Raw genomic sequence first — 115,343 nt, 5'->3', positions numbered from 1 at the left:
GTCACCAGCGTAAGCGTAGTCGGCTACGCCGTCGCCATTGATGTCGGCAAGCCGCGGTGTGGACAGGCCATTGGCTACGCCATCGGTGCCTTGGACTTCCAGGCTGCGCACCAGCGTGCCGCGCATGGCATCGAGGATGAACAGCGCGGCTTTGCCGTTGCTGTTGCCGGCTGCCTCATAGCCATTACCGAATACCACTGCCCATTTGCCCGTATGCAGGCGTGCGATGGTGGGCTCAGAGAAGCTGTAACCCATCTTCACCCGCTCCGCGGCGGTAATGCTGTTTTCATCGAATTGCCACAGCAGTTTTTCACTACCCGGTGTAGTGACATCCAGGGCGAAGATGGATTTACCGCCTGCCTTGAGGGTGCCCACCAGGATGGTTCGCCACTGGCCTGTCTCGCCGTCGTAGATGTCGCCCACTACTGGGGAGCCGTCTACATAGAACTCGTGGCCATAGTTATTGCCGGTCAGCTTGTTAAGCTTGGGGAAAACCGCGGACGGTATGAAAGCGAACCGCTCCGCACCATTGGCCGTGTCGAAGCCATGCAGCATGCCGTCGTTGCCACCAATGTAGATGCGCCCAGGGCGCGAGGCGATGGATGTGACGAAATCGCTGTAGGCGGTATTGCCCTCCAGGCGGTTGGCGACGCTGGGGATATAGCGAGCACGGGAGACCACGGCAGGCGAGGATGAGTAGAAGTCGCCGAGCAGGCTGCTGCGCGTACGGAAAGTGCTACCTTCGCCAGCACGACTGCCGCGGAGGTAGTCGATGCGGCTAGCGGCCCGCGAATCCGTGCTTCCGGTTTCCGGATTTCTATTCAGATAAGTGGTCAGCGTAGTGTTCGCATAGCTCACCGAAGCGGCGTTAGTTGCATTGAACGCCTGCATATTGCTTGCCGCACTGCCACCGGCCATCAGAATGTTGCGCTGATCCCAGGCGGGCACCTGCCGGCTTGCGCTCCAGCGCTCGGTGGTTACATAAGCCTGCGCTGTATTGCTCCAGGTCTTGTCAAGGCGCTTCAGATCGCCTGACCAGTTGTCATCACTGGAATAGGAACTCTGATAGGACACGCTCGTGACAGTATCGTCTGCCACCTGCCCAGAGTTGATCGCTGGGCGTGCGGCCGTGGATGTGCGGTCCGCGATACGCGAAAGGATGTCACTGAAGGCTTGAACCATGGCGTCCGGGCTGTCGACGCTGAAGAATTCGCCGCGCGAGTTGATCGCGGTGTGCCAGAGGTCATAAACATTGTTGGCGTTGTTGTCTGAAGCGGCCGGCCAGTTGATGCTGTTCTGGAGGTTGGCAAAGCCATTACCATCGCTGGCGCTTGCAAACGTGCTGCCTTGCCATTGGATGCCGGTTGCAGTGAGGCTGCGAGTCAGGCCGAGGCCCATGGTGAAGTTCACCATATGCTGCCAGTTTGCGGGGTCGTTACGTGGGTTCCAGTAATCCTGAGTACTATTGCCGCTCTTGAAAGGCGTGTAGGGCGTCAGCTTGTTGTCCAGAGTCGGGCGCAGATCGGTTGCCCAGTAGTGCATCGCAAGGTCGGCCAGGGTGTTACTGGTGGTGTCGGCGTAGGGGCGCAGATTACCCGGGTAGTCAGTACCGTCCGGTAATTTGAAGTTACGGTTGTCGTGTCGGAAATCGCTGCCCGGTGAGCCGTTGTTACCGTTCCAGATCCCGTCGGTCATCAATACGTGGTAGCTCGGCCGGCACGCATAAGTATTCGCCGTTGTGTTGCCCGTACCATTGGGGGTCTTGTGCCATGCCGTGTCGGTCTTGAGGAATTCGCCTGCCCGGCCAAGTGCTTCACGCAGGGGCGTGCCACTAAAAAACGGCGTGGAGTCGAGCCAGGAGAAAAAACGCCCCCGTTGTGCCGGCTGGAACTCGCGAAAGCGGTTGTCACCACCGCAGCCGCTACTGGTGCCATTGAGGGTGGTACAAGCATTCAGGCTCTGCCAGGTAAAGCGAATGCTAGGCGACAGTTCGGAAAAGGCCAGGCGTGCGGAAGACATAGTGGCCAATGCACGGTTGCGATAGAACGAATACCAGATCGCGAAATTCTGACGCTCGTCGGTGCCGCCCACGCCGGAAGTATTGGTGACGTAGGTAAGCTCATAGCAGGCATCGTTGGCCTGGCGTGCCGCCACCGTACTGCCTGTACAACCGGAGAGGTTGGTGTTGAACCTGTAGTAATAAGCTGGGACAAAGGTCTGCGCGAGGCTCACCGTATAAGTAGTGCCACTGCGGCTACAGCTGACGGCCGTATTGTCGTAGGTCGCGCTACATCCTGTGCCGCCACTGCTTCTTTGTACTCTGACGGTAAGCCCAGCGATGCTTATATTGGTTGCATTGCTGCCGCTGAGGCTAAGGGTGGTTACTACACGGAAGTCGGAGAGGGGATTGTCAGCAAACTGACGGTTGTTGTATTCCGCATCTGTCCCCGTAAAACTGGTCGACTGGTTTACCAGCGGGTTATACCACCAGCTGGCAGCATACCGGCTTGAAAGGTCAACCGTGCCGGCCTGACGAAAGCCGTTGTAGTACGCATTGGTAAAACTGGTTGTATAAGCGCCGGACTCAACGCCATTGGCATCGAAACGCTTGGGTATCTTGTAGGTGACCGCTGGGTCGTAATACATCGAGTTGTAGCTTGATGACCGTGTCTTGCGGGTATCCCGGTCGCCATCGATAGACTCCGGCGTAAAGGCTTCCCGCATACTGCCGGAATCATCCAGAGTAAAGATAAGGTTCGGCGGCACGCCAACCGTCAAACTCAGCGGGCTTTGCGACACAGCGGCATAGCTGTTGGCGCCATGCAGCAGCGTGATGCCGAACAATGCATAAGCGAGCGTCTTGGCGTGAGGGAGCAGTTTGTAAGTGTTCATCATGCCGGCTCTCAATTGTTCAGGCCCAGATAGGTGTTGGCGTGCGAAGACTGCAGGTAGACAGATGAAGCGGTGCCACTGTCGATTGCCTCAGCATTATTCAGATAAAAGTAGGTGCATTGGCCTTCAAGCACACCGCCGTATTCGACGCAATTGAACGTCAGCATGGTGCTGTTGAAGCGCGCGCTCTGGTTATCTTTCAACCCAATCGTGCTGGTGTCGCCAGCGTCGGTGCCCCGGTACGTGAGCCATGCCACATTCGCGGTTTGGCTGCGCGGATCATTGATGTAGTTCACCAGGGTCGCGTTGTTGGTGAAACCAATCAGACAGGGCTTATTGAGGCCGCTTGCCTTGATCTTGTTGTCGTTTGTGCAGTTGGCATTATTGGGTTCGAGCTTTTCCAGCAGATTGCCAGCGTTGTAATAGCGAAACTCGGACTCGCGCAGTGCGGCATCGGCGGCGTTTTGCAGTTGCGTATCGTGGGCACGGTTGGCGGTAATGCGGCTTTCCAGTGTGGTGCTGCGCATGCTGCCCACGGCCAGCAGGGTCAGTACGAGCAGCATGATCAGTGCAACGAAGAGCACGGCACCGGTTTGTTGCTTGCGGCAGTCAAGGGATGTCATGGCATCAGATTCCTGATGGTACGGGTGGTGCTGACGACCTGGTAAACGCGGCGACTATCGCCGTCTTGAACGCGCTTCTTGACCGCAGCTGGGGACAGGTTCAGCCAGTTGTTCAATAGCACTGGCACATCGTCGCTGTCGCGCTGACCAGGGCGACTGGCCAGCAGCAGCGAGTAACGAACGCTGCGAATTGGTTTGTCGCTGACTGTCCAGGCGCTTTGAGCCATGTACTGCGTGGCTTGTGCAGTGGCTGTGTCGGCTGTTACACCAAAGTCCAGGCGCATATCGGCAATGCCGGTCACCTGCTCGGTAAATTGGGGAGTCTTGGCGTTGAGGCTTTTGCACAGCAGGCGGCCCCGTTCCAGATTGGTACCGGTGCCGGGTTCGAATTTGAAGGCGGCTACCATCAGCTCGTTTGCTGGCACCACGCCAGGAGTGGCCTTGTCGTAGATCAGCTCGCTCGCCTCACCCTGGCAGTCCAGTTCCTTGCTGGCCTGCGGTTGGTAACGCACACAAAAACCTGTGGTGTTGGCCGTTGCAATTCCGGTGATCGTGGCACCTTCCTTGAACTCTAGGCAGTCGGTATCGGCTGGGCGTCGCGGGAACGCAGTCTCCAGAAATATGGAAGGGTCGCGCCGGTAGCCTGCCTTGCTCAGGTACTGTTCAAACAGCAAGCTGGCAAAGCGGCCGCTGTCCAGATTACCGCTCTGGCTTTGCTGAAAGAGGTAGTGGCGCTGGTTGTCGATGTAAACCTGAGTGATGCCAAGGATCAGAAAACCACTGATCGCCAAGGCGATCATCAGCTCGACAAGGGATAGGCCGGCCTGGCGTCGAATGGCAGTCATGGTTGCACTCGCAGGGTATAGGTACACACGGGGCTGTCGTTGGTGGTGTCGCCTGCGTCAAGGCAGCTGCCTTCGCGTACCTGCCAGGCCATGCGGATCTCCAGCACCGAACCCTTGCCGTCGCAGTTGCCCACCGTGCTGCTGCGGCACACATGGGTGTCACTGTTGAACACCTCGGCGCCGCCGGGCAGCAAGTTCTTTGCCCTGGCAATCCAACAGTCGCGTTGCTCCTTCGCGCTGGCCGGCTGTTTGCTGGCGGTGGCTACGCAGTCAGCAGTATTGGAGAACGTGCCGCCCTTGGTCTTGAAGAAAATCGACTGAGTCTTGATACCGCTGTTTATCGGCGATTTTGGGGCAGAGTTCTGAAAAAGCTCAGAGGGGTTGGCGCGAATGATTTCGACCAGCTCATTGGCCAGATCAACCGCCACATTGCGCTGCACGGAGTCCTGTACGTACTGCACGCTGCGGCCTTGCAGAGCCACCATACCCAGCACGCCCACGGTGGTGAGCACCAGCGCGACCAATACCTCAATGAGGCTGAAGCCTTTCTGTGTTGTATTCATCGAAATTTCTGGCATCACTTGCAGGCCTTCATATCGCTTTCCGGTCCGTTCTTGCCTCGTGGCCAGCTCTGGATGCTGCCGCTGGCCTTAGCTTCGGTGGTGAACCCACTGCTGGCATCGTCACCCAGGCAGGTGATCCAGGTGGTCTCGGTGCCCGTGCCGTTGTAGCGAAACAAGGCTTCTTTGGCTGATGCCGTCAGCGACAGCATGTCGGGAACTTCAAGCACGCGAATCGGGTCACCTTCCGAGCAGTCCCGTTGCACGGTCAGGGCTTTTTCGCCACGGCATACCCGGATGAAGGTGCGTTGCTCAACGGCTGCAGCGCGCGCGTACTGCAGCAGGGCAACGAGGTCGTTGTTGAACGACTGAGTGCGGCTTTTATTAATGAACTGGTTGAAGCTCGGCACGGCGATGGCCGCGAAGATACCGAGCAGCGTGACCACGATCATCAATTCGATCAGGGTGAAGCCCGATTGCGTTCGCGCCCTTGGCGAGGGCTGAATCAGCGTTTGAACTGGCATGGTGAACCGATCTGCTGGCGGGGAGGCGAGTGAATAGTGATCGCTTCATAAATGTCTGTCTTGTCGTGGGAGATAACCGGCCTGTGTTGCACGATGACCGGTTTAGCAGCAGCCCGAGTTGTGACTCTCTTCTACTTTCAGGCGCCCCTGGCGGTTCAACGTCAGGACGTGATGCGGGCCGTCGGTATTGCAGATCGTCAGCTTGCCGTTGCTGGTTCCGCTTGTGCCATTTGGGTGAAAGCGGATACCGGTACCACCAAACGCGGTCCTGCATATGCTGCTGGAGGGCGCCGCTTGCTGGCGCAATACGGATGGAGTTTTGCCTACAGTGGTGATCAGCCAGTAGCTGCCCCAATCCCCATCGCATTTCTCCCCATCGCTGGAGCCGCATAGTTGGTGCGGCCGCCCGCTGTTGATTGCACTGACGCGGGTCTGCTGGACATGCGACGTCAGCAAGTCGCGCGATATCAGCACACGTTTGTTTTCCTGAAAACGACCGAAAGAAGGCAGGGCGAGCGCGAGGAGGGTGCCCATCAGTGCGAGGGCAATCAGCAATTCGACGAGGGTAAAACCCTGGTGTTGATCTCGATTCATGGTTCACATCCCTATGCGCGTATGATTGGCGGCCTTCCTGGCCTGCCTTTTCTGTTTAGACCCTGAGGTGTCGCTGTCAAGGCTTGCCGTTTTCGTGACTGGGGTGAGTTGTGCGTGCGGATGTGATTGTGGTGGGGGGCGGGGTTATCGGGTTGTTGTCGGCCTATCAACTGGCGATGGCAGGCAAGCGCGTCACCTTGCTGGATCGTGGTTCTGTTGGTTCGGAGGCATCCTGGGCAGGGGGCGGGATCGTGTCGCCGCTGTATCCATGGCGATACAGCCAGGCGGTGACGGCGCTGGCGCATTGGTCTCAGGATTACTACCCAGGCTTGGGCGAGCGGTTGCTGGCGGACACCGGTATCGACCCCGAAGTGCATGTCACCGGTCTGTACTGGCTGGATCTGGACGATCAGGCCGATGCGTTGGCCTGGGCGCAGCGTGAGGGGCGGCCGTTGCATGAGGTGCCGGTCGAGTCGGCCTATGGGCAGGTTTCCGCTCTGGGCGCCGGATTCCAGCGCGCCATTTATATGTCCGGCGTCGCCAATGTGCGTAACCCGCGGCTGGTCAAGGCATTGCGCGCCGCCCTGCAACGTTTGCCGAATGTAACGCTGCGTGAGCACAGCCCGGTTGTGCAGTTCGTGCGCGAAGGCACCCGTATCGCAGGGGTGCAAATTGCCGCTGGCGAGTTGTTGGCCGAGCAAGTTGTTGTCGCTGCCGGCGCGTGGAGCGGCGAGCTATTGCAGAGTCTGGAAATGAGCCTGCCCGTCGAACCGGTCAAAGGGCAGATGATTCTGTTCAAGTGTGCGCAGGATTTTCTGCCCAGCATGGTGCTGGCCGGTGGGCGTTATGCGATTCCGCGGCGTGACGGTCACATTCTGGTGGGCAGTACGCTGGAGCATGCCGGCTTCGATAAAACGCCGACCAATGACGCACTGGTCAGTCTGCGGGCGTCTGCCGAAACGTTGCTGCCGGCATTGCGCGACGCCGAGGTGGTAGGACATTGGGCTGGATTGCGGCCCGGCTCGCCCGAGGGCATTCCCTTTATCGGTGAGGTGCCGGAGCATCAGGGCTTGTGGCTGAATTGCGGGCATTACCGCAATGGACTGGTGCTGGCGCCGGCATCCTGCCGGTTGCTGGCGGATCTGATGCTGAGGCGTGAGCCGATCATCGATCCGGCGCCTTACTCGCCGGCAGGGCGTTTTTAGGTAGGCGACCTGCTTTGGGGCGGGGCCGCTGAACCTGGGTATCGCTTCGCTCAACCTCAGGCTACGAGGGCTGTGTGCTCAGGGGGTGGGCAACCGCAGGCTACGGTCTCAGTCGATGCCCAGTTTCTTGAGGCGATAGCGCATCGAGCGAAAGCTCAGGCCCAGGCGCTGGGCGGCGGCGGTGCGGTTCCAGCGGGTTTCCTCCAGCGCCTGCATGATCAGTTTGCGTTCGACGTCTTCCAGGTAATCCTCGATGTTGTCGATCTGCGCCAGGCTGGCGTCGCCGTTCTCGCCAGCCGGTGCGGCGTCTGCGAGGCGGAGGTCGTTGGCGCAGATCACGTCGCCTTCGCACAGCGTGTAGGCGCGCTCCAGCATGTTCTCGAGCTCGCGCACGTTGCCGGGGAAGCGGTAACTCTTGAGCTTTTCCAGCGCCGGGCCGTCGAGCTTGACCGGCGGCAGGCCGATGCCTTCGTTGAGGCGCTTGAGCATCACGTCGGCCAATAGCGGAATGTCTTCACGGCGCTCGCGCAGCGGCGGTACGCGCAGTTCGATGACGTTGAGGCGGTAGTAGAGATCCTGGCGGAAGCGACCGGCCGCCACTTCGGCGGCGAGGTCCTTGTGGGTGGCGCACAGGATGCGGGTGTCGACCACCACTTCCTGCTGGCCGCCGACGGCGCGGACGGCCTTTTCCTGAATGGCGCGCAGCAGTTTGACCTGCATGGTCAGCGGCAGATCGGCCACTTCGTCGAGAAACAGGCTGCCGCCGTTGGCGGCCTGGAACAGGCCCTGTTTGTCTTCGACGGCGCCGGTGAAGCTGCCCTTCTTGTGGCCGAAGAATTCGCTTTCCATCAGCTCCGAGGGAATCGCGCCGCAGTTGACCGGCACGAAGGCGCGCTCGCGACGCGGGCCCTGTTCGTGGATCAGCCGCGCGACCAGCTCCTTGCCGCTGCCCGACTCGCCACTGATGTACACCGGCGCCTGGCTGCGGGCGAGCTTCTGAATTTGTGCACGCAGGGCGCGCATCGGTGGCGATTCACCCAGTAGTCGGCTGGCTCCTGGGGCTTCTTCATCTTCAGGGCTGCGCAGGCGCAGCGCCGTATCGACCAGCTCGCGCAGGCGGCCGAGGTCGACCGGTTTGGTCAGAAAATCGAAGGCGCCGGCCTTGAGCGCGTTGATCGCGGTATCCATGCTGCCGAACGCGGTGATCATTGCCACCGGCGTTTGCGGGTAGCGCTGCTGGATGTGCTGCACGACGTCGAGCCCGGTGCCGTCGGGCATGCGCATGTCGGTCAGGCACAGGTCGAACGGCTCTTTGGCCAGCCACTCACGCGCTTCCTTGACGTTGCGGGCGCTGCGGGTGTCGAGTTTCATGCGCCCGAGGGTGATCTCCAGCAGTTCGCGGATATCGGGTTCGTCGTCGACGATCAGGGCTCTCTGGCGATTCATCAGGTCGTTCAGCTCAGTTTTCGCGGATGCGCGAAGGTGATACGGAAGCAGGCGCCGCCGCCTTCGCGTGGTTGATAGTGAAGATGAGCCTGGTTGCTTTCGCAAAGCTCGCGGGAAATATACAGGCCCAAGCCGGTGCCTTTGTTTTCCGTGGTGTAGAAAGGCTCGAAGATGTGATGCAGTTGGTCTGCCGGCACGCCTTCGCCGTCGTCAAGCACTTCGAGCACCGGCAGATCGTTGCGCGGATCGCGGAACAGCTTCAGCCACACCTGGCCTTGCGGATTGATCTTGGCGCTGTGGCGCAGGCCGTTTTGCACCAGGTTGGTGATGACCTGGTTGAGCTGGTTGGGATCCATGCGCGTTTGGATGCTGCTGCCTTCGATGGCCAGGTGCAGCACCTTGGAGGCCGGCGCTGTGCTGCGAAATTCAGCAGCGAAGCGGTGCAGCCAATATTTGAGATCCAGCAGTTGCGGCTCGGCCTGGCGGCGGCGCGAGAGCTGCAGTACGTTCTCGATGATGAGGTTCATGCGCCGCGAGTGATCCTGAATGATCTGCGCCAGGCGCAGATCCGGCCCCTGCAGGTCTTCGGATTCCTGCAGCAGCTGCGCCGCATGGCTGATGGCGCCTAGCGGGTTGCGAATCTCGTGGGCGATGCCGGCGGTAAGGCGCCCAAGGGCGACCAGCTTGAGCTGCTGCGCCTGCTGGGCGATCTGGGAGATGTCGTCGAGCAGGATCAGGATGTGCCGCTGGCCGCCACGCTGCAGTGGGATGAAGCTGGGCTGCAAGGTCGGGCCGTCGCTGAGCGTCTGCAGGCTGGCAGGGCGCAGGCTGCTATTTTCCTGCCATTGCTGCAGGCGTTTGACCAGTTCAGTGCAGTGCGGGTCGAGAATCTTACCCGCCAGGTTCTGCTGATCCAGCAGGGCGAGGGCTGCCTGGTTGGCCAGCAGCACGCGGCGCTGCTCGTCCACTACCAGAATGCCGGTGCGCATGCGCTGCAGAATCAGGTTATTGAGAGTTTCCAGATCCGCCACATCGGCGGCGCGCTGTTCGGCGAGGCTCTCGCTGGCCTGCAGGCGGCGGGTCACACCTTGCACGAACAGCGCGGCGGCGAAGCTCAGGGCGCCTAGAGCGCCGACCTGCACGTACTGGGCGCTGGCCTGCGCGTGATGCAGGCTCAGGTAGAAGGTCAGGTAGATCATGCCGATCGACGCAGCGGCGGCGATCAGCACGCCGAAGCGTCCGCGCAGCAGGATATTGGCGATCGCGACCGAGACGATCAACAGGTTGCCGATGCCGCTTGGCGTGCCACCGCCGGCGTAGAACAGCGCCGAGAGCATGATCACGTCGCCCAGCGCCACGGCGAATACCGGCAGCAGGCGGTTGGGCGTGTGTAGCGTCAGCGCGATCAGGATGTTGAGAATCAAATAGACCCAGCTGGCACCGCGAAACAGCGGCACGTGGGCCAGCTCCAGCAGTTCGGAGTCCAGGTTCGCGGAAACCAGCAGCACCAGCACCACGCCGATGATCAGGCGATAGAGGTGATACAGCCGGAAGATACGGTGGCCCTGGGAGCCGCGTACCGCTAGCGCGCTATTGGGCACCGGGCTTGGGGCCTTGTTCCAGGTGGGCCTGGCTGCAGTACCAGCGCTGCGCCAGCTGTAGGGCGTGCTGCTGCGGTGTGTGCACGCCGCAATGGGCACAGCGCACCATCGGCGTCGGGCTGTCTGCGGTTGGGGTTGCCTTCTGGCGCTGGCGCGGGGCACTGACATAGCGCCGCCATACCCAGATGACGGCAAAAATGATAGCAATCCAGAACAGCAGGCGGAACAGGCCCATGGCGCTCTCTTCGTGTCGAGGGATGGGGCAGTGTAGCTAACGACGACTTGCCCGCACAGTTACCCGGCACGCGTTTTTGCCAGGCCAGAAAGCACGATGCCAGTCGATTGACTGGCATCGTGATCAGGCTGGCGTGAAGACAGAGTTCAGTCGAACAGGCCGAATGTCATGTAGCTGAACCAGGAGCGTTTGCGGCCTTGCGCCTCGCCCTGCTCGCCGGATTTCAGCTCTGCCGGCATCTGGTCGACTGCTTCCTGGTACTGGCGCTGCACGTCCTGGCTGGCCTGGGTCTGGCTTGGAGGTGGTGGCGCGTCGCTTTCGATCAGGCCGAGGGTAGCCTTGGCCAGCCAGGAGCGTTCGTCGGCGGCCTCTTCCTGTGGCACGAACTCGCCGTTTTCCAGGCTCGGATGATCGGGGTAGTTGAGCTTGAGGGTTTCCAGGCTGGTAGCGGCCAGGTCGTCCAGGGTCAGGCGCTGGTAGGACTCGACCATTACGGCCAAGCCGTCGCCGACTGACGGGGTCTCCTGGAAGTTTTCCACCACGTAGCGGCCACGGTTGGCCGCAGCCACGTAAGCGTGGCGGCGCAGGTAGTAGTGGGCGACGTGAATTTCGTAAGCGGCCAGGAGATTGCGCAGGTAGATCATGCGCTGCTTGGCATCCGGTGCGTAGCGGCTGTTTGGATAACGGCTGGTGAGCTGGGCGAACTCGTTGTAGGAGTCGCGGGCCGCGCCCGGATCACGCTTGGTCATGTCCAGCGGCAGGAAGCGGGCGACGATGCCGCGGTCCTGGTCGAACGAGGCCAGGCCTTTGAGGTAGTAGGCATAGTCGACGTTCGGGTGCTGCGGGTGCAGACGGATGAAGCGCTCGGCGGCGGAGCGCGCGGCTTCCGGCTCGGCGTTCTTGTAGTTGGCGTAGATCAGCTCAAGCTGCGACTGCTCGGCGTAACGGCCGAAGGGGTAGCGCGATTCCAGGGCCTTGAGCTTGGTGACGGCGCTGGTGTAGCTGCCATTATCCAGGTCTTGCTGAGCCTGCTGGTAGAGTTCTGCCTCGCTCAGGTTTTCGTCCAGGACTTCCTTGGAGGAACAGGCGGCGGTAAGTGCGAGGATGGCGATCAGCAGCAGGTGTTTCACTGGCATGGCGGCTTGCGTCCCTGGGACGGCGGCTGTCTTGGGCAGGGCCGTCCTGTTATGATGAGTGCCCCCGGTACCCCTGGGGCAAAGACGCCGTATTTAACCACAAGCGTGTAGCCGAAACCAAAGGCTATGCCCCCGCCGTTGCCGAGCATGTCATCTATCAATAAGCAGGCCATTGAATTAACCGCCGAGGTCCCCGCCGATCTGGGCGGCCAGCGCCTCGATCAAGTCGCCGCCCAGCTGTTCGCCGAGCATTCGCGCTCGCGCCTTTCCGGCTGGATCAAGGAGGGCAACCTGACCGTCGACGGCCAGGTGCTGCGCCCGCGCGATATAGTCCACGGTGGCGCCGTTCTGGCGCTGTCGGCCGAGCAGGAAGCCCAGGGTGAGTGGATCGCCCAGGACATCGAGCTCAACATCGTCTACGAGGACGAGCAGATCCTGGTGATCGACAAGCCCGCCGGCCTGGTCGTGCACCCGGCGGCCGGGCATGCCGATGGCACCCTGCTCAATGCGCTGCTGCACCACGTGCCGGACATCGTCAACGTGCCGCGCGCGGGCATCGTGCACCGCCTGGACAAGGACACCACCGGCCTGATGGTGGTCGCCAAGACCATCGAGGCGCAGACCCGCCTGGTCGATCAGTTGCAGAAGCGCACCGTGAGCCGTATCTATGAATGTATCGTCATCGGTGTGATCACTTCGGGCGGCAAGATCAACGCGCCCATCGGCCGCAGCTCGTCCCAGCGCCAGCGTATGGCGGTGACCGATGGCGGCAAGCCCGCAGTCAGCCACTACCGTGTGCTGGAGCGCTTCCGTTCGCACACCCACGCCCGCGTCAAACTGGAAACCGGCCGCACGCACCAGATTCGCGTGCACATGAGCCATATCGGTTTCCCGCTGGTGGGCGACCCGGTGTATGCCGGCCGCTTCCGTATTCCGCCGGCCGCCAGCCAGACCATGGTGCAGAACCTCAAGGAGTTTCCGCGCCAGGCCCTGCACGCGCGTTTCCTCGAGCTGGATCACCCGATTACCGGTGAGCGCATGAAGTGGCAGTCGCCGCTGCCCGATGACTTCGTCTGGTTGCTGAGTCTCCTGCGTCAGGATCGCGAGGCGTTCATCGGATGAGTGACAAGGCCCACGACTGGCTGACGCCCAACTGGCCAGCGCCCGACTGGGTGCGTGCCTGCGTGACCACCCGCGCCGGAGGCGTGAGCCAGGCGCCCTACGACAGCTTCAACCTGGCCGGCCATGTCGAGGATGACCCGGCAGCGGTGGCCAAGAATCGCCAGCGTTTGCTCAGCCAGCTCGGCTGTCGGCCGGCCTGGCTGCAGCAGGTGCATGGTATTGCCGTTGCCCATGCCGACCCGGAAACGGTGGTCGAAGCCGACGCCAGCTGGACGGCGACACCCGGCATTGCCGCCACGGTGATGACCGCCGACTGCCTGCCGGTGTTGTTCTGCGACCGCGCCGGCAGTCTTGTGGCTGCAGCCCACGCCGGCTGGCGCGGCCTGGCCAATGGCGTGCTGGAAGCCACGCAGGATGCGCTGGCTATCGAGGCGGACGACACGCTCGTCTGGCTGGGACCGGCCATCGGCCCCCAGGCCTTCGAGGTTGGCGCCGAGGTGCGTGAGGCCTTCGTCAGTCAGCATGCTCAGGCCGCGGGCGCTTTCATGCCGAGCCAGAATGCCGGGCGCTTTATGGCCGATATCTATCAGCTGGCGCGCATCCGCCTGGCGGCGCGTGGTGTCAACGCCGTATATGGCGGCGGTTTCTGCACCGTCAGTGATTCGCGCTTCTACTCCTACCGACGCGCGGCCCAGACCGGGCGCTTCGCGTCGCTGATCTGGCTGGCGGATCGCTAGACACTCAGCAATTGCGTAGGAGCGGCTTTAGCCGCGAGCTTGTTATCAGGACAATTAAAGAGCTCGAGGCTAAAGCCGCTCCTACAAGACCGTGGCCGGAACAAGGTACTGAAGTCGGGCCGAAAGACCGTGAGTAGGTCCTAAGTGATCGTCAGCACGGGCGCCGCTGTCGAACGGCGCGTCATCAGGGGTGGCACTTTCGACGCCGCCCCTGATCCACCGCAAAACCTCTCCGCTTGAAACCCGCACAATCGGCCTCATCTATGCTCCATCTCGGCAGGTTTTATTGTCAGGCGCATGCACCGCGCCGGCCTGCCTTTACAGGAAGGAAGACGCCATGCGAATCGACCGTTTAACCAGCAAGTTGCAGCTTGCCCTTTCCGACGCCCAGTCCCTGGCCGTCGGCCACGACCATTCCGCCATCGAGCCGCTGCACCTGATGCAGGCGCTGCTCGACCAGCAAGGCGGCTCCATTCGCCCGCTGCTGATGCAGGTGGGCTTCGATGTGAACGGCCTGCGCCAGGCCTTGAGCAAAGAGCTCGACCAACTGGCCAAAATCCAGAACCCTACCGGTGACGTCAGCCTGTCTCAGGATCTGGCGCGCCTGCTCAACCAGGCCGATCGCCTGTCACAGCAAAAGGGCGACCAGTTCATCTCCAGCGAACTGGTGCTGCTCGCCGCGATGGATGAGAACACTAAGTTGGGCAAGCTGCTGCTCGCCCAGGGTGTGAGCCGCAAGGCGCTGGAGAACGCGGTGAACAACCTGCGTGGCGGCGATGCGGTCAACGACCCGAACATCGAGGAGTCGCGCCAGGCGCTCGACAAGTACACCGTCGACCTGACCAAGCGCGCCGAAGAGGGCAAGCTCGACCCGGTGATCGGCCGTGACGACGAGATCCGCCGCACCATTCAGGTTCTGCAACGGCGTACCAAGAACAACCCGGTGCTGATCGGTGAGCCCGGCGTCGGCAAGACCGCCATCGCCGAAGGCCTGGCCCAGCGCATCGTCAACGGCGAAGTGCCGGACGGCCTCAAGGACAAGCGCCTGCTGTCTCTGGATATGGGCGCGCTGATCGCCGGTGCCAAGTTCCGCGGCGAGTTCGAGGAGCGCCTCAAGGCGGTGCTCAACGAACTGTCCAAGCAGGAAGGCCGGGTGATCCTGTTCATCGACGAGCTGCATACCATGGTTGGCGCCGGCAAGGCCGAGGGCGCCATGGATGCGGGCAACATGCTCAAGCCGTCCCTGGCCCGTGGCGAGCTGCACTGCGTGGGTGCCACCACGCTGAATGAATACCGCCAGTTCATCGAGAAGGACGCCGCCCTGGAGCGGCGCTTCCAGAAGGTGCTGGTCGACGAGCCGAGCGAGGAAGACACCATCGCTATCCTGCGCGGCCTGAAAGAGCGCTACGAGGTGCACCACAAGGTGGCCATCACCGACGGTGCGATCATCGCCGCGGCCAAACTCAGCCACCGTTACATCACCGACCGCCAGCTGCCGGACAAGGCCATCGACCTGATCGACGAAGCCGCCAGCCGTATTCGCATGGAGATCGACTCCAAGCCCGAGGTGCTCGATCGCCTGGATCGCCGGCTGATCCAGCTCAAGGTCGAAGCCCAGGCGTTGAAGAAGGAAGAGGATGAGGCGGCCAAGAAGCGCTTCGTCAAACTCCAGGAAGACATCGCCAAGCTGGAGAAGGAATACGCCGATCTGGAAGACATCTGGAAATCGGAAAAAGCCGAAGTCCAGGGCTCGGCACAGATCCAGCAGCGTATCGAGCAGGCCAAGACCGAGCTCGAAGCGGCGCGCCGCAAGGGCGATCTCAACCGCATGGCCGAGCTGCAGTACGGGGTGATTCCCGATCTGGAGCGCAGCCTGCAGATGGTCGATCAGCACGGCACCACGGAAAACCAGTTGCTGCGCAGCAAGGTCACCGAAGAAGAAATCGCCGAAGTGGTTTCCAAGTGGACCGGTATCCCGGTCTCGAAGATGCTCGAAGGCGAGCGCGACAAGCTGCTGAAGATGGAAGGCCTGCTGCACCAGCGGGTGATCGGTCAGGACGAAGCCGTGGTGGCGGTGGCCAATGCCGTGCGTCGCTCGCGTGCCGGCCTGGCTGACCCGAACCGACCCAGCGGCTCGTTCCTGTTTCTCGGCCCGACCGGTGTGGGCAAGACCGAGCTGTGCAAGGCGTTGGCCGAGTTCCTGTTCGACACCGAAGACGCGCTGGTGCGTATCGATATGTCCGAGTTCATGGAGAAACACTCCGTGGCGCGGCTGATCGGCGCGCCGCCCGGCTATGTCGGCTACGAGGAGGGCGGTTACCTGACCGAGGCGGTGCGCCGCAAACCTTACTCGGTGGTGCTGATGGACGAGGTTGAAAAAGCTCACCCGGATGTGTTCAACGTGCTGCTGCAGGTGCTCGAGGATGGCCGCCTGACCGACAGCCATGGCCGCACTGTGGACTTCAAGAACACGGTGATCGTGATGACCTCCAACCTGGGCTCGGCGCAGATCCAGGAGCTGGTTGGCGACCGCGAGGCGCAGCGTGCGGCGGTGATGGATGCAGTGGGCAACCACTTCCGCCCCGAGTTCGTGAACCGCATCGACGAGGTGGTGGTGTTCGAGCCCCTGGCCCGTGAACAGATCGCCGGCATCGCGCGCATTCAGCTTTCGCGTTTGCTGCAGCGCCTGGCCGAACGCGACCTGAGCCTGGAGCTCTCCGACGAGGCGATGGACAAGCTGATCGCCGTTGGCTATGACCCGGTGTACGGTGCGCGGCCATTGAAACGCGCCATCCAGCGCTGGATCGAAAACCCGCTGGCGCAGCTGATCCTGTCTGGCCAGTTCAGCCCGGGCAGCACGGTGACGGGCAAGGTCGAGAACGACGAGATCGTCTTCGTCTAAAGCCTGATAATGCAGCACAAAGAACGGCTGGTGTGAGTGATCACATCGGCCGTTTTTTATTATGCAGCGATAGCTGTCATCGACCTGTGGGAGCGCGCCATGCGCGCGAAAATCACGGGCATGGCCCGTTCCCACAGGAGCCAGCTCTAATGCTCGCTACTAACAGTTTTCAGGGCTTGCTGTTATCCGGCGCATTGTGTCGGCCTTCTTGCACTACCCAATCGATCAGCTGGCGCGACAACTGGTCATTGGCAGCGCCGAATGTCTTAACCACCGATTCCACCGCCGTGTCCCCAGCGATCTGTCGTACTTCGAAACGCCGGCTGGCGAGTATGCGCTGGTTGCCGGCCTGCACCAGGCGAGCATCGAGCAGGATATGCACCTCCGGCCGGCCATTGCGGTATTCGCTCTGGAAGGCGCGCAGATCGCTGCTCAGCTCCAGGTCGGCCTGCAGGCGGCTGTCGTCGCTGCTAACGGCGCCGACGCGGCCGTCATCGAGGAGGGCGCCGATCAGCCGATCACGGAACAGCGCTGGCGCGCGGTCGCTCCAGCGGGCGCCCTGGTAGGCGCTGATGCGGTCGCCTTGCGGCAGTACGGCGATGCGCGGGCTGTCCAGCAACTGGCTGCTCTGCGGGCGGTTGACCCGCAGCGACCAGCTTTCCCGCTGCTCCCCGGCTGCACGCACCGGCAGGTTGCTCGGCAGCAGATACACCTCGAGCGGCTCGCCCTTGGGCAGAACCGAACAGGCACTGAGCAGGCCGGTCAGCAATAGAGCGCCGGCAGTGACGAATACCTTCATGGCTGAAACTCCTTGATGCTGTCGCTGCGCAGCAGATAACCGGCCGGGTCTTCTTCCAGGCGCCGCGAGAACGAGCGCAACGAGCCCAGGGTGTCGCGCAGTTCGTTGATCGCCGGGCCGAGTTCGCCGATGCCCTGCATACCACCATCAAGGGCGGCGCGGTTGTCCTGCAGCAGCTGTTCGATATTGCTGCTGCTGCGCTCCAGCGAGGCTGCCAGGCGCTCGGCGCTTTCCATTGTGTTCTGCGCCGGGCCGCTGAACAGCTTGTTGGCGTTGTTCATCAGGGCGCTGGCCTCACGGCCGGCGGCAGACATTTGCGCGAGCGCTTCGCGCAGTTCCTCGCGTTGTTCGGAAACGCTGGCGGTGATCTGTTCCAGGTTGCGCAGGGTCTTGGCGATGTTCTCGGTGTTCTCGCGGGAGAACATGGCATTGGCGCGATCGAGCAGGCGCGTCACGCTGACCATCAGGTCTTCGCCATTGGCCATCAGCCGCGACAGCGGCGAGCGGTCGGCGATGATCACCGGTGTGCGGCCGTTGCTGGCTTTTAGCGCCGGGCTCTCGGGGGAGCCGCCGTGTAACTGGATCACCGCGCCGCCGGTGATATTGGTGATGGTGAGGCGCGCGCGGGTATCTTCCTTGATTGGCGTGGCGCTGGTGATGCGGATATTGGCGTGCACCTTGCGCGGGTCCTGCGGGTCCAGGGTCAGGCTGGTGACGTCACCGACGCGGATGCCGCTGTATTGTACGGCGCTGCCCTGGGAAAGGCCGTTGACCGCTTCGGTGAAGATCACCTCATAGTGGTTGAATTGCTTGTCGGCGCTGGATTTGCCCAGCCAAAGGGCAAATATCAGGATGGCGCTGACGACCGCCACCGTGAACATGCCGATCAAGACGTGATGGGCGCGTGGTTCCATTCAGCTAATCCTCGCTGCAGCCTGTTCGGCCGCGCGTCCGCGCGGGCCATGGAAATAGTCGTGTATCCAGGGATCGTCGGTGGCGGCGACCACGTCAAGCGTGTCGGCCGCCAGCACCCGCTTCTGCGACAGCACGGCGACGCGGTCGCACAGGGTGTAGAGCGTATCCAGGTCGTGGGTGACCAGAAAGACGCTGAGCCCCAAGGCGTCGCGCAGAGTGCGGATCAACTGGTCGAAGGCCGCTGCGCCTATCGGGTCGAGTCCGGCGGTCGGCTCGTCGAGAAACAGGATGTCCGGCTCCAGCGCCAGGGCGCGGGCCAGGGCGGCGCGCTTGACCATGCCGCCGGACAGCTCGGTCGGGTACTTGTCGCCGGCGTGGCCGGGCAGGCCGACCAGCGCCACCTTGGATCTGGCGAGGCGCTCGGCCTCGGCGCGATTTAGCCCAGCATGCTCGATCAGCGGCAGCGCGATGTTCTCCAGCACGGTGAGCGAGGAGAATAGTGCGCCGCGCTGGTAGAGCACGCCGAAGCGCCGTTCCAGCGCTGAGCGGCGCCCGGCGGGCAGCGTCAGCAGATCCTCACCGAACACCCGCACGGTGCCGGCGTTGGGCTCGCGCAGGCCGACGATGGTGCGCAGCAGCACCGACTTGCCGGTGCCCGAGCCGCCCACCACGCCGAGCACTTCGCCGCGATACAGGTCCAGATCCAGGTGCTGATGCACCACCTGCGGGCCGAACTGATTGGTCAGGTCGCGGACCTGGATGATCGCTTCGCCACTCACCAGCCCATCTCCATCAAAAACAGCGCGGCTACGGCATCAACCACGATGACCACGAAGATCGACTGCACCACGCTGGAGGTGGTGCGTTCGCCCACCGACTGCGCGCTGCCGGTGACCTTGAAGCCTTCCAGGCAGCCGATCACCGCGATCAGAAAGGCGAAGATCGGCGCTTTGCCCATGCCGACCAGAAAGTGATTGAGCGGGATGTTCTCCTGCAGCAGGTGCAGGAACATCGACGGTGAAATATCCAGGGTGATCAGGCACACCATGGCACCGCCGAGCATGCCGCAGACCATGGCGATAAAGGTCAGCAGCGGCAGGGCGATCAGCATGGCGAAAACCCGCGGTAGCACCAGCAACTCCATGGGGTTGAGGCCCAGGGTGCGGATCGCGTCGATCTCCTCGTTGGCCTTCATCGAGCCGATCTGCGCGGTGAAGGCGCTGGCGGTCCGGCCGGCCATGAGGATGGCGGTCAGCAGCACGCCGAACTCGCGCAGGAAAGAGAAGGCCACCAGGTTGACCGTGTAGATGGTCGCGCCGAAGTCGCGCAGAATGGTAGCGCCCAGAAAGGCCACCACGGCGCCGACCAGAAAGGTCAGCAGGGCAATGATCGGCACCGCGTTGAGGCCGATCTGTTCGAGGTGCGAAGCCAGGGATGTCAGGCGCCAGCGCCGCGGGTTGAGCAGAATCAGCAACATGGTGCTGAGCGTCAGGCCGACGAAACCCAATAGGCCTACGGCCTTGTGCCAGACGCCTTCGACCACCTCACCGATATGCCCGAAGAACTCACGCCAGCTGGAGCGGGGCGGGTGCTCGGCCCCCTGCTGGTCGTGCTGCATGGCGGTGGCGACGGTGTGCAGCAGGGCGCGGCGTTCCTCGCTGAGCGCGCCGTCGGGCAGCAGGGCGATCAGCCGCTTGGCACCGATGAGTTCGACCAGCAGGCTGGCGCCGGCGGTGTCCAGGGCATTTAGGTCGCTGAGGTCGGTGCGGCTGTGCTCGCCCAGTATCGACCGCGCTTTGTCGACCTGCGCCAGCAGCGTGGCGTAGTGGGCGAGCGTCCAGTCTCCACCTACCTTCAGCGCTTCGGCGTCGGCAGCGGGCAGGCTGATGTAGGGCGAGTGGGTCATGGTCGACAGCTTAGCGCTCGGTGCTTGCGTTGGAACAGCCGGCAATAGGCCGCAGCGGCGGCGTACCGGTATCAGGGCGGGCCCTGTTGGCTCTGGTCAATCGACTCGCAGGGCGCGGCAGGGGTTCGGATAAATCGTTACAGGCGATGAATTGCATCGGAATGCTCCAGTAGCGCTGGCGCCTCGGCTTGCCTAGCATGCTGTGTTTTTCATCCTGTGGAGTTTGCCATGCATATCGATGAAGCCATTCGCAGCCGCCGCGCCGTCAAAGGCTACGACGCCGGTTTTACCCTGAGCGCTGAAGAGAAGAACGAGTTGCTGCAACTGGCGCTGCTCGCACCAACGGCCTTCAACCTGCAGCACGTGCGCCTGGTGGAAGTCAGCGACCCAGCTCTGCGTCAACAGATTCGTGCGGTAGGTTGGGATCAGGCACAGATGACCGATGCTTCGATGCTGGTGGTGATCTGTGCCCAGCTCGACAGCTGGGAAAAGAATGCGAGCCGCGTGTGGGAAGGCGCACCTGCCGAGGTGCAGCAGTTCATGGCCGGCGCCATCGACAACTATTACCGCGGCAAGCCACAGGTGCAGCGCGACGAAACCATGCGCAGCTGTGGCCTGGTAGCGCAGACCCTGATGCTCGCCGCCCGCGGCAAAGGCTTGGATTCCTGCCCCATGGACGGCTTTGATTTCGACGCCGTAGCCAAGCTGATCAACCTGCCGGACAACCACGTGATTGGCCTGATGGTTGCCGTTGGCAAGAAGGCTGTCGAGGCCAAGCCGCGCATCGGTAAGCTACCGTTCGATGAAGCCGTGATCCGCGACCGCTTCTGATCATAACCGCCGCTGTCGTATTCACCGGCAGCGGCGGCAATCAGCAGGAACCTAGTCCCACCCGCCTGCCTCCAACCTCGTAGACCCGTCAGAAGCGAGGAAGACCATGCAAGTTCATGTGAACAGCAACCATATCGAAGGCAGCGCACGTCTACACGAATGGGTGAGCGCATCCGTGGCGGATCGACTGGACCGGTACGATGAATTCCTGTCGCGGGTGGAAGTGCATATCAGCGACGAGAACGGCGGCAAGAGTGGCGCCGATGATAAACGCTGCCAGATCGAAGCGCGCCCCAAGGGGCACCAGCCGCTGTCCGTGACCCACAAGGCCGAGTCCCTGGAGCAGGCCATCGACGGTGCTGCCGAGAAGATGCGCCATGCTCTCGAACATCTGGTGGGCAAGCTTGAGACCAAGCCGGTCGGCACTGGTCATCTGCAACAGCAGCTCGAAGGCGAGGCGGAAAACGCCGATGCGCTGCTGCAGGAGGAGTTCCTGGAGCGCCAGGAGGCCCTCGGCAAAGAGTGAGCTAATCAGGGCGTTCACGTCACAATGAGCGCCCCGCTGCAAACCATTCATAAAAAACCAGCCCCCGACCAGGTCAAACAAATGATGTGATCGGGGGCTGGTTTTTTCAGGCGGTTATCAAGCTACCAGGCTGCGGCCGATAAGGTCCGGCGATGCGGTCTGGCGGTAGGTCGAAATTGCCTCGGCAGCGAGCCGTGGGCTGACCTGTGCGGTATTTGCCGCCGGTGGGGTTACTTCCGTCTGCACGCGCTGGCGGGCCAGGCTTTCGGCGGACAGTGGGTTGAGCACTTCCTGACGCTGCTCCTGAAGTGCCTCAAGCCGCTGTTCGCGTTGCTGCTCCTCGAGCGCTCGGGCTGCTTCCTGGCGCTCCTGACGCACCTGCAATGCGCGTTCCTCTGCCTCCTCCTGTTGGGCGATCCGCTCTTCACGGGCTTCGCTTAGCCGCTCCTGGCGCTCCTGATCCAGGCGTCGGCGCTCCAGCAGCTGTTCCTGAGCGTCGCTCAAGCGCTGCGCCGCGGCTGTTGCCCGGTCAATTGCACTGCTCTGCAGACCGTTGTTGGTATTGCCAAGTGGCCGATAGCTGTACTGGCCGATATTCATGCCGTCGATGGAAAGGGGCATGAGTCACCTCCGTCTTTCGCTTCGATGACTGAAGTCTAAATCGAGCCAGCGGCAGGCTTTAGGCGGATATGTCATAAGCTCAAGAACGGGATGGACTAGCACTTTTTACGGGGTAATTGTCGTCTTCGGAGACGATCTTCGTGCATATGCTGGAAAGCCGCGTGATTACTGGGCTGCACGATATCGCCTGAAGCAACCACATGGCAGGCGTGCTGACGCCCCTTGAGCCGAGCGCTTATCGGCGGCGGCCAACCAATCGACGAATGGCAGCTGCTGCGTGCTTTTCCGAGCAGATATGGGCGCACGGCCTACTATGAACAGAGGCCATGCCGGGACGCTGCGATGCGAGGGTGACAGGGGCACGGTCTTTCTTGCGCGCGACAGCGCGCCGCCAGAACGAGGACCGCGCCATGCAGCCATTCAGCTTTGCCACAGCCGCCCATCTCATCTGCGAACCCGGAGCCGTTCAGCGGCTCGTGCCGTTATGTCAGGCCTGGGGCGCGCGCTCCGTGGTGCTGGTGACCGACGCCGGCGTGGCCCGGCAGGATTTCTGCGAAGCGGTACGTAGCGCCTTCGCCAGGAGCGGGGTGGCGCTGCACGTATTCGATGGCGTGGTGGCACAGGCGCCGGAAACCGTGATCGACAAGGCCACGCAGTTCGCCCGGGAGATTCAGGCCAATCTGGTGATCGGCTTTGGCGGCGGCAGCTCGCTGGATGTGGCCAAACTGGTCGCCCAATTGGCCCACCCTGATTGTCGGCAAACGCTGAGTGATCTCTACGGCGTCGACAAGGTGGCGGGGCAGCGTCTGCCACTGATCCAGGTGCCGACCACCGCCGGTAGTGGTTCCGAAGTCACGCCCATCGCCGTGGTTACAACCAGGCATGCGACGCGGGTCGCGGTTGTTTCTGCGCGGCTGTTGCCGGATCTTGCTTTGCTCGATGCCGAGCTCACCCTGCAGCTGCCGGCGCCGGTCACTGCCGCCTGCGGCATGTTGGCCATGGGCCACGCGGTGGAGGCCTACACAGGCGCGCGGCGCAAGAACCCGTTGTCCGACATGCTCGCCCGTGAAGCCTTGAGCCTACTGGGCGCGAACCTGGACGAAGCGGTGCATAACGGCACCAATCTCGAGGCGCGACAAGCCATGCTGCTGGGCGCCTGCCTGGCCGGGCAGGCCTATGCCAATGCTCCGCTGGCGGCAGTGCATGCGCTGGCGTATCCACTGGGCGGGCATTGTCAGGTGCCCCATGGCGTCAGCGCGGCAGTGCTGCTGCCCCATGTATTGGGCTTCAACGCTTCGGTAGCTGCGCCGCTCTACGAGGAGCTGGCGCCCCTGCTGTTAGGCGAACGCCTGCGCGTTGGCGATGCCACGGACCATACCGAGCAGTTCATCATCGAACTGGCCGATCTCAGTGAGCGCAGTGGTTTGCCCGCACGGCTGCGCGATGTGGGCGTCGAGCAGGATTTGCTGCCGCGTCTGGCCACCGACGCCATGCTGCATGAGCGGCTGTTGGTCAACAATCCTCGACAAATGACACTGGCCCACGCGCTGGCCATCTATCAGGTCGCCTACTAACCGGGCGCAGTTGTCACTTCAGCAGGAGGCCGGCACCATGCCGGCTTCTTCTTTCTGCGAGGTGGCACCCATGCAACAGCCGCAGCACCTACGTGAGCACTATCGTCACTTTCAGCCGATCACCACGCGCTGGCACGACAACGACCTGTATGGCCACGTCAACAACGTCACCTACTACAGCTATTTCGATACGGCGGTGAACAGCTACCTGATCGAGGCCGGCGGCCTGGATATTCACCGTGGCGAGGTGGTGGGTTTCGTGGTGAGTTCGAGCTGCGACTATTTTGAGTCGATTGCCTTTCCCGAGCGCATCGAGGTCGGCCTTCGGGTCGGCAAGCTGGGCAACAGCTCGGTGCAGTACGAACTCGCGGTCTTTAGGGAGGGGCAGCAACAGGCCTGTGCAGCAGGGCGCTTCGTGCACGTATTCGTAGACCGTCAGAGCAACCAGCCAGTAGCGATTCCGCAGGGGTTGCGTCAAGCGATGCGGGTTTTGCTGGTGGCCTGAACCATCAAGGGCGCCGAAGCGCCCTTGATGGTGAAGTGATGATTAGCGGTGACGATGCTTGTGGTGACGTTTGTGGTGCTTCTTGCCATGGCGATGGCCGTCGCGATAGCGTGCTTCATGGCGGTTGCTGTCTGCCACCTCATTGGCCAGCGCGCCACCAGCTGCGCCGCCCAGACCTGCACCGATGGTCGATCCGGTGCTGCCGCCAAACTGGTTGCCCAGTACCGAGCCGCCGGCCGCGCCCAGGCCACCACCCAGCGCTGCTTCGGTCTTGTTGCGTGAACTGATGGCACCACCGGCGGCGCCACCCAGGCCTGCACCGATTGCAGCGCCTGTGCTGCCTCCCAGCTGCTGACCGACAATATTGCCCAGCGCGCCGCCAACCCCGCTGCCAATGGCAGTCTTGGTGGTATCGGCATAAGCCAGGGGAGAAATCATTGCACTGAAGGCCAGTGCGCTAAGGAATGTACGCATCGCGTAACCCTCGAAGATGACCCTTGCGGGCGTAGCCCATGGCATGGCCATGGTTCCAACGGCCATCGAACAGTGCCGATGACATCTCCTTAGAGCGGGCGCGCGTACGAAATTCCCTTGAGTGCTATTAAAGATACATGGATGAATGTATCAAGATGTGTTTAGGGTTCAGTTGCTTACGGAGGTTTTGGCCAGTCGAAGCGTCTAGAAAAGGGACCGCGACGCTTTGATCGAGAACCAGCCTTCGCACTCGGTGTTGTGGCCCGAATAGGCCGCGCAGGCGTCGCCGCTCAGGGTCGAGTCCGAATAGGAAAAGTCGAAGTCGATGCCTTTCCATGGGCGCGAAAGGCTCATTGACCAGTCATTGAACGAGCTGACTCGCCCGCCGCCGGCGATCTGCTTGGGTGTTTCGAGCAGGTGATTGCCGTAGCGTACGATCACCGACATGCCCAACAGCTTCACACGGCCAAGATCGGCCAACATCGTGCTGTTGAAGAGGTTCGGGTCATTGCTGAAGGAGAAGCCGAAGCGGCGCTTGTCGTACGTCAGGCCGGCGTACAGGTCCTGGCTGTCCAGATGGCTGTAGCCAGGGTGGCTGTAACGAATGGTGCCGACTTCATAACCGAGCGAGTCGACGAACTGCTGACGGTAGCCAACGTAGCTGTTGATCTCCATCTTGCTGCCCGGGCTGATGCCCAGGCTGGGCGACCACTGGCCCAGATACCAACCGCTCGGGTGGCTCAGGTCGAGCCCGCCATGAAAGGTGCCGCCGCTCTCGGGTTTGACCAGCCCTTGCGCCATGCTGCGGCTTGGCGTGGTGCCCAGCGTCAGTTCGTAGTCGCCCAATTCGCGCTCCATGAGCGCTGCCTGGGCGTTCAGGCTGAGCAGCACCGCCCCAAGCAGGACGGCAGATGAAAACCGCATGGTATTCCCTCCCGTTGCTGGCCAATGACGTTGATGCCGGGCGGCTCGGAGAGGCAGTCAATGGCACGGTTGTCACTCGTTTGGCAGAAACCCGAAGGGCCACATCGTGGCGTGGGCGCAACTACGCGCTTCGATTGAGCGCTTGTGGACACGTTAACCGAGGTGGATAACGGCAAAGGGACATCAGAGGGTAAGTTTCGTCGATAAGTGCCGCATTTCCGACGAACTGCAGCTTTTTCTCGGAAGGGAGCTAAGAGCTCTTCACCTCGGGCTGGTAGCCCGAGGTGAAGACGGTGTGGCCGCGTTTACAGAATGCGTGTGGTTTCCTGCGCAGCGTGCAGGCGGATGGCGACGAACTTCGAGGTCGGCGTGTGGCTACCAATGCCAACGCTCTGCAGCGGCACCAGCGGGTTGGCTTCCGGGTAGTAGGCAGCTGCCTGGCCGGCCGGAATATCGAAGGCCAGCAGGGTGAAGCCGACCACCTTGCGCTCGACGCCGTCGTCCCACAGTGAGGTGATGTCCACCTTCTGCCCATGCTTGTAACCCAGGCGGGTGAGATCGGCTTCGTTGACGAACAGCACGTCACGCTGGCCGCGAACGCCACGGTAACGGTCATCAAGGCCGTAGATGGTGGTGTTGTACTGGTCGTGGGAGCGCATGGTCTGCAGGATCAGGTCCGGTGTCTGACCACTGTTGCGCACCTGGGGTGGCAGCAGGTCGGCGAGCAGGGCGTTGGACTTGAAGTTGGCCTTGCCGGTGTTGGTTTTCCACTGACGTGCGCCGGCCGAGTTACCCAGGTAGAAACCGCCCGGATGTTGGACACGGGCATTGAAATCCTGGAAGCCGGGAATGGTGTCGGCGATCAGGTCACGGATGCGACTGTAGTCGGCGATCATCGCGTCCCAGTCGACCGGGTGATTGCCCAGGGTAGCCTTGGCGATGCCGGCGACGATGGCCGGCTCCGAACGCATCTCCTTGGACAGCGGCTCCAGCTGGCCGTAGGAGGCGTGGATCATGCTGAAGGAGTCTTCAACGGTGATCGCTTGCGGGCCGCTGGCCTGGATGTCGATGTCGGTACGGCCCAGGCAAGGCAGGATCAGCGCATCCTTGCCGGTGGTCAGGTGGCTGCGGTTGAGCTTGGTGCTGATCTGCACGGTCAGGTCGCAGTTCTGCAGCGCCTGGTGAGTGCGCGGGCTGTCCGGCGTGGCCTGGGCGAAGTTGCCGCCCAGGGCGATGAACACCTTGGCCTGGCCGTCGACCATGGCATTGATGGCTTCAACGGTGTTGTGGCCGTTGTCGCGGGGCACCTTGAACTGGAAGCGCTTCTCGATATTGTCGAGCAGCAGCACTGGCGGGCGATCGTTGATGCCCATGGTGCGGTCGCCCTGCACGTTGCTGTGACCGCGAACCGGGCACAGGCCGGCGCCGGGGCGGCCGAGGTTGCCGCGCAGCAATTGCAGGTTGACGATTTCCTGGATGGTGGCCACCGAGTGGACGTGCTGGGTGATGCCCATCGCCCAGCACATGATCACTTTCTCGGCGCGGCGGTACATCAGCGCTGCCTGCTCGATTTCCGCCAGGGTCAGGCCGGACTGCTCGACCAGCGACTCCCAGGAGGTTTCGTCGAGCACGGCGAGATAGGCATCGACGCCATCGGTGTGTTCGGCGATGAAGGCGTGGTCGAACACTGGTTTCTCGCCCTTGGCGACCGCCTCGCGCTCCCACTGCAGCAGGAACTTGGCGATACCGCGCAGCGCCGCCATGTCGCCACCCAGGGCTGGGCGGAAGAAGGCGGTATTGAGCGGCTCGGAGCCGTTGGTGAGCATTTCCAGGGCGTGCTGCGGGTGCTGGAAACGCTCCAGACCACGCTCCTTGAGTGGGTTGAAGGCGACGACCTGGGCGCCACGCTTGACCGCCTCACGCAGCGGCTCGAGCATGCGCGGGTGGTTGGTGCCCGGGTTCTGGCCAAGCACGAAGATGGCATCGGCGTGTTCGAAGTCGGCGAAGGTCACGCTGCCCTTGCCGATGCCGACGCTCTGGATCAGTGCGACGCCGCTGGCTTCGTGGCACATGTTCGAACAGTCGGGGAAGTTGTTGGTGCCATAGGCGCGCACGAACAGCTGATAGAGGAACGCCGCCTCGTTGCTGGCGCGGCCCGAGGTGTAGAACTCGGCCTGGTTGGGGGTCGCAAGGTTCTTCAGGTGCTTGGCGATCAGGCTGAAGGCGTCGTCCCAGGAGGTCGGCACGTAGCGGTCGGTGGCCGCGTCATAGCGCATCGGTTCGGTCAGACGGCCCTGATATTCCAGCCAGTAGTCGCTTTGCTCGCGCAACTGGCTGACGGAGTACTTGGCGAAGAACTTGGCGTCGACGCGGCGCTTGGTGGCTTCCCAGTTGACGGCCTTGGCGCCGTTCTCGCAGAACTTGATGCGGCCGTCTTCCGGCGAGTCGCCCCACGCGCAACCCGGGCAGTCGAAGCCGCCGTTCTGGTTGGTCTTGAGCAGCGCGCGCAGGTTCTTGAACGGCTGTTTGCTGTCCAGCCAGAACTGGGTGACGCTGATCAGCGCACCCCAACCGGCGGCAGCGCCTTTGTAGGGTTTGTAACGCGGGTTCACGGGTTGCAGGCTCATGGCTGTTCTTCTCTTGCAGGCGGAGCAGGGCTGTAGACCCGCGGCGCGCTGTGGTGGGGCAAATGAATCAGGTTGAGGTTGTGCCGGCGCGCCCATTGCACGGTCAGGGCGGTCGGTGCCGACAGGCTGACCAGATTGCCGATGCCGGCTCTGACCGCCTTGTGAATCAGTTCCAGGCTGCAGCGGCTGGTGACCACCGCAAAGCCCTGGCGTACATCGTGTTTCTCGCGCAGCAACGCGCCGATCAGCTTGTCCAGCGCGTTGTGCCGGCCTATGTCTTCTCGGCAGGCTTTGATTTCGCCGCTTGCGTCGACATATAGCGCGGCATGCAGCGCGCCGCTGCGGCGCGCCAAGTCCTGTGCGGCGGCGATGCGCTCGCGTAGATCGACTAGGTGCGCGGCGTCGGGTAGCTCGACTTTCTCCAGAGTGGCCAGCTGCGGCAACGCCTGGTCAAGCGCTTCCACGCCACACAGGCCGCAACCGCTGGTGCCGGCCAGTTGCCTGCGCTGCTGCTTCATCGCCCAGAAGGCGCGGCTGCTGATTTCCACTTCGGCGCTGATGGCCGGGCCGAGGTGGTGTAGGCGGATGTCATAAATATCGTCGATGGAGTCGACGACCGCGCTGCTCAGGCTGAACCCGGCAATGAAATCTTCGACCGCCGTAGGCGACACCATCATCACAGCATGGCTGATGCCGTTGTAGCTGATGGCCAGTGCGCTTTCCTGGGCCAGAACGGCAGAGCCCTGGTTTTCCGGGCTGCCAAGCTCGGCATAGGCATAACCTTGCGGCTGCTGGTCAGCAGCATCGTTATGACTGGAAATGGCGGACATCTCGGCTGACCGGGGCACGGCAAGCTCCCCTGCGGCGGATTGACACAGAGAAGCCTAGGCGTTTACTGGGCAAGCGTCTAATCGCTGTTGCCGATACTGTGATCGATGTCGTTTATCGGATGTGCGGAAAGCGCTCTATGGCGCCGTTCTGGCGATGTGGCGCGGTTAGCTGCAAGCCTGCAGCTGCTTGAGAAGCTTCTGCAGCTTCTGGGTATTGAGCGCGTCTATGTCGATGATGTGATAGCCCGCCCAGGACGGCTGGCCCGCCTCGCCTTCACGGCTCCATAGGCAGTCGGCGGTAAAGCACAGGTCGTCCACGTCATCGCCCACCAGGCGGCATTCGACCAAGATGTCGGGGGGCTGAGGCGCAGTGCTGCAGAGCATGAAGCCTTCGCTGGACAGATCAGCGATGCGGCCCAGGCAGGTTTCGCCGTGCTGCTCATAGAGCTCGAGCAGCGCGGCGGCCGTGTATCGAGGGTGTTGGCGACGATCATCCATGGAAGGCTCTCAGGTGGTTCGTCCGGTCAGTTGCTGGAGCACGCGATAGACGGCCTGTAGAGCGCGGTCGACCATCGGCGCCGCGCGTTCGGGCTTGCTGCGCCGCGCCGTGCCCTGCTGCAGTTCCTCGGCCAGTTGTTCCACCGATTTGACCGCAGCGCGCTGGCCGTTGCGGTCGACGAACATGCAGTTATGGGTGGTGGGGCTGTACCAGGAGAGCTTCAGGGTTTGCCGTTTGCCGCCCAGAATGAAGTCGAACCACGTGCCGAACTCAAGCTTTTCAAGTTGGCTGATCAGCCCCTGATCGGCTGGCTGGCGCTTGCGTGCCGTGGCGAGAAGCGCTGCCTCATCGTCGAGCATGGCTCCGAGGGCGTTGGGGCTTGGTAGACTGAGTTTGGAGGCCAGGTGCGGCTGACCGGCCTGGACGGCGTGCTGACAGGCCACCAGGTCCTGCAGCAGGCGGCGAATATCATCTTCGTGATAACCGCCGAGCAGCATCAGGCCATTGCGCAACTCATCGAGCATCTCAATGCGCAGGCGCTGCAGGCGATCACGTTGCGCGGCATCGAGCAGGGTGCCGCTCCACGCCAGGTTCTCGGCTGTTTCACTGGCGCGCTGCCATTCAGGGCTGCTGGCGCCATGGCGTAGCTGCACGAATACCAGCACGTCGATCCAGGTGCGCTCCAGAAATTGGCGGATTATCGGCGGCGGCGAGCGTCTGGCCAGTGCCTGGGCGATGGCCTTCGCGGCGTTATGGCGGGCGCCGAGCAGCTTGTCGCGGCCTTTGGCTGTCTCCACGGCGCGGCGCTCCTGAAGCTCCACCCGCTGCTTGATACCGCGGGTGAACTCGTCGAACTCACCGAGCAGTATCTCGAACAGGCGCAGGTCGCCACTGAACTGCTGAACCACCTGGCGCACCATCCACTGCACTTTGCTCAGCAGGCCGTAACTGTCCTCTTGGACGCCATAGAGTACGCCGGCCTGGGCCATGGCATTGATCAGCCGGCGGGCTGGATGGTGGGGCTGGCTGAATAGCGCGCGATCCAGTAGCGCCACTTTCAGGCAGGGCGTGTGCAGGTGGGAGAGGGCGACCTTATAGGGTTGCGGCAGGTTCTCGTCATCGAGGATGAAGTCGAAGATCATCCCGACCAGGTCGATGACATCGGTTTCATGGCTGCCGACACGGTGCTGCTGGGGCGCCTCGCTCTGGCTGGCGAGTTGGCGGTGAAGCTCGGTTTTCAGGTCAGTCACCTGCAGCGGACGATCCGGGTGTTGCATGAGGTCGGCGGCGGAGGCCTGTTGCAACCGATTGAGTGCGTCGAGCAGCTCGCCTGCCTCGTAGCTACGCCTGGCACCTGGCGGCGCAAAACTGGCCATGCTTGGCGAACCGTAGAGTGGGCCTATGGCGTGCTGCTGTTTGCGATATTCGGCGAGAAGGTGGTCGAGCCCTTCGGCTAACTGCGCGGCATCGCCGGGTGGGTTCGCCGCCAAGTCGACAGCTGCGGCCTGTGGCGTATTGGCTGCGGGGCTGCTTGCGGCAGGTGAAGGCGACTGCGGATTGCGCGCTGCCGAGAATTTGAGGTTGGGCAGCACGCCTGCTTCGATCAGTCGACTATTAAGGGCTTCATAGAGCGCGTCCAGCCCGTGCATCAGCTGTTTGTCGAACAGGCCGTAGAGCACCAGCTTGATTCGTAGCGGCAATTGGCTCGGTTGTAGTGCGGTCAGCAGAGCGTTGGCAATGCTCTTCGGGGAAAATGGATTGAGCTCGGCAGGTACGGGCTGGCCGTTGTTTAGCAACGCCAGGCGTTTGTCCAGCGCGAACAGCGCCTGAGCGCAACGCGTTTGAACTCGCTGCGCCATGTTGGTGACCTGCAGCGCTTCCTCGTAGGCTTCATTGTCGATCAGCGCCAGGTCTTCGGTCGGAACGTCCTTGGGCTGGCTGACCACCAGCTTGCCGTCGAGGAAGTCAGCGATGCCTTTGGAGATATTCAGGTGATAGTGGCGTTCGATCTGTGGCCGCAGCCTGCGCACTTCGCGCATGCTGTCGAAGAACATGGCCTGAACCTGATTGTTCTCCGCTTGCTCGGCGCATTGAAAGAGAGTGTCGTCGACCTGGGCAAAGGTGCGTGTCAGATGATCCGCCAGGTGATTGAGCACCAGCTTGCGGCAGCTCTGTCCCAACTCGCTGAAGCGCGGCTGGATGCCTCTGCTGGCCAGCGTGCTGGAGATGCCGGGGGATGGCGGCGTGCCTTGAGTGCTCATCTGAGATCCTGAATAAGGCCCGGTGCGGTGCATCAGGCTGTGCAGGTATGCCTCGAAGGTAAAGCAAATGACTACCCGTTCGCAAAGCATTGTCATAAAAGCAATTTAGGGGGTTGACAGCGGTTTGCGAAACCGTAAAATGGCGCGCCTCTGCAGCGGCAACGCAAACAGAGAAAAGAAAGAACATAGTTCCGCGATAGCTCAGTCGGTAGAGCAAATGACTGTTAATCATTGGGTCCCTGGTTCGAGTCCAGGTCGCGGAGCCAATCTTTCCTCGGGGTGTAGCGCAGTCCGGTAGCGCGCCTGCTTTGGGAGCAGGATGTCAGGAGTTCGAATCCCCTCACCCCGACCATATTTGGGTCGTTAGCTCAGTTGGTAGAGCAGTTGGCTTTTAACCAATTGGTCGTAGGTTCGAATCCTACACGACCCACCATTTCAAGCTCGGCTTGAGTAAAGAACCCGCCAAAAGGCGGGTTTTTTGCTTTCTGGGCTTTGGTTAGTTCAAGGGCCGCCCTTATTCGGCTTTGCGCGACAAGACGCTGGGTCTCACCCTCGCGGGCGGAAACAGCCAGCGTGGCCGAAGGAGTGGCACGCTTTTGTGGGAGCGCGCCATGCGCGCGAAATTGCGGGCGTGGCCCGCTCCCACAGGTTTGCAGCTGTAGGGTGGGCAACGCTCTTTTTGTCCACCATTGCGATAGTAAAGAAGATAGGCGATCGGCTCGCGCAGCAGACGCTTTCTTCAGCCCCCGCGGCTTTTGCAGAATGGTGAACGAATGAAGCGTCGTCCACCCTACGACAAGTGCGCTTCGAGTTAATGCAGCTTCAACCGCGGATCGGTACTACGGCCGATGCGGTCACTGAGCATCAGCAACAGTGTGCGGAAGGGGCCGTATAGCGCCATCTGGTGCATGCGATATAGCGAGACGTAGAACATCCGCGCCAACCAGCCTTCCAGTTTCACGCTTCCCATCAGGTTGCCCATCAGATTGCCGACCGCGCTGAAGCTCGACAGCGAGATGAGCGAGCCGTAATCCTTGTAGGTGTAGCTTGGCAGCGGTTGGTTCTGCAGGCGCAGCGTCAGTGACTTGACCAGCAGCGAAGCTTGCTGATGGGCTGCCTGGGCGCGTGGCGGTACGTTTCGCTCGCTACCATCGCCCATCGGGCAGGCCGCGCAGTCGCCAAAGGCGAAGATGTTCTCGTCACGCGTGGTCTGCAGTGTGCTGGTGACGACCAGCTGGTTGATGCGGTTGCTCTCAAGGCCATCCAGGTCCTTGAGAAAGGCCGGCGCGCGAATACCGGCCGCCCAGACCTTGAGGCTGGCAGGGATGGTTTCGCCGTTGGCCAGTACCAGTCCCTCGGCGGTGACCTCTTTCACCGCGGCCCCGGTCATGACGTTCACACCGAGTTTTTGCAGGGTCTTGTGTACGGGCGCGCTGATGCGCTCCGGCAGGGCGGGCAATACCCGCGGCCCGGCTTCGACCAGGCTAATACGCATGTTTTCAGGGCGGATGCGATCCAGGCCATAGGCCGCCAGTTCGCGTGCGGCGTGGTGCAGCTCGGCGGCCAGCTCAACGCCGGTGGCGCCGGCGCCGACGATGGCGACGCTGATCTGATCGTTATCGCCTTTGCCAGCGTGGGCGCGCAGGTAATGGCTGAGCATCTTGCGGTGGAAGCGTTCGGCCTGCTCGCGGGTGTCGAGGAAAATGCAGTGGTTGGCTGCCCCCTCGGTGCCGAAATCGTTGGTGGTGCTGCCCACCGAAATGACCAGCGTGTCGTAGGGCAGCTCGCGGGCGGGCACCAGTTCGCGGTTGTCTTCGTCCAGGGTGGCGGCCAGCTGAATGGTCTTGCGCTCGCGGTCCAGTCCGCTCATGCGCCCGAGCTGGAATTCGAAGTGGTTCCACTTGGCCTGGGCCACGTAGTTCAGCTCGTTCTCCGTGGAGTTCAGCGAGCCGGCGGCCACTTCGTGCAGCAGCGGTTTCCAGATATGGGTGAGGTTGGCATCGGCCAGGGTGATGTGTGCTTTACCGCGCTTACCGAGTTTCTGGCCGAGGCGGGTAGCCAACTCCAGGCCGCCGGCGCCGCCGCCGACAATGACGATTCGATGGGTCATGGTGAGTCTCACAAGGCTAGGAAATCGGTGGCGAGTCCGGGCGAGCGGTGCTCCAGCGCCAGGCGACTCATGTGCCAATCCACGCAGGCGGGTACCTGCGCGTCAGAAAACGGGTGGTGCTGCATCGAGGTCGCGTGCGCTGCATCTCATCGACAGAAAGTCGGCCGCCGGGGTTCAATTCGTCAGGCGGGTTGCATGCATTCTAACAGCGTGCTGCGCAGCGAGCGTGCGACGACATTCCTATTCGAAGTGTTCCAGCGGTTCGACCTCGAGCGTGTCGTTCAGGCGAATGATGCCGCTATTGATCACCCGTGCGGTGATCCCGCCATGGCCACGCACGGCCTGAAAGGTGCCGAGGCCCAGGCGCTGTTCCAGCTTGGCGCAGGGCTGGCACCAGCCAGTAGTTTCCAGGATCGCCTGGCCGATGCGAAAGCGCCGGCCCTTGAGGCTGAACAGGTTGATGCCGCTGACGGCGATATTGCGCCTGAGATCTTCGGGCTTTATTGCATGCTGGGCATCGCGACCGAGCAGGGCGCTGATCACGGCCAGGTGCTCCCATTGGATCAAGGTGACCTGGCGGGCATTGCGTGGGCCGGGCCTGGAATGATCGCCGGTCAGGCCCGCTTCACGGCGCGCCTCGACCGCATCGAGAATCAGCATGTCGCCGAGGCGCTCGGGGCGTACGCCGATCCAGCGCACCTGGCCCTGTTGCGGCACGGCAGCGATAAGTGCCTGGAGTGGGCTGGCTGGGTAGGCATCAGGCCTCAAGGTGTGGGTCCGCCGTCTCGATGGGTTAGGGCGGCTCAGTGCCGGCTGGGCGGCAGATCATCGGAGAACAGATCGTCCTCCAGCGGATTGCCAGGAATCGCGTGTTCTTCCGATGCCCAGGCACCCAGGTCGATCAGCTTGCAACGCTCGGAGCAGAACGGCCGGCTCGGGCTCTGCGGGCCCCATTCCACGGGCGCTGCGCAGGTTGGGCAGGCGACGAGAGTAGGTGTGGTCATGGTTGGCCTCCGTTCAAGGTCAGGTAAAAGGCATGCAAGCGTTCGACCTCCCGCTCGACCCAGGCCAGGTCGCGGTCGTTGACCAGGATGTCGTCGGCATGCCTCAGGCGTGTTTCGCGGCTGGCCTGGGCGGCCATGATGGCGCGCACCTGTTCGGCAGACAACCGATCACGCTGCATGGTGCGTTCGATCTGCAGCTTCTCGGGCACGTCGACCACCAGGATACGCTGGGTCAGTTTGTACTGACCGGATTCGATCAGCAGAGGCGAGACCATGATGGCGTAGGGCGACTTGGCATTGGCCAGAAACTGCGCGGTTTCTGCGGCGATCAACGGATGCAGCAATCTTTCCAGCCAACTCCGTTCGGCAGGCGCTTGGAAAATCAGCTCTCGCAGTGCCGAACGGTTCAATTGACCGTCGGCCTGCAGCACCTGTTCGCCGAAGTGCTCGGCTATGGCCGCCAGGGCAGGGCGGCCCGGTTCGACGACCCAGCGAGCGGCCTGATCGGCATCGACCACATCCACGCCCAGTGCGGCGAATTGCGCGGCCACGGCGCTTTTGCCACTGCCGATGCCGCCGGTGAGCCCGAGCGTCCAGGGTTTCATGGTCGTTGCCCCTCAGAAAATCAGGGGCGGATTGTAAGGGAGTCGGGCGTGTGTGGCGAATCAGTCTGCAGTAGCCTGGGTTGAGCGAAGCGATACCCGGGGGAGTTGGGACGCCTTAGTTGAAACCTGCGAATTGCAAGTAACCCGCGGTAATCTGCTTGCCCCACAGCAGCGCGATAAAGCCCGCAATGGCCAGGTAGGGGCCAAAGGGGATCGGCGTGCTGGTACTGGCGTCACGCAGGCGCAGCATGATCACCCCAAGCACGGCGCCGACCACTGAAGACAGCAGAATGGTCAGCGGCAGGATCTGCCAGCCGCCCCAGGCGCCGAGCATGGCCAGCAGCTTGAAGTCGCCATAACCCATACCCTCCTTGCCGGTCACCAGCTTGAACAGCCAGAACACCGACCACAGGCTCAGGTAGCCCGCAACGGCGCCCCACAAGGCGTCTTCCAGGCTGGTAAACAGCCCAAAGTTGTTGGCGATCAAACCCAGCCACAGCAGCGGCAATACCAGCGCGTCCGGCAGCAACTGGTGATCGGCATCGATCAGGCTCATCGCCAACAGACCCCAGGCCAGCACCAGCATGCCGGCTGCCTGCCAGCCAAAGCCGAAATGCCAGGCGACATAGGCCGAGAGCACGCCGCAGCTGAGCTCGACCAGCGGATAGCGCAGACTGATCTTTGCCTGGCAGCCAGAACACTTGCCACTCAGAAACAGATAGCTGATGACCGGGATGTTTTCCCAAGGGCGGATTTCATGCCCGCAATACGGGCAGCTGGAGTGAGGGAGTACCAGGTTGTAGGTTTCCCTTGCAGGCTCGGCGGGTAGCTCCAGTACTTCGCGTGCCTGAATGCGCCAGTCGCGAAACATCATCTTCGGCAGCCGGTGAATCACCACGTTGAGGAAGCTGCCGACCAGCAGGCCGACGATCAGCGCGCAGAAAACAAAGGCCGGCGTATTGCCGGCCAGGAAGTCGATTACGGTCATGGGTTAGACGACGTTGCCCAGTTGGAAGATTGGCAGGTACATGGCAATGATCAGGCCGCCGACCAGAACGCCGAGCACGGACATGATGAGGGGCTCCATCAGTGCGGTGAGGCCATCCACAGCGTTGTCTACTTCGGCTTCGTAGTAGCTAGCTACCTTGTCGAGCATGGTATCCAGCGCGCCGGACTCCTCGCCAATCGCCGTCATTTGAACGGCCATGGCTGGGAAGGCGTTGGTTGAGCGCATGGAAAAGTTCAACTGCATACCGCTTGTGACATCCTGCTTGACCTTGGCGACTGCATCGCGGAAAACCACGTTGCCTGTCGCCCCAGCCACAGAATCCAGCGCCTCCACCAGTGGTACGCCAGCGGCAAAAGTAGTGGATAGCGTACGCGCGTATCTTGCGACCGATGATTTGTAGACGATGTTGCCAATCACTGGGGCTTTGAGTACAGCTCGATCTAGGCTATTACGGAATTTCTCTGAACGTTGCTTGGCTTGTATTAATGCATAGCCTGCCGCAGCACCGCCCAGCAACACGATGTACCACCAATTCTGTAGTGTGTTGGAAATGCCAATCACAAAAACAGTGAATGCGGGAAGCTCGGCGCCAAAGCTGGAAAATACCGATTCGAACTGAGGAACTACCTTAATCAGCAGGATGCACGAGACGATAATCGCGACGGCTATAACCGCGATCGGATAGTTCATCGCTTTCTTGATCTTTGCTTTAAGTGCTTCTGTCTTTTCCTTGTAGGTAGCGACTCGGTCAAGCAGGGTTTCCAATGCGCCTGACTGCTCACCAGCATCTACCAAATTGCAGAAAAGGTTGTCGAAATATTCAGGTTTGGTACGCAGCGCTGCCGCAAAACTGTTGCCCGCCGCCACATGCTGCTTCAGCTCGTCTACCAGCTTGCGCATGGCGGGCTTTTCTACGCCGTCAGCAATGATGTCGAACGACTGCAGCAGCGGTACGCCGGCCTTCATCATGGTGGCCATCTGGCGGGCAAAAAGGGCGATATCCAGCGGCTTGATCTTCTTACCGGCGCCGCCCAGGCTCATGCCCTTTTTGCGTACCTTGGTCGGGTTGATGCCCTGCTTGCGCAACTGCGCCTTGACCAGCGCCGGGTTCTGGCCGCTGAGCTCGCCCTTGACGATGCTGCCCTTGCGATCTTTGCCTTCCCACACGAAGGTGCTGGTCTTGGGCGCTTTTGCTGCTGCTGCCATGGTTAATCCTTGGTCACGCGGTTGACTTCCTCAAGGCTGGTCACGCCTTGCATGGCCTTCACAAGGGCCGAGGTGCGCAGGTCGTTAAAGCCGTCTTTGCGCATTTGCGCGGCAATATCGATGGAATTGCCTTCCTCCATGATAATCCGCTGCAGGCTCGGCGTGTTTTTAACCACTTCATAAATACCGACACGGCCTTTGTAACCATTCTTGCAATTTTCACAGCCAGCCGGGCCGTAGATCTTGAAGCTACCGACCTTGTCTTCCGGGAAGCCTTCCTCCAGTAACACCTCTCGTGGAACATCTACTTCCTTCTTGCAGGACGCGCACAGCTTACGAGCCAGGCGCTGGGCGATGATCAGGTTCACCGAGGTGGCGATGTTGAACGAGGGCACGCCCATGTTGCGCAGGCGCGTGAGGGTCTCGGCGGCGCTGTTGGTGTGTAGGGTCGACATCACCATATGGCCGGTCTGCGCGGCCTTGATGGCGATGGAGGCGGTGTCCAGGTCGCGAATTTCGCCGACCATGATGATGTCCGGGTCCTGACGCAGGAAGGCGCGCAGCGCCTGAGTAAAGTCCATGCCCTGCTTGGGGTTGACGTTGACCTGGTTGATGCCTTCCAGGTTGATCTCCACCGGGTCTTCGGCCGTGGAGATATTCACATCCGGGGTGTTGAGAATGTTCAGGCCGGTATACAGGGATACTGTTTTGCCTGAGCCGGTCGGGCCGGTCACCAGAATCATGCCCTGGGGCTGCTTGAGGGCGTTGAGGTACAGCTCCTTCTGGTCTTCCTCATAACCCAGAGCGTCGATGCCCATCTGTGCGCTGGAAGAGTCGAGGATTCGCATCACGATTTTCTCGCCCCACAGAGTTGGCAGGGTGTTGATGCGGAAGTCGATGGATTTGCTCTTGGAAATCTTCATCTTGATGCGGCCATCCTGCGGCTTGCGCCGCTCGGAGATATCGAGACCGGCCATGACCTTCAGGCGTGCAGAGATGCGTGGGGCCAGCTGGATGGGCGGCCGCGCCGTCTCGTGCAGGATGCCGTCAGTACGAAAGCGTACGCGGTAAGTGCGCTCATAGGGCTCGAAGTGCAGGTCGGAAGAGCCGCCTTTGATGGCATCGAGCAGCATCTTGTTTACGAAGCGCACCACCGGGGCATCGTCGGCATCCTGGCCGCCGCCGTCGTTCTTTTTATCGTCATCGACCGATTCGGTTTCCAGGCCGTCGAGATCAACGTCTCCCATGTCCTCCAGGCCGGTATGGCCGGTATCGAAAAACTTCTCGATGGCGTCGCCAAGTTTGTCGTCCTCTACCAGCAGCGCTTCGGTAGAAAGCCCGGTGCTGAACTGAATATCGGTGACTACCTGGTGGTTGGAGGGGTCGGATATGCCCACGAACAGCTTGTTGCCTCGGCGCCACAGCGGCAGGGCGCGGTGCTGGCGCACCAGTTTTTCGCTGATGAGGTCTTTCGGCTGGCTCTCCTTGTCCAGAGCGTTAAGGTCGAAATAGGCAATGCCGAACTGATCCGCCGTCAGCTCCGCCAGCGCGCGGCTTTTTACCAGCTTGTTCTGAGCCAGATAATGAACAAGGGAGAGCTTGTTGCGTTTGGCTTGCACCTGCGCCTGTTGAGCGGCCTTCTCGTCCAGCAGCTCAGCCAGCACCACCTGCTTGGCCAGGCCGGAAAGGGGAATGTTCTCGCTCATGGGCACCTCAGCATCAATAGATGGGTGCGTTATAGCGTAGATGCCTGAGGCTGCCAAATTGCCGATGCCAAGGTGACGGAAAGTGTCACAAGGTGCGCATCAGTGTGCTTGGCGTATTGGTCATTGCTTCGACGGAAAGGGTGATTTTGTGAGGGTGTTGGCAGTAACTGTGGCCAAAGGCCGGGGCTCAAGAATTGGCACGGCTTCTGCTATGTCATCGCCAGGCTTGTCTGCCTGACACTTAATGACTGGAGAGTTACATGAAAGCTCAAATGCAAAAGGGTTTTACTCTTATCGAACTGATGATCGTTGTTGCAATCATCGGCATTCTGGCTGCCATCGCCATTCCTGCTTATCAGGATTACGTTGCTAAAACCCAGGTTACTACTGGCCTGGCCGACATCGCAGGCGCCAAGACCTCTTATGAGTCAGCGGTGAACGAAGGCAAGGCCGATACATTCTACACCGCGGCAAATATGGGGCTTGCCACTACTACTAACCGTTGCAGCAATATCTCTGTAGGAACTCCTGTTAGTGGCGCATCTACAACTGCTCTGACTTGCACTCTCAAAGGTAATCCTGCTATTCAGGGTGCGATCGTTCAAATGGGTCGTAACGCACAAGGTGTGTGGAGCTGTAACGTCGCCTCGCGTCCAAGCGGTTGGAAAGAGTCGTTCCTGCCAACCGGTTGCACTGCAAGCTGATTTCGGTTTTATAAAAATGCCCCGCTTATGCGGGGCATTTTTTTGGGAGGTTCTTTTGATGAGGTTCGGTTTTTTTGGAAGAGTTTGCTTAACGATCCTAGTGTTCGTTTTTTTTGTTTTTTTCTCATTTTCAGTGACTTCGAGTTTTTTGATCGGTTATGGGTGGCACGACCAGCAGCGAGTTATACAAGTTATACTTCTTTTTTTAGTATGTATGTTGTCGATTTTTAATGGTTGTGATTTTTTGTCGTCGCAAAATCTTTTTCTTGTGTTAGGCGTGGTTGTACTTGGGTTGGTGTCTGCATGTCTTTCGAATTTTCCCGAATGGGCATTACGGGAATGGGTAGTATTTTTGGGGTGTTTTCTCCTTGCGTTATGTGTCGCTAAACTCTGTTGTGATTACAGACTTGATGGCGCTTTTTTTTATCTGCTTGCTGTAGTGGCAGTTGTATTATCTGCTCAGTTTATTGTTTCATACCTGGCAGCATTTATAACTGGCATTCAGATGCTCCATGTAGATGTGCTAGTGAGTGGTTTTAGTAATCCTCGGTCTTTTGGTCAGTTTCAAGTGCTTGTAATGCCTGTGCTGGCTTCTCTGGTGATGAAGAACTTATCAGCTAGCCGTATTTTTTCTTTTGTGTTTTTGATGGTTCTTTCCATTTCGTGGTGTATTTCATATTCTCTTGGTGGGCGAGGGGTATGGGTCGCTTTGCTCGTTTCTAATTTTTTGTTGTTTTCGGTTGCGCGTAAGTTTTGGCGCATCCTAGGAGTTCAGGCAGTGGCTGCCTCCATGGGAGGGGTGTTATTTTGGGCTCTGTTCATCTTAATTCCTTCCTGGATCGGAGAAAAAGCGATTCTGCACGATGGGCTTCGAGCGGGGTTATCCGCCAGGGACATCCTTTGGATGGATGCTTGGTCAATGGCGTTGGATAATCCTTGGTTCGGTGCAGGACCAATGCATTTCGCAGCACTGCATAACGATATAGCAGCTCATCCTCATCAGATGATTTTGCAATGGCTAGCCGAGTGGGGAGCTCCGGCAACTACTTTGGTGCTCATACTCATTTGCAAAGGTATGTGGAGTGGTACTCACTACTTACGCTCGGATAAAAGCACAGAAACTGACGCTTCTCTTTGGGCTGCAATATTAGGGGCGCTAGTCTTGGCTCAAGTCGATGGCGTATTCGTCATGCCTTATACCCAGACATGGTTGGCCATATTGGTCGGCGTCGCCATTGCGCGGTGGTCGGCTGGCCCGGTCTTTATTCGTGGTTGGTGCCTTTCGCGCGTTATGTTGGCCTTTCCCTGTGCTTTGTTGTTGGCCGCTATTTTGATATTTGATGTGCCCCAGCTACCATTTGTACAGCAGCACTATTTAGAGGAGCACGTTACTGGATGGAAACCCAGATTCTGGCAGCAGGGTTGGATCCCCATGTCGATAAGGTGGCGGTTTTAGATACTGTTCTGCATGAGCTGTATACTAATGCTTGGTCTGTTTCAACTGTCGTTGAAAGATGTAAGTGAATAGTCTAATGCGCTATGATTTAAAGCAGTGGCGTGCCTTGATGAAAGGCTTCACGATAGTGGAATTTATAGTCGTGGTTTCCATTGTGGGAGTGCTGGCTGCTATTGCGATTCCTGTGTATCAAGATTATGGCAATGCGACTCAGGTTCGGGTTCTTTATACTGAGGTGGCAAGCTACAGAACAGTAGTCGAAGAGAGAATGGCAGCTGGTAAAAGGGCCGTCAGTAACGACGAAATAGGGTTCGCGCAGCCACGATTAGCAGAGCCCTCGACCAGTTTCGTGATATATAATCCTGATGGCACTGTCAGTCTTTCTTTAATGATGGGAGGTGCTGCGAATCCATCTTTAGTAGGCGTTTCCATATCCACTGTTCGCAGCATAGACGGTGTTTGGCGCTGTTCTATTAATGGTTCTTTAGCGGCCGGGTGGAAGGATCGCTATCGGCCAGTTGATTGCTGATAGCGATATTGTGGATTAAATTTGGATTTTAGGCAGGATTGGTAAGGCGCAGTCCGTGTTTTATTGCAGGATCTTCTGCTTCTTTTGCTGTAGCTGAACGCCTCACCTCATGCGGGAAGTTTTACTCTCTATTCAATTGGCGATGAGGTATTTTTTTGCCGATTATGCCTTGGGCTAATACGCCCTATGATTTTTGCTCTATGTTGTATGGCGGGTCACTCGGACAAAGGAAGAGTGACAAGTCACCGAGTACTTCGACTCTACTGCAGTAGTCAATGTTTCCAATCCACGCCAGAAAAAACCTGAACCAAAAAACCTTCCCCCTTTCCACTGACCATTGCTGAACAGATGTTTCAAAAGGCTTTGCTTGGCTGGCTGTGAATGAACTGGGTGGAGAGTTCCCGCATGACTATGGAAGACGGCCGTCGGCCCCTACGCATTACCCTGACCGCGCTGGCGATGCTCCTGCTTGGGCTGGTTATTGCCGGCGGGGGCGGTTATCTCGCGGCGCTGGGCGGTTCCTGGTACTACCTTGTGGCAGGCATTGGCCTGCTTATCGTTGCAGGCCTGCTGTTTGCGCAGCGGCGAATCGCGATTGGCCTCTACGGCCTGCTCCTTCTAGGCACACTCGCCTGGACCCTCTACGAAGTCCGCTTCGACTGGTGGCAAATGGCACCGCGAATCGACCTGTGGTGCATCCTTGGTCTCTGGCTGTTCCTGCCGTTCGTCAATCGGCATGTCGGGCGTAACGGCCTCTGGCGTGACGGCGCCACCGGCGTTCTGGGCCTAGGCCTCTTGGCTGGTGCGGCGATGGCCGGTTATTCGCTGACCCAGGATTACCACTCCATCGACGGCGAATTCAGTGACGCACAGATGCAGGGTGGGGCGGCTGGTGGCCTTGCCCAGCGCTCGCCGAGTGAGTGGCCGGCTTATGGTGGTTCGAAGCAGAGTGATCGTTACTCGAGCGCTGATCTGATCACCCCTGAGAATGCCGGCAAGCTGGAGAAAGCCTGGGAGTTTCATACGGGGGATTTGCCGGGGGAGGGCGATCCCCATGAGCTGACCAATCAGGTCACGCCGCTGAAGGTTGGCAACACCCTTTTTATCTGCACGCCCCACAGCGTGGCCATCGCGCTGGATGCGGACACGGGCGAAGAGCGCTGGCGGTTCGACCCGAGCATCAATCGCGATGCCGAGTACTACCAGCATATGACCTGCCGTGGCCTGGCCTATCACGATGGCACCGCTGCTGCGGCCACCGCCGATGTAGCCGAGCAGCCCAACCAGCCCGCCGCACGTTGTGAAAAACGCCTGTTCCTGCCGACCAACGACGGCACCCTGATGGCGCTGGATGTGGAGGATGGCCAGCCGTGCGAGGACTTCGGCGATGCCGGCACGGTGGATCTCAAGGCCGGGCTGGGTGAGGGTGCACTGGGCGTGTTTCTACCGACCTCGCCGCCCGTGGTGACCAGCAAGCTGGTGATCCAGGGCGGTTCGATCACCGATAACGGCTCGGTGGACTCACCCGGCGGTGTAATCCGCGCCTATGACGTGAAGACCGGCGAGCTGGTGTGGAATTTCGATCCGGGCAACCCGGACGCCACCGAGCCGCTGGCACCGGGCGACACCTATGTGCGCAGCACGCCCAACGTGTGGACGATTCCCACCGCCGACGAGGCGCTGGGGCTGGTGTATTTGCCGATGGGTAACCAGACCCCGGATCAGTGGTCGATCCCACGTAACGAACTGGCCGAGCGCTTCACCGCCACCCTGGTTGCGCTGGATCTGGCCACAGGCAAGGTGCGCTGGGAGTTCAAGACCGTGCACCACGATCTCTGGGACCGCGACCTGCCATCGCAGCCGACTCTGGTGGATATCGACGGCGCCCAGGGCAAGGTGCCGGCCATTATCCAGGCGACCAAGCGTGGCGATCTTTATGTGCTCGACCGGCGTACCGGCGAGCCCATCGTGCCTGTCAACGAGATGCCGGTGCCGCAAGGTACCGACTACGGTGACACTACCGCCGCTACCCAGCCTGCCTCGGACCTGACGTATGCACCGCAGGAACCGCTTCGCGAGCGCGACATGTGGGGTGGTACCCCGATCGACCAGATGCTTTGCCGTATCCAGTTCCGCAAGCTGCGCTACGAGGGCGATTTCACACCGCCGTCACAGGGCGGCTCGTTGATCTATCCAGGCAACGTCGGGGTGTTCAACTGGCCATCGGTGGCTGTGGATCCGAATCGCCAGTTGCTGTTCGGCGCGCCGAACTACCTGGCGTTCATCTCGCAGATGGTCAAGCGCACCGAGGTTGAGTCCGAGGAGCGTCGCGGTGGCGGTGAAACCGGTTTGCAGCCCAACCTGGGAGCGCCTTACATGGTGCGCCTGGAGCCGTTCCTATCGGTGCTCGGTTTGCCATGCCAGTCACCGCCCTGGGGCTATGTGACGGCCGTCGATCTGCGCACCATGAAAAAGGTGTGGATGCACAAGAACGGCACCAGTCGCGACAGCGCGCCTCTGGGCCTGCCGTTCCCGGTCGGTACGCCAGCACTTGGCGGGCCGATCGTTACCGCTGGTGGTGTGGCCTTCATGAGCGGCACCCTGGATTATTACCTGCGCGCCTATGATCTGAAGACCGGCAAGGAGCTGTGGAAAGGCCGCTTGCCGGCGGGCGGCCAGGCCACACCGATGACCTATGTGTCCGAGAAGACCGGCAGGCAGTACGTGGTGCAGATGGCCGGTGGGCACGGCTCGTTCGGCACCAAGATCGGCGATTCGGTGACGGCCTGGACGCTGCCTGAGGATAAATAAGCAGCAAGCCTGCTTGATCCCGTCTATGAAGCGCCCATAAAAAACGGCCCGTTGAGGGCCGTTTTCATTGAGCATGCAAAAGCGCGATCAGTGATGCTCGCGGGTCGCTCGGAATTTCACGTCCGGCCAGCGCTCTTCCATCAGGCTCAGGTTGACGCGCGTCGGCGCCAGGTAGGTGAGGTGACCGCCGCCATCGAAGGCGAGGTTTTCCACGGCCTTGTTGGAGAATTCCTCGAGCTTCTTCTTGTCGTCGCACTCGATCCAGCGCGCCGACCACACGGTGATCGGCTCGTAGCCGCACTCGACCTTGTATTCCTCTTTCAGGCGGCTGGCGACCACATCGAACTGCAGCACACCGACGGCGCCGAGGATGATGTCGTTGCTGCGCTCGGGGAAGAACACCTGGGTGGCGCCTTCCTCGGCGAGCTGCTGCAGGCCCTGGCGCAGTTGCTTGGATTTCAGCGGGTCCTTCAGGCGCACGCGACGGAACAATTCCGGGGCGAAGTGGGGGATGCCGGTGAAACCCAGCGCTTCACCTTCGGTGAAGGTGTCGCCGATCTGGATGGTACCGTGGTTGTGCAGGCCGATGATGTCGCCGGCCCAGGCTTCCTCGAGCATTTCACGCTCGCTGGAGAAGAAGGTCAGGGCGTCGCCGATGCGTACGTCCTTGCCGGTACGCACGTGGCGCATCTTCATGCCTTTCTCGTACTTGCCCGAACAGATGCGCATGAAGGCCACGCGGTCGCGGTGCTTGGGGTCCATGTTCGCCTGAATCTTGAACACGAAGCCGGAGAACTTCTCTTCGGTCGGCTCCACCGGGCGCTCGTGGGCCACACGGGCCAGCGGGCGCGGCGCCCAGTCGACCACGGCGTCGAGCACATGGTCGACACCGAAGTTACCCAGTGCGGTGCCGAAGAACACCGGGGTCAGCTGGCCGTTGTCGAATTCGTCCTGGTCGAACGGGTGGCAGGCGACCTGCACCAGCTCCAGCTGCTCGACGAAGCGCTCGTACTCGTCGCCCAGGTGGGCGCGGGCCTCGTCGGAGTCGAGTTTCTCGATGATCTTGGCTTCGGTGCGCTCGTGGCCGTGGCCAGCGGTGTAGACGATGATGTAGTCGCCGGCCAGGTGATACACGCCCTTGAAGTCGCGATAGCAGCCGATCGGCCAGGTGATCGGCGCCGCCTTGATCTTCAGCACCGCCTCGATCTCGTCGAGCAGCTCGATGGGGTCACGGATATCGCGGTCGAGCTTGTTGACGAAGCTGACGATGGGCGTGTCGCGCAGGCGGCACACATCCATCAGGGCGATGGTACGTGGCTCGACGCCTTTACCGCCGTCGAGCACCATCAGCGCGCTGTCTACCGCCGTCAGGGTGCGGTAGGTGTCTTCCGAAAAGTCTTCGTGGCCAGGGGTGTCGAGCAGGTTGATCATGTGCTCGCGATAGGGGAACTGCATCACCGAGGTGGTGATGGAAATGCCGCGCTGCTTCTCCATTTCCATCCAGTCTGATGTCGCATGGCGGTCGGATTTACGCGACTTCACCGTACCGGCCACTTCGATCGCCTTGCCCATCAGCAACAGCTTCTCGGTGATGGTGGTCTTACCTGCGTCGGGGTGGGAAATGATCGCGAAGGTACGGCGCTTGGCGACTTCGGCGGCCTGAGTGGTCATGGATGCGTGCCTGCTTGAAAGCGTGAGCGGGCCAGGGCGGCCCGGAAAAATGCGCGATTATAGCGGCAAATGCACAGGCGCTGGGGCATCCGCTGCGCACGTCTGTCGCGTCACCGGTGCGACGAATGACGTAAGATCGGCGCTCTGTTCTCGCATTGGATTGGCATGAAGCATTCCGCTCTTTTGTCCGTCGCCTTGGGCCTTGCCTCGAACATGGCGCTGGCGCAGCTGCCCGAATGCCGGGTTGGTTTCCCGTCTGGCCATGCTCGTGATCTGCCGCTGGCGGGCACCGCTGATGCGCGCACCATCGGATTGTCCGGTCGTGATGACGTTGGCGACGGCATGCTCTTCGCCTGGCCCCAGGACGGGCTGCGCGAGCTGTGGATGAAGGACACCCGCGTCGCGCTGTCGGCGGCCTTTATCGACAACGGCGGCACAGTGCGCAAGCTGGTCGACATGCGTCCCTTCAGCCTGCAGCGCCATGGCTCGGATGAGCCGGTGCGCTATATCATCGAGGTCGCCAGGGGCGAATTCGCCGGCCTTGGTGTGGCGGTCGGCAGCCGGGTGAGCATTGACTGTGACTACGCCGAAGGCTGAGCCGGCCCTCGATCCTTTTGATCGGTAATTCGGCTGACGCGGCTCTTGACGCTGCTGTTACACTATCACCCCTCGCAAATCCCCATTCCTTTCCGCTACCAGGAGCATCCGGTGTCTGTCGTGTTCGTCGCCGCCTCCCAACTGCCGACGCCGTTCGGTGTGTTCACCATGCATGGTTTTCTCGAGGAGGCCACGGGCAAGGAGCATGTCGCGCTGACCTTCGGCAATGTGGCCGACGGCGAGCCTGTGCTGGGGCGCCTGCATTCCGAGTGCCTGACCGGTGATGCGCTGTTCAGCCTGCGCTGTGATTGCGGCTTCCAGCTTGAGGGCGCCCTGCGTGCCATCGCCGAGGAAGGCCGCGGCGTGCTGCTCTATCTGCGCCAGGAAGGTCGCGGCATCGGTCTGCTCAACAAGATCCGCGCCTACGAGCTGCAGGATGGCGGCGCCGATACCGTCGAAGCCAACGAGCGCCTGGGCTTCGGCGCTGACATGCGCGACTACGCCATCTGCCTGCCGATGCTCAAGCACCTGGGCATCAGCTCGCTCAAGCTGATGACCAACAACCCGCGCAAGGTCAAGGCGCTCGGCGACATGGGCATTCCGGTGGCCAACCGCGTGCCGCTGCAGTTGGGCCATAACCCGCACAACAGCAAGTACCTGGCCACCAAGGCCGGCAAGCTCGGGCACATGCTCGGCAAGCTGCATCAGGGCGAGGTCGAGCGGCCTTGACCCGCGCCGCGGTCAAGCGCCGGTTGGCCCTGCTCTGGTGGCGGCAACTGGTACTGACCCTGGCGCCGTTGTTTGTGATCAACCTGCTGTTCGGTGCCGGGCGCCAAGCCGGCGTGCTGGCCATGCCGCTGTTCATCGCCGGGCTAGCCTCGCTGTTCGTCAGCCTGCCGCTATTCAGCGCCTACAAGCGCGCCCTGTTCGCTACCGCGAAAGCCCTGAATACCGCCGACGAGCCCGCCGCCTGGCTGACTCTGGCCGAGCGCCGGCGTCCTGCCTTGCTCGGTGCCGGATTGCCGGCCTGGATCGCCGCTCTGGCGGTATTCGCCGGGCTTGAAGCGGTGCCGCAGATCCTGCTGGCGTTGGTCAGCATCGTGGTGCTCTACCTCTACCGCATTCCCAGGCAGCTCTGACTTTCCCGGCCAGTGCGCCGACTGACCAAGTGCTGCCGCCAGCCCATTGATCGCCGTCAGGGCTTGCGCTCAGGTTGTGCGATGACGCTGGTAAAGCGCGCCAGCAACTGGCAGATTGAACGCCTTCCGGTTCATTGCAGACGTTATGAAAGCCCCCGTATCCCCCTGGTTTTCCCCGGCCAGCGCCCTGATCGTTGGCGCCGCGCTCCTGCTGGTCTTCCCCCTGAAATTGCTGCCCAGCCTGTTGGCAGGCCTCTTGGTGTTCGAGCTGGTCAACCGCCTGGCGCGGCCGATGCAGCGCCTGCTGGCCGGCCATAAGGGGCGTGTGCTGGCAGTGGGGGTGCTCAGCGTGCTGGTGATCGCCGTGCTTGGCCTGATCTTCGCCGGCGGCTTTTCCCTGCTGATGCACGAGCTCAACAACCCGGGGCGGATGATGGGCAAGCTGCTCGGCGTGGTCGACCGCGCCCGCGAGCAGTTGCCCGAGGCGCTGGTGGCCTACCTGCCGGCCAATGTCGACGATATCCGCGTGGCGCTGCACGACTGGCTGCGCGGGCATATCAGCGAACTGCAGCTGCTCGGCAAGGGCGCTGTGCATATGTTCGTGACCATTCTGATCGGCATGATCCTCGGCGCGGTGATCGCCCTGCAGAACGTACCGGAGCCGGATCAGCTCAAGCCCCTGGCTGGCGCCTTGCTGACCCGCGTGCAGCGCTTCGTCGAGGCGTTTCGCAACATCGTCTTCGCGCAGATCAAGATATCCCTGCTCAACACCACCTTTACCGCGATCTTCCTGATCGGCGTGCTGCCACTGTTCGGCGTGCACCTGCCGCTGACCAAGACGCTGATTCTGATCACCTTCCTGGCCGGCCTGCTGCCGGTGGTCGGCAACCTGATCTCCAATACCGCGATCTTCGTGGTCGGCCTGTCGCTGTCGATCTGGGTCGCGCTTGGGGCGCTGGCTTATCTGATCTTCATCCACAAGGTCGAATACTTCCTCAACGCGCGCATCGTCGGTGGGCAGATCAAGGCGCGGGCCTGGGAGCTGCTGCTGGTGATGCTGGTATTCGAGGCGGCCTTCGGCATCGCCGGGCTGGTCGCCGCGCCGGTCTACTACGCCTACGTGAAGAGCGAGTTCAAGGCCCAGGGCTGGGTGTAGGCCTGCAGTGGCTGGTTGTAGCCTGGGTTGAGCAGAGCGATACCCGGGGAATCGACCTGGGTATCGCTGCGCTCAACGCCAGGCTACGAGCCATAGCGATCTTCGGAAGTGTTAGTGCGCAATTACGTTGAGTTTGAACGCTGTTGGTTGTCCGAGGGGGGATGTGCTGTTGCCGCCGGGCTTTTCCTGACGGCTCAGGCGGCTGGCGGTCTTGTGCAGATCGAGTACCAGTTGGGCCAGTGATTGCGCGGCCTGCAGGGTTTCGCCGGCGCTCTGGCTGCTGCGCTCGGCGGCCCCGGTGATCGCCTGAGCCTGGCCGTTGACCGCCTGCACCTGGCTCAACTGCAGCTTCATTGCCGCGCTGATCTGGCCGAGGCGGTCCTGCATGCCGGCCACTTCCTGTTCGATACGTTCCAGTGCCTCGTTGGCTTCGCCCGAGCGCGCCACGCTGCTTTGCGCGGCTTGCTGGCAGCTGTGCATGGCCGTTTGGGTATCGAGGGTCTGCTGGCGAACGCTGCCCAAGGTGGTGGCGATCTCCTGGGTGGCCTGGGCGGTGCGTCTGGCCAGGCCGCGCACTTCATCGGCGACCACCGCGAAGCCGCGGCCACTGTCGCCGGCGCGCGCCGCTTCGATGGCGGCATTGAGGGCCAGCAGGTTGGTCTGGTCGGCGATGCCGCGAATGGCTTCGCTGATGTGCTGGATTTGCTCGGTCTGCCGGCTCAGGGCTTCGAGGGCCTGGCTGGACTGTTCAATGCGGCTGGCCAGCTGGGCCACGTCATCGGCATTGTGCTGCACCGCGCTGGCGCCCTGGCGGGTCAGGTCCAGGGCCTGGCGGGAGGCGTGCTCGCTGTCGTGAATATGCTGGGCGACCTCGCCGATGCTGTGATTGACGTCGAGCATCGCCCGGGCAGTGGACACCGCGGCGGCCTGGCCCTGGGCGGCGCACTGGCTGGCGTTACCGGCGGTACCGCTCAGCCCCGTGGAGGTGTCCTGCAGGGCGTTACCGGCCGTGACGATGCCTTGCATGGTGTGGTCCATCTTGTCGACGAAGCTGTTCACCCAGCCGGCCAGAGTGCCAGCCTCGTCGCTGGCGAAACGTTCCAGCGCCAGACGGTTACTCAGCGGCGCGCCGCATTCGGCGGTGTCCAGAAAGAAGTCCGACAGCGACTGCAGCGCGCGCGCCCGCGCGCGCAGGCTGAAGGCCCAGAAGGCCAACAGCAGCCCGCTGGCGGCGGCGAAGGTCAGGGGCGCGGCGTGTTCGGGCAACTGCTGCGTCAGCCACCACTGCAGGCCGCCCAGCAGGGCCAGGCCGGCCAGCAACTGGCTGGCCAGGGAGAAACTCAGGCTGCGCTGGCGGTAGACCTCTTCCAGGTCGCCCTCGCACATCAGCCCCCAGGTGTCCGGCGAGCCCGGCATGCGCAGGGTCAGGCCGGCGCCCACTACAGGGACGTGGCGGTAATCCGGGTAGCCGGGGTAGAGCACGAACAGGTTGCTGCCATGGCGGATGGTTTCCCGCACGCCCGGATGCAGTTCGCCGGTGGCTGGAGCGGTGAAGCGCAGCTCGAATTCGGTGTGTTTGCGCACTTTCACGGTGCCGAATGGCGTCGCAATGCCCTGTTTCAGGTTGTCGCCGCCGGTGAAGGCATCGTCCTCGAAGCGCGAGCGCGACAGCGCGGTGCCCTGGGCGATGGCCGGGTTGTAGGCGCTTTGCACCATGAACAGATAGTTGTCACCAGAGTCGCGGTAGACGTGGCCGGCCTCGCGCTGGATCAGATCGCTCATCACGTCGTTGGGGATCCGCGCGCACAGGCAGCCGACCACCTGGCCGGCGTGGCTCAGCGGCTGATGGAACATCAGGGTGACGGCGTCGTGAAACTTCGAGGTGGTGGCCCCCAGTTGCAGGGTCAGCTCGTCGCTGTACGGCCCCAACAGAAACGGAGCGCGCAGCCCGGCGGCCAGGGCCTGGGCATCGTAGCGGGCGCCCTGGCGCGGGGCATGGGTGGAGGCGACGATATGCCCGGTGGTGTCGACCACGAACAGTTCGGAGGCTTCGGGCGTGTGGGCCAGGGCCCGTTGCAGGCTGCCGGGGGCGATGGCGGGCCAGGCTGCGGTCAGGCCGCAGCCCAGCACCTCAAGGGCCTGCCAGTATTGCTGAGCCCAGTTGAGGAGCAGATCGACACGGGTCTGCGCCAATCCGGCAAAGGTTTTCTCCACCCGGGCCATGTGCCCGGCATTGAGCAGGCAGGACCAGCGCATGGCGAACTTGCCTGCCTTGCCGAACCAGGGCAGCCAGCGACGTTCGCGGCCGTGAAAATCCATTTTATGGCTACGCAGTTGCATACAGACTCCGGCCATCGAACGATGGTCTACATATGCCCAATTTCGGCGAGAAATTGATGCAAAATGTGAGCCGTTCGTCAGTCCGGAGCTTGCGTGTCTTCAGCCTTTCAGGCGGGCGCGGATGGCCTTCTCGATACCGGCTTCGTCCAGGCCGCACTCGGCGAGCATCTGGTCGGGGCGGGCATGCTCGACGTAGTGGTCGGGCAGGCCCAGGTGCAGCATCGGTTTGAGGGGGCCTTGGCCGGCGAGGAATTCACTGACCGCGCTGCCGGCGCCGCCCATCACGCTGTTTTCCTCGATGGTCACCAAGAGGTCGTGGCTGGCGGCCAGTTCGCTGACCAGTGCCTCGTCGAGGGGTTTGACGAAGCGCATGTCGACCACCGTGGCGTCCAGGCTTTCGCCGACGCGCAGGGCCTCACTCAGTTGCACACCGAACACCAGCAGGGCGACGCCCTTGCCCTGGCGACGCACCACGCCCTTGCCGATCGGCAGCGCCGTCAGCGTGCGGTCGATGGGCGCGTTCGGGCCGCTGCCGCGGGGGTAGCGTACCGCCGCCGGACCAGTGAACTGGTAACCAGTGGTGAGCATGTGGTGCAGTTCGTTTTCATCGCTCGGCGTCATGATCAGCATGCCGGGGATGCAGCGCAGGTAGGAGAGGTCGAAGCTGCCCGCGTGGGTCGGGCCGTCTTCGCCGACCAGGCCGGCGCGGTCGATGGCGAACAGCACATCGAGATTCTGTACGGCGACGTCATGGATCAGCTGGTCGTAAGCGCGCTGCAGAAAGGTCGAGTAGATCGCCACCACCGGCTTGGCGCCTTCGCAGGCCATGCCCGCCGCCAGCGTCACCGCGTGCTGCTCGGCGATGGCCACGTCGAAGTAGCGATCCGGGTGGCGTTCGCTGAAGGCGACGAGATCGGAGCCTTCCTTCATGGCCGGGGTGATGGCCATCAGGCGTTCATCGCTGGCGGCCATTTCACACAGCCATTGGCCGAATACGCTGGAGTATTTCGGGCCGGACGGCGCCTTCACCTTGGCCGGCGCGTTGATCGGCTCCAGCTTGGTGATGGCGTGGTAAACGATCGGGTCGACCTCGGCGGGTGCGAAGCCCTTGCCCTTCTTGGTGACCACGTGGAGGAACTGCAGGCCCTCCAGGTCGCGCATGTTGCGCAGGGTGGCCAGCAGGGTCGGCAGGTCGTGGCCGTCGATGGGGCCGATGTAGTTCCAGCCCAGCTCTTCGAACATGGTGCCGGAGACCAGCATGCCCTTGGCGTGCTCTTCGGTCTTGCGGGCGATTTCCCAGGCGCCGGGCAGCTTGGACAGCACCTTCTTGCTGCCTTCGCGCACGTTGGCGTAGGTACGGCTGGAGAGAATCTTGGCCAGGTAGTTGGACAGGCCGCCGACGTTCTTGGAGATCGACATGTCGTTGTCGTTGAGCACCACCAGCATGTTGGCTTTCACGTCGGCTGCGTGGTTGAGCGCTTCGAAGGCCATGCCGGCGGTCAGGGCGCCGTCGCCGATCACCGCCACCGATTTGCGCTTGCTGCCCTGGCGCTGGGCGGCGATGGCCATGCCCAGTGCGGCGCTGATCGAGGTACTGGAATGACCGACGCCAAAGGTGTCGTACTCGCTCTCCGAGCGGCGTGGGAAGGCAGCGATGCCGTCCTTCTGGCGCAGGGTGCCCATGCGCTCGCGGCGGCCGGTGAGAATCTTGTGCGGGTAGGCCTGGTGGCCGACGTCCCAGACCAGGCGGTCGTCCGGCGTATCGAAGACGTAGTGCAGGGCGACGGTCAGTTCGATCACCCCAAGGCCGGCACCAAAATGCCCGCCGGTCTGGCCAACCGTATAAAGCAGGTACTGGCGCAGTTCATCCGCCAGGGTTTCCAGCTCGGCCTCGCCAAGACGGCGCAATTCATCCGGCGTGTTGGCACGGTCGAGCAGCGGCGTCAGCGGGCGTTCGCGGGGAATCTCGTGGAAAGTCGTCGGCATCAGGCGAGTCGTTATAAGAATTCGAAAATAAGTGGGGCAGTCTACCTGATGCGATCACCTGTGCCCAAGGGAGGACTTGGGCGCGTTTGCCGCAGCAGCGATGTCAGATAGACAGCGTTTCAGTTACGCCGTTCGACGATATACCGCGCCAGCTCGCGCAGCGGCTCGGCGGCCTCGTCGAAGGGCTGCAGGGCCTGCAGCGCCTGGTCGCGCAGCTCCAGGGCGTAGGCCTTGGCGGCCGCCATGCCGAGCAATGCCGGGTAGGTCGGCTTGTCGTTCGCCTGGTCCTTGCCTTGGGTCTTGCCGAGCGTGGCGGTATCGCTTTCCACGTCGAGAATGTCGTCCTGCACCTGGAAGGCCAGGCCGACGGCGCGGGCGTAGGTACTCAGGGCTGCCAGGGCTTGTTCGTCGGCGCGCCCGCTGGCCAGAGCGCCGAGGCGTACGGCGGCTTCGATCAGCGCGCCGGTCTTGTGGCGGTGCATGACTTCCAGCGCCGGTTGCTGCAATTGCTGGCCGACCGAGCCGAGGTCGATGGCCTGGCCGCCGACCATGCCGGCCGGGCCAGCGGCGAGCGCCAGGGCCTGGAACATGCTCAGGCGAATCTCGGCGCTGTGCGGGTTGTGCCGGGTGTTGGCGAGCACGTCGAAAGCCATGCTCTGCAGACCGTCGCCTGCGAGGATGGCGGTGGCTTCGTCGAAGGCGATATGGGTGGTCGGCTGGCCGCGGCGCAGGTCGTCGTCGTCCATGGCCGGCAGGTCGTCATGCACCAGGGAATAGGCGTGGATCAGCTCCACCGCGCAGGCGGCGCCGTCAGCCTGAACCGGAGCGCCGCCGAGGGCTTCGCAAGCCGCGTAGGCGAGCAACGGGCGCACGCGCTTGCCACCGTTGAACACGCTGTAGCGCATGGCGGCATAAAGGCGTTCCAGCTCGGCATGTGGCGCGGTGAACAGCGGCTCGAGGGCGGCGTCGACCTGTTTCTGGCAGCGCGCCTGGTAGGCGGCGATCATAGCGGCTCGTCCGTTTCGAACGGCGCCGCTTCCAGAGCGCCATCGCGCTCCAGGAGGATCTGTACCTTCTGCTCGGCCTGGGTCAGGGCGGCCTGGCATTCGCGGGTCAGGCCGATGCCTTGCTCGAAGGCGCTCAGCGACTCCTCCAGCGACAGCTCGCCGTTTTCCAGGCGCTCGACAATGGTTTGCAGTTCGGTGAGGGATTGCTCGAAGTCGAGCGCGGCTTTCTTGCGGGCCATGGTCAGCAGGTCTCAGGCGGGTTCGCGGTCGCCGCGACACTAGCAGAGGGCTCTTTCGCGAGCAAATCAGCGCGGGTGGGCGATTTGGATGGATATACAGTATTCTTGCCGCTATTCATTTCCTGCTGGCCCTAGCCGATGCGCCTGTTTCTCTGCGAAAAGCCCTCCCAAGCCAAAGACATCGCCAGCGTGCTCGGCGCCACGCGGCGCGGCGACGGCTGCTGGCTGGGCAAGGGCGTGACGGTGACCTGGTGCATCGGCCATTTGCTGGAGACGGCGCCGCCGGATGCCTACGATGCGCGCTACAAGCGCTGGGTGCTGGACGACCTGCCCATCGTGCCGCAGCAGTGGAAGATGCGCATCAAGCCCAAGACCGCCGCCCAGTTCAAGGCCATCAAGCGCCTGCTTGGCGAGGCCAGCGAACTGGTGATCGCCACCGACGCCGACCGCGAAGGCGAGATGATCGCCCGCGAGCTGCTCGAGCACTGCCGCTACCGCGGGCCGATTCAGCGTTTGTGGCTGTCGGCGCTGGACGATGCCTCGATCCGCAAGGCCCTGGCCGCGCTCAAACCGGGCGCCAGCACCTACAACCTCTATCAGTCGGCGCTCGGTCGCTCGCGGGCTGACTGGCTGATCGGCATGAACATGAGCCGCCTGTTTACCTTGCTGGGACGCAAGTCCGGCTATCAGGGCGTGCTGCCGGTCGGTCGCGTGCAGACGCCGACCCTGCGCCTGGTGGTCGATCGCGACCGCAGCATCGCCGACTTCGTGCCGGTGCCGTTCTGGGCCATCGACGTTACCCTCGACGGCAACGGTACGCCGTTCACCGCCGGATGGCGCGCGCCCCAGGACGATTGCGACGAGCAGGGCCGCTGCCTGAAGCAGGACGCGGCGCAGCGCGCCGCCCAGGCCATGCAGGGCGTCGAGCATGCCGTGCTGAAAAAGTTGAAGACCGAGCGCATGCGTGAAGTGCCGCCGTTGTTGTTCGACCTCGGCACGCTGCAGCAGGTGTGCTCGAAGAAGCTCGGCCTAGGCGCCCAGGAAACCCTGGACATCGCCCAGAAGCTCTACGAGACCGACAAGCTGATCACCTATCCGCGCAGCGATTGCGGCTACCTGCCGCTCAGTCAGCATGCCGAGGCGCCGGCCATTCTGGCGGCGCTGGGGCAGGCCGATCCGGGCCTGCGCGAGGTGCTGGCCCATACCCAGGCGCAGCGCCGCTCGCGGGCCTGGAACGATGCCAAGGTCAGCGCCCACCACGGCATCATCCCGACCCTGGGCGCCGGTGGTCTGGCTCGACTGAGCGGCCGGCCGCGCGCGGTCTATGAGCTGATCCGCGCCCGCTATCTGGCGCAGTTCCTGCCCAACCACGAATACGACCGTACCCAGGCGGATTTCGATTGCGCCGGCCACAGCCTGCGCGCAGTCGGCAAGCAGATCGTCGAGCCGGGCTGGAAACGTGCGCTGCCCGAAGCCCTGGCTCCGAGCAAGGGCCGTGAGGCGCCTGCGCCTCAGGCTTTGCCAGCACTGCATGAAGGCCAGACGTGCGCAGTGCGTGAAGTGACGCTCAAGGATCAATTCACCCAGCCGCCCAAGCCGTTCACCGAGGGCGACCTGATCCAGGCCATGAAGAACGTGGCACGGCTGGTCGAGGATCCGCTGCTGAAGCAGAAGCTCAAGGACACCACCGGTATCGGCACCGAAGCCACCCGCGCCGGCATCATTCAGGGCCTGCTCGATCGCGGTTACCTGACCAAGCAGGGCAAGACCCTGGCTGCCACCTCAGCAGCCTTCGGGTTGATCGATGCAGTACCCCGCGCTATCGCCGACCCCGGCACCACGGCGATCTGGGAGCAGGCACTGGATATGGTGCAGAGCGGCGAGATGCCGTTGGACGAGTTCGTCGCCAAGCAGTCGGCCTGGATGGCCAGGCAGATCGAGCGCTGCCGCGGCTTGCAGCTGACCATCAGCGGCCCGCCGCCGGGTGGCAGGCCGGCGTGGAAGGGCAAGCGCAAGGGTGCCCCGCGCAAGAAGGCTGCACCGGCCAAGCGCGTAGGTGCTGGCGCCGCAAAGGCCAGGTTGCAGTAGGGTGATTGTTCTTGATCGCGAAGGCGTTTCGAATAGTTCCCACGCTCCGCGCGGGTATTCAGCTTGTGGCGCTCCGCGCCACGATTTTTGGCCTCAGAAATCGATTTAGGGACGCAGAGCGTCCTGCCCATGGGTTCCCACGCGGAGCGTGGGAACCCATGGGCAGGCGGTGGGCGGATTGTGTGAGCGGGCGGGGACGCCTAGTTTATGCCCGCGATTCGCGCGCATGGCGCGCTCCCACAAAGGCAGGTCGCCGGTCATTCCTACCTTGTTGGCTCAACACCTCGAATAAGGCGGGCCTCGTAGGATGGGTTTCACCTGCGCGGCCCGACCCATCCTACTGCTCTGTCCGTATCTCCCGCTGCCAGCTCCAGGCAGTGGATGAAGCGTCATCCACCCTTGCAACTCAGCCGTGCTTTGGCATCGGCAGGCCAATGTTCACGATGCCACCCATCTGTTCGTCGCACGAGCAGAGTATTCCCAAATGTAAATTTTCCGTTACCATCCGGCCCCGTTGAATTTAACGAACGGGTTTCATTCGCCTGTGTGACGGTGGATTTAATGCCGTTGGTGGCTGTCTCTACTGGGATTTCCACCTGTTAGTGGCGCTGGTTTCAGCGGCTAAAGCCGAACTGAAGAAGGGCCTGGTTTCGAGCGAGTTGTGGAGTAAAACGAACATTCAAATCGGTGCGCCGGCGTTTTTTCAGGCAGCACTGCGGCGGTAAATGGCTCGGCAGTCAGGGTTTTTGACGGAGCTTTCTCTGCTTCAACCGGATGGATTTCGGCAAGGAACTGTTGCCCGAGACCGGTTCGCCGGATCCGGAAACGCTCACATGGAATGCGATCACGCAGCGAAGCCTGCTGGCGCGCCGCCTGGCGGTATGCGCAGCGGCCTGGCTTCAACTGTTTCCAGCAAAATCAATAAGAGGTAGTCCTTCTATGGATGCAGTATCCGCCGAACAGGCAAAGCAGGAGCCTGAGAGCAAGCTCAGTGCGTCATTGAAGCCCCGGCACCTCACCATGATGTCCATCGCCGGCGTGATCGGCGGGGCGTTGTTCGTCGGTTCCGGCAGCGTGATCCACAGCGCCGGGCCGGCCGCGGTACTGGCCTACCTGGCGGGCGGCATTCTGGTCGTGCTGATCATGCGCATGCTGGGTGAAATGGCCACCTCGTCGCCGGACACTGGCTCGTTCTCCACCTATGCCGAGCGCGCCATCGGCCGCTGGGCCGGCTTCACCATCGGCTGGCTGTACTGGTGGTTCTGGGTCATCCTCATGGCCTGGGAAGCCTACGTGGCGGGCACCATCCTCAATGGCTGGTTTCCGGAGATCAGCGTCAACGTCTTCGTGCTGGCCGCCACCCTGGTGCTGATCAGCATCAACTTCTTCAACGTCAAGAATTACGGCGAGTTCGAGTTCTGGTTCGCGCTGATCAAGGTGGTGGCGATCATCTGTTTCCTGGCGGTCTGCACCCTGGCAGTGCTCAGCCTGTGGCCGACCGGCGAGACGCGCGGCTTCAGCAACCTGACGGCCCAGGGCTTCATGCCAAACGGCATTGAGTCCGTGGTGGTGGCCATTCTTGGTGTGATGTTCGCTTTCCTCGGCGCCGAGATCGTCACCATCGCCGCCTCGGAGGCGAAGGACCCGGCCAACCAGATCGTCAAGGCCACCAACTCGGTAGTCTGGCGTGTGTGCCTGTTCTACATCGGCTCGATCTTCCTGATCGTCTGCCTGGTGCCCTGGAACGACCCGCTGATGGCGCAGTCCGGCTACGGCTCCTACCGCCGCACCCTGGAACTGCTGGGCATTCCCTACGCCGAGCTGGTGATGAACTTCGTGGTGCTGACCTCGGTGAGCAGCTGCATGATCTCGGCGCACTACACCGCCTCGCGCATGCTGTTCTCGCTGTCCACCCGTGGCGACGCGCCGCGCTTCCTGAAGATCACCCGTACCGGGACCGGCGTGCCGGTGTTCGCGATCATCGCCTCCTGCTCGGTGGCCATTTTCGTGGCGCTGATCAACTTCAGCGAAACCCTGCGCCCCAAGGACGTGCTCGACACCCTGATGAACACCACCGGCATGATCGCCCTGCTGGTGTATCTGGTGATCGCTTTCTCGCAACTGAAGATGCGCCGCAAGCTGGAAGCCGAAGGCAAGGACATTCGCCTGAAAATGTGGCTGTTCCCCTGGCTGACCTACCTGGTGATCCTGTTCATCATCGGCTCCCTGGTGACCATGGCGTTCGTCGAGGAATACCAGGTGCTGGTCATCTCCACCGGCGCGGCCGCGGCCGTTGTTGTGGCGCTGGGTGTGCTGGTTCACAGGCGCGCAGCGAAGAAGCTCGCCCTCTGACCGCAAAGCGGTGATCAAAAAAAGGGGCGCACCTTCGCAGGTACGCCCCTTTTTTCATGCCGGTCGACAGGCTCCTTAAGAACCTGTTCACGATCTAGCGAGCTAGAGCCATACAAGGCAAAAACAGGCGAGGAAGCGGAGTTTACGAGCTGTAAATGAGCATTCCGAGCCTGTTTTTAACGCAGTAGGGCCGACGCGCAGCAGATCGTGAATAGGTTCTTAGTGCGAGTGCCTTGGCATGCCGCCGCTGCGCGCGATGATGCGCATGTGCAGGGTGGCCGGCTCCAGGCAGCCGCCGGTGGAGAGCTGGCCGACCAGCTGGCGGTACAGCTCCTGCCAGGGTGTTTGCGAGGCCGGGTAGCTGGGCTTCCAGGCGGCGCGGCGCCGCTGCATCTCCTCGTCGTCGATCAGCAGGTTCACCGAGCGGGCGTTGAGGTCGACTCGCAATACGTCGTTGGTCTGCAGCAGCGCCAGGCCGCCGCCGACCGCCGCTTCCGGCGACATGTTGAGGATCGACGGGCTGGCCGAGGTGCCGCTCTGCCGGCCATCGCCCAGACACGGCAGGGAGGTGACGCCCTGTTTGATCAGTGCCGCCGGTGGGGCCATGTTGACCACCTCGGCGCTGCCCGGATAACCCACCGGCCCGGCACCGCGCACCACCAGAATGCAGCGCTCGTCGATGTCCAGCGCCGGGTCGTTGATGCGCGCGTGGTAGTCCTCCGGGCCCTCGAAGACGATGGCCCGCGCCTCGAAGCAATTCTCCTTGCCGGGCTCGGCCAGGTAGGTCTTGCGGAAGGCTTCACCGACCACCGACATCTTCATGATCGCGCTATCGAAGAAGTTGCCGCTGAGCACGATGAAACCCGCGCTGTGCTTGAGCGGCTCGTCGTAGGGCAGGATCACGTCGCGGTTGCCGGTCACCTTGTCGGCAACGATCTCGCCGATACGCCGGCCGCTGACCGTCATACAGCCCTCGTGCACGCGCCCGGCCTTCTGCAGCTCGTGCATCACCGCCGGCACGCCGCCGGCGTGATGGAAGCCTTCACCCAAGTACTTACCGGCCGGCATGCAGTTGACCAGCAGCGGCACGCTCTCGCCGATGCGCTGCCAGTCTTCCAGGCTCATTTCGATGCCCATGTGCCGGGCGATGGCGATCAGGTGCGGCGGGCAGTTGCTCGAGGCGCCGAGGGCCGAGGCCACGGCGATGGCGTTCTCGAAGGCTTCGCGGGTCATGATCTGCGAGGGTCGTACGTCCTGCATGACCAACTCGCAGATACGCCGGCCGGTGGCGTAGGCCATCTGCCCGCGCTCGCGGTAGGGCGCGGGGATGCTGGCGCAGCCGGTCAGCGACATGCCCAGCGCTTCGGCCAGGGCGTTCATCGAAAGCGCCGTGCCCATGGTGTTGCAGTGGCCCACCGACGGCGAGGCGGCGGTGGTCATTTCCATGAAGCCTTCGTAGTCGATCTCGCCCGCGGCCATCAATTTGCGCGCGTGCCAGAGCACGGTGCCCGAGCCGATCAGCTCGCCCTTGTGGTGGCCGTCGAGCATCGGCCCACCGGACAGCACGATGGCCGGCAGGTCGGTGGTGGCCGCCGCCATCAGGCAGGCCGGCGTGGTCTTGTCGCAGCCGGTGGTCAGCACCACGCCGTCGAGCGGGTAGCCGTGGAGGATTTCCACCAGGCCCAGGTAGGCCAGGTTGCGATCCAGGGCGGCGGTGGGGCGACGGCTCTGCTCGGCGATCGGGTGCACCGGGAATTCCATGGGAATGCCGCCGGCATCGCGGATGCCGGCCTTGACCCGCTGGGCCAGCTCCAGGTGATGGCGGTTGCAGGGCGTCAGGTCGCTGCCGGTCTGGGCGATGCCGATGATCGGCCGGCCCGACTGCAGCTCGTCGCGGGTCAGCCCGTAGTTCATGTAGCGCTCGACGTAGAGGGCGGTCATGTCGGCGTGGTCGGGATCATCGAACCACTGCTGGCTGCGCAGCGGGCGTTTGGGGTCGGTCATGATTCGGTTCTCTTGTTCTTGAATTATTCGCGTGGCGCTGGGCTATCGGCTTGGGCAGCTCTAAAAACTACCTGCGTTGTCAGTGCGGCGTTAAAACAGGCTCAAAATGCTCATTTACAGCACGTAAACTCCGCTTTTTCGCCTGTTTTGCCTTGCGCTGACTGCCTCGCCAACGTTTTTAGAGGTGCCCCTAAAGGACAAGGATCAGTCCAGCAGGCCACGGGCGCTGAGGTTCTTGATCAGCGCGGTGATGCCAAAGGTCCAGGGGGCGGCCTTGTCGCTGGTGGTTACCTGGTTATGCAGGGCGCCGAGGCGCGGGCTGCTGATGCTCACGCGGTCGCCGATTTTATGGGTAAAGCCGCTGCCGGGGTGGTCGCGGTCCTCGGTGGGCGCGAACAGGGTGCCGAGAAACAGCAGGAAGCCGTCAGGGTACTGATGCGAGGCATTGAGTGTCTGGCCAGCCAGGTTCTGCGGGTCGCGGCTGATCTGGTCCATGGAGCTGGAGCCGGTGAGCCGGTAGCCGTCGGTGCCTTCAACCTGCAGCTCGACCACGCAGTTGCGCACTGTATCGAGGTCGAAGTGTTCGTCGAACAGGCGAATGAACGGGCCGATGGCGCAGGAGGCGTTGTTGTCCTTGGCCTTACTGAGTAGCAGCGCGCTGCGGCCTTCCACATCGCGCAGGTTGACGTCGTTGCCCAGGGTCGCACCGTGTATTTGCCCACGGCTGTTGACCGCCAGCACCACTTCCGGCTCCGGGTTGTTCCATTGCGAGATCGGGTGGATGCCGATCTCGCTGGCGCTGCCCACGGCGGCCAGAATCGGCGCCTTGGTGAAGATCTCCGCGTCCGGGCCGATGCCGACTTCCAGGTACTGCGACCACATGTTCTGCTCGATCAGCAGCTCCTTGAGGCGCATCGCCTGGGGCGAGCCGGGCTGCACGGCGCGCAGGTTGTCGCCGATGGCCTCACGCACGATGGCTCGTACGCTCTGCGCCTTGGCGGCGTCGCCAGCGGCTTTTTCCTCGATCACCCGCTCGATCATGCTGGCGGCGAAGGTCACCCCGGCGGCCTTGATCACCTGCAGGTCGGCGGGCGCCAGCAGATACGCCTGGCTTGGGTCGGCGTGGGCGCCGGTGTTGGCCAGCAGCGCCTCGATGCTGCCGACGAAGGTGCCGGGCGTGTCGCGCACCGCCTGCAGCGGATCATCGAGTTCCAGCAACTGGCTGAGGGTGGCGAAGCGGGCGGACAGATCGAACACGCCGTCGGCGCGCAGCACGATGGGTGAAGGGCCGGCGACGGCGCCGGGAATCCAGGCGCGGCCGATCAGCGTGGCCGTGGCAGCGTCGGCAGGCAGGGTGTTTTCAGGGGTCAGTCGGATCGACATGGCGATGAATTCCGGGGTGCATGAAAGCTGCACGCTAGGCGGCGATGTGGATAAACTCCAATGGCATATTTTCAATTATCAATAACCTGCCGTTATTGAATGCCTGGAGCTGCCCATGTCGGATCTGTCGTTCTCGAGCTTCTGCAACTGGCTGAAATTCCGCCACCTGACGCTCCTCGACACCCTGGGCCGCACCCGCAACATGCACCTGGCGGCGCAGCAGATGAACCTCAGCCAGCCGGCGCTGAGCAAGATGCTCAAGGAGATCGAGAGCCTGCTCGGCTTCGCCGTGTTCGAGCGCCTGCCGCGCAGCATGCAGCCCACACCTTTGGGCGACCAGGTGCTGCGCTACGCGCACTTGGCGCTGAACGACGCGCGCACCTTCGTCGAACAGATCAACAACCTCAGCGCCGGCGGCCATGGTCACCTCAAGGTCGGCGGCATCTTCGCCGCCACGGCGGTGGCGCTGCCCGAGGCCATCGTGCAGATCAAGCAGCGCTGGCCACTGCTGGCCATCGAAGTAGTCGAGCAGACCAGTGACCACCTGATGGAAATGTTGGAGGAGCGCAACCTGGATCTGGCCATCGGCCGCTTCACCGAGCAGAGCCAGCAGCAGCGCTATGACTTCCAGCCGCTGGCGCCGGAGCCGTTCTGCATCGTGGTCAACAGCCGTCACCCGCTGTGCGAGGCCGGGCCCATGACCCTGGAGCAACTGGTGACCTGGCCGTGGATTCTCTATCCCAAGGGCACGCCGATCCGTGGGCGCATGGAGGAAGTGTTCGCCAAGGCCCGGGTGGAGGTGCCGCGCAACACCATCGAAACCATCTCCATGCAGACCTTCCTCAAGGTGCTGCAGGGCGGGCCGATGATCGGCATGTTGCCCGAGGCCATGGTGCTGGAGCACCTGGGCAGCGGTCTGCTCAAGAAGCTCGACACGCCGTTCTACCTGATGCCCCAGGACTACGGAATTCTCACCCGCAAGGGCGATCAGCTGCTGGGCCCGGCCCGGGAATTCGCCGACATCCTGCTCGCCAATGCACAGCGCGAGCGTGACTGATTCGATAACGCAACGTTATCGATTAATCAGCAAATGCCATTGGGATTGAATCGATCCGCGGCATAGATTACCGGCCATCGCCACTGCGGTCGGGCACGCACCCGACCGTCGAGCCCGGCACGGCAAGCTGCCGGGTGGCCCATCCACCGTCAGGGAGCCTCACCGCTGTAATCACTGCTGTGTCGCCAGGCGCCGCCCGGCGAAGCCCATTTCAATAAAAACAATCAGGCATGCGCGCATGCCCAAGGGTCACCACCATGCAACCACGTACCGAGCAATCGGCCGCGCCAGCACGCGACCACGACAGTTCCTTCGAGGACCGCACCTACCGCAAGGTCATTTTGCGCATCCTGCCCATCCTGCTGCTGTGCTACATGGCGGCCTATCTCGACCGGGTCAATATCGGCTTCGCCAAGCTGGATATGCTCGAAGACCTGCAGTTCAGCAACACCGTCTACGCCCTGGGCGCGAGCATGTTCTTCTGGGGCTATTTCCTGTTCGAAGTGCCGAGCAACCTGTTGCTGCACCGCCTCGGCGCGCGCTTCTGGATCGCCCGCATCATGTTCACCTGGGCGCTGGTGTCGATGGCCGTGGCCTTCACCGTGCCGCTTGCGCAGTTCTTCGGCATCCAGTCGAGCACCATGTTTTACACCCTTCGTTTTCTGCTAGGCATCTGCGAGGCCGGCTTCTTCCCGGGCGTGATTCTGTACCTCAACTACTGGTTCCCGACCCACCGGCAGAGCCGCGTGATGTCCGGCTTCCTGCTGGCGCTGCCGATCAGTCTGGTTATCGGCGGCATGCTCTCGGGCTGGCTGATGACCGCCATGCAGGGCGTGCAAGGGCTGTCCGGCTGGCAGTGGATGCTGCTGATCGAAGGCCTGCCGTCGATCGTCATGGCCGTCGTGGTGATCGTCTGCCTGTGCGACAACATCGACAAGGCCAAGTGGCTGTCCACCGCCGAGAAGGCCCTGCTCAAGGCCAACCTGCAGCAGGACAGCACCGGCAAGGCCTCGCGCCTCAGCGAAGCCTTCCTCAACCCGCGCGTGTGGCTGCTGGTGCTGATTCTGTTGACTTTCAACACCGGCTTCTACGGCCTGGCGTTCTGGATGCCGTCGATCATCAAGAGCGCCGGTATCACCAGCAGCCTGCACATCGGCCTGCTGACCGCCATTCCCTACGGCGTGGCCGCGGTGGCGATGCTGCTCAATGCCCGCCACTCCAACCGCACCGGCGAGCGCCGTCTGCATGCCGCGATTCCTGCTTTCATCGGCGGCGTCGGGCTGATGCTCAGCGCCTACTTCGCCCACAACATCGTGCTCTCGGTACTGTTCCTGAGCGTGGCGGCCTCCGGCATCCTCAGCCTGATGCCGATCTACTGGACGCTGCCCGGCACCGTGCTGTCCGGCATCGCCGCGGCGGCCGGCATCGGCATCATCAACTCGTTCGGCAACCTGTCCGGCTTCACCGGCTCGATGATCACCGCGATGGCGGAAACCATGACCGGCGACATCAACAACGGCACCTACGTGCTGGCCGCCTGCCTGTTCGTCAGCGGCGCGCTGATCATGGCCATCCCGCGCAGCATGCTCGGCACGCCCAGCCGCACGCCGGTCACCACGACCACCGGCAGCCTGACCCTGGAGAAAGCATGAACGAGCTGCACGGCAAACGCGTGCTGATCACCGCCGCCGGCCAGGGTATCGGCCTGGCCAGCGCCCGGGCCTTCGTGGCCGCGGGTGCCGAGGTGATCGCCACCGACATCGCGATCGGCGCATTGCAGGATGAGCCGGGCCTTACCGCCCTGCAGCTGGACGTCACCTCGCCCGAGGCCATCGCCGCGCTCAGCGAGCAGGTCGGTGCGGTGGACGTGCTGTTCAACTGCGCCGGCTACGTCCACGCCGGCAGCATTCTGGACTGCGACGAGGCGGCGTGGGAGCGCTCGCTGCAGCTCAACGTCACCGCCATGTACCGGATGATTCGCGCCACGCTGCCGGGCATGTTGGCCCGGGGCGGCGGCTCGATCATCAACATGGCCTCCGTGGCGTCGAGCATCAAGGGCGTGCCCAACCGCTGCGCCTACACCGCCAGCAAGGCCGCGGTGGTCGGCCTGACCAAGTCGGTGGCCGCCGATTACATCGCCCAGGGCATTCGCTGCAATGCCATCTGCCCGGGCACCGTGGAGTCGCCCTCGCTGCGCGCACGTATCGCCGAACAGGCGGCGCTGCAGGGCGTGGCCGAGGAGCAGGTGTACGGCCAGTTCGTCGCCCGCCAGCCCATGGGCCGCCTCGGCAGCGCCGAGGAAATTGCTCGGCTGGTGCTTTATCTCGGCTCCGATGCGTCTTCCTATACCACCGGTGCGCTGCATGTGATCGATGGCGGCATGAGCATCTGAGCTACGTCTTGAACCTGAACAAGGACCCCACATGAAACTGCTACGTTACGGCGCCAAGGGCGCAGAGAAGCCAGGCCTGCTGGACGCTGACAACCAGATTCGTGACCTCTCCGGGCATGTGGCCGATATCGCCGGCGACGTGCTGACGCCTGCGGGCCTCGCCGCGCTGTCGAAGATCGATGTGGCCAGCCTGCCAGTCGTGACCGGCAACCCGCGCATTGGCGCCTGCGTCGGCCAGGTCGGCAAGTTCGTGTGCATCGGCCTCAACTACGCCGACCATGCCGCCGAATCGGGGATGGACGTGCCCAAGGAGCCGATCATCTTCAACAAGTGGACCAGCGCCATCTGTGGCCCCAATGACGCCGTCGAGATTCCCCGCGGCTCGACCAAGACCGACTGGGAAGTGGAACTGGGCGTGGTGATCGGCAAGGGCGGGCGCTACATCGACGAGGCCAACGCCATGGACCATGTCGCCGGCTATTGCGTGATCAACGACGTGTCCGAGCGTGAGTGGCAGCTCGAGCGCGGCGGCAGCTGGGACAAGGGCAAGGGTTTCGACACCTTCGGCCCGCTCGGCCCTTGGCTGGTGACCCGCGACGAAATCGCCGACCCGCACAATCTGGACATGTGGCTGGAGGTCGACGGTCATCGTTACCAGCAGGGCAACACGCGCACGCTAATCTTCAACGTACCGCAACTGATCGCCTACCTGAGCCGCTGCATGAGCCTGCAGCCGGGCGACGTGATTTCCACCGGCACGCCACCGGGCGTGGGCCTGGGCATCAAGCCCAACCCGGTGTTCCTGCGCGCCGGGCAGACCATCCGGCTGGGTATCGCCGGGCTGGGTGAACAGCAGCAGGTCACGGTGCAGGCTGACTGAGCCTGAGACCAAAAAAAGGGGCCGCGAGGCCCCTTTCTTTTTGGCGACTCAGGCTGAGGCTTAGCGCGCCGCCCAGGCGTTGAATCGTTCCTCCAGCTCCTCGCCATGGTCGATCCAGAACTCGGCATTCACCAGCTGCGCGCTAGCCATGTTGGCCTCGGCGGTCGGCAGTTGTGCCTGCACGTCGGCCGGCAGTTGCGGCAGCGTCTCCTTGTGCACCGGACCGTAGGGGATCTGGCTGGAGAACACCTTCTGGGTGTCGGCCTGGCTGGCGAACTTGATGAAGCGCTCGGCCAGGGCCTTGTTCGGGCTGCCCTTGACGATGGCCCAGTGCTCGGGATCGTACAGGCTGCCGTTCCAGGAGATCTTCAGGTTGGCGCCTTCCTTCTGGGCCACGCCGATACGGCCGTTGTAGGCAGCGGACAGCGTCACGTCACCGGCCAGCAGCCACTGCGGCGGTTGCGCGCCGGCTTCCCACCACTGGATCGAACCCTTGATGGCGTCCAGCTTCTTGAAGGCGCGGTCGACACCTTCCTTAGTGCCCAGCACCTTGTAGAGGTCCTCGCGGCTCACGCCGTCGGCCAGCAGGGCGGCTTCCAGGGTGTACTTGGCGCTCTTGCGCAAGCCGCGCTTGCCGGGGAATTTCTCCAGATCCCAGAAATCTGCCCAGGAAGTGGGTGCGGTTTTCAGTTTTTCGCCGTTGTAGGCCATCACCATCGACCACACATAGGTGGCCACGCCGCACTCGCTCACGGTGCCGGGAATGTACTGGTTGGCATCGCCGAGAATGGCCGGGTCGATGCGCTCGAACAGGCCCTCTTCGCAGCCGCGCTGCAGCTCCGGACTTTCCACCTCGACCACATCCCAGGTCACCTGGCCGACATCGACCATGGCTTTGACCTTGGACAGTTCGCCGTTGTACTCGCCGGCCACCACGCGGGCGGCGCCGCTCTGCTCGAAGGGTTTGAAGTAGGCGGCGGTCTGCGCGACCTTGGTGGCGCCGCCGAAGGAGATCACCGTGAGGCTGTCGGCGGCCAGCGCCGCGTTGCTGGCACCAGCCAGCAGGGACAGACCGATGGCGGTGCGGATGGATGGACGCAAGTGCTTGAACATGGAAACTCCCTCGCTGTTTTTTCGTTTTAGTTGGAACAGGGGCAGTAGGGCCGAAGCGGCGAAGCTGCGCGTTGTGTCACGCGTCAGCAGAATCTTTGTTGTTGTGCCGCCCTGAGTGCGGGCTGGGCGGGAACTGTCGTTCAGGTGAGGGCCATGGTGCGTCAGTCCGGCGCGCAGGAAAATTAGTAAAAATATGCTCGGGACTTACGAAAAACCTTTGCAAGGCAGAGCCCCGCCAGGGCGCCGTGTTGGAGTAAGGTGTTAGGGTCTGTTGACGTTTCAGCGCGAGCCGCGTTGCAGCGAGAAATCTCGCCAGGCCGGGCGGCGATCCGCTAGGCGGAGGACGCAGGGAATGGTGTTCCCTTGCCAAGTCCTCCAACAACGCATGGCGAGATTTCCCGCGCAACCTAGGCGGCCCCACCCGAAGGGCCGGGCCCGTTTTACCGCGATGCTGCGTTTCTCGCCGGCTCATTTAGCCAGCTAAACTTCGCGGCTCGTGCCTTGCCTCGCGGCAAAACGGGCTCCGGCGCGGCCGTGCGTGAAACGCCAACAGACCCTAGCCGTTATCACGCTGAGATCGGACACGTGGCTTCCTATACCCTGCGGCAACTCAAGTACTTCGTCACCACGGTGGAGGCGGGCAGCGTGGCCGAGGCGTCGCGCCAGCTGTATATCGCCCAGCCGTCAATCTCCACGGCGATCAAGGGGCTGGAAGAAAGCTTCGGCGTGCAGCTGTTCATTCGCCATCACGCCCAGGGCGTGTCGCTGACGCCCAGCGGCGCGCGCTTCTACGAGAAGGCCCAGCAACTGCTGCGCATGGCCCGCGAGTTCGAGCAGAACGCCCTGGCCGACAACGACATCGTCGCCGGGCAAATCGACATCGGCTGCTTCGAAACCGTCGCGCCGCTGTACCTGCCGCAACTGATCGCCGGCTTTCGCGAACGCTACCCGGGCGTGGACATCCGCATTCGCGATGGCGAGCAGCAGGAGCTGGTGCAGGGCCTGACCGCTGGCTCGTTCGACCTGGCGTTTCTCTACGAGCACGACCTCGACGGCACCATCGCCACCGAGCCGCTGATGCCGCCGCAGAAACCCTACGTGCTGCTGCCCGAGCAGCACCGTTTCGCCGGCCAGGCCTTGGTATCGCTGCGCGACCTGTGCCTGGAGCCGATGATCCTGCTCGACGTGCAACCCAGCCGAACCTACTTCGTCAGCCTGTTTCACGAACTGGGGCTGACGCCCAATATCGTCTTCAGCTCACCGTCCATCGAAATGGTGCGCGGCATGGTCGGCCAGGGCTTCGGCTTCTCCCTGCTGGTCACCAAGCCGCACTCCGAATGCACCTACGATGGCAAGCGCGTGGTCACTGTGGACATCGCCGAGCCGGTGGCCACCTCCGGGCTGGTGGCGGCGCGCCTCAAACGCGGGCAACTGACCAAACCGGCGCAGCTGTTCGTGGATTTTTGCCGGGAGCGGTTGGGCGAACTGAGCGAGCAAGCTGCGCAATAGGGCGGTGCTCGGGTAGCTCGGGTCGAGCGCAGCGACACCCGGGAAAATGTCCTGGGTATCGCGTTGCTCAACCCAGGCTACCGGTGGTGTTCAGCAGTGTTGATGGGTTTCACCCATCCTACGAGCTACTCATATCAGCATCTACACCTGTGGGAGCGGGCCATGCCCGCGATTTTTTCGCGCGCATGGCGCGCTCCCACATTGGTCGTAGCCTGGGTCGAGCGCAGCGACACCCAGGGAACATGCCCCGGGTATCGCGTTGCTCAACATCGGGCTACAGGTTGCGGTTCAGCCCGGGTCGCAGAGGTAATCCGCCAAGCACTGGAGCAGCGCATCGCAACCATGCAGCTGTTCCAGGCTGACGAACTCGTCGGGCTTGTGGCCCTGGTCCATGCTGCCGGGGCCGCAGACTACGGTGGGGATGCCGGCACCGTCGAACAGGCCGCCTTCGGTGCCGAAGGCCACGGTGCCGAAGTCGCTCGAGCCGCAGAGCCTGGCCAGCAAGCGAGCCGCTTCGCTGTCGGGCGGTGTGGCGAGGCCCGGGTAGGCGCTCAGGGGGTGCAGGCGGATATCGCTGGCGGCGCTCACCGCCTGCATCTTCGGCAGCAATTGCTCGGCGGCGTAGCGCTGCAGCTCGTCCGGAACGCGCTGGGCGTCGAAGCCCGGCAGTGCGCGCACCTCGAAATCGAATTCGCATTCGGCCGGCACGATGTTCAGGGCGCGGCCGCCCTTGATCACGCCGGTCTGCACGGTGGAGAAGGGCGGATCGAAGCGCGCATCGTGGTGCTCGGGCTGGGCCAGGCGTGCGCCGATTTCGCCCAGGTGGCCGATCAGCCGCGCCGCGTATTCGATGGCGTTCACGCCGTAGGGCGCGTAGGCCGAGTGACAGGCCGCGCCGTGCACTTCACAACGCATCGCCAGCTTGCCTTTGTGGCCGAGTACCGGCTTGAGTTCGGTCGGCTCGCCGATCAGGCACAGGGTGGGTTTGTGCGGGCGTTTTTCCAGCTCGGCGAGCATCGAGCGCACGCCCAGGCAGCCGACTTCCTCGTCATAGGAAAACGCCAGGTGCACCGGCACCTGCAGCGGGCGTTGCACGAGGCTCGGTACCGCGGCCAGCACGCAGGCGATGAAGCCTTTCATGTCTGCAGTGCCGCGGCCGTACAGGCGCCCGTCATGTTCGCTCAACTGGAACGGTTCGACCGTCCAGGCCTGGCCGTCGACCGGCACCACGTCGGTATGGCCGGACAGCACCACGCCGCCGCGATCCTGCGGGCCGATGGTGGCGAACAGGTTGGCCTTGGTGCCTTCGGCGTTATGGAACAGCTCGCTGTCCACGCCAAAGCCCGCCAGGTACTCGCGGATGAATTCGATCAGCTCCAGGTTGGAATCACGGCTGACCGTGGCAAAGCCGATCAGCCGCTCGAGCAGGGCGCGGCTGGTTGGCTCATTCATCGCCCGGCACTCCGTAGCTTGGCGCCGCCGTCGGGTCGAGGGCGCGGGTCAGGTAATCCTGCATCTGCGGCCGGTAGGCCTGCCACAGACCGTCGAGCTGGCCGATGGGGTCTTCGTCCGCCCAATCGACCCGCAGGTCGATGATCGGCCACACCAGGTCGCCCACCACCTTGAGCGCCGCCGAGTGCACCGGGCCGGCCTCGCCGCCGGCGGCCATCGCCCCGTGCATGGCGGCGAGCAGGCGGTCGGCCAGTTGCCCGCTGGCGTTCTTGAAGGCCTCGACCATGGCCTGGATCACCGCCTCGCTCGCCAGCAGATTGCCGGCTGCCACGCACTGCTCGCCGGCCACCGCGTTGTACAGGCCCAGCGCTTCCTTGCCGCTGAACAGGGCGGTGCGGCCCTGGCTGTCGATCACCGTCACCTGGCGATACTGGCTCCAGCCATTGGCGCCGAGGGCGCGCTGCAAGGCGTCGCCTGGCTCCAATGCCTGCTGCTCGAGCAGATCGAGAATCTGCGGGCCGAGGGCTGGCAGGGTGACGTTCTGGGTGGCCACCGCACCGACGCCGGCACGCAGCCAGGGGCAGCGCGCGCCGACGGCGATGCTCGACGAGCTGATGGCGATGCCCAGCTGGCCGGTTTCCGGGCAGCGTCCGACGATGGAAAAGGTCATGCACGCCTCCTTATTGGGCTGGCCAGTCGTCCGGGATCACCGCGATCACGTCGATCTCCATCAGCCACTGCGGCTGGCCGAGGGCCGAGACCACCAGCCCGGTGGAAATCGGGAACACGCCCTTGAGCCATTTGCCGACCTCCTTGTACACCGGCTCGCGGTAGCGCGGGTCGATGATGTAGGTGGTGGTCTTGACGATATGGGACAGGTCGCTGCCGGCTTCTTCGAGCAACTGCTTGAGGTTCTTCATCGCCTGCTCGGTCTGCGCCTGCGGGTCGCCGAGGCCGACCAGGTTGCCGTCGAAGTCGGTGCCGACCTGGCCGCGTACGTACACCGTGTTGCCGGCGCGCACGGCCTGGCAGAGGTCGTTGTCCAGGGTTTGGTTGGGGTAGGTGTCCTTGGTGTTGAACATGCGGATACGGGTATGGGTGGGCATCACTTGACTCCCTGCAGGCGGGTGACGGGGGCTGCGGCCTGGCGCTGCTCGGCATCGCGGTAGGCGGTGTATTTGCGCTGCGTGGCGATGTGGTCGGCGACGTGCTTGGCGTCGTGCCATACGCCCCAGATGAACGACGAGCCACGGCGCGACAGCCACGGCAGGCCGAGGAAATAGATGCCCGGCTCGCGGGACACGCCGCGCTGGTGCTGGGGCTTGCCGTTGGCATCGAAGGTGTCGGCTTCCAGCCAGCTGAAGTCGGTAGCGAAGCCGGTCGCCCAGATGATCGACGTCACGCCGGCCGCGATCAGGTCCAGCTCGCGCAGCGGCTCGTTCATACACGCGGGATCGGTCGGGATGATGCGCGCTTCGGGTTCCTCCGGCAGGTCGAGGCCGTTGCGTTTCACGTAGGCGTCCGCCGCATCGAGCAGCGCCAGATAGTTCTCGTCACCGCGGCGGATGTTGTCGGCCAGATCGTCGGCGAACTGCACCACGCCGTTGTCGAACGAGCGGGTCAGGCCGACCAGCGTCATGCCCTGGTGAGCCAGGCGGCGGAAGTCGATGGTCTTGCCGCCATAGGCGCCGCTGACCGCGATGGTCACGTGCTCGCGGCCGGCTTTCGGCGTCTCCTGGTCCCACTCGCCAAGCACGCCCAGCCACCAGCAGAAGTCCCGGTTGCGGTAGCTGCGTGGCGGCCGGTCATGGGCGCCGACGGACAGGTAAACCTGACGGCCAGACTGCATCAGCTCATCGGCGATCTGCGTGCCCGAGGAGCCGGCGCCCACCACCAGCACGGCGCCGGCGGGCAGTTGCTGCGGGTTGCGGTACTCGGCGGAATGGATCTGCGTGAGGCGTTCATCCTGCGGGGCGATGGCCGGAATCACCGGGCGCTGGAAGGGGCCGGTGGCGGCCACCACGCGATTGGCTTCGATCACGCCTTCGGAGGTTTCCACGGTAAAGCCGGGGCGATTGGCGTTGCGGCGAACCTTGTGCACTTCCACGCCGGTGTGGATCGGCGCATTGAAGCTGCGCGCATAGGCTTCGAAGTAGGCCGCCACCTGTTCCTTGCCTGGAAAGGCGTCGTCGTCGATGTCGAACTCCAGCCCGGGGAAGCGGTCGTGCCAGGCCGGGCCGTTGGCGACCAGCGAATCCCAGCGCATGGTGCGCCAGCGCTCGGCGATGCGTTCGCGTTCCAGCACCAGGTGCGGCACGCCGAGTTTGGTCAGGTGCTCGCTCATCGCCACGCCGGCCTGGCCGGCGCCCACCACCAGGGTGTCTGTTCGGGTTGTTTCAACAGCCATCGTTGCGTCCCTCTGAAGGAGGCCCGGCGCCCATGCACAGGGATGGCCCTGGCCGGCACGAGCCGTTCGTGCGTTGAGGCCATTGTGTTCAGAGGTGGGGGATAGCGAAATTAGCGTTTTTGTAGTCGTTGCCCAGCAAAAAGCTGGGCATGGCTGCAGTGCCTGTCAGACGGGCTGTGCGGCGAGGTTCACGCGGTTGCGGCCGGCACTTTTGGCGGCATAGAGGGCGACGTCGGCTGCGGCGACCAGGTCGGCGGGCGTCTGTATCGCCTGCCCGGGAGTACAAGAGGCGACGCCAATGCTCAAGGTGAGATTGGCGTAGGGCGAACCCTGGTTGGCGATCGCCAACGCCTCGACGTCAGCGCGGATACGCTCGGCCACGGCCATCGCTGCCGTGCTTTCCGCGCCTGGCAGGATCAGCGCCAGTTCTTCGCCGCCGTAGCGCGCGGTGGTATCCGCGTTGCGCTTGGCGTGGCGTTTGAGCACCGCCGCCACCTGCTTGAGCGCCTCGTCGCCGGCCGGGTGGCCGTACTGGTCGTTGAAGCGCTTGAAGTGGTCCACATCCAGCAGCACGAACGACAGCGGCTGGCCCTGAGCGGCGGCGGACTGGAAGGCCGCGCGCAATGCTTCATCCAGGCGGCGGCGGTTGGCCAGGCCGGTCAGGGCATCCTCGCCGGCCATGATTTCCAGCGCATGGTTGGCCAGCGCCAGATCCCGGTGCATGCTCTGCAGCCGTGCTTCCATGCGGCCCTGGCGACCGAGCGCACGCCAGATCAGCCAGCCCATGGAAAACAGGATGACCAGTACACAGGCAGCCAGCGACCAGTTCTGCAGCGAGCGGCTGCGCCAGGCGGCCATCGCCTCCTCTTCACCGAGTGAAGCAGCCACCAGAATCGGGTATTCATCGCTGGTATCGAAGCCGTAGATACGCCTCACGCCGTCGATCATCGCTGTGAGCACCAGGCTGCCGCGCGTCACGCCCTCTTCGTTCACCTTGCGCAGCAGTGGGCTGCTGGACATGTTCAGACCGGCGTGTTGGTCCGAATCCTTCGACCTGACCAACAAGGTGCCGTCGCGCTTGGCCATGCCGATCACACCCTGGCTGCCCAGGTCGATGGTCTGGTAAAAGTCCACGAAATGCTGGACCAGTAGCGTCGCCATCACTACGCCGTGAAACTCGCCACTGGCATCGCTCAGCCGCATGGACAGGGAAATCACCCACTCGCCACTCATGCGGCTCTTCACCGGCGGGCCAATGTACAAGCCGCTGACCTGATTATTGCGATGCACGAGGAAGTACTCGCGATCCAGGGCAGAGTAACTGGTGATAGGGTTGCGCACCGTGGTGACCAGGGGCCGGCCATTGGCATCGAGTACCGTGAAGCCCTGCACGTCTGTCAGGATCGCCGACTGCGCCCGCGCCACCTCCAGCACCTCGTTCAGGCTCTCGGGGCCATAACCGGAGACCTGCAACTTGCGCTGCATGCCAAGCAGCACGGCATGGGCATCACGAATGGTCGATTCTGCCTGGCGGGTCAGTGCCGCCGACAGGTTCTCCATATCGGCGACATGCTGGCGCAGCGACTCACGCCTGTCCCATTCGACCTGCAGGAAAGTGAGCACCACCACGGCCAAACCCACCACACTGGTCATGATCGCGACCAGGCGTCTGAGGTAAGTGATCTTGGAGGTCTGACTCGTCAAGGTGCGGGCCCGGCTAGGCTGGTTGGGCTCGTATCGTCAGCGTGGTGGCACGGCGGGATAGGAACGTCGTGCAAATTATGAACAAAACGGCGGGGGGATTGCACGCGGTTTTGCTGCGCGCGGGCGCGCAATCGTTTGTCATCCAATGAACCCTTTCGGGCGTTCCAGCAAGCCGTGGCGCATCGGATTGGCACTCGGCGAAGTGCATCGGTATACTCCGCCAGCCTTCTGGGGGCCTATAGCTCAGTTGGTTAGAGCAGAGGACTCATAATCCTTTGGTCCACGGTTCGAGTCCGTGTGGGCCCACCACCTTCAAAGCCGCGCATTGCGCGGCTTTCTCCCCATTGCCGACTACTCATCGTCGCCACCCAGCCACTTTCTCTGAACCTTTCCCACCCCCATCCAGTCGGCTCTAGAACCGTCGCGTTTCGCGGCGCCGGCACAGGATGCGTGTTATGCGAGACCGCACCAGCAGGATCGCCACTTCACCACTGCACGTCGAACAGCTCTGGCAGCGTTACCAGCGCGTACGCGCTGCCAGTGAGCGGCTTTGCGAGCCGCTGGAGGCCGAGGATCATGTGATCCAGAGCATGCCGGACGTGAGCCCGCCCAAGTGGCATCTAGCTCATGTCACCTGGTTCTTCGAGGCCTTCATATTGCAGCCATTCCTGGCGGATTATCGCCCGCTGGACGAGCGCTACGACCATCTCTTCAACTCCTACTACAAGACCCACGGCACGCCCTTCGAGCGGGCGCGGCGGGGGGTGTTGTCGCGGCCGACGGTGAGCGAGGTGTATGCCTATCGCAGCCATGTCGATCTGGCCATGGAGCAGCTGTTCGGCCAGCGCGGTGCTGAGTTGCCCGACGAGGTGTTGCAGCGCATCGAGCTGGGGCTGGAGCACGAGCAGCAGCATCAGGAGCTGCTGTTGATGGATATCAAGCACATCCTGGCGCAGAACCCGCTGCGGCCGGTTTACCGGCATGACCTCAAGCCCGGCGGCGGTCAGGCGAGCGAGCTGCGCTGGATCGAGTTTCCCGCCGGGCTGCGCCAGGTCGGTTTTAGCGGCGAGGGCTTTGCCTTCGATTGCGAGCGGCCGCAGCACCGGGTGTTCGCCGAGGCCTTCCAGTTGGCTAACCGGCCGGTGAGCAATGGTGAATATCTTGAGTTCATTCGCGATGGTGGTTACCGCAGCACCGCGCTTTGGCTGGCGGACGGTTGGGACCACATCCAGCGCGCCGGCTGGCAGGCGCCGCTTTACTGGGAACGCGAGGGCGACGACTGGCTGGAGCTGACCCTCGGCGGGCCGCGTGAGCTGGATCTGGCTGCGCCGGTCTGCCACCTCAGCTACTTCGAGGCCGAGGCTTTCGCCACCTGGGCCCAGGCGCGATTGCCTCGCGAGGAAGAGTGGGAAATCGCCGCCCAGGACGAGCCTGTGTGGGGCAACTTCGTAGAGAACGATCACCTGCAGCCGGTAGCGGCGGGGGCCGGTGATTGCCTGCAGCAGCTGTATGGCGATGTGTGGGAGTGGACCGCCAGCGCCTACCGGCCGTACCCCGGCTTTCGTCCATTGGGCGGCAGCCTGGGTGAGTACAACGGCAAGTTCATGTCCGGGCAGATGGTGTTGCGCGGCGGCTGTTGCGCCACGCCGGAAGACCACGTGCGCCCCACCTACCGCAACTTCTTCTACCCCACCATGCGTTGGCAGTTCTCCGGCCTGCGCCTGGCCAAGGAGCTCTGAGCATGGCACTGGCAATCCGTACCCACGAACACCCCCAGAACCTCGAGCAGCAGGCGCTGCGTGACGAGGCCCTGCGCGGCTTCGCGGCCAGTCCGAAGGCGATGTCGCCGAAGTTCTTCTACGATCACCGCGGCTCGCAACTGTTCGAGCTGATCTGCCAGCAGCCGGAGTACTACCCGACGCGCACCGAGGAAACCATCCTGCGCCTGGCGGCGGACGCCATCGCCGAACTGGCCGGGCGCAACGCCAGCCTGGTGGAGCTGGGCAGTGGCGCCAGCCGCAAGATTCGCCTGCTGCTCGAGGCCCTACGCCCGGCGCGTTACCTGGGCATCGATATCTCCCGCGAGTTTCTGGATATCTGCACGCGCCGCCTGGCCGCCGATTACCGTTGGCTGGACGTGCACGCCCTGTGCGCCGACTTCAGCCAACCGCTAAAGCTGCCCGCCGAGGCATTGGGGCAACGGCCGCTGGCGTTCTTCCCAGGGTCGAGCATCGGCAATTTCGACTCCCACGAAGCGCGGGCCTTTCTGCGCAACCTGCATCAGGCACTACCGGCCGGCAGCGGTTTGTTGATCGGCGTGGATCTGGTCAAGGACCGCGGTGTGCTGGAGCGTGCCTACAACGATGCAGCCGGGGTCACCGCGCTGTTCAACCTCAACCTGCTCGAGCGCATCCGCAGCGAACTGGACAGCGACATCGACCCGCAGCGCTTCGAGCACCGGGCGTTCTACAACGAGCAGGCCTCGCGTATCGAGATGCACCTGGTCAGCCGCGATAAGCAGCAGGTACGCATCGAGGATCGGGTGTTCGAGTTCGCCGCCGGCGAAACCCTGCACACCGAGAATTTCTACAAGTACACGCCTGGCGCTTTCCGTGCGTTGGCTGGCGAATGCGGCTTCGTGTCGGTGGCCATGTGGCGCGATCCGGCGCAGTTGTTCAGCGTGCATTTCCTGCGGCGCGAGTGAGGGCGCGCGCGCGGCCAAAGGCCCGCAGCAAATCTTGGTAACAATTGCAGTGCGATGCTGTCTGTAGCATCGGAGCGGCAGACCTGAGTCTCCTCAGGTGCGCGCCGACTGCATACACCCTCGAAAAGGATGCCCACTTTGCAACGCTTGCTAACCCTCGTCACTCTGTCTGCCCTGATCTCCGCCTGTGGGCAAAGCGCGCCGTCGGAGTCGGAAATTTCCAAAACGCTGGCCGACAGCATTTCCAGCAAAGGCTGCGCCACCTCGACGCTGTTCAAGAGCTTCCCGATTCCGCCCGACATGGCCAGCAAGAACGGCGCCATCACCCGGCCGTTCGAAGACATCGGCTTCATCGCCCAGAGCGCCGATGGTTATCAGCTGACCGAGAAGGGCCAGGCCGAATACGATGCCGAGCGCTCCGGCTTCTGCTACACGGACAGCTACCAGATCAGCGATATCAAGGTCATCGACGAAGAGGCCGAGCGCGACCTGCCGCCAGCCCTCTCCGGTGCCTGGACCGTGAGCTTCACCGTGGCCCCGGCCAGCGTCGATGAATGGGTGAAGAACCCGGAAATTCTCAAGGCAGCAAGCCGGGCGTCGCTGGATAAGCTCGTCGAGCCGCAATCTTTGAAGGTGCGTGTTGCCAGGGAGAAGGGTAAGGATGAGCTGATCGTCGCCGATCCGCGCTTCGGCTTCAGCCCGGGCATCCATTTCAATATGGGCTGGTAAGGCAACGGCAATCGGGCGAGCCACGTAAGCGGTTCGCCCCGTTTTGCAGTGGGCGCTCGCGGTTGCCGTCGACGTTGCGCTAGTTGCAAGCAGCCCATCGCTCCAGTCTGTGAACCAGTGCTGGCATGCGCTGGGTATATGACCTTAGTCTGAGCCCATGACCGACACTTACCCCATCCTCGAACGCCCGCCACAAGAGCGCATCATCGTGGCCGATGACCATCCGGTTTTCCGTGAGGGTCTGAGCCGCATCGTGCAGCGGGTGTTTCCCCATGCCTGCATTCTCGAAGCCGGCGATATGGACGAGGTGCTGGCCCAGGCCGCGGCCGGCGCGCCGCCCAGCCTGTTCATGCTCGACCTGCTGTTCCCCGGGCAGTCGCCAGAGGCCATTGGCGCGTTGCGCCAGCGCTTCACGCGCAGCTCCATCGTGATCGTGTCGATGGTCGACAATCGCGAGTTGATCGACGAGGTGATGGCGTCAGGCGCAGACGGCTTTATCGGAAAGGCGACGCCGCCCGACGAGATCGCCGAGGCGTTGCAGGCGGTGCGTGACGGCGAGTTCGTGCTGACCCTGGGGCCGGCCGGGGTGCCGGCCTTCGCCGAGGCGCGGCATCTGCTGGAGCAACTCACGCCACGCCAGCAGGACGTGCTGCGCCTGCTGGTGCGCGGCCTGGCCAACAAGGAAATCGCCCGCGAGCTGGATATCTCGCCCTTTACCGTGCGTATCCATGTGTCGGCACTGATGCGCACGCTGGATGTGGGCAGCCGTGCGGCGGCAGCGGCCATGGGCGCCAAGGCCGGGCTGCGCTAGGCGTCCTAGGCCGCCTGGGCCTTGAGCTTCAGGGCCACCAGCAGCGAGCGCAGTTCTGCCGGCTGCACGGGTTTGGAAAGAATCGGTATCTGGTCATCACCCACCGCTTCCTGCACGCGGCGTACATCGTGGCCGGTCATGATGATGGCCGGCACCTGGCGGGCGGCGAGGGCGCGCACGTGGGCGATGCAGTCGGCGCCGGAGGCTTCCAGGCCGAGGTCGAAGTCGGTCACCACCAGGTCGATATCAGCCGCCACGTCGGGCAGCGAGGTGTAGGTGTCGACCACGCAGCCCCATTTCTTCAGCAAGGTGGCGGTGGCCAGCAGCACGTTGTGGTCATCCTCGATCAGGCAGATGCGCAGGCCGTTGAGCATGCTCGGCGCCTGCGGCTTGGACGCTTGCGCTGTCGCCTGCTGGACCGGCGCGCTCGCCAGCTGCAGGCCGTCGATGGCCGCCAGGGTGCCTTTGCCTTCCACCGAGCGGATGCGCACTTGCAGGTCCATCAGTTTGCCCAGGCGGCGCACGATGGTCAGCCCCAGGCCCATGCCTTCCACGTCGCTGTCGCGGGTCTGCCGCACGCGGTAGAACTCCTCGAAGATGTTTTCCAGATGCGCCTCGGCGATACCGCGACCCTTGTCGTAAAGCTCGATGGAAAGACTTGCGCCGCGCCGCCTGCAGCCGATCAGCACGGGCTGACCGGGCGCGTACTTGAGCGCGTTGGTGAGCAGGTTCTGCAGCATGGTGGTCAGCAGGCTCTGGTCGGCATGCACGTATACGTCCTGGCAGTGCAGACGGATCTCCACACCGGCCCAGCGCGCCGCCTCGGTGTTTTGCTGGATCAACTGGCGTAGCAGGCCTCTTAGCGGCAGCGGCTCCATATGGGCGACCACCTTGCCGCTGTCCAGCGAGTACATGTCCAGAATCGTACGGAACAGCCGGGCGACACTGTTCAGGGACTTGTCGATGTTCTCCACCAGGCGGTGCTGCTCGCCATCCAGGCGGCTGTCGCGCAGGCAGGCGGTGAACAGGCTGATGGAGTGGATGGGCTGGCGCAGGTCGTGGCTGGCCTGAGCGAGGAACTGCGACTTGGCACGATTGGCGGCCTGCTCGGCTTCGGCGGCCAGGCGCGAGCGCTTGAGCAGGGCGTGCATGTAGGCCGGCACCATCAGGGTAGTGAGCAGCAGGGTGATGATCAGGTAGGGCTGCGACTGCCAGTAAGCCGAGACGCTGGCGATCATCGCCAGCGACAGGGTGGCCAGGATGGTCGCCAGCAGCAGGTAGCTGGAGCCATAGCGCAGGCCGTAGCCCACCGTGACCCAGATCAGGATGGCGTAGACCGGCAGCATCGGTTCGCCGCCAAAGCCGATGGTTACGGTGATACAGGTGTAGTCGCTGAGCATGGTCAGCACACGGCGCACCGGGTAGTGGCCGGGGCGTCGACGGATGTCGATCCACAGGGCCAGTGAGGCGGCCAGGAAAAGGCACTCGAGCAGCAGAATCCAGCCGGCCAGCGTGGGGTCGATGGCCGAGCGCAGGTGCATCAGCAGGGTGTAGCAGATCGCGATCGGCGCGATGATCAGGCGCACGACGGCCTGGGCACGTTCGACATCGTAGGTAGGCGAGGCAGTGGCCAGCATGACGGTTCCCTGTGTGCTAACGCGGATATCCGGCCACCATAGGCCGCTGCTGCGTAGCTGCGCAAGGCGCGCGCCAGGGAGCAAAGTGCCTCTAGCACACCTGTGCTATTTCGGTGTGCCAACCCGCTTCCTAGAATCCCGCCATCGCTTCGGCACGGGCCGGAGCCCAGTGACCGAGGGATTCTAGATGAACATCAACGGAACGATTGGGGCTCTGCTCGTCGTGCCAATGCTGGCGACGCTCGCTGGCTGCCTGCCACAGAACACGCAAAGCCAGGGCCTGCACAGCTCCCAGGTGGCCAACGGTGCCGCGCCGTGCACGCCGAGCACGTCGGACAGCCTGATCGCCTCGGGGCGTAGCCTGCTGAGCATCGCCAACTCGGTGCTGGAAACCCAGCAGAGCTTGCAAGGCACCTCCACCACCTATGCCCAGCGCGTGGACGCCGCCGAAAAGGCCCAGCGCGTCAACCAGGGCAACAACGTGCTCAATAACGTCGAGAGCATGACTGCTGGCCTGGGTGCCGGGTCGCCGTGCACGGCGGCGGCTGCACCGGCTGCAGCATCGCGTTGATGGAAGCGGCCTAGCCGCGCAACCCCGTTGGAAAGACCCGCCGAAGAAACCGCGCCATTGCGCGGTTTTTTCGTTGTGACGGCCACCCGCCCTGGGTCGGGGCTCCTGCGCGATGGTGGGGTGGCCGCTTTTTTGTGGGAGCGTCGCCCGCTGCGCGAAGCGATGGTTGGCACGTAGCGGTATTGTGGCGTGGCCACCATTCGCCCCGCGGGCGGGGGCCACGCGGGAGTGGGCTTGTCGCCAGCACATTTTCCCGCAGGCATAAAAAAGCCCGGCATCAGCCGGGCTCTCTATCGCAGCGCTGGCGCTTACTTGCCGTAAACCGGCAGTTTGGCGCAGATGGCCTTGACCTTCTCGCGCACGGCGTCGATCACCGCGTCATTGTTCAGGTCGGCGAGGATGTCGCAGATCCAGCCAGCCAGCTCGCGGCACTCGGTTTCCTTGAAGCCGCGGGTGGTGACGGCCGGGGTACCGAAGCGCAGGCCCGAGGTCACGAACGGCGAACGCGGGTCGTTAGGCACCGAGTTCTTGTTGACGGTGATGTAGGCCTTGCTCAGCGCGGCGTCGGCGTCCTTACCGGAGATGTCCTGCTTGATCAGCGAGAGCAGGAACAGGTGGTTCTGGGTGCCGCCGGACACCACGTCGAAGCCGCGCTCGATGAACACTTCGGCCATCGCCTGGGCGTTCTTCACCACCTGCTGCTGGTAAGCCTTGAACTCAGGCTGCAGCGCTTCCTTGAAGCAGATCGCCTTGGCGGCGATGACGTGCTCCAGCGGACCGCCCTGGGCACCCGGGAAGACCGCGGAGTTGAGCTTCTTCTCGATCTCTTCGTTCTTCTTCGCCAGGATCAGGCCGCCGCGCGGGCCGCGCAGGGTCTTGTGGGTGGTGGTGGTGACCACGTCGGCGAACGGCACCGGGTTCGGGTACACACCAGCGGCAACCAGACCCGCAACATGCGCCATATCAACAAAGAGATAGGCACCGACCTTGTCGGCGATGGCGCGGAAGCGCGCGAAGTCCAGCACCTGGGAGTAAGCCGAGAAACCGGCAACGATCATCTTCGGCTTGTGCTCGACGGCCAGGCGCTCGACTTCGTCGTAGTCGATCAGGCCGTTGCCGTCGATGCCGTACTGCACGGCGTTGTACAGCTTGCCGGAGGAGGAAACGCTGGCACCGTGGGTCAGGTGGCCGCCGTGGGCCAGGCTCATGCCCAGGATGGTGTCACCGGCGCTGAGCAGGGCCAGGTACACCGCCGCGTTGGCTTGCGAACCTGCGTGCGGCTGGACGTTGGCGTAGTCGGCGCCGAACAGCTGCTTGGCGCGGTCGATGGCCAGTTGCTCGACCACGTCGACGTGCTCGCAACCACCGTAGTAACGCTTGCCCGGGTAGCCCTCGGCGTACTTGTTGGTCAGCACACTGCCCTGGGCTTCCATCACTGCTGGGCTGGTGTAGTTTTCCGAGGCGATCAGCTCGATGTGCTCTTCCTGGCGCAGAGCTTCTTGCTGCATGGCGTCGAAGAGCTCGGCGTCGTACTTGGCAATGGTCAAATCACGGCTGAACATGGCAATCCCCTGAAAGTCAGCTGGGCGGAGTAAAGAGGGGGCGGATTCTACCGCATCCAGGCTGGCCAGGCATATGAAGCGTGGTCATGAGCGGGACAAGTGGCGCTCACGCTGCGCCTGTTCACGATCTTTCGGCTCGACTTCAGCGCTTTGACTGCAAAGTGGCGGGAGCGGTCGGTGAACGGAGTATTTGTAGGAGGGGCTTCAGCCCCGAGCTCTTTGTTTGCCTTGATAAAAAGCTCGGGGCTGAAGCCCCTCCTACGGGTTACGCGAACGGCCGCTTCTGCCTAGTAGCAGCCTCTGTAATGTCGCCTAAAAAGATCGTGAGCAGGTTCTCGACGCCGCTTGCCGTGCCGTCACTCGAGCATGAACAGGCTGCGCCCGCAGAACTGCGCCTCGAAGCGATGGGCGGGCATGGGCCGGCCCAGCAGGTAGCCCTGCACCTCGTCGCAGTCGTAGGTGCGCAGGAAATCGAGCTGCTCCTGGGTTTCCACGCCTTCGGCGATCACCGACATGTTCAGGCTGTGGGCCATGGCGATGATGGCGCGGGCGATCTGCCCGTCCTGCTCGCCGTGGGGCAGGCCGTCGACGAAGCTGCGGTCGATCTTCAGTACGTCGATGGGGAATTGCTTGAGGTAATTGAGCGACGAGTAGCCGGTGCCGAAGTCGTCGATGGCGATGCATACCCCGAGATTCTTCAGGTCGGTGAGGGTCTGCAGCGCGGCGCCAACGTCCTGCATGAGGATGCTTTCGGTCAGCTCCAGCTCCAGGCACGCGGCCGGAATGCGGCTCTCGACGAGGATGCGTTCGATGCGCTGGCGCAGGTCGCCGTCGCTGAACTGGCGCGCCGAGAGATTCACCGACACCTTGGGCACGCGGATCTTGTTGTGGTGCCAGATGTTCAGCTGACGGCACGCCTCGGTCAGCACCCAGTCGCCGACCTGTACCACCAGGCCGAGTTCTTCGAGCACCGGGATGAACGCACTGGGTGACACCAGGCCGCGCTTGGGGTGCTGCCAGCGCAGCAGCGCCTCGACACCGGTCAGGCGCTTGCCGTTGCCGGAGAACTGCGGCTGGTAGTGAAGCAGGAATTCGCCCTGTTCCAGGGCGTGGCGCAGGTCGCCTTCGAGCTCCAGACGCTCCAGGGCGCTGGCGTTCATGGCCGCCTGGTAGAACTGGAAGTTGTTCTTGCCGCGCTCCTTGGCGTGGTACATGGCGGTGTCGGCGTTCTTCATCAGCTGGCTCGGCTCGTTGCCGTCCTGCGGGCCGAGGGCGATGCCGATACTGGCGGTGACGAAGAACTCGCGGCCTTCGAGCACGAAGGCCTGGGCCAGGCTGTCGAGAATCTGCTCGGCGACGTGGATGGCGCGGTGCAGGGCCGCATCGCGGCTGGCGCTGGAGCGTAGCAGCAGGGTGAATTCGTCGCCACCCATACGCGCCACGGTGTCGTCCTCGCCGACGCAGGCGGCCAGGCGTACGGCCACGTCCTTGAGCATGCGGTCGCCGGCGGCGTGGCCGAGGGAATCGTTGATCGGCTTGAAGCGGTCCAGATCGAGGAACATCAGCACCACCCACTCGCGGTGCCGTTCGGCGTGCTGCAGAGCGGTGTGCAGACGATCCTGGAACAGCGTGCGGTTGGGCAACTGGGTCAGGGCGTCGTAGTAGGCCAGGCGATGGATGCGCTGTTCGCTGGCCTTGCGCTCGCTGATGTCGCTGAAGAAGCACACGTAGCTGACCAGGTCGCCTTCCTCGTCATGGACAGCGGTGATGCCGACCCACGCCGGGAAGTTCTCGCCATCGCGGCGTTTGAGCCAGATTTCGCCCTCCCAGGTGCCGCGCTGGCGCAGCTGGGTAAGGACGTAATGCAGGTGGGTGCTCTGCTGGCTGTCGGCCGTTAGCATGCCCGGTAACTGGTCGAGCACCTGCTCGGCGTTGTAGCCGCTGACCCGGCTGAAGGCGTTGTTGACCTGCACGATGTAGCCCGCCGGGTCGGTGACCAGAATCGCCGCCGTAGAGTGCTCGAAGACCGTCGCGGCCATGCGCAGGTCTTTCTCGGCACGGCGTTGTTGGGCCACGTCGCGGCCCACGCCGAGCAGACCTTCGAACTTGCCGTTATCGTCCCACATTGGCACCAGGCGCAGCTCCATGGGAATCTTGCGGCCGTCGGCACGCAGGAAGTCGACGATGAACAGTTGCGGTGTGAGGGTCTGGCGCAGCTCGTGCATTTGCTGATGCACGCCAAGGGCGCTACGGATGCGCCCGAGCAGCGCGTAGACCGCGCCGAGTTGCTGCGGGTTGGTAGCCAGGCTGCCGAAACCATGGGCCTGCACCCAGGCGGGCGGGTAGCCCAGTACGGTCTGCACCGAGGGGCTGACGTAGTCGAGGTTCAGCTGGCTGTCGGTGGAGAAAATCACATCGCTGATGCTTTCGGCGAGCATGCGGTAACGGTGCTCGTTCTCGCGCAGCGATTCGTTGCGGGCGATCTGCCCGGTAATATCTCGGGCCACGCTGATCAGGCGGCTGACCCAGCCATTGGCATCACGGGCCAGGGCTTGCTCGCTGATGCTGAACCAGCGCCAGGAGCCATCGCGGTGGCGCACGCGGGCCTGGGACTCGAGCGGTACGCCGTTGGCAAGCACGCGTTGCATATTGCGTGCACGTTCTAGCTGCTCATGATCGTCGGGATGGATGACCTGCCGCCACCACCGGTCGATCTGGTTGGTCAGGCTGCCGGCTTCGTAGCCCAAGCGGCTGGCGATGTCATGGTTGCTGAACAGGATCGTCTGTGTGGCCAGATCGGTGACGTAGAGGGTGTCCGGTACCGCGCGCACCACCTCGGCCCAGAAGCGCTCGCGCTCGACCAGCGACAGCTCCATGCGTTTGCGGCTGCTGATGTCGCTGATGCTCAGGGCGACGGCGTGCAGGTCCTCGGGGCTTTCCGGCAGGCGCATCACCAGCCACAGGTGGCGGGTAATGCCATTGTCGCCGTCTATATGGCTTTCCAGTTCCAGGTGGCCGCCACCATCGAGCAGGGCGGCGCTGAGCTGGGCGCGGAAGCCCTGGGCGCGCACCGAGCCGCGATTGATCAGCTGCTCCCACGCCTGCTCGGTATTGCTGACGCCAAGCAGGCGCAGGGCGATCTGGTTGGTTTCGGTGAAGCGCATGTGCTGCAGCAGTTCGCCATGACGCTGCGGGTTGGCTTCCAGCCAGGGGATCAGCTCAGCGCCATTCTTCAGGCCCTGCTCGCGCAGAAAGTGATAGAGGCCGGCCAGGTCCAGCACGCACAGCGCCGTGCCGGTGCCATCGAAAATATCCTGGTAGCGGCGGCGGGTTTCCTGCAACACGCGGGTCGCCTGCTGTTGCTCGGTGACGTCGCGCAGCACCCAGACGAAGCCCAGCAGGCGCGATGCGTCGCGCAGGTCGCTGCGGGTGACGGTGAACAGGCGGCTCTGGTTGTGCAGGCGGATCTCCACCAGGTCGGGACCTTCGTCGCTGCGAAAGGCGGTGGCGTGCAGCAGCAGCGGGTTGAGACTCGGCAGCAGTTCGAACAGGTGCCACTGGCCGGCGTCCGGGGCACTCACGCCGAACATGGTTTCGGCCTGGGGGTTGAGGTAGGTCAGCCGGCCGGTGACGTCGGTGACCAGCACTCGCTCCTCGATGGCACCCAGGGCGCTGGCGGCCTGGTGCAGGGAGCGCCGCGAAGCGGCATTGAGTTCGTGCAAATGGCCCTGTTCACGCACCAGGCGATAGAGGGCGAACAGGGTGAGCAGGCTGCACAGGGTGAACAGCAGGATCTTGCCGAGCATTTCCGGCAACACCCGGGCCTGCACCCTGGCCTCGTCGAGCATCGCGCGCAGCTGCCAGTCGGAACCCGGCAGATCCTGCAGCACGATGGTTTGCGCCTGGTTGGCCGCGGTGATCATGGGAAAGTTGCGTTCCCCGGCCATGGCGCCGCGCGAATCGGCGATGACACGGAGGCTGGTAGTGTCTTCAAGCTGCCAGGACACATCTTCCTGGGTACCGTTGGGCAGCCAACTGCCCAGGGCGCCGGCGTGCAGCCGTACTACCCAGTAGCCGTCGTCCTCGCGCAGCAGCAGGTCGAGGTGGCCACCATCGATAGGGTCGAAGACGTAGTAATAGCTGTGCTGGCCGGTGCGACCGATCAGCTCGGCGAGCAATGCCTGCTCGGCCGGCGGCATGGGGCTGCCGGGGCGTGGCTGACCGCTGGCATCCAGGTGGACGAGGCGCTGCAGTGTCGGGAAGACCACGCGCAGATTGTCCAGATAGCGCTGTTGCTGTTCGAACGAGTCGGCCGGCCCGCGGGTGGCCCGCAGGACCGCAGCGCCAGCGTTGGCCAGCGATGCCATGTTCAGGCTCAGTTGCTTGGCCAGCTGTTCACTGACGGCCAGGCTGAGCGTGCGCTGGTTGTCCTTGAGCTGGCGGAACTCGAACTGCATCTGCCAGAACAGGAGCACCAGCAGGCCGAGCACCAGCACCACCAGGGCGCCTTTGAGGGAGCGACGCATGGGCGTGATCGTGGTATCGCGTTGAGGGCGAATGGTTTCGGCAGCTGACACGTGATGACGTCCTGCAACGGCGAGGTCGGGTAAGCAGGTTATGCGCTAATAAAGGTTAAACAGGGACGTCCGCTTCCCAAGTCGGCTAGCATGCCATAAATGTGGCTAAGTGCCAGCCAAAGCGACGAATGTCCTGCATTGGAGGCTCTTCCTAGTCGCGTGCAGATCGCCGAAAATACCCGGTCATCGCTGTACTGTAGTCTGTGCCGGTCATTGCCGTGCATGCCGTTGCGCGTTGCAGCTCGACGCCCCAGCCAGTGCGGCATTTATCCGTTTGCGTGAGGCGGCGTCTTGGCATAGGGTGCGCGCCATCGTCGCCATTTATTAGTGAGGTCTGAATTTTGGCTCAATACGTCTACACCATGCATCGGCTGAGCAAGGTCGTGCCGCCGAAGCGCGAGATCCTCAAGAACATCTCCCTGTCGTTCTTCCCGGGCGCCAAGATCGGTGTGCTGGGCCTCAACGGCGCCGGTAAATCGACCCTGCTGCGCATCATGGCGGGCGTGGACAAGGAATTCGACGGTGAAGCCCGGCCGATGCCGGACATCAACGTCGGTTACCTGCCCCAGGAGCCGCAGCTGGACCCGAGCAAGACCGTGCGTGAAGTGGTCGAGGAAGCGGTCAGCGTGGTCAAGGACGCCCAGGCGCGCCTCGACGAAGTCTACGCCGCCTATGCCGAGCCGGATGCCGACTTCGACAAGCTGGCTGCCGAGCAGGCCAAGCTCGAGGCCATCCTGCAGGCCAGCGATGGTCACAACCTGGAGCGTCAGCTGGAAGTCGCCGCCGACGCCCTGCGCTTGCCAGCCTGGGATGCGAAGATCGAGCACCTGTCCGGTGGCGAGAAGCGCCGTGTGGCCCTGTGCCGTCTGCTGCTGTCGGCCCCCGACATGCTGCTGCTCGACGAGCCGACCAACCACCTGGACGCCGACTCGGTGGCCTGGCTGGAGCGCTTCCTGCACGACTTCCCGGGCACCGTGGTGGCGATCACCCACGACCGTTACTTCCTCGATAACGTCGCCGGCTGGATCCTGGAACTCGACCGCGGCGCGGGCATTCCGTACGAAGGCAACTATTCCGGCTGGCTGGAAGCGAAATCCGACCGTCTGGCCCAGGAGTCCAAGCAGCAGTCGGCCCACGAGAAGGCCATGAAGGAAGAGCTGGAGTGGGTGCGCAAAGGCGCCAAGGCCCGCCAGTCGAAATCCAAGGCTCGCTTGCAGCGCTTCGAGGAAATGCAGTCCCAGGAATTCCAGAAACGCGCCGAGACCAACGAGATCTACATCCCGGCCGGTCCGCGCCTGGGCGACAAGGTCATCGAGTTCAAGAACGTCACCAAGGGCTACGGCGACCGCGTACTGGTCGAAGACCTGTCGTTCAGCGTACCCAAGGGCGCCATCGTCGGCGTGATCGGTGGTAACGGTGCCGGTAAGTCGACCCTGTTCCGCATGCTGATGGGCAAGGAAACCCCGGACTCGGGCAGCATCGAGATCGGTGAAACCGTGCAACTGGCCTGCGTCGACCAGAGCCGCGAAGACCTCGACGGCAGCAAGACCGTCTGGGAAGCGGTGTCCGATGGCCTGGACATGATCAAGATCGGCAACTACGAAGTTCCGTCCCGCGGTTACGTGGGTCGCTTCAATTTCAAGGGCGCCGACCAGCAGAAGTTCGTCAAGGACCTCTCCGGTGGTGAGCGTGGCCGTCTGCACCTGGCCCTGACCCTGAAGGAGGGCGCCAACGTCCTGCTGCTCGACGAACCGTCCAACGACCTCGACGTGGAAACCCTGCGTTCGCTGGAAGAAGCACTGCTGGACTTCCCTGGCGCCGCCATCGTGATCTCTCACGATCGCTGGTTCCTGGACCGCGTGGCGACCCACATCCTCTCTTACGAGGATGACGGCGTGATCTTCTTCGAAGGCAACTACACCGAGTACGAAGCCGACCGCAAGAAACGCCTCGGCGACGCCGCCGCCCAGCCGCATCGGGTACGGCACAAGAAGCTGGCGCAGTAAGCGCTGCTATGAAAAACGGAGCCTAAGGGCTCCGTTTTTTTATGCGTACATTTCGAGCCTGGAGCCTGTTCCGGCCTTTCGATTCAATCTCAAGTGCAGCGGCCGCAGAGTGAGCGCCAGGCATTGGAGTCTGCCCTGTGGGAGTGGGCCATGCCCGCGAAAAATCACGGGCATGGGACTAAGCGTCCGCGCCCGTTCCCACAAAAGCAGGTCACCGCCCGTTTTCACCTTCCGACTGCAGTCAATTGATGGGCTGGCGCCCATCCTACATTTCGCGCGCCCCATGTAGGGTGGGCTTCAGCCCACCAGCTCTCACATAAAATGATCGTCAGGCCCTGCCGCCGACTTCAACCCGCAACGCCTTGCCCGTCGGCGTGCAATGAACCGCCACCGGGCAGAAGGCTTCGATCACCTGGATATTGCTCTGCAGATGCTCGCTCAGATGCGTTGTGGTGAAGCTGCCGCTGCCGGCCAGCGCTATCGGTAGCAGCAACTGGTCGGCCAGGTGCTCGGCCACCGCTGCGCCGCTGGTCAGCCTCGGCGCGAACGCCGTTCTGGCCGAATGCGCAGAACTGCTCGGTGAGCTGCTCGCAGGCCACCGTGAGGGTCAGGATGTTGCCTGGGCCATGCTCTTGGTCCAGCCAGGTGCAGTGCAGGTCGGCGTCCGGCCATTGCAGGCGCTTGCCGACGCGAGCCAGCTCGCGCTCGCCCACGTGGCCGGGAATGCCGGCCAGCAGCACGTCGGCGCGTTGTTCGAGCACCTCGCCCCGCTCGGGCAGGTGCAGGGGCATCAGCGGCGACGGCTGGATGAACGCTTCCAGCGCGCCGCCACCGGCCGGCACGAAGCCATGGCGATGCAACTGCAACTCGACCCGGCCACCCATACGCCGTAGCAGCGGCAGCCAGGCCCGGTCGAGGAAGTCGAACGGCGGCGCGGCCGGGTTGTGGGTACCGCCGCTGATCTGCACGCGGCTTGGCTCGGCGGCCTGCAGCAAGGCCGGCAGAACGGTCTGCAGCACCAGGGTGCAGCTACCCGCCGAGCCGATGGCGAAACGGTAGTCACCACCGCGGATCGGGCCGGGGCGAAACACCAGGCGGGTGGCGTGCAGCTCGGCGCCCTCAACCTCGGCGCCGCTGATTTCGGCAGCGGCGAGCACGGCGGTCAGGTGCTGGCGCAGCAGGCCCGGGCGACTACGCCTGGCGCGAATGTTGATGATGCGAAACGGTGTGCCGGTGATCATCGACAGGCTCAGCGCCGTCCGCAGCACCTGCCCGCCGCCGATGGCGCCGTCGAGTTCGAGAATATCCTTTTTCATGGTGAATCCTTTGATCTTGATCGTTCCCACGCTCCGCGTGGGAATGTCCATCAGGACGCTCCGCGTCCCTCTCGGTGGTAGGCCGGGAGATCGTCCCGGGTGTCGCTTCGCTCGACCCAGGCTACGGGCTTGGTTCAGGCGTAGCGGCTGACCATTTCGCGTAGGTAGGCGTCAAGCAGGCCGCTGTCCGCCTGGGTACGCGGCAGCGCCGGCACCGGCCGCTCCAGCTGCGCCTCGATAAAGGCGTGCAGGGCAGGGCGGCGCGGGCCGTAGGCGGACTCGTCGGCGCTACGCTTGAGGGCCAGCAGTTCGTCCACTTCGGCCAGCAGCGCCGAGTCGCCCACCGTCTGCAACAGATCGGCGAACGTCATCGGCGGGCGGCCACGGCCCTGGTCTATCCACAGCACGGCCAGCAGCGGGCGCAGCACATAGAAGTACTTCTTGAGGCGCACCGTCTCGCCCTGCAGGTAGCCGCGAAAGTTCTTTTTCGCCATCGACAGGTAGTGGTTACGCGCCGCCGGCGGGCTGTAGAAATGCTCGGCCAGCTCGCGCAGGCGCGCCGTGGCTTGATCTTCCTGGCGGTACACCAGGGGCGAGTCGAGCCATTCCAGTAGCGTCGGGTTGGATTTGCGCAGCAGGCCGAGGGTCTTGCGCAACTCCCAGCCGCTGACGTCCAACTCGTCGTCCAGCGGGCGCTCGATCACGTCGCGGCCTTCATCTACCTGGACGAACCAGTCCGGTTTTTCCACGTAGACGAAGCGCACGTCGTAATCGCTATCCGTCGAGGCGAAGCCCCAGGCGCGGCTGCCCGATTCGCAGGCATACAGCACCTTGACGTTGCGTTCGCGCTCGACCCGTTCGAGTTCAGCCAGCACCCGCGCGCGCATGGCGTCGCTGAGGGGGTGGCGTTGTTGCCTGTCCATGTCTTTGCATCCTTGTCTAGTCTGTCGCGCTGGCGGCCAGCGCGGACAATGTCCGACGTCGCGGGTTGTACAGGGTGAGGCACCAGATGCCCCACCATTCCTTGCCGTCGTCGAAATAATCGCTCCAGGCGCTGCGCTGCGGATCTTCGTGCGCATCGCCGACCCAATCGAACACCTGCAGCTGTTCATCGGGATACAGCCGCAGCATGTGCAGCCACTCGCGGAAGTCCGCCACTTGCAACGGGGTGCCGTAGGGCGGGTTACGGAAGTTGCGGCACAGCAGGCCGTTCTCGCTGGCCAGCTCGCGGATTGCGTCGTTAGTGAGCGGCTGTGAGCGGGCCTGAGCGAGATCCGCCGTCAGTTTGGACCAGCGGTGGTTTGCGTAACGAGCATCTTGGGCGATCAGTTTCTGTTGCCAGATCCGAGCGCGCGCCTGGATGGTCTCGAACAGCAACTCCAGGGCCTGCCGATGCTCCGCCTCGCCAGGTGTGGCGGTCGGATCGAGCGTGGTCACCACGAAATCGAACACGCAGCCCGCCTCTTCCAGGCGGGTGCGCAGTTCATCGAGTCGCTGGCTTTGCATCGGTTGCAGCATGGCTTCACCTCATCCTGTAAGCTGGCGGTTGTTTCACGTCAGGCGCGTCACGCAACCTGGCGGCAGGGCGCCGCTGTCCTGCAGTTCGGCAACCCGGGCAAGCAACTGGCGGCGCTCGGCTGGCGCTGTGCTCGGGTCGACCATCAGGTATTGCTGCTGGCACCAGTTGCCGATCGAGGTCAGCCAGTAGTTGCGCTGCTGGACATCGTTATCCAGGCGACGCAGCAGGTAGGCCAGTTGTTGCCAGCGTGGCCGCAGCGCCATCAGGGCGGCCCGGCGGTGGTCAGACAGGCTCTGCCAGTCACGATCCAGGCGGCCGTCGAGCTCAGCTTGCAATGCATCCCAGGGCTGGCAGCTCAGACGTTCGCAGGCTTTGGCGAAAACCTTGTCGGCCGGATCGTCCAGCATCGCCAACTGTTCGCCCAGGTGCCCGTCGCCGAGGCTCGTCAGCGCCGCCAGGCGCACGCTGGCCATGGGCGAACGAAGCGCTGCAGCGCGCCAGCGCTCATCCAGGCTGACCTCCAGTTCGCTGGTCAGGCCAAGTACGCCCAGCCATTCGCGCTTGGACGTTGGCAGGGCGGCGTCAAGTCGCTTTGCGAGCACTTCCCGTGCGTCGAGCTGCCAGCGCGGCGCCGCCCAGCGAGCCAGGCTGCGCACCGCCGGCGAGGCGTCCAGCAGGGCGCCACGCAGCATCTCGCGTGGGTCGTCGAGCTTGCTCAGCAGCGCATGCAGGGCTTTGACCCGCACGCTGGCGCCAGGCGTGGCCAGTGCGTGCTGCAACAGCGGCACGGCCTGTTCCACGGGCAGCTTCTGGCAGGCCGAAACCGCCATCTGGCGCACCGTCATCTCACGGTGAGCCAATGCCTTGCCTAGCAGTTCGGTCGGCTCATCGCTCGCCTCCAGCAGCAGGTCGAACAGAAATCGAGCGCTTTTGCCTTGTTGTGCGAGGAATGCCGTCAGCACCGCATCGCGTATTTCGGCACCCTGCAACACGGTACGGGCTGCCACCAGTACCTGGCCGTGGTCGGCGCGTTGGCGCTCGGCAAGCGCTATCAGCGGTTGTAGGGCATGCAGCAACGCTGGCGCCTGCTCGGGCGTGAAATAGCGCTGCAAACCAGCATTGGCCAACTGACGTACTTGTGGCACCCAATCGTTGACTCGTTCGAGCAGGGCAGCCAGGGCTTCTGGTGAAGGCAACTCACTCAGTTCACGCACCGCCACCTCGCGCACGAAACCGTTGCCATGACAGCTCAGCGTGAGCCAGTCGCCTTCGCCCTTGCAGCCAGCGAGGGCTTCCAATGCTTCGTGATGGCGACGGTCTTCCCAGTAGTCGCCGGAGACCGGGCGGCTTCTCAACCGCTGCAGCCACTCTTTCAGATATTTCATAATCGCTATCCTTTCACGCACACCACCTGACGCAGGGTGTGCACCACTTCCACCAGCTCGCGCTGGGCGTCCATGACTTGGTCGATGTCCTTGTAGGCCATCGGGATTTCGTCGATCACGTCGGCGTCCTTGCGGCATTCGACGTGGGCCGTGGCCTTGATCTGGTCTTGCACGGTGAACAGCTTCTTGGCGCGGGTTCTGCTCATGGTGCGACCGGCGCCGTGGCTGCAGGAGCAGAACGCCTCCTCGTTACCCAGGCCGCGCACGATGAAGCTCTTGGCGCCCATGGAGCCGGGGATGATGCCCAGCTCGCCCTTCTTGGCGGACACCGCCCCCTTGCGCGTTACCAGTACCTCTTCACCGAAGTGGCGCTCCTTCTGCACGTAGTTGTGGTGGCAGTTGACCGCTTCCAGGGCGACTTCGAACGGTTTGGCGATGACGCCCCGGGCCGCTGCGATCACCGCATGCATCATCAATGCACGGTTCTGCTTGGCGAAGTCCTGGGCCCAGCCCACCGCTTCCACGTAGTCGGCGAAGTGCTGGCTGCCTTCTTCGAAGTAGGCCAGGTCGCGATCCGGCAGGTTGGCGATGTGCTGGCGCATATCGGCCTGGGCCAGTTCGATGAACAGGTTGCCGATGGCGTTACCCACACCGCGCGATCCGCTGTGCAGCATGAACCAGACCCGGTTGGCTTCGTCCAGGCAGACCTCGATGAAGTGGTTACCAGTTCCCAGTGTTCCCAAGTGCTTGCGGTTGTTGGTCTTCTCCAGCCGCGGGTATTTGTCGGTGATCAGCTTGAAGCGCTCGCTCAAGGCCGACCAGGCGTGGTCGGTCAGCTCCGGCACGTTTTCCCAGGCGCCTTTATCGCGAGCACCCCGACCGGTGGTTCGACCGTGGGGCACGGCCTTCTCGATGGCGGCGCGCAACCCGGCGAGGTTATCCGGCAGGTCGGCGGCGGTCAGCGAGGTGCGCGCGGCAATCATCCCGCAGCCGATATCCACCCCGACCGCCGCCGGGATGATGGCGCCGACCGTGGGAATCACGCTGCCGATAGTCGAGCCCTTACCCAAATGCACGTCTGGCATCACGGCCAGGTGCTTGAAGATGAAGGGCATCTTCGCGGTGTTCATCAGTTGCTGCTTGGCGTCTTCCTCGACCGGAACGCCTTGGGTCCACAGTTTGATCGGCTTGCCATTGGCAACTTCCAGTAGGTTGTAGGTTTTCTCGTTCATCTCGTCATGCTCCTGTTTGCGTTATGGCCCGGTCGGCGTCGGGACGTTCCCGGCCATCGCGAATCCTTTTGTTCAATCGGCAGGCACGGCAGCGTACTGCCGAGGAAAATACCTGCCCTTTACACACCTCGTACCACCAGCGCTGCTGAGCTGCCGTCCAGATTTGCCCAGCGCCGCAATCGCGGCAGGTGAATGGCAGGTCCTGGTACCAACCGCGCTGGACAAAAAGCGGTTCGTCATAGCTGTAGTAAGGCGCGACGCTGGCGCGGTTGACCGCAATGCTGCCGGGTGGCGGCATCTGGCTCGCAGGCCAGCTGGCCGATGCAGCCTGGCGCAGCTTGCGTTTTGCGCGTGCCTCACGGATTTCCCGGCGGCGTTGCTTGTTGCTTTTCACGGCATCTTCTCCTGCGCTGCGCAGGTTCTTTCCAGGCCTGCTCAAGCGTTCCCGTGTTTCTTGCCGATTCAGCTTTCTGCAAGCTGCATCAGTGATCGCTCAGTATGGATATAGCGATAGCCGTGCCAGTTTTTTTGTGGATGCGGTTATTATTTTTAAATTATTGATATTTATATATTTTTATATATCTAAGGATTCTCATGAAGTTATCGAGGGCTGGTCTGGTCTGAGGTTTTGGATATTCTGTTATCAGAATTTATCTCTATGGATAAACTATGAGAGCAAAGAAAACCGTCGCCATCGGCTTCATCGGCGCCACTTTGGATCGGGTCGGCAAGGGCGCCAATCGCTGGAACAAGTGGCGGCCGAGTATCGGGCTGTGTCAGCAGCCGGATTTGCTGATCGATCGCCTGGAGCTGATTCACGGCACCGACGCACGTGATATCAGCCTGGCCGAGCGCATCCGCGCCGACATCGAGCAGATCTCCCCGGAAACCGAGGTGCGCCTGCAGCCGATGCACCTGCGCAATCCCTGGGATTTCGAGGAGGTGTATGGCGCGCTGCATGACTTCACCAGCGGCTATGCCTTCGATACCGAGCGTGAGGACTACCTGGTGCACATCACCACCGGGACCCATGTGGCGCAGATCTGCTGGTTCCTGCTCACCGAGGCGCGCTACCTGCCGGCGCGTTTGGTGCAGACCTCGCCGGCGCGCAAGCGTGATGAGCAGGCGCAGGTCACCGGCACCCATGCGCTGATCGACCTCGACCTGTCGCGGTACGACCGTATCGCCACGCGCTTCCAGCATGAGCGGTTGGAGGGGCTGGCGTTTCTCAAGTCCGGCATCGCCACGCGCAACGCGGCGTTCAATCGCTCCATCGAGCAGATCGAGCGGGTCGCCGTGCGTTCCTCGGCACCGATGCTGCTGATCGGCCCGACCGGTGCGGGCAAGTCGTTCCTGGCCCGGCGCGTCTACGAGCTCAAGCGCAGCCGTCATCTGGTCGATGGCCGCTTCGTCGAGGTCAATTGCGCGACCCTGCGCGGCGACGGCGCCATGTCGGCGTTGTTCGGTCATATCAAGGGCGCCTTCACCGGTGCGCAAAATGCCCGCGATGGCCTGCTGCGCGCCGCCGATGGCGGCATGCTGTTTCTCGACGAGATCGGTGAACTGGGCCTGGACGAGCAGGCCATGCTGCTCAAGGCCGTCGAGGAAAAGCGCTTCTTTCCCATGGGGGCGGACAAGGAGGTGAGCAGCGACTTCCTGCTGATCGCCGGCACCCATCGCGACCTGCGCGTCCGGGTCGCCGAAGGGCTGTTTCGTGAAGACCTTTATGCGCGCATCAACCTGTGGACCTTCGAGCTGCCGGGCCTGGCCGGGCGCCGCGAAGACATCGAGCCGAACATCGATTTCGAGCTCGAGCGCCATGCGCGCGAACAAGGGCGAATGGTGCGCTTCAACCTGGAGGCGCGGCGCCGCTACCTGGCCTTCGCCAGCTCCGGCGAAGCCGCCTGGCAAGGCAACTTCCGCGAGCTGTCGGCCTCGATCACGCGCATGGCGACCCTGGCCGACAGCGGGCGCATCGACGAGGGTCAGGTACAGGAAGAGATCGAGCGGCTGCGGCGCGCCTGGGGCGTTTCGGGAGCGGAGGATGACCTGTCGACTCTGTTGGGCGAGGCCGCAGGTGATATCGATCTGTTCGACCGTCTGCAACTGCAGGCGGTGATCGATATCTGTCGACAGGCGGGCAGCCTGTCCGAGGCGGGCAGGCGTTTGTTCGACATCAGTCGCCAGGCCAAGGCCCAGCCCAACGACGCGGATCGCCTGCGCAAGTACCTGGCGCGTTTCGGCTTGAGCTGGCAGTCCATTCGCGAGGAGTGATTTTATGGTGCGCAATGAGGCTTGTTTGGTGCGCTACAGGGGTTGTTGAAAGCCCTGTTTTTGAGGGTGTATTTATAGTAAAGCACCAAAAAGTTTCATAAAGGCGTCATTTTGCCCTTTTTAAGGGCGTGGCGTTCTTGCTAGAGTCCCGCCACTTTTCATTGCGCGGCGCAGCAAGACGCCAGGGAGCCTGCATGAGCATGTCCGTCGATCATTTCCTCGAAGGCCTGAAACAACGCGATCCTCACCAGCCCGAATTCCACCAGGCGGTGGAGGAAGTGCTGCGTAGCCTGTGGCCGTTCCTGCAAGCCAATCCGCGTTATCTGGAGGCGGGCATCGTGGAGCGTCTGGTCGAGCCGGAGCGTGCCGTGCTGTTCCGCGTGCCGTGGGTCGACGATGCCGGGCGCGTGCAGGTCAACCGAGGCTTGCGCATCCAGATGAACAGCGCCATCGGCCCGTACAAGGGTGGCCTGCGTTTTCACCCCTCGGTGAACCTGAGCGTGCTCAAGTTCCTGGCCTTCGAGCAGACCCTGAAGAACTCCCTGACCTCGTTGCCCATGGGCGGCGGCAAGGGCGGGGCGGACTTCGACCCCAAGGGCAAGAGCGACGCCGAGGTGATGCGTTTCTGCCAGTCGTTCATGACCGAGCTGTACCGCCACATCGGCGCCAACCTGGATGTGCCGGCCGGTGACATCGGCGTCGGTGGCCGCGAGATCGGTTACCTGTTCGGCCAGTACAAGCGCCTGGCCAACGAGTTCACCTCGGTGCTGACCGGCAAGGGCCTGACCTACGGCGGCAGCCTGATCCGCCCGGAAGCCACCGGCTACGGCTGCGTGTACTTCGCCGAAGAAATGCTCAAGACTCGCGGGCGCAACTTCGACGGTCAGCGCGTGGCCATCTCGGGCTCCGGCAACGTGGCGCAGTATGCGGCGCGCAAGGTCATGGACCTAGGTGGCAAGGTGGTTTCCTTCTCCGATTCCGAAGGCACGCTGTATGTCGAAGAGGGCTTCAGCGAGCAGCATTGGCAGGACGTGATGGCGCTGAAGAACCAGAAGCGTGGCCGCCTGAGCGAACTCGACGGCGGTGCGTTGCGCTTCCAGGCTGGCCAGCGCCCCTGGGGCCTGGCGTGCGACATCGCACTGCCCTGCGCGACCCAGAACGAGCTGAACCTCGACGACGCCCGCGCGCTGCTCGGCAATGGCTGCGTGTGCGTGGCCGAGGGCGCCAACATGCCGACCACGCTGGATGCGGTGGACCTGTTCATCGAGCACGGCACCCTGTTCGCCCCGGGCAAGGCCTCCAACGCCGGTGGCGTGGCGGTCAGCGGCCTGGAAATGTCGCAGAACGCCATGCGCCTGCACTGGAGCGAAGGCGAGGTGGACGAGAAACTGCACGGCATCATGCAGTCCATCCACAACGCTTGCGTGCGTCACGGCGATGAAAATGGCGGCATCAACTACGTCAAGGGCGCCAACATCGCCGGCTTCGTCAAGGTGGCCGACGCCATGCTAGCCCAGGGCGTGGTCTGACGCCCGCATGCGCAGCCGGGCAATCCGGCTGCGCTGCCACTGTCACATTGCTTAAACATCAGGCGCCGACAATGCCGTCCCGTTGCGGCGCAGGATGGTGCCGCGTTCGTTGAGTCGATGATTAGAGTGGAATCGTGAAACAGATCCCGGGAATGCTCGAAGGCGCCATGGCCGTTCGCTTCTACCAGAGCGTGCAGGGGCCTGTCCCCATCGAAGTCGGTGCCGCGGTGCCAGGCAGGAGTATGTCCGCCATCGTCAAGCCGACGGTCAGCCCCATCACCCTGGATGCGGCCTGTGAGGAAGACCTCGGCCTGTCGCTGCTCGAAGCCGAGGCCACCGGCCTGACTGCCGAAAAGGTCTGCGACCAGCTCAACGCCTTCTACGCCGGGCGCCGGGTCAATTGCAGCTGTGCGGCGGAAGTCGAGGCGGTCATCGGCCTGTTCCAGGCCGCTGGTACGGAACTGGAGTTCTCGCTGTCGACCCTCGACGCCGCCGCGCTGTACCTGCCCGATGCGCCGCCGCTCGACCAGTACCCGGAAAGCGTTGCTCGCGATCTGTTCGTGTTGGCTAGGCCGTTCGAAATGTGGCGTTTGCGCTGAGCCACCGAGAGCGCTGTTTTTCCTTCCTGGATACCGCTACGCCTGCTCTGGATTCGGTGCAGGCGTTTATTTTTCATGGGCTGGCTTCTCTCGCCTACTTGTTGCGCCTTAGAATCATTCTCTACTAGGCGTTCGCGAGAGTCCGTTCATGATGTTGACCATCCCTGATGTGCTGGCGCCCGAGCAACTGCGCCAGTGCCGTGTCGCGCTGGAGCAGGGCGCCTGGCAGGATGGTCGCGGCACGGCCGGGCATGTCGCCCAGCGCGCCAAGGACAATCAGCAACTGGCCCAGGATGATCCGCTGGCGGTACAGCTTGGCGACTTCATCGTCGATTGCCTGGGTGCCAACCCGCGCTTCGTCGCCGCCGCGCTGCCGCTCAAGGTGTTGCCACCGCGTTTCAACCGCTATGCCGGCGGCGGCACCTATGGCAATCATGTGGACAACGCCATTTTCAGCGTGCCCGGCACGCCGCACCGGGTGCGCAGTGACCTGTCGGCCACCCTGTTCTTCAGCGAGCCGGATGAGTACGACGGCGGCGAACTGGTGATTGAGGACACCTACGGCAGCCACAGCATCAAGCTGCCGGCCGGGCACCTGGTGCTGTATCCCGGCACCAGCCTGCACCGGGTGATGCCGGTGACCCGTGGCGTACGCCTCGCCTCGTTCTTCTGGATCCAGAGCCTGGTGCGCGAGGATGGCCAGCGCAGCATGCTGTTCGAGCTGGATCAGGCCATCCAGGGCATCAGCCAGCAGTTGCCGGAAAGCCCCGAGGTGGTCCGCCTGACCGGCGTGTACCACAACCTGCTGCGGCACTGGGCGAACACCTGAGCATGGAGAAGCTGCAGCAGATTCCCCCGAGCATCGCCTCGGTCAGCGATTACCAACCCTACGCCCAGGCGCGCATGAGCGAGCAGGCCTGGGCCTACGTCAACGGTGGTGTGGCCGATGAGCTGACTCTGCAGGCCAACCTGGAGGCGTTCCAGCGCCTGCGTTTGCGCAGCCGGGTATTGCGCGACCTGAGCGGTGGGCACACGCGCCGGGAATTGTTCGGGGTGACCCACGATTTTCCGATTCTGCTGGCGCCGGTGGCCTTCCAGAAGCTCGCCCACCCGGACGGCGAACTGGCCACGGTGATGGCCGCCGATGCTCTGCAGGCCGGGATGATCGTCAGCACCCAGGCCAGCGCGAGCCTAGAGGACATCGCCGCTGCGGCCAGCAATCCGCTGTGGTTCCAGTTGTACGTCCAGCCTGATCGTGACTTCACCGAAGCTTTAGTGAGGCGCGCCGAAGCGGCCGGCTATCGCGCGTTGGTACTGACCGTGGATGCGCCGGTCAACGGAGTGCGCAACCGCGAGCAACGTGCCGGCTTCGTGCTGCCGGCCGACGTGCAGGCGGTCAATCTGCAGGGCATTCGCGCGCCCGCCGCGCAGCCGGCGGCAAGCAATGGCGCCCTGCTGCTGGGCGGTAGCCTGCTCGCCGCGGCGCCGACCTGGGCGGACATTCGCTGGCTTCGCTCGATCACCCGCTTGCCGTTGTTGCTCAAGGGCGTGACCGAAGTGGAGGACGCCCGCGAAGCGCTAGAGCAGGGCGCGGACGGCCTGATCGTGTCCAATCACGGTGGCCGCACGCTCGACGGCATGGCGGCCAGCCTCGACTGCCTAGAGCCGATTGCCGATGCGCTGCAGGGCCGCCTGCCGCTGTTGTTCGACGGTGGCATTCGTCGCGGTACCGACATTCTCAAGGCCCTCGCCCTCGGCGCCGATGCGGTGCTGATTGGCAGGCCGTACATCCATGGGCTGGCGGCAGCCGGCGCGGCGGGGGTGGCGCATGTCATTCAACTGCTGCGCGCCGAGCTGGAGGTGGCGATGGCCCTGACAGGGTGTCGCGACCTGGCGGCCATCGACAAGCGCGTGCTGGCCCGCTGATCGCGGGGCATTTCATTCGAAGAAATTGGTGCTGGAGCTGGCAGGTCGAAGCACGGCCACTATACATACGGGTGTGAATGATTATTGTTGTTGCATGATAATAATTATCAATTATTCTTCCCGGCTTTCTGGGGAGACATACCATGCAACACACAAAAAAAACGCTGACACGTCGTCCACAACCCTGCCTGCTCGCCTCGGCCATTGGCCTGGCGCTGGCGTCCTGTAGTTTGGCCAGCCTGGCGGCCGAGACCACTGCGCGTGCCGGCTCGCTGCAGTTGGGGGAGATACAGATCCAGGCCCAGGAAGCGGAAAGCTCCAAGGTCGAGCAGTCCGCGTCCGCGAAGATGACTGCGCCGCTGCTTGATACCCCGCAGACCATCACCGTGGTGCCCAAGAAGGTCATCGAGGAGCAGCAGGCCCTGAGCCTGCGCCAGGTACTGTCCAACGTATCGGGCATTACCTTCAACGCTGGCGAGGGCGGCGGCGGTTCGGGCGACAGCATCAACATCCGCGGTTTCAGCGCCAACGCCAACATGCAGATCGACGGCCTGCGTGATAGCGCCCAGACCAGCCGCACCGACACCTTCAACATCGACCAGGTCGAGGTCATCAAAGGGCCGAACTCGGTATTCGGCGGCGCCGGCACCACTGGCGGCAGCATCAACGTGATCAGCAAGCAGCCGCAGAACCGTGCCTTTACCCGCATCGGCGGCAGCCTGGGCACTGACAATTACTATCGCACCACCCTGGACACCAACCAGCCGCTCGAAGGCGTGGGCACCGACAGTGCCGTGCGCCTGAATCTGATGGGCCACCAGAACGACGTCGCCGGTCGCGACGAGATCGATCACGAGCGCTGGGGGATCGCCCCGTCGCTGCGCCTGGGCTTCAGCGAGGCGACCCGGCTGACCCTCAGCCTGCACCATCAGCAAGACGACAACCTGCCCGATTACGGCGTGCCGGCCCTGGATGGCAAACGCCTGGCCGGTGTGGACCGCGACGCCTACTTCGGCTGGAAGAACCTGGACAAGGAAAAGATCGAGCAGAGCGCGCTCACCGCCAACTTCGAGCACGACTTCAACGACAACCTGAGCCTGCAGAACCTGACCCGCTACAGCCGGGTCAACCGCGACACAACGGTGTCCGCCTCCCACGTCAACACCACCGGGGTGCCGGCCGGCAGCTACCGTCCGGCAGGCCCGCAGGGCTACGGCCGCGATGCCGAGACCGAAATGTGGATCAACCAGAGCAACCTCAAGGCCGCCTTCGATACCCTCGGGTTGGCCCACAACCTGGTGGTCGGTGCGGAAATCTCCCGCGAAACCCTGGACTTGCGCACCTACAGCTACAACCTGACCAGTGCCGGGCCCTATCCAATCTTCGATCTCGGCAACCCGCCGGGCTACTGGGCCGGCGCTACCAACAAGGCCACCAGCGGCTACACCGAGACCAAGCTGGTCGACAAGGCCATCTACCTGTTCGATACCATCGCCCTCAACGAGCAGTGGGACATCAACGGCGGCGTACGGGTGGACTGGATGGACGGTCAGGCGCGGGCATTCGACGCCACTCACCAGCCGACCACCCGTTTCGAGTCCAATGATCGCAAGGCCAGCAGCCGGCTTGGCCTGGTCTACAAACCGGTGGAGAACGGCCGCTTCTACGTCGCCTGGGGCAACTCCTACAACCCCTCTGCCGAGAACCTGGCGTCGTCGGGCGGTGGCCTGACCGCTGCCACGGCTGACCTCAGCCCCGAGAAGAACGAAACCTGGGAGCTGGGCACCAAGTGGGAGCTATTCGAGCGCCGCGTGGAGCTGGACGCCGCCGTGTTCCGCGTCGAGAAGAGCAACGCCCGGGAAACCATGTCCGATGGCTCCACGCAGCTGGCCGGCAAGCAGCGCGTCGACGGCGTCGAACTGGGCCTGACCGGTCACGTGACCGAGCGGTGGGACGTGTTCGCCAACTACACCTTCCTCGATAGCGAAACCCTCAAGGCTGCCGACACGCCAGCCGGGGCCGACCGTGAAGGCCAGGCGCTGGGCAATACGCCGCCACGCTCCTTCAACCTGTGGACCACCTACAAGCTGCCTGCGGGCTGGAGCATCGGTTACGGCGCCCGTTACGTCAGCGAGCGCAACGTGACCTCCAGTACCCGCGCCAAGCTGGACGACTACTGGCTGCACAACGCCATGGTCGGCTACAAGGTCAACGAGAACCTCGACCTGCAGCTCAACGTGAACAACCTGTTCGATGAGGACTACGTTGAGCGCGTGCGTCAGCAGGCCGGTGCCGCGGCGCGTTCCTCGGCCATCGAGTATGGCGATGGTCGTTCGGCGCTGCTGTCGGCGACTTACAGCTTCTGATAGGCGCCCTTGAGCCCCGTTGACGTCTGGCGTCGACGGGGCTTTTGCCTGTGTGGCGTTCGCTGATTGGTAAAGAGCAGGTAAAAAACGAGCATTTTAAATGATTCTCATCTAGGGTCTGTTGCCGTTTCACGCACGGCCGCGCCGGAGCCCGTTTTGCCGCGAGGCAAGGCACGAGCCGCGAAGTTTGGCTGGCCAAATGAGCCGGCGAGAAACGCAGTATCGCGGCAAAACGGGCCCGGCCCTTCGGGTTGTGCGGGAAATTTCGCCATGCGTCGTTGGAGGACTTGGCAAGGGAATAACCATTCCCTGCGTCCTCCGCCTCGCCTGGCGAGATTTCTCGCGACAACGCGGCTCGCGTTGAAACGGCAACAGACCCTATGATCGCGCGGCTTCGAGTCGTGTCCATCTGCTGAGTGTTAATCGTGTTCAAGAAAGTCTTGTTCCAACTGCACTGGTTTTTCGGCATCACCGCCGGGCTGGTGTTGGCCCTGATGGGCGTGACCGGCGCGCTGTACAGCTTTCAGGAAGAGATCCTGCTGGCGATCAACCCCGAGATGGCGGTGACCGCTCAGGCGGGCGATGTGCTGCAACCGGGCGAAATGGTCGAGCGCTTGCAGGCTCAGGGGCTCAGCGTATCCGGGCTGTATGTGGATACCGAGGGCGGCCAGCCGACGCGGGTGTTCCTGACGCCGCCGCCTGGTGAACGGCGCGGCGGGATACGCTTCGTCGACCCCTATACAGCCGAGATCTTCGAGGCCCCTCGCGGCCTGCAGTTCTTCGGCCTGATGTTGCAGCTGCACCGCTTTCTGGCCATGGGCCAGAGCGGTCGGCAGATCACCGGTGCCTGCACCATCGCCTTGGTGTTCTTCTGCCTATCCGGGCTTTACCTGCGCTGGCCGCGCAAGGTGTGGAGCTGGCGCGCCTGGCTGACGTTCGACTGGGCCAAGAAGGGCCGCGCCTTCAATTGGGATCTGCATTCGGTGGTCGGCACCTGGTGCCTGCCGCTGTACCTGTGTGCAGCGCTGACCGGCCTGTATTGGTCCTACGACTGGTACCGCGGCGGGCTGGAGAGCCTGCTCAGTGACAAGCCGCGGGCTGCTGGCGAGGAGCGCGGTCGCCGCGGGCCACCACCCGAAGGGCAAGCGATGCCGCCGGTGAACTACACCAACCTCTGGCAGGGCATTCAGCGCACGGCCGGTGACCGTCTTGGCGTCTATAGCCTGCAGTTGCCCAACGCAGCCGGCCAGTTGGCGCGGGTGTTCTTCATGCTGCGCGACGCCGAGCACACCCGCGCCTTCGACCAGATGCAACTCGACCCACTGACCGGCGAGGCGAAGCAGGTCGAGCGCTATGCCGACAAGTCCTTCAAGGCGCGGTTGCTGGCCAGCGTCTACGCCCTGCACACCGGCGAGTATTTCGGCATGACCGGGCGCATCCTGATGATGGTTGCCAGCCTGGTGATGCCGCTGTTCTTCGTCACCGGCCTGCTGCTGTACCTGGACCGTCGCCGCAAGAAGCGTGCAGCGCTGGCCGCTCGTCAAGCGCTTGCCGGGAGCGAGGGTGGTGAGCCCTGGCTGGTCGGTTTCGCCAGCCAGAGCGGCTTTGCCGAGCAACTGGCCTGGCAGACCGCCGGGCAATTGCAGGCCGCCGGCCTGGCCGTGGAGGTGCAGCCGCTGGCGCGAATCGACGCCGCCAGGCTCAGTGCCACGCCTCGCGCGCTGCTGGTGCTCAGCACCTTTGGCGACGGTGAAGCGCCGGATAGCGCCCGTGGCGTTGAGCGCCAGTGGCTGGCGGCGACGCTGGATCTGCACGGCCTGCGTTACGCGGTGTTGGCTCTGGGGGATCGCCAGTATGCGCAGTTCTGCGGCTTTGCCCGGCGTGTCGACGATTGGCTGGCCGGGCGTGGCGCCCAGCGCCTGGGCGAGCGTATCGAGGTGGATGGCGATGACCAAGCTGCTCTGCAGAACTGGCAGCGCCAGTTGTCCGAGCTGACTGGCGTGCAGCCAATGGCCGTGCAGCAGGTGCCGTTCGATGGCTGGGTGCTGCGTGAACGTCGTTGCCTGAACCCGGGCAGCCAGGGCGCGGGCACCTGGGTGGTCGGCCTGCAGCCGCCAGCCGGTGCGCAGTGGCAGGCCGGCGACATTCTGGAAATTCTTCCGCGCAATGGCGAAGCACAGGTGCAGCGCTGGTTGCAGGCCCACGGTTTGCAGGCGCTGGCGTCCGTCATCATCGAACCACTGGGCCACACGCTGGCTGAGGCATTGGCTGGTCGCCAACTGCCTTACAGCGCCAGCCACCTGGTCGGCCTGCACGCCCAGGCGCTGCTCGAGGCGTTGGTACCGCTGCCCAGTCGTGAGTATTCGATCGCCTCGTTGCCCGAGGATGGCGTGCTGGAGCTGATCGTGCGGCAGCAGCAGCTGGCCAATGGCGAGCTGGGTGCCGGCTCCGGCTGGCTGACTGCGCACCTACCGGTTGGCGAGCAGTTGCTGGCGCGGGTACGGCGTAATAGCGGTTTCCATGTTCCAGAGGATGACCGACCAGTGATCCTGATCGGCAACGGCACGGGACTGGCTGGCCTGCGCAGCCTGCTCAAGGCGCGCATCGCTGCCGGGCACGCGCGCAACTGGTTGCTGTTTGGCGAGCGCAACGCCGAGCACGACTTCTACTGCCGTGACGAGTTGCAGGCCTGGCTCGAAGGCGGTCAATTGCAGCGGCTGGATCTGGCCTTTTCCCGTGATCAGGCGAAGCGCATTTACGTGCAGGATCGCCTGCGCGAGGCCGCGAATGAACTGCGGGCGTGGATTGCCGAGGGTGCTGCGGTTTATGTGTGCGGCAGCTTGCAGGGTATGGCGGCGGGTGTGGATCAGGTACTGCGAGACGTGCTGGGTGAGGCTGTTGTGGAAGGGCTGGTGGAGCAGGGGCGGTATCGGCGGGATGTGTACTGAGAAGCGTGCTCGCGAACCGGACATTCAAAGGTTGCGTAGGAGCGGCTTTAGCCGCGAGTTTTTTATTAAGGCAAGCAAAGAGCTCGGAGTTAAAGCCCCTCCTACAATTTACGCGAACGGCCGATCCAGTTACGTAGCGATCACATAGATAAAGCCCGGCAGAACGATCGTGAACAGGCTCTTGTTCCGCCAGGCGCAGCGTCTAGCTGCGCCCGGTGGGCGATCAGAGAAACTGCTCGGCGTGGTGGCAGGCCACTTCCCGGCCATCGAGCGGGCGCAGCAGCGGCAGCTCGGTCTGGCAGCGTTCGGTGGCGTATGGGCAGCGCTTGTGGAACGGGCAGCCGGGTGGCGGGTTGAGCGGGTTGGGCAGCTCGCCGACGATCTTGATCTTCGGTTTGCTCGGGTCCGGGTGGATGGTCGGCGTGGCCGACAGCAGCGCCTTGGTGTACGGGTGCAGCGGGCGCTCGTAGAGCTTTTCGCTGGGGCCTATTTCCGCCGGGCGGCCGAGGTACATCACCAGCACGTCGTCGGCGACGTGGCGCACCACCGACAGGTTGTGGGAGATGAACACGTAGCCGGTCTGGAACTCTTCCTGCAGGTCCATGAACAGGTTGAGCACCTGGGCCTGGATCGACACGTCCAGCGCCGAGGTCGGCTCGTCGGCCACCAGCACCTTGGGGTTGAGCATCATGGCGCGGGCCAGGGCGATGCGCTGACGCTGGCCGCCGGAGAACATGTGCGGGTAGCGCTGGTAGTGCTCGGGGCGCAGGCCGACCTGATTCATCATCGCCTGCACTTTCTCGCGGCGCTCGGCGCGCGACAGGCCTGTGTTGATCAGCAGCGGTTCGGCCAGCTGATCACCGATCTTCTGGCGCGGGTTGAGCGAAGCGTAGGGGTTCTGGAACACCATCTGCACGTCGCGGCGCAGTTGCTTGCGGGTCTGCGCGCTGGCGCCGTTGACTTCCTGGCCGGCGATCTGCAGCGAGCCCGAGGTGGGCTCCTCGATCAGTGTCAGGGCGCGGGCCAGGGTGGATTTGCCGCAGCCGGATTCGCCGACCACGGCCAGGGTCTTGCCAGCCTGCAACTCGAAGGACACACCATTGAGCGCCTGTACCGTGGCGGCGGGCTTGAACAGCCCCTGGGACACGGAGTAGTGGCGCGTCAGTTGGCGTGCGGTCAGAACGGTCGTCATCACGCCACCTCGGCATTCAGATTGAGCGGGAAATAGCAGCGCACCGCGCCGCGCTCGTGGGGTTCCAGGGCCGGGCGCTGCTCGCGGCACTTGGGCTGCACGTAGGGGCAGCGCGGCGACAGCAGGCAGCCGTGGGGTCGGTCATAGCGACCGGGCACGATGCCGGGCAGGGTCGACAGGCGCGTGGCGCCCAGGCTGTGCTCGGGAATCGCCTTGATCAGCGCTTCGGTGTAGGGGTGGGTCGGTGCGTCGAACAGCGCCGGCACCTGGCCTAGCTCGACCGCCTGGCCTGCGTACATCACGCAGACGCGGTTGGCGGTTTCGGCGACCACGGCCAGGTCATGGGTGATCAGCACCAGGCCCATGTTCTGTTCGCGCTGCAGGTCGAGCAGCAGCTCCATGATCTGCGCCTGGATGGTCACGTCCAGGGCGGTGGTCGGCTCATCGGCGATCAGCAGCTTGGGCTCGGCCGCAATCGCCATGGCGATCGCGACGCGCTGGCTCATGCCACCGGAGAGCTGATGCGGGAAGGCGTCGAGGCGGCTGGCCGCACCAGGGATTTCCACGCGTTCGAGCAGTTGCAGGGCGCGCTGGCGCGCGGCCTTGCCCTTGAGGCCAAGGTGCTGGCGCAGCACCTCCTCGATCTGGAAACCCACGGTGAAGCTGGGGTTCAGGGCGGTCATCGGATCCTGGAAGATCATCGACAGGTCCTTGCCGACGATATGTCGACGCTGGCGGCCCTTGAGGGTCAGCATGTCCGTGCCGTCGAAGGTCAGGCGGTCGGCGCGCACGATGCCGGGGGCGTCGATCAGGCCCATCAGCGCCATCATGGTCACCGACTTGCCTGAGCCGGACTCGCCGACGATGGCCAGCACTTCACCCTTGTCGACTTTCAGGTCGAGGCCGTCGACCACCGGCACGGCGTTGGCGTCGCCGAAGCGCACGCTCAGGTTGTCTATTTCCAGCAGGCTCATCGGGTGGCCTCCATCGAATCGCAGGGGCGGCCGTGGTACAGAACAGGTTCATGGCGGCCTCCTCAGATCGCATTCTTGAGTTTCGGGTCCAGCGCATCGCGCAGGCCGTCGCCCATCAGGTTGATCGCCAGCACGCTAAGCAGGATGGCGAGGCCGGGCAGGGTCACCACCCACCAGGCGCGCTCGATGTAGTCGCGCGCCGAAGCCAGCATGGTGCCCCACTCAGGCGTTGGCGGTTGCACGCCCAGGCCGAGGAAGCCCAGGGCGGCGGCATCGAGAATCGCCGAGGAAAAGCTCAGGGTCGCCTGCACGATTAGCGGCGCCATGCAGTTGGGCAGCACGGTAATGAACATCAGCCGCGGCAGGCTAGCGCCGGCCAGGCGGGCGGCGGTGACGTAGTCGCGGTTCAGCTCGCCCATCACCGCAGCGCGGGTCAGGCGCACGTAGGAAGGCAGCGAGACGATGGCGATGGCGATCACGGTGTTGATCAGGCCTGGGCCGAGAATGGCGACGATGGCCACGGCCAGCAGCAGCGAGGGCAGGGCCAGCATGATGTCCATCAGGCGCATGATCGAAGGGCCCATCAGGCGCGGGAAAAAGCCCGCGACCAGGCCCAGCAGCAGGCCGGGAATCAGCGAGATGACCACCGAGGCCAGGCCGATCAGCAGCGACAGGCGCGCGCCGTGGATCAGGCGCGAGAGCAGGTCGCGGCCGACTTCGTCGGTGCCGAGGATGAACTGCCATTGCCCGCCTTCGAGCCAGACCGGCGGGGTCAGCAGGGCGTCACGGAACTGTTCGCTGGGCGAATAGGGCGCGATCCATGGCGCGAACAGCGCGCAGAACACCATCAGCAGCATGAAGCCGAGGCCGGCGACAGCGCCCTTGTTGTGGCTGAACGCGCGCCAGAATTCCTTCAGCGGCGAGGGGTAGACCAGGGCCTGGTCCAGCGGTGTGGTGGTGGTCGAGGTCATGCTCGCACCTCATGAATAGCTGATTTTGGCGTAGCCCGGGTCGAGCGCAGCGACACCCGGGAGAGAGCGACCTGGGTATCGCGCTGCTCAACCCAGGCTACGAATACGTTGGTGTTTTCTGAATAGCTCCAGCGAGCCAAATGCAGGGACATTTCAGGCTCCTTTATCAGCGCTGGTGGCGAATGCGTGGGTTAACGAGTCCATAGAGGATGTCCACCACGAAGTTGACCAGGATCACCAGACAGGCGATCAGCAGGATGCCGTTCTGCACCACGGGGTAGTCGCGGGCACCGATGGACTCGATCAGCCACTTGCCGATGCCCGGCCAGGAGAAGATGGTTTCGGTCAGTACCGCCCCGGCGAGCAGCGTGCCGACCTGCAGGCCGAACACGGTGAGCACCGGAATCAGTGCGTTGCGCAGGCCGTGCACGAACACTACGCGGGCCGGCGACAGGCCCTTGGCGCGGGCGGTGCGCACGTAGTCCTCACGCAGCACTTCGAGCATCGCCGAGCGGGTCATGCGGGCGATCACCGCCAGCGGAATGGTACCCAGCACGATGGCCGGCAGGATCAGGTGGCGCAGGGCGTTGCCGAACGCGCCTTCCTCGTCGGACAGCAGGGTGTCGATCAGCATGAAGCCGGTCACCGGCTGGATGTCGTAGAGCAGGTCGATACGCCCCGATACCGGCGTCCAGCCGAGCCACACCGAGAAGAACATGATCAGCAGCAGGCCCCACCAGAAGATCGGCATCGAATAGCCGGCCAGGGAAATGCCCATCACCCCGTGATCGAATAACGAGCCCCGTTTGAGCGCGGCGATCACCCCGGCAATCAGCCCCAGCGTGCCGGAAAACAGCAGCGCGGCCAGGGTCAGCTCCAGGGTGGCGGGGAACAGGGTGGTGAACTCGCTCCACACCGGGGTGCGGGTGCGCAGCGATTCACCCAGGTCGCCCTGGGCCAGCTGGCCGATGTAATCGAAGTACTGGGCATACAGGGGCTTGTTCAGGCCCAGACGCTCCATGGCTTCGGCGTGCATCTGCGGGTCGACGCGCCGCTCGCCCATCATCACTTCCACGGGGTCGCCGGGGATCATGCGGATGAGCGCGAAGGTCAGCAGCGTAACCCCGAAGAACGTGGGGATCAGCAGGCCCAGGCGCCGGGCAATAAAACTCAACATCGTGGGAGGTACCTCATTGGCCGGTCAGGCAGCCCGCCGGCGTGTGTACCGCCGACGGTGTGTTTTTATCTACTTCACCTGGGTGGTGGCGAAGTTGTTATTGGTCAGTGGGCTGATGTGATAGCCCTCGACGTTCTTGCGCATGGCGGTGAACAGTTTCGGGTGGGCCACGTTGATCCAGGGTTGATCCTCGGCGTAGATCGCCAGAGCCTGGCGGTAGAGGCCGGCACGTTGATCGTTGTCGGTCACGCCGCGGGCTTGGGTGATCAGGTCCTGGAACTTAGGGTTGCACCAGCGCGCATAGTTCTCGCCGTTTTTCGCCGCATCGCAGCTCAGCAGCGGGGTCAGGAAATTGTCCGGGTCGCCGTTGTCGCCGGCCCAGCCGGAGGACACCAGGTCGCCTTCGCCCTTCTTGGCACGGCGCAGCATCTCGCCCCACTCCATCACGCGGATATCGAGCTTCAGGCCGATCTCGGCAAGGTCGGCCTGGAGCATTTCTGCCGACAGGCGCGGGTTGGGGTTGGTCTGGCCGCCGCCGCTGCGGGTGAACAGGGTGATCACGGCGCCTTCCGGCACGCCGGCTTCCTTGAGCAGGGCTCGGGCCTTGTCGAGGTCGCGGGGCGGGTTGCGGTTATCGTCGTTGTAGCCGATCAGCACCGGCGGGTACGGATTGACCGCCACCAGCGCGTTGCCCTTGCCGAACAGCTGTTCGACGTGGCGCTGGCGGTCGAAGGCCAGGTTGATCGCCCGACGCACGCGCACGTCGCTCAGGTATTTGTGCTCGGTGTTCATGGCGATATAGCCGGTGACGATGGCCTCGATCTCGTCGACCTTGAGGTTGGCATCGGCCTTGATCGACGGCACGTCATCAGGCTTGGGGTACAGCGCCACCTGGCACTCGTTGGCGCGCAGCTTCTGCAGGCGGGTGTTGTTGTCGGTGGCGATGGCGAAGATCAGTGGGTCGGCCGGCGGCTTGCCGCGGAAGTAGTCGGGGTTGGCCTTGAAGCGAACCTGGGCGTCCTTGTTGTAGCGCTGGAAGATGAACGGCCCGGTGCCGATCGGCTTGCTGTTGAGCTCGCCGGTCTTGCCGGCCTTGAGCAGCTGGTCGCCGTATTCGGCGGAGTAGATCGAGGTAAAGGGCATGGCCATGTCACGCAGGAACGGGGCTTCGGGGCGGTTCAGGGTGATGACCACGGTGTGGTCGTCGGTCTTGGTCACCGACTTGAGCAGGTCGCGGAACGCCATGCTCTCGAAATAGGGATAGCCCACGCTGGCCTTGGCGTGCCACGGGTGCTTGGGGTCGAGCTGGCGATTGAGGCTCCACAGCACGTCGTCGGCGTTGAATTCGCGGCTCGGCGTGAAGTAATCGGTGGTGTGGAATTTCACGCCTTTGCGCAGGTGAAAGGTGTAGGTCAGGCCGTCGTCGCTGATCTCCCAGCTTTCGGCCAGCGCCGGCTGAATGTCCGTTGTGCCGGGCTTGAAGTCGACCAGGCGGTTGAACACCGTCTCGGCCGAGGCATCGGCGGTCACCGCGGTGGTGTACTGCACGATGTCGAAACCCTCGGGGCTCGCCTCGGTACATACCACCAGCGGTTTGGCGGCCAGATTGCCGGCGGCGCCGAGAACCAGGGCGGCCAGGGCAGCGCGTAGCGGTAGTGTCTTCATCGGATGTCCCCCGCGGTTGAGGTCAGCATAGACGTACGGCCTGCAAGGGGCAGGCCGTGAGCCGGTTTTCAGAAGGATGCGTGCATCATCGGTCGTTGCCAGTGGCAAGCCCGAGGACTGAGCGCTGATCGCGCTGGTCACCCAGGCTTGTCGGTTGGCGGGTCGCCGCGCGGTTGTCCGCGAGGCGGCCAATCAGTCGTTGCTGACACCGATAAAGCTGTTACGCCCGAACGGGCTGATCTGGAAGCCCTTCACGCTGGTGCGCATCGGCTGGTACACGGTGGAGTGGGCGATCGGGGTGATCGGCACTTCACGCTTGAGCACCACCTGAGCCTGCTTGTACAGCTCGCTGCGCTCGTTCTGGTCGGTCACGCGCTTGGCGGCCACTACCAGCTTGTCGTACTCGGCGTTGCACCACTTGGAGAAGTTGTTGCCATCTACCGAAGCGCAGCCATACAGGGTGCCGAGCCAGTTGTCGGGGTCACCATTGTCGCCGGTCCAGCCGATCAGCATGGCGTCGTGCTCGCCAGCGTGGGCGCGCTTGATGTACTCGCCCCACTCGTAGCTGACGATGCGTGCCTTGACGCCGACCTTGGCCCAGTCGGCCTGCAGCATTTCGGCCATCAGACGGGCGTTGGGGTTGTAGGGGCGCTGCACAGGCATGGCCCACAGGGTGATTTCGGTGCCTTCCTTCACGCCGGCGGCCTTGAGCAGTTCCTTGGCCTTTTCCGGGTTGTAGGGCGCGTCCTTGATCGACTCGTCGTAGGACCACTGGGTCGGCGGCATGCCGTTGACGGCCAGCTGGCCGGCGCCCTGGTACACGGCGTCGATGATGGCTTTCTTGTTCACCGCCATGTCCAGCGCTTGGCGCACCTCGAGCTTGTCGAACGGCGCGCGGGTCACGTTGTAGGCGATGTAGCCCAGGTTGTAGCCCGGGGCGGTCGGCACGTTGAGGTTCTTGTCGGCCTGCAGGCCCTTGAGGTCGGCCGGGCGCGGATTGAGGGTGATCTGGCACTCGCCGGCACGCAGCTTCTGGGCGCGCACCGAAGCGTCGGTGTTGATGGAGAAGATCAGGTTGTCGATCTTCACGTCATCCGGGTTCCAGTATTCCTTGTTGCCCTTGTAGCGAATCGCCGCGTCCTTCTGGTAACGGCTGAACACGAACGGGCCGGTGCCGATGGGCTTCTGGTTGATTTCTGCGGCCTTGCCAGCCTTGAGCAACTGGTCGGCGTACTCGGCGGAATGGATGCCGGCGAAGTTCATCGCCAGGTTCTGCACGAACGCGGCGTCCACTTCCTTGAGGGTGAAGACCACGGTGTGGTCATCTTTCTTCTCGACCTTGGCGATGTTCTTGTCCAGGCCCATATCGGTGAAATACGGGAACTCGCTGGGGTACGCCTTGCGGAACGGGTGGTTGCGGTCGAGCATGCGGTTGAAGGTGAACAGCACGTCGTCGGCGTTGAATTCGCGGCTCGGCTTGAAGTAATCAGTGGTGTGGAACTTGACCCCTTCGCGCAGGTGGAAGGTGTAGGTCAGGCCGTCTTCGCTGATGTCCCAGGAAGTCGCCAGGCCCGGCTGAGCCTTGGTGCCGCCACGCTCGAATTCGGCCAGGCGGTTGAAGATGGTTTCCGAGGCCGCATCGAAGTCGGTACCGGTGGTGTACTGGCCGGGGTCGAAACCGCCCGGGCTGCCTTCGGAGCAATACACCAGATTGCTGGCCTGGGCGAGCGAAACACTGGAGAGCAGACCTGCCGTGAGCAGAGCCTTGCACAGGAGAGACATGCGCATGCGAACCTCTTTTTTCTTTTTGTTCGCGCCTGGGTTCAGCGCGAGCTCGATATGCGGTGAAAGCGGATAGCCCACCGGGTCGGGCTCGAAATTAAGTCATTCTGAAATTTCGGTCAACAAAAATTAAGCGGCACTAACATTGCGCATATTTGCCCTGAATTGGGGCGAAAATCACTCTTGCGCCGGGCTATCGCCGAACAATTGCATGGTGGTCATGGTGAGCACTTCGGCGGGCTCGTCGGCGGCATTGATCAGCCGGTGCAGCTTGCCGGCATCGAAGTGCACCGAGTCGCCAGGGCCGAGCGGATAGTCGCGACCTTCGATGGTGTAGACGATATGCCCGGCCAGCACGTAGGAGAACTCCACGCCCTCGTGGGCGATCAGTTCCGATTCGTAGCCCACCGGAATATTCATTTTCACGGCGTTGATCGAGTTGCCGGGAAACGAGCTGGACAGGCGCTCGTAGGCCAGGAGCTGGCCACCGACCGTGTAGCGCACGCGCTCGTTGACGTGGGAGTCGGGCTGCGCCTGCACGGGTTGGTCGAACAGGGCGTT

The 115,343-nt window shown here is 63.2% G+C and carries 93 protein-coding genes, 4 tRNA genes and 1 pseudogene (1 of these 98 running past the window's edge); 40 read left to right on the top strand and 58 right to left on the bottom strand.

Features of this window, described 5'->3' with window-relative positions; translation table 11 throughout:
- The 6 genes from BM279_RS00490 to BM279_RS00465 form a co-directional block, all read right to left on the bottom strand.
- Positions 1-2,895, bottom strand: partial view of a pilus assembly protein gene (locus BM279_RS00490; RefSeq protein WP_244154099.1) — the 5' portion only. 885 nt of this gene lie to the left of the window's left edge; the window shows 2,895 of its 3,780 coding nt (coding positions 1-2,895); its start codon is at positions 2,893-2,895; its stop codon lies off the left edge, out of view.
- A gap of 8 nt (positions 2,896-2,903) precedes the next feature.
- A complete protein-coding gene (locus BM279_RS00485; RefSeq protein WP_093499950.1) occupies positions 2,904-3,515 on the bottom strand; it encodes a pilus assembly PilX family protein in 612 nt (203 codons plus the stop codon).
- A complete protein-coding gene (locus tag BM279_RS00480) occupies positions 3,512-4,360 on the bottom strand; it encodes a PilW family protein (protein ID WP_093499948.1) in 849 nt (282 codons plus the stop codon). Before BM279_RS00480 ends, BM279_RS00485 begins: the two co-directional genes overlap by 4 nt.
- A complete protein-coding gene (gene pilV / locus BM279_RS00475) occupies positions 4,357-4,938 on the bottom strand; it encodes a type IV pilus modification protein PilV (protein ID WP_244154110.1) in 582 nt (193 codons plus the stop codon). Before pilV ends, BM279_RS00480 begins: the two co-directional genes overlap by 4 nt.
- Positions 4,938-5,444, bottom strand: coding sequence for a GspH/FimT family pseudopilin (locus tag BM279_RS00470; protein WP_093499946.1), 507 nt, complete (start codon positions 5,442-5,444; stop codon positions 4,938-4,940). Before BM279_RS00470 ends, pilV begins: the two co-directional genes overlap by 1 nt.
- 102 nt (positions 5,445-5,546) lie before the next feature.
- Positions 5,547-6,038, bottom strand: coding sequence for a GspH/FimT family pseudopilin (locus BM279_RS00465; protein ID WP_093501174.1), 492 nt, complete (start codon positions 6,036-6,038; stop codon positions 5,547-5,549).
- A gap of 110 nt (positions 6,039-6,148) precedes the next feature.
- Between BM279_RS00465 and thiO the strand changes: the two genes are divergently transcribed.
- The gene (thiO, locus tag BM279_RS00460; protein WP_093499944.1) at positions 6,149-7,243 is read left to right on the top strand and encodes a glycine oxidase ThiO; all 1,095 of its coding nucleotides are present in this window, start codon (positions 6,149-6,151) and stop codon (positions 7,241-7,243) included.
- 108 nt (positions 7,244-7,351) lie between these two features.
- On the opposite strand, the gene BM279_RS00455 is transcribed toward thiO, so the two are convergent.
- The 4 genes from BM279_RS00455 to BM279_RS00440 form a co-directional block, all read right to left on the bottom strand.
- Entirely contained in the window at positions 7,352-8,689 is a 1,338-nt protein-coding gene (locus BM279_RS00455; RefSeq protein WP_093499942.1) for a sigma-54-dependent transcriptional regulator, read from the bottom strand.
- 8 nt (positions 8,690-8,697) lie between these two features.
- Positions 8,698-10,290: a sensor histidine kinase gene (locus tag BM279_RS00450; RefSeq protein ID WP_093499940.1), complete on the bottom strand. Its 1,593-nt coding sequence runs from the start codon at positions 10,288-10,290 to the stop codon at positions 8,698-8,700.
- Complete coding sequence (locus tag BM279_RS00445; RefSeq protein WP_093499938.1) at positions 10,280-10,525, bottom strand: PP0621 family protein; 246 nt, start codon at positions 10,523-10,525, stop codon at positions 10,280-10,282. The genes BM279_RS00450 and BM279_RS00445 overlap by 11 nt, the downstream gene beginning before the upstream one ends.
- 146 nt (positions 10,526-10,671) lie before the next feature.
- Positions 10,672-11,661: an outer membrane protein assembly factor BamD gene (locus tag BM279_RS00440; RefSeq protein ID WP_093499936.1), complete on the bottom strand. Its 990-nt coding sequence runs from the start codon at positions 11,659-11,661 to the stop codon at positions 10,672-10,674.
- 147 nt (positions 11,662-11,808) lie between these two features.
- Between BM279_RS00440 and rluD the strand changes: the two genes are divergently transcribed.
- The 3 genes from rluD to clpB all read left to right on the top strand — a co-directional run bounded on the left by rluD (position 11,809) and on the right by clpB (position 16,422).
- Positions 11,809-12,783, top strand: coding sequence for a 23S rRNA pseudouridine(1911/1915/1917) synthase RluD (gene rluD, locus BM279_RS00435; protein WP_013792894.1), 975 nt, complete (start codon positions 11,809-11,811; stop codon positions 12,781-12,783).
- Entirely contained in the window at positions 12,780-13,520 is a 741-nt protein-coding gene (gene pgeF / locus BM279_RS00430; protein WP_093499934.1) for a peptidoglycan editing factor PgeF, read from the top strand. Before rluD ends, pgeF begins: the two co-directional genes overlap by 4 nt.
- A gap of 337 nt (positions 13,521-13,857) precedes the next feature.
- Positions 13,858-16,422, top strand: coding sequence for an ATP-dependent chaperone ClpB (clpB, locus tag BM279_RS00425; RefSeq protein ID WP_093499933.1), 2,565 nt, complete (start codon positions 13,858-13,860; stop codon positions 16,420-16,422).
- A gap of 169 nt (positions 16,423-16,591) precedes the next feature.
- Here clpB and BM279_RS00420 read toward each other — a convergent pair whose 3' ends face one another.
- From BM279_RS00420 to BM279_RS00405, 4 genes are read right to left on the bottom strand one after another with little or no spacing between them, the layout of a single operon-like run.
- On the bottom strand, positions 16,592-17,221 hold the full coding sequence (locus BM279_RS00420; protein ID WP_093499931.1) for an ABC-type transport auxiliary lipoprotein family protein: 630 nt from the start codon (positions 17,219-17,221) through the stop codon (positions 16,592-16,594).
- Positions 17,218-18,135: an MlaD family protein gene (locus BM279_RS00415; protein ID WP_093499929.1), complete on the bottom strand. Its 918-nt coding sequence runs from the start codon at positions 18,133-18,135 to the stop codon at positions 17,218-17,220. Before BM279_RS00415 ends, BM279_RS00420 begins: the two co-directional genes overlap by 4 nt.
- A complete protein-coding gene (locus tag BM279_RS00410) occupies positions 18,136-18,915 on the bottom strand; it encodes an ABC transporter ATP-binding protein (RefSeq protein ID WP_093499927.1) in 780 nt (259 codons plus the stop codon). It lies immediately after the preceding gene.
- Entirely contained in the window at positions 18,912-20,042 is a 1,131-nt protein-coding gene (locus tag BM279_RS00405; protein WP_093499925.1) for an ABC transporter permease, read from the bottom strand. The genes BM279_RS00410 and BM279_RS00405 overlap by 4 nt, the downstream gene beginning before the upstream one ends.
- Before the next feature lie 228 nt (positions 20,043-20,270).
- Here BM279_RS00405 and BM279_RS00400 point away from each other — a divergent pair, with 228 nt between their 5' ends.
- The gene (locus BM279_RS00400; RefSeq protein WP_093499924.1) at positions 20,271-20,873 is read left to right on the top strand and encodes a nitroreductase family protein; all 603 of its coding nucleotides are present in this window, start codon (positions 20,271-20,273) and stop codon (positions 20,871-20,873) included.
- A gap of 106 nt (positions 20,874-20,979) precedes the next feature.
- Entirely contained in the window at positions 20,980-21,399 is a 420-nt protein-coding gene (locus tag BM279_RS00395; RefSeq protein WP_093499922.1) for an HPF/RaiA family ribosome-associated protein, read from the top strand.
- Between the two features lie 117 nt (positions 21,400-21,516).
- Here the strand turns inward: BM279_RS00395 and BM279_RS00390 are convergent, their stop codons facing one another.
- Positions 21,517-22,020 carry a hypothetical protein gene (locus BM279_RS00390; RefSeq protein WP_093499920.1) on the bottom strand — a complete coding sequence of 168 codons (504 nt, stop codon included), beginning with the start codon at positions 22,018-22,020 and terminating at the stop codon, positions 21,517-21,519.
- A 410-nt stretch (positions 22,021-22,430) separates the two neighbouring features.
- Between BM279_RS00390 and BM279_RS00385 the strand changes: the two genes are divergently transcribed.
- Both BM279_RS00385 and BM279_RS00380 read left to right on the top strand, forming a co-directional pair.
- Complete coding sequence (locus BM279_RS00385; RefSeq protein ID WP_093499918.1) at positions 22,431-23,594, top strand: iron-containing alcohol dehydrogenase; 1,164 nt, start codon at positions 22,431-22,433, stop codon at positions 23,592-23,594.
- A gap of 70 nt (positions 23,595-23,664) precedes the next feature.
- Positions 23,665-24,099 (top strand): acyl-CoA thioesterase, encoded by a 435-nt coding sequence (locus tag BM279_RS00380; RefSeq protein ID WP_093501172.1) that lies wholly within the window; start codon positions 23,665-23,667, stop codon positions 24,097-24,099.
- Between the two features lie 42 nt (positions 24,100-24,141).
- On the opposite strand, the gene BM279_RS00375 is transcribed toward BM279_RS00380, so the two are convergent.
- The 6 genes from BM279_RS00375 to BM279_RS00350 form a co-directional block, all read right to left on the bottom strand.
- Positions 24,142-24,573: a glycine zipper domain-containing protein gene (locus BM279_RS00375; RefSeq protein WP_093499916.1), complete on the bottom strand. Its 432-nt coding sequence runs from the start codon at positions 24,571-24,573 to the stop codon at positions 24,142-24,144.
- A 204-nt stretch (positions 24,574-24,777) separates the two neighbouring features.
- Entirely contained in the window at positions 24,778-25,497 is a 720-nt protein-coding gene (locus BM279_RS00370) for a TorF family putative porin (protein ID WP_093499914.1), read from the bottom strand.
- Between the two features lie 305 nt (positions 25,498-25,802).
- On the bottom strand, positions 25,803-28,124 hold the full coding sequence (locus BM279_RS00365; RefSeq protein WP_093499912.1) for an FdhF/YdeP family oxidoreductase: 2,322 nt from the start codon (positions 28,122-28,124) through the stop codon (positions 25,803-25,805).
- Positions 28,121-28,954 (bottom strand): formate dehydrogenase accessory sulfurtransferase FdhD, encoded by an 834-nt coding sequence (gene fdhD, locus BM279_RS00360; RefSeq protein WP_167363075.1) that lies wholly within the window; start codon positions 28,952-28,954, stop codon positions 28,121-28,123. The genes BM279_RS00365 and fdhD overlap by 4 nt, the downstream gene beginning before the upstream one ends.
- Positions 28,955-29,119: 165 nt before the next feature.
- Positions 29,120-29,452 carry a PilZ domain-containing protein gene (locus BM279_RS00355; RefSeq protein WP_093499908.1) on the bottom strand — a complete coding sequence of 111 codons (333 nt, stop codon included), beginning with the start codon at positions 29,450-29,452 and terminating at the stop codon, positions 29,120-29,122.
- 9 nt (positions 29,453-29,461) lie between these two features.
- A complete protein-coding gene (locus BM279_RS00350; protein ID WP_093499906.1) occupies positions 29,462-31,714 on the bottom strand; it encodes a DUF1631 domain-containing protein in 2,253 nt (750 codons plus the stop codon).
- Positions 31,715-31,904: 190 nt separating this feature from the next.
- Here BM279_RS00350 and BM279_RS00345 point away from each other — a divergent pair.
- From BM279_RS00345 to BM279_RS00335, 3 genes are all read left to right on the top strand, one after another.
- Positions 31,905-31,980 (top strand) — tRNA-Asn (locus BM279_RS00345).
- A 9-nt stretch (positions 31,981-31,989) separates the two neighbouring features.
- Positions 31,990-32,066: transfer RNA gene (locus BM279_RS00340), tRNA-Pro, on the top strand.
- 5 nt (positions 32,067-32,071) lie between these two features.
- Positions 32,072-32,147: transfer RNA gene (locus BM279_RS00335), tRNA-Lys, on the top strand.
- Between the two features lie 378 nt (positions 32,148-32,525).
- Here the strand turns inward: BM279_RS00335 and BM279_RS00330 are convergent.
- The 7 genes from BM279_RS00330 to pilB form a co-directional block, all read right to left on the bottom strand.
- Positions 32,526-33,824, bottom strand: a complete 1,299-nt coding sequence (locus tag BM279_RS00330; protein ID WP_093499904.1) for an NAD(P)/FAD-dependent oxidoreductase — start codon at positions 33,822-33,824, stop codon at positions 32,526-32,528.
- Between the two features lie 240 nt (positions 33,825-34,064).
- Positions 34,065-34,592 carry an MOSC domain-containing protein gene (locus tag BM279_RS00325; RefSeq protein WP_093499902.1) on the bottom strand — a complete coding sequence of 176 codons (528 nt, stop codon included), beginning with the start codon at positions 34,590-34,592 and terminating at the stop codon, positions 34,065-34,067.
- Positions 34,593-34,627: 35 nt separating this feature from the next.
- Entirely contained in the window at positions 34,628-34,828 is a 201-nt protein-coding gene (gene yacG, locus BM279_RS00320) for a DNA gyrase inhibitor YacG (RefSeq protein WP_070884463.1), read from the bottom strand.
- Positions 34,825-35,433, bottom strand: a complete 609-nt coding sequence (gene coaE / locus BM279_RS00315; RefSeq protein ID WP_093499899.1) for a dephospho-CoA kinase — start codon at positions 35,431-35,433, stop codon at positions 34,825-34,827. The genes yacG and coaE overlap by 4 nt, the downstream gene beginning before the upstream one ends.
- A gap of 115 nt (positions 35,434-35,548) precedes the next feature.
- On the bottom strand, positions 35,549-36,421 hold the full coding sequence (locus BM279_RS00310) for a prepilin peptidase (RefSeq protein ID WP_093499897.1): 873 nt from the start codon (positions 36,419-36,421) through the stop codon (positions 35,549-35,551).
- 3 nt (positions 36,422-36,424) lie between these two features.
- Positions 36,425-37,648, bottom strand: coding sequence for a type II secretion system F family protein (locus tag BM279_RS00305; protein WP_093499895.1), 1,224 nt, complete (start codon positions 37,646-37,648; stop codon positions 36,425-36,427).
- A gap of 2 nt (positions 37,649-37,650) precedes the next feature.
- A complete protein-coding gene (gene pilB / locus BM279_RS00300) occupies positions 37,651-39,354 on the bottom strand; it encodes a type IV-A pilus assembly ATPase PilB (protein ID WP_093499893.1) in 1,704 nt (567 codons plus the stop codon).
- Between the two features lie 260 nt (positions 39,355-39,614).
- Here pilB and BM279_RS00295 point away from each other — a divergent pair, with 260 nt between their 5' ends.
- The 4 genes from BM279_RS00295 (at position 39,615) to BM279_RS00280 (ending at position 44,854) form a co-directional block, all read left to right on the top strand.
- Positions 39,615-40,058, top strand: coding sequence for a pilin (locus BM279_RS00295; RefSeq protein WP_093499891.1), 444 nt, complete (start codon positions 39,615-39,617; stop codon positions 40,056-40,058).
- Between the two features lie 58 nt (positions 40,059-40,116).
- Positions 40,117-41,514 (top strand): O-antigen ligase family protein, encoded by a 1,398-nt coding sequence (locus BM279_RS00290; protein ID WP_167363074.1) that lies wholly within the window; start codon positions 40,117-40,119, stop codon positions 41,512-41,514.
- Between the two features lie 76 nt (positions 41,515-41,590).
- Positions 41,591-42,043, top strand: a complete 453-nt coding sequence (locus BM279_RS23620) for a pilin (RefSeq protein WP_093499886.1) — start codon at positions 41,591-41,593, stop codon at positions 42,041-42,043.
- Positions 42,044-42,448: 405 nt separating this feature from the next.
- Complete coding sequence (locus BM279_RS00280; protein WP_093499884.1) at positions 42,449-44,854, top strand: membrane-bound PQQ-dependent dehydrogenase, glucose/quinate/shikimate family; 2,406 nt, start codon at positions 42,449-42,451, stop codon at positions 44,852-44,854.
- A gap of 87 nt (positions 44,855-44,941) precedes the next feature.
- Here BM279_RS00280 and BM279_RS00275 read toward each other — a convergent pair whose 3' ends face one another.
- Positions 44,942-46,525 (bottom strand): peptide chain release factor 3, encoded by a 1,584-nt coding sequence (locus BM279_RS00275; RefSeq protein WP_093499882.1) that lies wholly within the window; start codon positions 46,523-46,525, stop codon positions 44,942-44,944.
- 165 nt (positions 46,526-46,690) lie between these two features.
- On the opposite strand from BM279_RS00275, the gene BM279_RS00270 reads away from it, so the two are divergent.
- The 4 genes from BM279_RS00270 (at position 46,691) to BM279_RS00255 (ending at position 49,417) form a co-directional block, all read left to right on the top strand.
- A complete protein-coding gene (locus BM279_RS00270) occupies positions 46,691-47,122 on the top strand; it encodes a DUF192 domain-containing protein (protein ID WP_093499880.1) in 432 nt (143 codons plus the stop codon).
- 111 nt (positions 47,123-47,233) lie between these two features.
- The gene (ribA, locus tag BM279_RS00265) at positions 47,234-47,851 is read left to right on the top strand and encodes a GTP cyclohydrolase II (RefSeq protein WP_027903065.1); all 618 of its coding nucleotides are present in this window, start codon (positions 47,234-47,236) and stop codon (positions 47,849-47,851) included.
- A complete protein-coding gene (locus tag BM279_RS00260) occupies positions 47,848-48,261 on the top strand; it encodes an MFS transporter (RefSeq protein ID WP_093499878.1) in 414 nt (137 codons plus the stop codon). Before ribA ends, BM279_RS00260 begins: the two co-directional genes overlap by 4 nt.
- A 145-nt stretch (positions 48,262-48,406) precedes the next feature.
- Complete coding sequence (locus tag BM279_RS00255; protein ID WP_093499876.1) at positions 48,407-49,417, top strand: AI-2E family transporter; 1,011 nt, start codon at positions 48,407-48,409, stop codon at positions 49,415-49,417.
- Positions 49,418-49,528: 111 nt separating this feature from the next.
- On the opposite strand, the gene BM279_RS00250 is transcribed toward BM279_RS00255, so the two are convergent.
- The 4 genes from BM279_RS00250 to BM279_RS00235 form a co-directional block, all read right to left on the bottom strand.
- A complete protein-coding gene (locus BM279_RS00250; RefSeq protein WP_093499874.1) occupies positions 49,529-51,757 on the bottom strand; it encodes a methyl-accepting chemotaxis protein in 2,229 nt (742 codons plus the stop codon).
- Between the two features lie 99 nt (positions 51,758-51,856).
- Positions 51,857-53,743 (bottom strand): 1-deoxy-D-xylulose-5-phosphate synthase, encoded by a 1,887-nt coding sequence (dxs, locus tag BM279_RS00245; RefSeq protein ID WP_093499872.1) that lies wholly within the window; start codon positions 53,741-53,743, stop codon positions 51,857-51,859.
- Positions 53,744-53,862: 119 nt separating this feature from the next.
- Positions 53,863-54,750 carry a (2E,6E)-farnesyl diphosphate synthase gene (gene ispA, locus BM279_RS00240; RefSeq protein WP_093499870.1) on the bottom strand — a complete coding sequence of 296 codons (888 nt, stop codon included), beginning with the start codon at positions 54,748-54,750 and terminating at the stop codon, positions 53,863-53,865.
- The gene (locus tag BM279_RS00235; RefSeq protein WP_013792851.1) at positions 54,747-54,989 is read right to left on the bottom strand and encodes an exodeoxyribonuclease VII small subunit; all 243 of its coding nucleotides are present in this window, start codon (positions 54,987-54,989) and stop codon (positions 54,747-54,749) included. The genes ispA and BM279_RS00235 overlap by 4 nt, the downstream gene beginning before the upstream one ends.
- A gap of 138 nt (positions 54,990-55,127) precedes the next feature.
- Here BM279_RS00235 and BM279_RS00230 point away from each other — a divergent pair, with 138 nt between their 5' ends.
- Both BM279_RS00230 and BM279_RS00225 read left to right on the top strand, forming a co-directional pair.
- Positions 55,128-57,077 carry a DNA topoisomerase III gene (locus BM279_RS00230; RefSeq protein ID WP_093499868.1) on the top strand — a complete coding sequence of 650 codons (1,950 nt, stop codon included), beginning with the start codon at positions 55,128-55,130 and terminating at the stop codon, positions 57,075-57,077.
- 939 nt (positions 57,078-58,016) lie between these two features.
- On the top strand, positions 58,017-59,429 hold the full coding sequence (locus BM279_RS00225) for an amino acid permease (RefSeq protein WP_093499866.1): 1,413 nt from the start codon (positions 58,017-58,019) through the stop codon (positions 59,427-59,429).
- Positions 59,430-59,648: 219 nt separating this feature from the next.
- Here BM279_RS00225 and BM279_RS00220 read toward each other — a convergent pair whose 3' ends face one another.
- Together BM279_RS00220 and BM279_RS00215 are read right to left on the bottom strand one after the other, a co-directional pair.
- On the bottom strand, positions 59,649-61,433 hold the full coding sequence (locus BM279_RS00220) for an IlvD/Edd family dehydratase (protein ID WP_093499864.1): 1,785 nt from the start codon (positions 61,431-61,433) through the stop codon (positions 59,649-59,651).
- Positions 61,434-61,637: 204 nt separating this feature from the next.
- Positions 61,638-62,816, bottom strand: a complete 1,179-nt coding sequence (locus BM279_RS00215; RefSeq protein WP_093499862.1) for a fumarylacetoacetate hydrolase family protein — start codon at positions 62,814-62,816, stop codon at positions 61,638-61,640.
- 115 nt (positions 62,817-62,931) lie between these two features.
- Between BM279_RS00215 and BM279_RS00210 the strand changes: the two genes are divergently transcribed.
- The 4 genes from BM279_RS00210 to BM279_RS00195 all read left to right on the top strand — a co-directional run bounded on the left by BM279_RS00210 (position 62,932) and on the right by BM279_RS00195 (position 67,145).
- Positions 62,932-63,873, top strand: a complete 942-nt coding sequence (locus tag BM279_RS00210) for a LysR family transcriptional regulator (protein ID WP_093499860.1) — start codon at positions 62,932-62,934, stop codon at positions 63,871-63,873.
- Between the two features lie 257 nt (positions 63,874-64,130).
- The gene (locus BM279_RS00205) at positions 64,131-65,525 is read left to right on the top strand and encodes an MFS transporter (protein WP_093499858.1); all 1,395 of its coding nucleotides are present in this window, start codon (positions 64,131-64,133) and stop codon (positions 65,523-65,525) included.
- Positions 65,522-66,265 (top strand): SDR family oxidoreductase, encoded by a 744-nt coding sequence (locus BM279_RS00200; RefSeq protein WP_093499857.1) that lies wholly within the window; start codon positions 65,522-65,524, stop codon positions 66,263-66,265. The genes BM279_RS00205 and BM279_RS00200 overlap by 4 nt, the downstream gene beginning before the upstream one ends.
- A 31-nt stretch (positions 66,266-66,296) precedes the next feature.
- Entirely contained in the window at positions 66,297-67,145 is an 849-nt protein-coding gene (locus BM279_RS00195; protein WP_093499855.1) for an ureidoglycolate lyase, read from the top strand.
- Positions 67,146-67,205: 60 nt separating this feature from the next.
- Here the strand turns inward: BM279_RS00195 and BM279_RS00190 are convergent, their stop codons facing one another.
- Positions 67,206-68,258, bottom strand: coding sequence for an ABC transporter substrate-binding protein (locus tag BM279_RS00190; RefSeq protein ID WP_093499853.1), 1,053 nt, complete (start codon positions 68,256-68,258; stop codon positions 67,206-67,208).
- Between the two features lie 585 nt (positions 68,259-68,843).
- On the opposite strand from BM279_RS00190, the gene BM279_RS00180 reads away from it, so the two are divergent.
- On the top strand, positions 68,844-69,767 hold the full coding sequence (locus tag BM279_RS00180) for a LysR family transcriptional regulator (protein WP_093499850.1): 924 nt from the start codon (positions 68,844-68,846) through the stop codon (positions 69,765-69,767).
- Between the two features lie 288 nt (positions 69,768-70,055).
- Here the strand turns inward: BM279_RS00180 and argE are convergent, their stop codons facing one another.
- The 5 genes from argE to BM279_RS00155 all read right to left on the bottom strand — a co-directional run bounded on the left by argE (position 70,056) and on the right by BM279_RS00155 (position 75,279).
- Positions 70,056-71,219 (bottom strand): acetylornithine deacetylase, encoded by a 1,164-nt coding sequence (gene argE / locus BM279_RS00175; protein ID WP_093499848.1) that lies wholly within the window; start codon positions 71,217-71,219, stop codon positions 70,056-70,058.
- Entirely contained in the window at positions 71,212-71,889 is a 678-nt protein-coding gene (locus BM279_RS00170; RefSeq protein ID WP_093499846.1) for a DUF1028 domain-containing protein, read from the bottom strand. The genes argE and BM279_RS00170 overlap by 8 nt, the downstream gene beginning before the upstream one ends.
- Positions 71,890-71,899: 10 nt before the next feature.
- Positions 71,900-72,325: a RidA family protein gene (locus BM279_RS00165; RefSeq protein WP_093499844.1), complete on the bottom strand. Its 426-nt coding sequence runs from the start codon at positions 72,323-72,325 to the stop codon at positions 71,900-71,902.
- Positions 72,325-73,626, bottom strand: coding sequence for a flavin-containing monooxygenase (locus BM279_RS00160; protein ID WP_093499842.1), 1,302 nt, complete (start codon positions 73,624-73,626; stop codon positions 72,325-72,327). Before BM279_RS00160 ends, BM279_RS00165 begins: the two co-directional genes overlap by 1 nt.
- Before the next feature lie 165 nt (positions 73,627-73,791).
- Positions 73,792-75,279, bottom strand: coding sequence for a sensor domain-containing diguanylate cyclase (locus BM279_RS00155; protein WP_093499840.1), 1,488 nt, complete (start codon positions 75,277-75,279; stop codon positions 73,792-73,794).
- A 283-nt stretch (positions 75,280-75,562) separates the two neighbouring features.
- Between BM279_RS00155 and BM279_RS00150 the strand changes: the two genes are divergently transcribed.
- The 5 genes from BM279_RS00150 to BM279_RS00130 all read left to right on the top strand — a co-directional run bounded on the left by BM279_RS00150 (position 75,563) and on the right by BM279_RS00130 (position 79,574).
- Positions 75,563-75,639, top strand: a tRNA-Ile gene (locus tag BM279_RS00150).
- 146 nt (positions 75,640-75,785) lie between these two features.
- A complete protein-coding gene (gene egtB / locus BM279_RS00145) occupies positions 75,786-77,069 on the top strand; it encodes an ergothioneine biosynthesis protein EgtB (protein ID WP_093499838.1) in 1,284 nt (427 codons plus the stop codon).
- A gap of 2 nt (positions 77,070-77,071) precedes the next feature.
- The gene (gene egtD, locus BM279_RS00140; protein WP_093499836.1) at positions 77,072-78,034 is read left to right on the top strand and encodes an L-histidine N(alpha)-methyltransferase; all 963 of its coding nucleotides are present in this window, start codon (positions 77,072-77,074) and stop codon (positions 78,032-78,034) included.
- Between the two features lie 138 nt (positions 78,035-78,172).
- Positions 78,173-78,763, top strand: a complete 591-nt coding sequence (locus BM279_RS00135) for a uroporphyrinogen decarboxylase/cobalamine-independent methonine synthase family protein (RefSeq protein WP_093499834.1) — start codon at positions 78,173-78,175, stop codon at positions 78,761-78,763.
- Between the two features lie 157 nt (positions 78,764-78,920).
- The gene (locus tag BM279_RS00130) at positions 78,921-79,574 is read left to right on the top strand and encodes a LuxR C-terminal-related transcriptional regulator (protein ID WP_208604499.1); all 654 of its coding nucleotides are present in this window, start codon (positions 78,921-78,923) and stop codon (positions 79,572-79,574) included.
- A 5-nt stretch (positions 79,575-79,579) separates the two neighbouring features.
- Here the strand turns inward: BM279_RS00130 and BM279_RS00125 are convergent, their stop codons facing one another.
- Positions 79,580-81,211 (bottom strand): hybrid sensor histidine kinase/response regulator, encoded by a 1,632-nt coding sequence (locus BM279_RS00125; RefSeq protein WP_093499832.1) that lies wholly within the window; start codon positions 81,209-81,211, stop codon positions 79,580-79,582.
- Positions 81,212-81,398: 187 nt separating this feature from the next.
- On the opposite strand from BM279_RS00125, the gene BM279_RS00120 reads away from it, so the two are divergent.
- Positions 81,399-81,782 (top strand): hypothetical protein, encoded by a 384-nt coding sequence (locus BM279_RS00120; RefSeq protein WP_093499829.1) that lies wholly within the window; start codon positions 81,399-81,401, stop codon positions 81,780-81,782.
- A gap of 308 nt (positions 81,783-82,090) precedes the next feature.
- Here the strand turns inward: BM279_RS00120 and glyA are convergent, their stop codons facing one another.
- Together glyA and BM279_RS00110 are read right to left on the bottom strand one after the other, a co-directional pair.
- Positions 82,091-83,344 (bottom strand): serine hydroxymethyltransferase, encoded by a 1,254-nt coding sequence (gene glyA / locus BM279_RS00115; RefSeq protein ID WP_093499827.1) that lies wholly within the window; start codon positions 83,342-83,344, stop codon positions 82,091-82,093.
- 356 nt (positions 83,345-83,700) lie between these two features.
- Positions 83,701-87,870 (bottom strand): sensor domain-containing protein, encoded by a 4,170-nt coding sequence (locus tag BM279_RS00110; RefSeq protein WP_208604497.1) that lies wholly within the window; start codon positions 87,868-87,870, stop codon positions 83,701-83,703.
- A gap of 392 nt (positions 87,871-88,262) precedes the next feature.
- Between BM279_RS00110 and ettA the strand changes: the two genes are divergently transcribed.
- Entirely contained in the window at positions 88,263-89,927 is a 1,665-nt protein-coding gene (gene ettA, locus BM279_RS00105) for an energy-dependent translational throttle protein EttA (protein ID WP_093499824.1), read from the top strand.
- Positions 89,928-90,255: 328 nt separating this feature from the next.
- Here ettA and rtcA read toward each other — a convergent pair.
- The 6 genes and pseudogenes from rtcA to BM279_RS00075 all read right to left on the bottom strand — a co-directional run bounded on the left by rtcA (position 90,256) and on the right by BM279_RS00075 (position 95,773).
- Positions 90,256-91,243 (bottom strand): annotated as a pseudogene (rtcA, locus tag BM279_RS00100) (RNA 3'-terminal phosphate cyclase).
- A 134-nt stretch (positions 91,244-91,377) separates the two neighbouring features.
- Positions 91,378-92,166: a nucleotidyltransferase domain-containing protein gene (locus tag BM279_RS00095; protein ID WP_093499822.1), complete on the bottom strand. Its 789-nt coding sequence runs from the start codon at positions 92,164-92,166 to the stop codon at positions 91,378-91,380.
- Between the two features lie 16 nt (positions 92,167-92,182).
- Positions 92,183-92,761: a hypothetical protein gene (locus tag BM279_RS00090; RefSeq protein ID WP_093499820.1), complete on the bottom strand. Its 579-nt coding sequence runs from the start codon at positions 92,759-92,761 to the stop codon at positions 92,183-92,185.
- A 33-nt stretch (positions 92,762-92,794) separates the two neighbouring features.
- On the bottom strand, positions 92,795-94,147 hold the full coding sequence (locus BM279_RS00085; RefSeq protein WP_093499818.1) for a HEAT repeat domain-containing protein: 1,353 nt from the start codon (positions 94,145-94,147) through the stop codon (positions 92,795-92,797).
- 5 nt (positions 94,148-94,152) lie between these two features.
- Positions 94,153-95,379, bottom strand: coding sequence for an RtcB family protein (locus BM279_RS00080; protein WP_093499816.1), 1,227 nt, complete (start codon positions 95,377-95,379; stop codon positions 94,153-94,155).
- A gap of 4 nt (positions 95,380-95,383) precedes the next feature.
- Positions 95,384-95,773: a zinc-ribbon domain-containing protein gene (locus BM279_RS00075; protein WP_167363073.1), complete on the bottom strand. Its 390-nt coding sequence runs from the start codon at positions 95,771-95,773 to the stop codon at positions 95,384-95,386.
- Positions 95,774-96,048: 275 nt separating this feature from the next.
- Between BM279_RS00075 and rtcR the strand changes: the two genes are divergently transcribed.
- The 7 genes from rtcR to BM279_RS00040 all read left to right on the top strand — a co-directional run bounded on the left by rtcR (position 96,049) and on the right by BM279_RS00040 (position 107,021).
- Positions 96,049-97,653: an RNA repair transcriptional activator RtcR gene (gene rtcR, locus BM279_RS00070; protein ID WP_093499814.1), complete on the top strand. Its 1,605-nt coding sequence runs from the start codon at positions 96,049-96,051 to the stop codon at positions 97,651-97,653.
- A gap of 194 nt (positions 97,654-97,847) precedes the next feature.
- A complete protein-coding gene (gene gdhA / locus BM279_RS00065; RefSeq protein ID WP_093499812.1) occupies positions 97,848-99,182 on the top strand; it encodes an NADP-specific glutamate dehydrogenase in 1,335 nt (444 codons plus the stop codon).
- Between the two features lie 134 nt (positions 99,183-99,316).
- Positions 99,317-99,781, top strand: a complete 465-nt coding sequence (locus BM279_RS00060; RefSeq protein ID WP_143103557.1) for a hypothetical protein — start codon at positions 99,317-99,319, stop codon at positions 99,779-99,781.
- A 148-nt stretch (positions 99,782-99,929) separates the two neighbouring features.
- On the top strand, positions 99,930-100,610 hold the full coding sequence (locus tag BM279_RS00055) for a Fe2+-dependent dioxygenase (protein ID WP_093499808.1): 681 nt from the start codon (positions 99,930-99,932) through the stop codon (positions 100,608-100,610).
- A 2-nt stretch (positions 100,611-100,612) separates the two neighbouring features.
- The gene (locus BM279_RS00050; RefSeq protein ID WP_093499806.1) at positions 100,613-101,707 is read left to right on the top strand and encodes an alpha-hydroxy acid oxidase; all 1,095 of its coding nucleotides are present in this window, start codon (positions 100,613-100,615) and stop codon (positions 101,705-101,707) included.
- 143 nt (positions 101,708-101,850) lie between these two features.
- Positions 101,851-104,073, top strand: coding sequence for a TonB-dependent receptor (locus tag BM279_RS00045; protein ID WP_093499804.1), 2,223 nt, complete (start codon positions 101,851-101,853; stop codon positions 104,071-104,073).
- A 425-nt stretch (positions 104,074-104,498) separates the two neighbouring features.
- Positions 104,499-107,021 (top strand): sulfite reductase flavoprotein subunit alpha, encoded by a 2,523-nt coding sequence (locus BM279_RS00040; protein WP_167363072.1) that lies wholly within the window; start codon positions 104,499-104,501, stop codon positions 107,019-107,021.
- 223 nt (positions 107,022-107,244) lie between these two features.
- Here the strand turns inward: BM279_RS00040 and BM279_RS00035 are convergent, their stop codons facing one another.
- The 8 genes from BM279_RS00035 to BM279_RS00005 all read right to left on the bottom strand — a co-directional run.
- Positions 107,245-108,213 carry a peptide ABC transporter ATP-binding protein gene (locus tag BM279_RS00035; protein ID WP_093499801.1) on the bottom strand — a complete coding sequence of 323 codons (969 nt, stop codon included), beginning with the start codon at positions 108,211-108,213 and terminating at the stop codon, positions 107,245-107,247.
- Positions 108,213-109,187 carry an ABC transporter ATP-binding protein gene (locus BM279_RS00030; protein ID WP_093499799.1) on the bottom strand — a complete coding sequence of 325 codons (975 nt, stop codon included), beginning with the start codon at positions 109,185-109,187 and terminating at the stop codon, positions 108,213-108,215. Before BM279_RS00030 ends, BM279_RS00035 begins: the two co-directional genes overlap by 1 nt.
- A gap of 62 nt (positions 109,188-109,249) precedes the next feature.
- The gene (locus tag BM279_RS00025) at positions 109,250-110,158 is read right to left on the bottom strand and encodes an ABC transporter permease subunit (protein ID WP_093499797.1); all 909 of its coding nucleotides are present in this window, start codon (positions 110,156-110,158) and stop codon (positions 109,250-109,252) included.
- Complete coding sequence (locus BM279_RS23310) at positions 110,155-110,310, bottom strand: hypothetical protein (RefSeq protein WP_167363071.1); 156 nt, start codon at positions 110,308-110,310, stop codon at positions 110,155-110,157. The genes BM279_RS00025 and BM279_RS23310 overlap by 4 nt, the downstream gene beginning before the upstream one ends.
- 14 nt (positions 110,311-110,324) lie before the next feature.
- Positions 110,325-111,335, bottom strand: a complete 1,011-nt coding sequence (locus tag BM279_RS00020; RefSeq protein WP_093499795.1) for an ABC transporter permease subunit — start codon at positions 111,333-111,335, stop codon at positions 110,325-110,327.
- A 69-nt stretch (positions 111,336-111,404) separates the two neighbouring features.
- On the bottom strand, positions 111,405-113,000 hold the full coding sequence (locus BM279_RS00015; protein WP_093499793.1) for an ABC transporter substrate-binding protein: 1,596 nt from the start codon (positions 112,998-113,000) through the stop codon (positions 111,405-111,407).
- A gap of 192 nt (positions 113,001-113,192) precedes the next feature.
- Positions 113,193-114,788, bottom strand: coding sequence for an ABC transporter substrate-binding protein (locus tag BM279_RS00010; protein WP_093499791.1), 1,596 nt, complete (start codon positions 114,786-114,788; stop codon positions 113,193-113,195).
- Between the two features lie 171 nt (positions 114,789-114,959).
- On the bottom strand, positions 114,960-115,343 hold a 384-nt coding region (locus BM279_RS00005), incomplete at its 5' end, for a cupin domain-containing protein (RefSeq protein WP_093499789.1).

Origin of the sequence: Phytopseudomonas straminea (assembly GCF_900112645.1) — a bacterium.
Taxonomy (GTDB): domain Bacteria; phylum Pseudomonadota; class Gammaproteobacteria; order Pseudomonadales; family Pseudomonadaceae; genus Aquipseudomonas; species Aquipseudomonas straminea.
Note: the sequence above shows the minus strand (reverse complement) of the source record. Positions and strands in the feature narration are given on the sequence as shown.

What these genes read in the sequence shown, in the direction of transcription:
- BM279_RS00485 (WP_093499950.1), bottom strand. Translation starts at nt 3,515, where the DNA reads ATGACATCCCTTGACTGCCGCAAGCAACAAACCGGTGCCGTGCTCTTC.
- BM279_RS00480 (WP_093499948.1), bottom strand. Translation starts at nt 4,360, where the DNA reads ATGACTGCCATTCGACGCCAGGCCGGCCTATCCCTTGTCGAGCTGATG.
- pilV (WP_244154110.1), bottom strand. Translation starts at nt 4,938, where the DNA reads ATGCCAGAAATTTCGATGAATACAACACAGAAAGGCTTCAGCCTCATT.
- BM279_RS00470 (WP_093499946.1), bottom strand. Translation starts at nt 5,444, where the DNA reads ATGCCAGTTCAAACGCTGATTCAGCCCTCGCCAAGGGCGCGAACGCAA.
- BM279_RS00465 (WP_093501174.1), bottom strand. Translation starts at nt 6,038, where the DNA reads ATGAATCGAGATCAACACCAGGGTTTTACCCTCGTCGAATTGCTGATT.
- BM279_RS00455 (WP_093499942.1), bottom strand. Translation starts at nt 8,689, where the DNA reads ATGAATCGCCAGAGAGCCCTGATCGTCGACGACGAACCCGATATCCGC.
- BM279_RS00445 (WP_093499938.1), bottom strand. Translation starts at nt 10,525, where the DNA reads ATGGGCCTGTTCCGCCTGCTGTTCTGGATTGCTATCATTTTTGCCGTC.
- BM279_RS00440 (WP_093499936.1), bottom strand. Translation starts at nt 11,661, where the DNA reads ATGCCAGTGAAACACCTGCTGCTGATCGCCATCCTCGCACTTACCGCC.
- rluD (WP_013792894.1), top strand. Translation starts at nt 11,809, where the DNA reads ATGTCATCTATCAATAAGCAGGCCATTGAATTAACCGCCGAGGTCCCC.
- pgeF (WP_093499934.1), top strand. Translation starts at nt 12,780, where the DNA reads ATGAGTGACAAGGCCCACGACTGGCTGACGCCCAACTGGCCAGCGCCC.
- clpB (WP_093499933.1), top strand. Translation starts at nt 13,858, where the DNA reads ATGCGAATCGACCGTTTAACCAGCAAGTTGCAGCTTGCCCTTTCCGAC.
- BM279_RS00420 (WP_093499931.1), bottom strand. Translation starts at nt 17,221, where the DNA reads ATGAAGGTATTCGTCACTGCCGGCGCTCTATTGCTGACCGGCCTGCTC.
- BM279_RS00415 (WP_093499929.1), bottom strand. Translation starts at nt 18,135, where the DNA reads ATGGAACCACGCGCCCATCACGTCTTGATCGGCATGTTCACGGTGGCG.
- BM279_RS00405 (WP_093499925.1), bottom strand. Translation starts at nt 20,042, where the DNA reads ATGACCCACTCGCCCTACATCAGCCTGCCCGCTGCCGACGCCGAAGCG.
- BM279_RS00400 (WP_093499924.1), top strand. Translation starts at nt 20,271, where the DNA reads ATGCATATCGATGAAGCCATTCGCAGCCGCCGCGCCGTCAAAGGCTAC.
- BM279_RS00395 (WP_093499922.1), top strand. Translation starts at nt 20,980, where the DNA reads ATGCAAGTTCATGTGAACAGCAACCATATCGAAGGCAGCGCACGTCTA.
- BM279_RS00390 (WP_093499920.1), bottom strand. Translation starts at nt 22,020, where the DNA reads ATGCCCCTTTCCATCGACGGCATGAATATCGGCCAGTACAGCTATCGG.
- BM279_RS00385 (WP_093499918.1), top strand. Translation starts at nt 22,431, where the DNA reads ATGCAGCCATTCAGCTTTGCCACAGCCGCCCATCTCATCTGCGAACCC.
- BM279_RS00380 (WP_093501172.1), top strand. Translation starts at nt 23,665, where the DNA reads ATGCAACAGCCGCAGCACCTACGTGAGCACTATCGTCACTTTCAGCCG.
- BM279_RS00375 (WP_093499916.1), bottom strand. Translation starts at nt 24,573, where the DNA reads ATGCGTACATTCCTTAGCGCACTGGCCTTCAGTGCAATGATTTCTCCC.
- BM279_RS00370 (WP_093499914.1), bottom strand. Translation starts at nt 25,497, where the DNA reads ATGCGGTTTTCATCTGCCGTCCTGCTTGGGGCGGTGCTGCTCAGCCTG.
- BM279_RS00365 (WP_093499912.1), bottom strand. Translation starts at nt 28,124, where the DNA reads ATGAGCCTGCAACCCGTGAACCCGCGTTACAAACCCTACAAAGGCGCT.
- fdhD (WP_167363075.1), bottom strand. Translation starts at nt 28,954, where the DNA reads ATGTCCGCCATTTCCAGTCATAACGATGCTGCTGACCAGCAGCCGCAA.
- BM279_RS00355 (WP_093499908.1), bottom strand. Translation starts at nt 29,452, where the DNA reads ATGGATGATCGTCGCCAACACCCTCGATACACGGCCGCCGCGCTGCTC.
- BM279_RS00350 (WP_093499906.1), bottom strand. Translation starts at nt 31,714, where the DNA reads ATGAGCACTCAAGGCACGCCGCCATCCCCCGGCATCTCCAGCACGCTG.
- BM279_RS00330 (WP_093499904.1), bottom strand. Translation starts at nt 33,824, where the DNA reads ATGACCCATCGAATCGTCATTGTCGGCGGCGGCGCCGGCGGCCTGGAG.
- yacG (WP_070884463.1), bottom strand. Translation starts at nt 34,828, where the DNA reads ATGACCACACCTACTCTCGTCGCCTGCCCAACCTGCGCAGCGCCCGTG.
- coaE (WP_093499899.1), bottom strand. Translation starts at nt 35,433, where the DNA reads ATGAAACCCTGGACGCTCGGGCTCACCGGCGGCATCGGCAGTGGCAAA.
- BM279_RS00310 (WP_093499897.1), bottom strand. Translation starts at nt 36,421, where the DNA reads ATGACCGTAATCGACTTCCTGGCCGGCAATACGCCGGCCTTTGTTTTC.
- BM279_RS00305 (WP_093499895.1), bottom strand. Translation starts at nt 37,648, where the DNA reads ATGGCAGCAGCAGCAAAAGCGCCCAAGACCAGCACCTTCGTGTGGGAA.
- pilB (WP_093499893.1), bottom strand. Translation starts at nt 39,354, where the DNA reads ATGAGCGAGAACATTCCCCTTTCCGGCCTGGCCAAGCAGGTGGTGCTG.
- BM279_RS00295 (WP_093499891.1), top strand. Translation starts at nt 39,615, where the DNA reads ATGAAAGCTCAAATGCAAAAGGGTTTTACTCTTATCGAACTGATGATC.
- BM279_RS00290 (WP_167363074.1), top strand. Translation starts at nt 40,117, where the DNA reads ATGAGGTTCGGTTTTTTTGGAAGAGTTTGCTTAACGATCCTAGTGTTC.
- BM279_RS23620 (WP_093499886.1), top strand. Translation starts at nt 41,591, where the DNA reads ATGCGCTATGATTTAAAGCAGTGGCGTGCCTTGATGAAAGGCTTCACG.
- BM279_RS00280 (WP_093499884.1), top strand. Translation starts at nt 42,449, where the DNA reads ATGACTATGGAAGACGGCCGTCGGCCCCTACGCATTACCCTGACCGCG.
- BM279_RS00275 (WP_093499882.1), bottom strand. Translation starts at nt 46,525, where the DNA reads ATGACCACTCAGGCCGCCGAAGTCGCCAAGCGCCGTACCTTCGCGATC.
- BM279_RS00270 (WP_093499880.1), top strand. Translation starts at nt 46,691, where the DNA reads ATGAAGCATTCCGCTCTTTTGTCCGTCGCCTTGGGCCTTGCCTCGAAC.
- BM279_RS00255 (WP_093499876.1), top strand. Translation starts at nt 48,407, where the DNA reads ATGAAAGCCCCCGTATCCCCCTGGTTTTCCCCGGCCAGCGCCCTGATC.
- BM279_RS00250 (WP_093499874.1), bottom strand. Translation starts at nt 51,757, where the DNA reads ATGCAACTGCGTAGCCATAAAATGGATTTTCACGGCCGCGAACGTCGC.
- dxs (WP_093499872.1), bottom strand. Translation starts at nt 53,743, where the DNA reads ATGCCGACGACTTTCCACGAGATTCCCCGCGAACGCCCGCTGACGCCG.
- ispA (WP_093499870.1), bottom strand. Translation starts at nt 54,750, where the DNA reads ATGATCGCCGCCTACCAGGCGCGCTGCCAGAAACAGGTCGACGCCGCC.
- BM279_RS00235 (WP_013792851.1), bottom strand. Translation starts at nt 54,989, where the DNA reads ATGGCCCGCAAGAAAGCCGCGCTCGACTTCGAGCAATCCCTCACCGAA.
- BM279_RS00230 (WP_093499868.1), top strand. Translation starts at nt 55,128, where the DNA reads ATGCGCCTGTTTCTCTGCGAAAAGCCCTCCCAAGCCAAAGACATCGCC.
- BM279_RS00225 (WP_093499866.1), top strand. Translation starts at nt 58,017, where the DNA reads ATGGATGCAGTATCCGCCGAACAGGCAAAGCAGGAGCCTGAGAGCAAG.
- BM279_RS00220 (WP_093499864.1), bottom strand. Translation starts at nt 61,433, where the DNA reads ATGACCGACCCCAAACGCCCGCTGCGCAGCCAGCAGTGGTTCGATGAT.
- BM279_RS00215 (WP_093499862.1), bottom strand. Translation starts at nt 62,816, where the DNA reads ATGTCGATCCGACTGACCCCTGAAAACACCCTGCCTGCCGACGCTGCC.
- BM279_RS00210 (WP_093499860.1), top strand. Translation starts at nt 62,932, where the DNA reads ATGTCGGATCTGTCGTTCTCGAGCTTCTGCAACTGGCTGAAATTCCGC.
- BM279_RS00205 (WP_093499858.1), top strand. Translation starts at nt 64,131, where the DNA reads ATGCAACCACGTACCGAGCAATCGGCCGCGCCAGCACGCGACCACGAC.
- BM279_RS00200 (WP_093499857.1), top strand. Translation starts at nt 65,522, where the DNA reads ATGAACGAGCTGCACGGCAAACGCGTGCTGATCACCGCCGCCGGCCAG.
- BM279_RS00195 (WP_093499855.1), top strand. Translation starts at nt 66,297, where the DNA reads ATGAAACTGCTACGTTACGGCGCCAAGGGCGCAGAGAAGCCAGGCCTG.
- BM279_RS00190 (WP_093499853.1), bottom strand. Translation starts at nt 68,258, where the DNA reads ATGTTCAAGCACTTGCGTCCATCCATCCGCACCGCCATCGGTCTGTCC.
- argE (WP_093499848.1), bottom strand. Translation starts at nt 71,219, where the DNA reads ATGAATGAGCCAACCAGCCGCGCCCTGCTCGAGCGGCTGATCGGCTTT.
- BM279_RS00170 (WP_093499846.1), bottom strand. Translation starts at nt 71,889, where the DNA reads ATGACCTTTTCCATCGTCGGACGCTGCCCGGAAACCGGCCAGCTGGGC.
- BM279_RS00165 (WP_093499844.1), bottom strand. Translation starts at nt 72,325, where the DNA reads ATGCCCACCCATACCCGTATCCGCATGTTCAACACCAAGGACACCTAC.
- BM279_RS00160 (WP_093499842.1), bottom strand. Translation starts at nt 73,626, where the DNA reads ATGGCTGTTGAAACAACCCGAACAGACACCCTGGTGGTGGGCGCCGGC.
- BM279_RS00155 (WP_093499840.1), bottom strand. Translation starts at nt 75,279, where the DNA reads ATGACCAGTGTGGTGGGTTTGGCCGTGGTGGTGCTCACTTTCCTGCAG.
- egtB (WP_093499838.1), top strand. Translation starts at nt 75,786, where the DNA reads ATGCGAGACCGCACCAGCAGGATCGCCACTTCACCACTGCACGTCGAA.
- egtD (WP_093499836.1), top strand. Translation starts at nt 77,072, where the DNA reads ATGGCACTGGCAATCCGTACCCACGAACACCCCCAGAACCTCGAGCAG.
- BM279_RS00130 (WP_208604499.1), top strand. Translation starts at nt 78,921, where the DNA reads ATGACCGACACTTACCCCATCCTCGAACGCCCGCCACAAGAGCGCATC.
- BM279_RS00125 (WP_093499832.1), bottom strand. Translation starts at nt 81,211, where the DNA reads ATGCTGGCCACTGCCTCGCCTACCTACGATGTCGAACGTGCCCAGGCC.
- BM279_RS00120 (WP_093499829.1), top strand. Translation starts at nt 81,399, where the DNA reads ATGAACATCAACGGAACGATTGGGGCTCTGCTCGTCGTGCCAATGCTG.
- glyA (WP_093499827.1), bottom strand. Translation starts at nt 83,344, where the DNA reads ATGTTCAGCCGTGATTTGACCATTGCCAAGTACGACGCCGAGCTCTTC.
- BM279_RS00110 (WP_208604497.1), bottom strand. Translation starts at nt 87,870, where the DNA reads ATGCGTCGCTCCCTCAAAGGCGCCCTGGTGGTGCTGGTGCTCGGCCTG.
- BM279_RS00095 (WP_093499822.1), bottom strand. Translation starts at nt 92,166, where the DNA reads ATGGACAGGCAACAACGCCACCCCCTCAGCGACGCCATGCGCGCGCGG.
- BM279_RS00090 (WP_093499820.1), bottom strand. Translation starts at nt 92,761, where the DNA reads ATGCTGCAACCGATGCAAAGCCAGCGACTCGATGAACTGCGCACCCGC.
- BM279_RS00085 (WP_093499818.1), bottom strand. Translation starts at nt 94,147, where the DNA reads ATGAAATATCTGAAAGAGTGGCTGCAGCGGTTGAGAAGCCGCCCGGTC.
- BM279_RS00080 (WP_093499816.1), bottom strand. Translation starts at nt 95,379, where the DNA reads ATGAACGAGAAAACCTACAACCTACTGGAAGTTGCCAATGGCAAGCCG.
- rtcR (WP_093499814.1), top strand. Translation starts at nt 96,049, where the DNA reads ATGAGAGCAAAGAAAACCGTCGCCATCGGCTTCATCGGCGCCACTTTG.
- gdhA (WP_093499812.1), top strand. Translation starts at nt 97,848, where the DNA reads ATGAGCATGTCCGTCGATCATTTCCTCGAAGGCCTGAAACAACGCGAT.
- BM279_RS00055 (WP_093499808.1), top strand. Translation starts at nt 99,930, where the DNA reads ATGATGTTGACCATCCCTGATGTGCTGGCGCCCGAGCAACTGCGCCAG.
- BM279_RS00050 (WP_093499806.1), top strand. Translation starts at nt 100,613, where the DNA reads ATGGAGAAGCTGCAGCAGATTCCCCCGAGCATCGCCTCGGTCAGCGAT.
- BM279_RS00045 (WP_093499804.1), top strand. Translation starts at nt 101,851, where the DNA reads ATGCAACACACAAAAAAAACGCTGACACGTCGTCCACAACCCTGCCTG.
- BM279_RS00035 (WP_093499801.1), bottom strand. Translation starts at nt 108,213, where the DNA reads ATGACGACCGTTCTGACCGCACGCCAACTGACGCGCCACTACTCCGTG.
- BM279_RS00030 (WP_093499799.1), bottom strand. Translation starts at nt 109,187, where the DNA reads ATGAGCCTGCTGGAAATAGACAACCTGAGCGTGCGCTTCGGCGACGCC.
- BM279_RS00025 (WP_093499797.1), bottom strand. Translation starts at nt 110,158, where the DNA reads ATGACCTCGACCACCACCACACCGCTGGACCAGGCCCTGGTCTACCCC.
- BM279_RS23310 (WP_167363071.1), bottom strand. Translation starts at nt 110,310, where the DNA reads ATGTCCCTGCATTTGGCTCGCTGGAGCTATTCAGAAAACACCAACGTA.
- BM279_RS00020 (WP_093499795.1), bottom strand. Translation starts at nt 111,335, where the DNA reads ATGTTGAGTTTTATTGCCCGGCGCCTGGGCCTGCTGATCCCCACGTTC.
- BM279_RS00015 (WP_093499793.1), bottom strand. Translation starts at nt 113,000, where the DNA reads ATGAAGACACTACCGCTACGCGCTGCCCTGGCCGCCCTGGTTCTCGGC.
- BM279_RS00010 (WP_093499791.1), bottom strand. Translation starts at nt 114,788, where the DNA reads ATGCGCATGTCTCTCCTGTGCAAGGCTCTGCTCACGGCAGGTCTGCTC.